Raw genomic sequence first — 115,343 nt, 5'->3', positions numbered from 1 at the left:
GGTCAGTATATTATCAGTGCTAATTTGCGAATGTTCCACACGCCCTATTCTTTTGTTTAACTGTTTTATTTAATTCTTTTGTTTCACCCTTTTTAAATTACACATTGAGTAAAGTTGAGTCAGTTATGAGAGCCAGCCAGTTTTTGTTTGCTACCCTAAAAGAAACCCCTAACGATGCCGATATCGCATCAAGTCAGTTAATGGTTAGAGCCGGTTTGATCCGTAAACTCGCCTCTGGTCTTTATGTATGGTTACCCATGGGGCTGAAGGTGTTGCAAAAAGTTGAAAAAATTGTGCGTGAAGAGATGCAAAATATCGGGGCACAAGAAGTTTATATGCCAATGACTCAGCCCGCAGAATTGTGGCAGGAGTCAGGACGCTTTGAGGACTATGGTCCAGAGCTTCTTCGCTTCAAAGACCGTCATAATCGCGACTTTGTATTGGGACCCACTCACGAAGAAGTCATTACCGATTTAGCCCGTGGCGAATTACGCAGCTATAAACAGTTACCGGTTACTTTTTTCCAGATTCAAAGTAAGTTCCGTGATGAAATTCGTCCTCGCTTTGGCATCATGCGGGCTCGTGAATTCACTATGAAAGATGCTTACTCTTTCCATGTCGATCAAGCCTCTTTAGAGACGACTTATCAACAAATGTATGAGGCGTATAGCCGTATCTTTAGTCGCTTGGGTCTTAACTTCCGTGCGGTATTGGCGGATACAGGATCAATCGGTGGCTCAGCCTCGCATGAGTTCCATGTACTGGCAGGTAGTGGTGAAGATGCCATTGCCTTCTCTGACAGCTCAGACTTTGCGGCGAACGTTGAGTTAGCAGAAGCGATTTGCCATGATGAGCGCCCTGCGCCTTCTCAAAATCGTCAAGATGTGGACACCCCAAATATGCAGACTTGTGAAGCGGTTGCCGAGCATTTAAACGTGCCACTATCGCAAACGGTTAAAACCCTCATCGTAAAAGGTCAAACTGCTGAAGGTGAAGAGCATTTAGTAGCCCTAGTACTACGTGGCGATCATACCTTAAATGATATTAAAGCGGAAAAAATCTCTGAAGTAGCTACACCACTTACCTTTGCCACTGAAGAAGAAATGAAACAAGCGGGTCTACATAAGGGCTATATCGGTGTTGATCTTGATATGCCCGTATTTGTCGATCGTGCGGCGGCAGCATTGGCAGATTTTGTCTCTGGTGCCAATAAGCCAAATATGCATACCACCGGTATGAACTGGGATCGGGATGCGACCATTACTCAAGTAGTTGATATACGTAACGTAGTGGATGGCGATGCTTCTCCTGATGGTCATGGCACGTTAAGTATCAAACGTGGTATCGAAGTGGGTCATATCTTCCAGTTGGGTGATAAATACTCAAAAGCCCTAAACTGCACAGTGATGGGTGAGACGGGCAAACCTGTCACGCTTATGATGGGCTGTTATGGTATCGGTGTCAGCCGAATCATTGCTGCCGCTATTGAGCAAAACCATGATGAGAACGGTATTATTTGGCCAAATACGCCTGATATTCAAGACTCTATCGCTCCTTTTGATATCGCTATTGTACCGATGAAGTCGAAAGAAGACACGGTGATGAATACTGCAGAAGCATTATACGAAGAGCTAAAAGCCAAAGGGCTGAATGTGATTCTTGATGATCGTAATGAGCGTCCTGGTGTGAAGTTCGCAGATCTTGAGCTAATAGGTATCCCGCATCGTATTGTAGTCTCTGATCGCAACTTAGGTGATGACAAATATGAATATGTGGATCGTCGTGATGGTGAAAAGCAGTTACTCAGTCGTGATGACGTTATCGCGAAAGTCAGTTCATGATACGATGCTTCGCTAAAAGCTCTAAGTGATAAATTATTCATCGTTTAAAGGCTTAAGTACACTACTAAGCCTGTGTTCTTAAGTTAAATAAGAGCCTCTATCTGGTATATAGTTACCCTTTTGCTATTAAAGGGACTAAATCGCCGATAGAGGTTTTTTTGGCGGATCTTTTTATAAAAAGTTGTATGCAGAAATGCTCGTTTTATATAAAGCACTTGTTTTATATAAATAGTATTATTTATTGTTTCTTTTAGTTGTGAATATAAACATAACTTTTCTAATTGAATGGGTTTAGGAGTATAATTATTACCCATTTATTTGTGGGCACTGACAATCATCTGGCATACAAAAATCCGTATTTAAGATAATATCAGTATGACCTAATACAAGTTATTTAATACCAGCTCCTAAATATAAACTGAGGTGACTATGCAATTTGCTGTTATAGGATTAGGCGTGTTCGGTAGAGCGTGCGCATTTGAGCTACAAAGTTTGGGAAATGAGGTGTTAGGTATTGACTTAGATGAAGATGAAGTCAATAAAGTTAGTGATACCTTGGCGCATTCTGTTATTGCCGATGCCACTGATATTGAGACATTGCAAGAACTTAACCTCAGTCAGTTTGATGGGGTCATCGTAAGTATTGGTGAAGATTTGGAAGCCAGCTTATTGTGTACGCTAAATCTGATTAAATTACCGGTGAAGAACTTGTGGGTAAAAGCTAAGACAGATGCTCATCATGATATTCTCAATAGTCTTGGCGTTAACAATATCATCCATCCTGAACAAGATATGGGTATTCGTATCGCCCAATCTATGGCCTATCCCATGATGAAGCAGTATCTATCACTGGGTAATAAAGAGTATCTGGTACGTATCGATCTACCAGAACATGCGTCCCCCATCAATATCGGTAAAATTAAGTACAAAAACCCTGAAACATCCTTATTACTCATTATTCGTAATGATGATGTGTTCCAAGATTTTACTGATGATATGTATGTTCAATACCCAGATCGTTTGGTCTTTAAAGGCGATGTGAATGATCTTAAAATATTAGCCAAAAAACTATTGTCTATTTAAATAGTTATCTATCTAAATTATTGTCAAAAGAAAGCGTATTGGGTTTAAAAGTAGGTAATATGCCAAAGAAAAGAATGTCTATTTTAACATCACCGCCTATGATTTTGTCAGTAGGATTTCTGGTCGTCATAACCATAGGCACCTGTTTGTTAATGCTGCCCGCCTGCTCTATTGAACCCGTTTCATGGCTTAAAGCCGCTTTTACAGCGACATCCGCTGTAACAGTAACAGGTCTCGCAGTTGTGGACACTGCCAACTATACCCGTTTAGGTCAGGTCATTATCGCCTCTCTTATTCAGATAGGTGGACTTGGGTTTATGACCTTTGCGGTCTTTGCATTTATAAGCTTACAACGACGGCTAAATATTGCTGGACAGAAAATAGCGCGTGAAGCATTTGCGGATGCAAGCTTCGGCGATATAACCTCTACTGCAAAATCTGTCATCGCTATTGCATTGACGGTTGAGCTTATAGGATTTATCTTTCTATCACTATTTTTTGCTAAAGAAATGCCCCTATCTGAGGCCCTTTATAGTGGTTTTTTCTATACGATATCAGCATTCAACAATGCAGGCTTCGGCTTAAGTAATGACAACCTGATGCCTTATGTGCATAATGTTGGGATAAATATTACCATCACATCCCTTATCATTATTGGTGGACTGGGTTTTATTGTCATAAAAGATTTAATTGAAAATAAAAGATGGTCAAAAATAAACGTTAATACCAAGTTAATGCTTGGGGCTACGGCTGCTTTGAATGTAGTTGCATTTGTTTTATTTTGGTTGTTAGAGCATAATAATCCCAATACTATGGGGAATTTTACCTTAGGTGATCAGCTTATTGCCTCTTGGTTTCAAGCTATTACACCTAGAACGGCAGGTTTTAATACTGTACCTGTGGATGGACTCACTGATGCCAGCACCATTTTGACTATATTCTTAATGTTTATTGGTGGCGGTTCAGTATCGACTGCTAGCGGCATTAAAGTAGGTACCTTTGTTATTTTACTACTGACGACTTGGGCTTTTTTACGCCAACGTGATCATGTTACTATTTTTGAGCGTCGTATACCCGATAGACTTGTCAGAAAGTCACTAGCGCTCATTAGCATAACAATGATGTTAATATTTTTAAGTGTGTTTATTCTATCCGTTATTGAGGCGGATCATCCCTTAGAAGATGTTCTTTTTGAAGTGGTATCTGCTTTGAGTACGGTTGGTTTAACGAGAGGCCTGACGACTCGCTTAAGTAATGCAGGTGAAATTGTCATTATGTTTATGATGTTTGCAGGGCGCTTGGGACCGTTGACACTGGCTTATTTAATTGCCATGCCAAGATCTACTCGGGTCAACTATCCAGAAACCAATATATTGGTGGGTTAAATTATCACGTAATAGATATATCGTTTTACATTTCTAAGAGAGTTATGAGTTAATGATATTATGATTCAGTCCACTATATAAATGGCCTTGGCTGCTTCTCTGACTATCAGGCCGTAAGGAGTGATATGAAAACCACATCATTATTGGCGACGCTATTGCTATTAAGCGCTGGCTTAGTAGGGTGTAACCCCCCTGAGCGAGATCCAAATATTTTGTACAATGAAGATCATAAGGACCCGATAAAAAAACTTGAAGTCGATATGCCTAAGGGTAATATGGCTTATCAACACCTGTTTTATGTCCCTGTTTATTCAAATATATATGGTGATGAAGAAACTCCTAAAGTTATGTTATCAGCGACTTTGAGCATTCGTAATACCAGCTTAGATAACAGCTTATATGTGACTAGAATTGATTACTATAATACTCAAGGGGATTATGTTCGTCCTTATCTGAATAAATCTATTGAGTTACCGCCTATGGGAACGCTCAACTATATTGTCGAAAAAAATGATGATACAGGCGGTGACGGTGCCAACTTTGTGGTGGCCATCGAAAGCGAAGCGCAAAATGTTTCACCATTAATTGAATCTATTATGGTTGGAACTTTTAGCAATAAAGCGTTTTCATTTAGTAGTAAAGGCGTTGTAATTGAAGACTCAGCTAAAGATGGTTATTTCAATCATACAAAAAATTAGTTACTTTAAGCAGAAATTATTTGAAGCAGAATAGCATCGTTTACTTTTAAAATTTTACGCGACACAAATTCTCTGTGAACACTAAAAAACTCAGCTAATTTGCTGAGTTTTTTATGAAAAAATTTTAGTATTTAATTTATAAGAGTTTAGTTAAGCGATAACAGAACAGCTTAAAACATCATCGACGTAGCAGTTCTCAACCGTTAAGAAACTCTGATTACCTATTGCCACAGATACATTAGACCCATTTTGAGTCGTTTGAGCACTCAATTGACTCATATCTGAAAACAATTCAGAGGAGAACTGAAGGGTATCTTGATAGCCAGCATCGTTATTAAAGTCAGCGATTACATCGTTGCCTGATAAGATATCAATGACAAATATATCATTACCAGTGCCGCCAATTAAGATATCATCGCCTGCCCCGCCATTGAGGGTATCATTGCCCTCAGCACCATATAAGCGATCATCACCAGCGAATGCTAAAATCACATCATCACCGCTACCGGCGTGCAACGTATCTGATAGCTCAGTACCGTTAATGATATCATCACCTTCGCGAGCAAAGACAAATTGACCCTCTAGCATATCATTACTGTCGCTACCTTCAATGTGGTCTGAAAACTGAACATCGTTTTTACTAAACCATTTACGAATAGGCTGAGTATTGTCAAGTCCGCTATCAGTGATGGTGTAATTATGGTTGTGGCTCATGAGCTCACGGTTAAAACTCACCGACTCAACATTGTCAGCCTCGACCAGATTGCTGCCACATTTATCGATGAAAAACAAGGTGTCATCTTCCATCTTAAAGACATCCCAGTCTTTACTACGGCCTTCGATGCGTACTTCATCCACGCCTGTATTACCATCAATATGATCGACACCGTTGCCCGCTCTAATCGTATCGTTACCTGCGCCAGCATCGATATAATCGAAATTTGAGCCACCCGCTATTAAATCATCGTATTGACTACCGACTAGAAAGGCTGACGTACCAAAATGACTAGACGTATGAGAGGCATCATCTTGTACCCACGTTATCGGACGCATCACGGCTGTCAAATCAGCAACAATGACGGTACTGTCTTTTTGGGTATAATCGTAAAATGAAGAGTTTGCAATACGAGTGATAGCATCGGTGGTAAATCCATTGATATGGGCATACCAGCCTGTAGGAATATTTAATAAAGAAAAAATACTCAAATCCCAAATTGGTGACGCATAAACATCATTAAATAACACCACATTGTCCATGGAGCTGGCGTAGCTCTTATCAGGGTTTACTAAACCAGGTTCACCATCTGCGACCGCTGAGAAGAAGTCTGGCGCATCGCCCGCTGCACGATGGACCACATCATTTTCATAACCGTAATTTAGGACGACGTCGGGATTATCATAGATAACAGGTACGGCAAATGCCATATAATCTGAGTCAGTAAAGAAGCCGTCGGATAACCCTTCACGCTCGGCGGCAATGACGTTAGTCACACCTGCACCCAGACTATAGCCACTTATCAAGACATCACTGCCTGTCAAGTCATTCGCAATGGCATAATCTTTAACGATTTGCAGTATTGGCTCTAACAGCTCTTTACCTTCATGACTGTTTAAGTTTAAATAATCGAGTATATCAGGTAAGTCATTGGTACCCGCTATATTTAGGTTAATACGTACAAGCTTACCACTCTCGTCATACTGACCAAAGATCTTAGCTTGAGGACCTTCTACTGCGGTACCGGTATATAAGCTTTCAATCTTGAAATAGCCTGACTTATCGACTAAGTCATCACTAACCCCTAAATCACTAGGCGTTAACTCACGCCACCCTTCAGGAATGCCGATATCGGTCTTATTGGGAAAGAGGTCACCAGTTATTTTACCTAATCCATTTAGTACATCGTCGCCTGGAATAAATCCCAAGAAACTTGAGGTATTGGTGTAGGTAGACAGGCGATTTGCATCGTCTGCTAACTTTTTTGATTCATCACTTGAGTAATTTTTATAATCGAACATGGCCATACTATTGTGTCCTTACGTGGTATTGTTTTGATGCGCTATTGTTGACTTTAGTCATTCCATTGAGAGCCATACAATCAAGGTGACTGACATATTGCTACTTTGCAATGTCACTTTAGGATAATGTCGCTTTACTATTTTGAAGGGTAATTGAAGTTGACTAACGTTGATTAAACCTTGGTAAAATGAGCTGCTTAATGAAAAACGTAGTAACATTATTTTAAAAGAAATTTAAAAAAGCGCAATAAATTATGCCTTTTAAACTCATTAAAATCAATAGTTTATTAAAATAATGGGTATTTTGTTAATTCCAGAATAGAATAATAGAAGCTTATGAAATAGTATTTTTGAAATATAGTAAAAGGATAATTAAAAGTAACTTAATAGATGCAATTTAAGACTATTGAGCTTGATGACTCGATACTTTTATAACTTTCATAACTTTTATAAGTTAACTAGGGTCTGTTGAAACGTACTTGCTCATTTTCAACCCGTGTAACGTACGGGATAGAGCGGGATTTAGCAATAAAATAAATGATTTAAGATCTTAGTGTCATAGTGAGGGCTTAATATAAGCATCATTTGAGCCTCACCTGTGTCGTCCAATATAGTGACAGTTGCTACATAACGTTTTTAAGTTGATATGATTGTCAATACTGGCAGGCATGAGTAAAGTAAGCCGTTTAGCCTTGATTGTAGCGGATATACTTGGTGCAGCACTTGGCAGAGGCGCTTGGGTTAGCTCGTTATCGCGGTAGCAGGAACGAGCTAACACTTAGCGACTCGCCGAGTGCCAACCAAGATAGTAGTGGAAAGCAAGATTAGCTATAGTATAAAAGCTCTAAAACTATGTACGGCAACTGTCTTTAACACTCCTTGGGTTACGCTTCGCTTCATCACACGTGACAACTATTTGCTCATTAAAATACGGTTTTAGCGATTATTACCCCACATACTAACGAACTATCCAGACATACTGGCCTTAAATTAAAACCATAAACCAAACCCATACACTAAATGTTTAAACTTTTTTAAATACGAACAATTATCATTTGTTTTTTAATTAAAAAAGCGTATCATAGTCATCTTAAAAACCAATTATTAGAGATAACCTATTCATTCAAAAGGGTTTTACAGGTTATTAAACGTCAAAGCGTGGCGTATTTAGAATATGATTACCTAGCCCTTTCAATAGATACCTAGTCCTTTTCAATCGATAATAATAGACAGATAAGCGAGATTTTATGTTTAATTCATTATCCCTACCTAACACTTTTCCAAAAACCAAACTGGCATTACTCTCCTTATTCATCAGCGGCGCTCTATTAGGCTGCTCACCTCAAGACTCTGCCAATGACTCAGGTGCTGAACAAACGACTGCGACTGAGAAAACGGCTGCGACTGAGCAAAGCGCCACTGAGTCAGCACAAACTCCTGACAACACAGCGGCAACCAACAGCGCTGAGGTCACGATTGACACTGCTCGTGGTGATGTGAAGCTGCCTGCCAATCCAAGACCTCTTGTTGTCTATGATATGACTTTGATGCAAGATTTGGCCGCCCTTGATATCGCGGTAGATGGACTCCCTGAGAATCTACACTTAGACAACTTCAAGGCTGCCAATGCCCCAGAAAGCACCAATGTAGGCACTATATTTGAGCCTAATATGGAAGTGCTCAACCAGATGCAGCCGCAAGCCATCTTAATCGGCTCACGCATGGCTGAGAAGTATGACACCTTAAGTAAAATGGCGCCTACGCTAGATCTCACTATAGATACTGAAAACATGTATGAGTCTAGCCGCCAACGTCTAGCCGACTTAGGTAGACTGTTTAACAAAAAAGACAAAGCACAGCAGTTGCAACAAGATATTGACCAAGCCATAGACCGTGCCAAAGCTGCCAGTGAAGGCAAAGGAAACGGTCTGGTAATAATGGTCAATGGCAATAAACTCTCTGCCTATGGCGAAGGGTCGCGCTTTGGCTTTATTCATAATGAATTTGGTATCCCAGCAGCCGACACCCACATTGAACAAGCACCTCACGGTCAACCGGTATCCTTTGAGTACATTCAAAAAGTAGATCCAGATTGGTTATTTGTACTCGATAGAACCGCCGCTATTGGTGAGGAAGGTGTCGGAGCAAATGTGGTATTAGACAACCCCTTAATACATCAAACCAAGGCTTGGAAAAACAACCACATCGTCTACTTGAGTCCGGATTCATACTTAGCCTTTGGCGGCTACTATCAATGGATGAATGATGCCAAAATCGTGGCCGATCAATTAAGCAAAGCCGATAAACTGGCCGAGTAAGCCTTATCATACCCACTCTTAAAATGACCTATAGTCGTAGGCAAACTAAAGAGCGACAGCGTTACCTTCACTAAGCCTACTCAAGTAGTACTTGCGCTCGGTAGCCTTGTGTCTGATGTAGTTGCCTATGACTATGTCGAGCAAGGTGTAAAGCTTACACATAGTAAGATTAATGAGCCTGAACAAGTTTCAAAGGATAGGTCGTTTTAGAGAACCTTTTATAGGAACGGTATACGTTATTAGGCCACTTTTATCCATTATTTATGGCTCAAAATATGGCTCAAAACTGATGACTAATAGCTATAGATATGGCAAATTTTAAAACGGATAAGTTTGACGCCTATGTTTAAAAGCTCAGCGTTTAAAAGCTCAGCCACATCCTCATTTTCGGAAGATTCGTCTAGGCCAGCGTGGTTATCCCCTGCAATACTCAATACCTTGAGTGTTTGTTTGTTAGCAGGCTTGGTGTTACTAAGCGTGTCTTTGGGTGTGGCTGATTTTACATGGCATGGGCTATGGCAAGTGTTAATGCAGCATAACGCGGGTAATGACTTGCAGCTGTTATTGGTCAGCCGCCTACCCCGTACCATCGCCATAATCCTTACTGGTGCATCATTAGCCGTCGCTGGGATGATTTTGCAAGTGGTGTTAAAAAATCGCTTCGTTGATCCCTCGATGGTGGGTGCCACTCAAAGTGCAGGATTGGGGTTATTGGTGGTCAGCTTACTCATGCCTGCCAGCAGTCTGTTTAGTAAGATGCTAATCGCCACAGTGTGTGCCATCTTCGGGATGGTGTTATTTATGCGGCTTATTAAATTTCTGCCAGCGACAGAACTATTAATGGTGCCATTAGTCGGTATTGTGTTTGGCGGTATTATTGAAGCGGTAACTACCTTTATCGCCTACCAGACTGAGTCGTTACAACTGTTATCGGTTTGGCGCTTTGGCGACTTCTCTACCATTTTAGCGGGTCGCTATGAGCTGCTATATCTCACTGGCATTTTGGCCTTTATTGCCTATCTATTGGCCGACAAACTGACCATTGTTGGATTGGGAGATGCTATAGCCATTAATCTAGGGGTCAATCAGCGCGTCGTCATTTGGTTTGTTATTTTAACAGTAGCTATGATTAGTGCAGTGGTCGTGGTCACAGTGGGCGCCATTCCTTTTGTAGGCTTGGTGGTTCCCAATATCATTAGTCAACTAATGGGCGATCGATTACGGCGCTGTTTGCCTGCGGTTGCCCTTTTTGGCGCTAGCATGGTACTGCTGTGTGATATTTTGGGCCGTAGTATTCGCTACCCATTTGAGATACCCGTTGCGACCATTTTTGGGGTACTGGGAGCTGTGGTCTTTCTATGGTTACTACTCCGAATTCCTAAACCTAAAAACGTTAACATCCATTCTTAAAGGTTTTAAAGCTCGTCTATTAACAACCGTTAAAACCATAACAATATTCAATCGTTACTGTTCTATTCCTTTTATTTAAGCGCTAAGTCGATTATGAACCTACATAAGCAAGCTGTCACTAAGCCAGATTCAGTATCAGATTCAGCAGGCGACTCCTGCGATACAGCGACTTCTCCCTCGTTTCAATTTTCAAAGCCTAAACGCACAAAGCCGAGTAAGACAGTTACATCAGACTCGGCGCAGATACTGCCACTGCCGTCTCAAAGTCTTTGGACGAAGCCAGTATGTTTCGGATTAGTCGCACTGATAGTAAGCTGTGTGTTATTTATGACGCTCAATGCGCACGGTAATTGGGACTTTATACTGCCCTTTCGCGGTCAAAAATTATTGGCTTTGATGATTGTCGGCTATTGTATTGGCGTCTCTACCTTGCTGTTTCAAAGCTTAACTCACAACCCCATTTTGACGCCTGCCTTGTTAGGGTTTGATGCATTATACGTTTTGATTCAAAGTCTACTGGTATTCTTTTTGGGGTCGGTCAATATATTCTCGACTCAGCCTTTGTTGAAATTCGGATTAGAAGTAGTGCTGATGGTCGGCGCGTCATTATTACTATTTAAACTATTATTTAAGCGCTCGCAGCAGTCATTGTCTCAACTGATACTGGTCGGTATCGTATTTGGCGTTCTATTTAGAAGTTTATCCAGTTTAATCGCGCGTATGATTAGCCCTGAAGACTTTGTGGTGGTACAAGCAGCGAGTTTTGCTCAGTTTAATACCATCAATACAACCTTAATGTGGTTCAGTCTGGCGGTATGTTTTATCAGTGCTGTGATTATTTGGCGGTGGCGCTATCAGGCAGATGTACTGATGCTCGGTCGCGCGAATGCCATCAACTTAGGGATAGATTATCCTGCGCTCACTTTGAAATTACTGGTCATTATTGCCGTATTGGTCGCAACTGCCACTGCTTTCGTTGGTCCTATCGTATTTCTAGGGCTATTGGTATGTGCCTTAACCAATCGCATTAGTCGCTCCATGCATCACAGTGAGCGAATTTTATTGGTCAGCATAGTCGCCATGACCTGTCTAATTTTAGGTCAAACGATCTTTGAGCAAATATTAGGGATGGCTGGCGTTTTATCTGTTGTTATCGAGCTATTGGGCGGTATTGTATTTATTGCGTTGATTCTTAAACAGTACCCTAAAAAGAACCTAAAAATGTAATGAGTTCTAAACATCTAATTTTATTTTTAAACCATCCTAATTTTAGCTTATTACTTATAACTTATAACTTAAAACTGCAGGCTGTTAATTTAACAAACTCCAGCACCCTAGCTTGTGTAACCTATTGATCCTGACAACCGAAATGAACTTATGATTACACTTAAAAATATTCGTCACCATATTGATGGTCAAGTCATCTTAGACGATATCAATCTGACTTTAGAAGACAACCAAGTGATTGCGCTTATCGGACCAAATGGTGCAGGCAAATCTACTTTGTTCAATGTCATGTCACGTATACAGACCCTTCAAAGCGGGTCAGTCCAATTTGGCGACCATAACATTCGCCATACTGACAGTAAGACCCTCGCCAAAACGGTGGCTATATTGGCACAAAGCAATCATTTACAAGGGCGCTTAAGGGTTGCAGAGCTGTTGATGTTCGGTAGATACCCATATCATCAAGGTCGACCCACTGAAGCGGATCACTTAAAAATAGCAGAAGTGATTGAACAGTTTGAACTACAGCCTTTGGCGCAGCGTTATCTATCTACCCTCTCTGGTGGGCAACAACAACGCGTGTTAATTGCAATGATTGTCTGTCAAGATACCCCTTATCTGCTGTTAGACGAACCCTTAAACAATCTCGATATGTATCATTCCGGTCAGTTAATGCGCGCATTAAGGGCGCTTGCGCATGAGCAGCAAAAAACGGTGGTCATTGTCTTACACGATATCAATCAAGCCGCCCAATTTGCTGACACTGTGGTCATGATGAAAGCTGGCAAAGTGGTCAAAACAGGACATCCTGTTAACGTATTGACCCAAGATACCATTAAGGACTTATACGGAGTTAATGCTACTGTCCTGCAGCACAATGGGTATCCCGTGGTGGTGGATAGTCGAGTTTAGGGGGGTTGCAGTTAGCGATCTTGCAGATCAATGATTTATTTATGATGTACTTATAATGTATGTATGGGCTGATTAACTATACACTACTTAGTCATTCATCTAACCGAGCCTTAACAGGATAGGTTGCTTTAAAGAAAAGGTATTATTTTATACTCCGTTCTCAACTTATTAAAACTCATTGTAGGCTGGGGCTTGTAGCCCAGCTAATCAAAACCTTTAATCAAAAATACTGGGCTAAAGCCACAGTCTACGTTAAGAGTTTAGAGTGAGGTATATTATAGAAAAGGCAACATTGTTTAGAAAAGGTCTTAAGTTTAAAAAAGCGTACTCTCAACAGAGTACGCTTTTAGTTAATAGCAGCAGAATAATAACATTCTCAATTAACGCTCAAGATGCAGATACTGCATGTGACGTTCATATTGATTCTTAAAACCTTACCTAAAAAAAGTTGATTTTAAGATTAAGGCGAGTCGAGTCTAATAGATCAATAATGAATTAAATTTGAATATGACGATGTTTCTAATTTTTTCAATAAATAAAAGATTTATTATAACAAACTTAAATTTATACGCTAACACGCTGACAATATCATGTCTCTATGTTTCTTTCTTAGCGACCCTCTTTTTAGCTCTGATTACTTATTACCCTTATTAAAAACTTAACATTTAATATATTTTTATTACAGACACCTGAGTTGCTTACTTTCATAATGGTCATAGCAAATTTAATTTTTAATTAAAAATGTTGGGCTAAAGCCATAGCCTACGTTAAGAGTTGAAAATGAGGTATCTCTTATAAATTTTACAACTTTAAGAAATAAGGAATGACAAATGTCAGATAACATTATCGATTTAGGATCAGGATTTTGGAATATTCGAGGCTCGTTCAAATTAGGCGGTGTTATAGATATTGGCACACAGTGCTCACTGGTTAAGCTTGAATCAGGTCGTTTTATATTTTTAGACAGCTACACGTTAACGGGCGACGTACGTGATAAAGTGATGTCATTGACCAATAACGGACAAGATGTTGAGGCTATTCTTAACTTACATCCCTTTCATACCGTGCACTGTGCTCAAATGGCCAAGGATTTTCCAAATGCTATTAACTATGGCAGTAGCCGTCATAAAAAAAAGGTGCCTGAAGTCACATGGGCAGATGATTTAGTAGAAAGCGAAGCCGTTACTCAGCGTTACGAAGAGCTTGAGTTCTCGTTACCTAAAGGCATCCATTACATCGCCCCTAATGAAATGATTCATGCAAGCTCTTTACTTGCCTATCATCCTGCTAGCAAAAGCTTGCACGTCGATGATACGTTTGTGACTCCTCCTGCCAAAATTCTTAAAGCGGTGATGCCTGAGCTATCATTGCACCCTACTACTAAGAAGGCGTTAAAAGATGAGCCAAATGCAGGTAAAGAATATTGCGACTGGGCTGAAGACGTAGCAGATAAATGGCAAGATACTCGTAACCTTTGTGCGGCTCATTCAGATGTGGTCAAGTTTGAGCCAGGCGAATTTAAAGTAGCTTTACTTAAGGCCATTGATAAAGCTCGACCTAAGCTTGAAAAAGCTTAATCTGACATTGTAAGGGACAGTTTTAAGTACGATTTTAGGTGCTGTTTTAAAGTACTGTCCCTAAGGGGAAGTCTCACTATTTAAAGTATGGACTATTTAAAGTATGGACTATTCTATTGGTTAACTGCGTATCGGTTAAAAAATAATAGACGTTGAATATTGACATGTTAAATAGCCAATTTAAATACAATCTTAGGATCTGTTTACTTTAATATCTGTTTAACAGTAAACGACTGACAACAATGAACACCTTTCTTTTTAAAAGAAAGGTTTTTTAGCTCTAACGGTCTTACTTGTCCCCACCAACAGTATGTCGGGCCTTTTAGCCGCTATCAATATTAGGGCGTGTGGAACATTCGCAAATTAGCACTGCTGATAGCTAAAATCGTTCCAGACTAGGCGCAAACTGACGCTAATGTCTCGACCTTGGCTAGGTTTGTAACAACGTCTGGGGCGATTTTAGTATCAGCCCTGAGAACGGATTAAGCAAAGCACTGCTTTGCCCGTTCGCAAGGTGAGAGCTATGCTCGAGTGAGGGCGGGACTCTTTTTTGCCAATATATGGCGGCTTTTAAAAATTTAGGGTTCTAACTTAGAATGACTAAGCGTCAAAAATTTCACTGCATATTGACTAAAAAATAGTCTCCGCCAGTGCGATGGTCGAATGTTCCACACGCCCTAAGCTTAAAAGACAACACTAACTCCATTAGTCTAAGGTATAGCGTGTCTAAAAACTGTATTCAACCCTGACATTTATGACCTATAGAAAAACCAGCTAGACATACTTAGCTCTTCAAATAAGTAAGTGAGCAAGGTATGATAATCAACCCCCTAAAGTATCGTAGTCGTCATAGCTTAGTCGTCATAGCTTAGTCGTCATAGCTTAGTCGACATAAAATCAGACGTATTTAACATCGTTGTTTTAAATTGAGTTATTTTCGATAATAGTGCATTAATCAGCGTCGGATATGGACTGATAGTAACTCTATATCTTTCAATATATAGTGTTGTTATTAACGCCTCCCTTTTATTGAAATCCTAACATTAGCCAGTTGCCGATATGTCATTACTTAAATCAAACCCCTTTAAGATTGTTAGTAAAGAGGCCTGTTTTGCAGACTTTTTTAGTACAGTCAGGTCTGGTACGCTTGCCGATAAGAGACTTATCACTGACCAACCTTTTCAATTAAAGACAACCTTAATAAAGAAAACATTTAAACCAAAAGTAGCTGCTGCAATCCATCTGATATGGCCATATGCTCTTGCCTGTGGATTGTCACTTTGTATCCTACCTGCCAATGCGGATACGAATACAACGGACGCCAATACCTTATTAACCCAAAAACAAACACAAACATCAACACCAACTCAAACATCAACTCAAACTGATGTTACTGATGTTACTGATGTTAATGATGTTAATGATGTTAATGATGCCTCAGATGAATATATCTTTCCTGATAATACCAGCCATCAATCTACTACAGCTCAGACATTTGATGCCATTGATGTAGATCAGATCGGCCAAAATTTAGAGAAAGGCAACTATCACACGATTGAGCTACAAAGTATTGTCGACCCCACTACAGGGGTTGCCATTGATGAGGCATACAGTATTGTGGTGCCACATAGCTTAAGCTTGGTTCAGGCTCAAAATGTTTTGGTCCAAGTGTCTCCTAAGTTGGGAGCGAATAATGCCGGTATTAGGGCAAACGAATTACAATCGGATGCCACAAAAGATCTTAATAAACCGTGGGTATTTTTGCGCGCAGGTGCCACTCGCTACCGTCTGGATACCGATCTAGACCTCACTGGTCTAAAGTCTAGTGTTAATGACTCTATTACTCAAATACCCTCTAACGATCCTGTTATTAATAATCCCGTTATTGATCCCAATATCCTACCCCCTATTATCGACAATACCATACCTAATGAGTATCAGCTTGAAACTGAAGGCTCTAACATCAGTGCAGGCGTAGCCGTGCTTTGGCCCATATATACTGCTGGACGTACACAGGCGGTGACCGACTTAGCAGAGGCACGTACACAAGAAAGCCAAGCGGATGCCCTACTTGATGCCGATGACCTGCAAACCACCCTAATAGAGCGCTATTTTACAGCGCAGCTTGCGATGCTTGGGGCGTACTTACGTGAGGATGCGCTGAATACGGTGAAAGAAACTGACTATATGTCGCAGCGTATGTTAGAGGAAGGGTTTATCTCTAGAGTTGAACGATTAGAGGCGCAAGTTGCGTTATCAGAGGCACAAAGTGAAGCCGACAAAGCACGTAATGATGCTCAGTTGGCCATGACCGCTTTACAGCGATTATTACGCTCACCTCACCCTGTGATGCCGACTTCCCCTTTATTTATCTCATCAACACCTTTGCCCTCATTACAATACTTCCAAGATCTGGCGTTAAAAAACCACCCAGGCTTAAAAAAAGTTGATGCCAAATATAATCAAGCGCAATCTTTAAGCAATTTGTCTAATACAGGCCATAAACCGACTGTTTCATTGTTCGGCTATCACGAAATTGACAATGATCCGAGCTGGATAGCCGGCGTATCAGCAAGCTGGAAGCTTTGGGGTGGCTTGAATAGTGATGCGCAACACGCCTCTGGTCAAGCACAGATGCGTCAGGCGCTTTTATCCAAAATTGAAGTGAGTGATAATATACTGCTATTGGTTGAGAAAAACTGGCAATCTGTCGAAAATGCCCGCGTACGTTACCTCTCTTTAAACAGTAATGTGTTACTTGCTAAGGAGTTATTACGATTGAAAAAATTGGGTATGCAAGAAGGGGTCAATACGGCACTAGATGTGACGACTGCCCAGACCAAATATTTACAGGCCCGCACAGAACAGGCTTCAGCCGCGAATGACTATGTGCAAGCGCTGGCTGCGTTAATGAATAGTATCGGCACTCCAGAAGCTTTTAATGAATACATGGCAGTTGCTGATATTAAATTGCCGACTGTGTATTAGGGTCTGCCTAATTTATTAGCCCTTACACCCAGTTTGAAATTGTAAACCGCCATTTAACCTGTCACTCCTTAATTCCAACCTTTTATCTTCAGGATAAAACATGAACGCCTCTAAAAAGCCCAGTCCAATCATGCTAAGAAATATTGTGATTACCCTAGTCGTCATTACTGTGATTGGGTTAATACTATACGGCTTGAACAAAAGTTCAGAAGATGCACAAAAGCCAGCTATGTTGCAAGGCCAAATGGAAATGCAGTCCACCTCTATAGCAGCCAAAGTACCTGGTCGTATCGCAAAAATACTGGTCACTGAAGGCGATACTATACAAGCGGGACAACAGCTTATCGAGATGGACTCGCCTGAAATTAATGCAAAACTGAATCAGGCGCTAGCCGGAAAGGATATGGCACAAAGCCAGCTTGATAAAGCTCAAAATGGAGCCAGACCGCAAGAAATTGGGCAAGCCAAAGCAGCTTGGCAGGGCAATCAAGCCGCGGCTGATTTGGCCAAAAGTACTTATGAGCGGGTCAACCGCTTATACCAAGAAGGCCTAATGTCCCGCCAAAAACGTGATGAAGCCTATACCCAATATGTAGCCAATCAAGACAAGGCAGACGCTGCTCGCTTAAAGTATGAGATGGCATTAGAAGGGGCTCGTGAAGAGGATATTCAAGCAGCAAAAGCGCAAGTTGCGCAAGTGGATGCAAAGATCGATGAAGCGCAAGTGGCTCAAGACGAAGCCAATCTAAAAAGCCCCATATCAGGCATCGTAGATAATGTCATAGTCAATCCTGGTGAAGTCATCGGTCAAGGGGTGCCTATAATGACCTTAGTTGACCCCAATGATCAATGGGTGGTGCTTAATGTGACAGAAAATAGTCTGAACAATTTTAGTATCGGTAGTGAATTTAAAGGCACTATCCCTGCTTTATCTAAGCCTAATGCCCCTTACCGTATGACCTTTAAAGTCTTTAATACCGCCAGTATGTCTGACTTTGCGACATGGCGCGCCACCAATACTGAAGATAATTTTGATGTGCGTACCTTTGAAGTCAAAGCTCGTCCGGTTAAGGCCGACCCAAAGATTCGCTCTGGTATGAGTGTCATTGTTGAGCTAGATGGTTCAACTACTGATGCTAACACCGTTAGTAATGCGTCAATTAACCCCCCAAATAATAATTAATACCGTCACTGTTGATAGGCTAGATTATGTCCCAAAGTCAAAGTGATAAAACCATTAAGTCGAAGATAGTATTTGGCGGTAAAGGCAATCGTGAGTCGTCACTTTTGTCTGTTTTTTTGCGTAGTGCCCGTTATGAAGGTAAGTTTTTACTGCATAACGCTTGGGATTACATGATGCTAATTTGGCTGCCCTTATTAAGCATATTTAGTATTTGGTGGATATTTTCGCAGCCTTATATCATTGATTTACCTATCGGCGTTATTGACGACAGTAAGAGCAGCTACTCGCGCACCTTAACCCGTTATCTCGATGCCAGCCCAGACTTAGCAGTGGATCATGTCTATCACAACCTTACTGAGGCTAAGGATGCCATTTTAGACAAGCAAATATATGCGGTGGTTATTATCCCGCAAGACTTTGCGGATCGAATCAATAAAGGCGCTCCCTCCCCTGTCATTTTAAAAGTCAATGCGCAATATGGCACTCACTCTGGCATTATCCAAAAGGGAGTTCAAGCAGTCGTCGGCACAGTCTCAGCAGGAGTTGAAATACAGCGAACGGTTAAGCAGGGCAGCTATACTGAGCAAGCAATGGTCTCATACTCACCAATCGGTATAGAGCGTCTGAGCTTATTTAATATTGGCGCAAACTACAAACAGTTCCTGGCCGCTACCGTTATACCCGCTCTCCTACACATTTTGGCGATGATTATTGGCGCCACGACCATAGGTCGTGAGATTAGGGATAAGACCTTCTCCATCTGGTATCACAATATGATCTATCCAGATATGCCGTATCCCGACTTTAGAACCCTCAAGTATATACCGCCTGAAAAGAAACTGGCTTATTTGCATACAAGTTTGGATGAAAGTTGGCAAGTCCCTATTAATTATGAGCATCTTCTCACGCTTAAATATACCCCTGTCAGTCGTAAAAAATTCAGCTTATATGAGCCTAGATACCATTACGACACGAACTTTAATAAGAGTGCCAAACCTCGTATGCCTAAAAAGGTCTCAATATTGGCTTTGGTCATAGGCTTGAATGGTAAGCTAATCTGGGCCCTGTTGTTCTTTATGCTTTGGGGCGCCCTCATGATTACGCTGGCTGTTTCTGTCCATCCCACCAGCTTTACCGCGATGTTTGTCGTCTTCGCCGCATTTGTGGCATTGACCATGATATCTTTATGGTTGGGCGCTATATTTAGTTTAGCTGCTTATTCATTACGTATGGGGCTATCGAGCACCGCCTTCATATCCGCACCTTCGTTTGCATTTGCTGGCGTGACCTTCCCGCTAATTGCCATGAGTGAAGGGGCTCAGCGTTGGGCGAATATATTACCCCTCACCCATTACCTAAAGATTCACCTCTCTCAACTGCAAATGTCAGCACCACTATCTTTTGCGCTGCCCACACTGGTTGGGTTAATCTTTGCGGTCGTGGTATTACTGGTGATCACCGCTTTATTAAGTATACGTGCGTTTAAAAATCCAGAACGCTGGGGGGCGCGTTAATGTCAAATAAATTTAACGACAATATTACCCATAATACGTTTTTACAGGGCTTACTTGGGGTATTCCAGCAGGTTTTTAAAGATAAAGGCGTGTTACTCATGCTAGTGATTGCGCCCATTATTTACGGATTTTTCTACCCGTGGCCCTACAGAGGCGAAGTGGTTAACCAAGTCCCTGTAGGGGTGGTTGATTATGATCGCAGTGAGCTGTCGCAAACCATCACCCGCTACAGCAATGCTAGTCCAAACTTAAAGGTACATCAGTATGCTTCAGAACAAGCAGCAAAAGAGGCCATTTTTAAAAATCAGATTGCAGGATATCTTGTTATTCCAAGGCACCTAGAGCAAGATGTTTATGCCAGCAAGCCCGCCTATGTGTCTGTCTTAGGTAATAACAGCTATTTCTTACTGAATAAACAAGTTCAAATGGGTTTTTTAAAGGCTATTGGTACGGTATCAGCGGGTATAGAAATTAAGCGAAGTGTGGCACAAGGCACTTACGCAGATACAGCAAAAGTCAGCACCCAAGCTGTCCCCCTTCGTATCGACCCGATGTTTAATCGCTCAGAGGGTTATGGCGCTTACGTTGTACCCGCTGTTGCCATATTGATATTACAACAAACCTTATTATTAGGCACCGCCTTATTGATCGGGACTTGGTATGAAAACCAAAAACAAAATGCTAGTGTGTCAGGTTGGTTAGGTCGAATATTAGCCTTGTCAATCGTTAGTTTTATCATGGGATGCTTCTATTATGGCTGGGTCTTCACCTTTCAAAATTATCCACGCGGGCATAATATACCGGGTACGTTATTGTTTATGAGTTTGTTTGCTCCTACGGTGGCAACCTTGGGATGTCTGCTCGGAATGCTATTTAGAGAGCGTGAGCGAGCGTTGCAAATTATGATATTTAGCTCACTGCCTATGTTTTTCTTAAGTGGCTATCCTTGGCCAGTGAGCCAGCTACCTCTACCTTTACAGTATATTCGCTGGCTTTTTCCAACCACTTCTGGGATGAATGCCTCGGTGCAGCTCAACCAAATGGGTGCGCCATTATCAAGTGTCAGCCATTACCTTTATCATTTAATGGCCCTATGGGCCATCGCTTTTGTGTTGCTCATTTGGGTACAAAAAAGACAAATTAACCGAAACATTCAACGCGTTTAAGGCGATATTTTTATCAAAAAAACAGCTTAGTTTAAATCTTAAAGGGGATACTTTACTTTTGGCATCTGGAAAAATAAAATTCTTAAATAATAAAGAAAACTCAATTATCAACTTATTAAAGTTCAGATTTGGCTGGTGCTTTTACCCGAGCAAATCACAACCTTTAATCAAAATACTGGGCTAAAGACACAGCCTACATTAATATAGTCAAAGAACTTTAAAGTAATCACAAGGCAACCGAGTGCAAGTACTACTTGAGTAGGCTTAACGAGGTTAACGCCGTGACTCTTTATAAGTTCGCCGACTATAGTTGTGAATACTATAGTTGTGAATAAGGTAGAAGACAGTAATATTTAGCTCTAGGAAGTGTTTTAGTTTAAACTAAAGTGACTTAAGATGATTTTGTATAAAAATAAAATGGACCTCGTCAATGCACCCTTCTTTTCAGCCTAAACCTAGCAAAAACGATTCATTTAAAAAGTCTTTTAGAAGATGGTTACCTGCCATTGTGTTTGCGATCGTTATAAACGTCCTATTTATTAGTATTTTCATCATGAGCAATCAAAATAACTCGCAAAGTCAACAAAAAAAGCCAACAAATACGCCAAATTCAGGAGTTTTACCAGCAGATATTACAACTCATTCAAACGCCATACCTACCCTTACTGATACCAATAATAAGACAGACGATCAAACAGAAGCCCAAGACTTGAACAACACCACAAGCAAGTCCGATAACACGTCTGATGCTAACGCCAAAGCAAATAGCCAGACTACAACAGCAGATAGTAAAAACCCTAAAAGCGCTAATAACGCATCGTCCTCTAAAGAGGATATTACTAGTAAATCGTCTACGTCGTCATCGGTACGCCCCATCGACCCTATCAGGTCTGATTCAAGTGACGCGGCTATCAATATACATCCGCAAGATTCTGTCAATGTTATTCAGCGACAACCACAAATGAACCCTAACGACAGACTATTAATGCCGAGAGACATACCTAAAGTAGAGGCTCAGAGTTTACCCCAAAGTACGCAGTTATCTGACAATGATGACTTTAATAGTGTAGCGAAAGAAACACAGCAGCTAAATGATAGATTAAGTGACGCGATCAACACTGTTAAAGAACAGAAAATGCAGCAAATAAAAATGGAACAGGAGAGGCTAAAGTCCTCACACTCAGACAATATCAATCCACCCTCTCAGAACAATATGAAAGACTTTGAAGGACCTAATGAGCAATGACTTGTTCTAAAAACTCATCACTTGATTTCTCAGTAGAAACAAGAAACCCCATAAGTCGATAGACTTATGGGGTTTAAAATGAAAACTTGAAAATTATCGCCTTAGTCAAACTAATACAAGTTATTATATAAACAACTTTACCTCTACCAACGCCTTAGTCAAGCTAATCTAAGGACGACCTTTATGAGTGCATCCGTGTCGAGTTTGAAGTTGTTCATTGATCTGCTCAAGTCTTTCAGCAGTCCCTACATCCACCCAATCTGCCTTCATAACGTCCGCCGTCACTTGCATCTTTAACATAGACTGTTTGAGATAGGGAGCGAGCGCAGCAGTTTGACCTGCTGCTATACCGTGTAACAGACTCGGTGAGATAACACTGATACCCGAAAAAGTATATTTACTGCTGTTAGCAACGGGTGTCTCGCTTGCCAAACCATTATAGAGTGCAAAGTCTCCATGAGGATTATGCGGCGGATTATCAATCAATAATAAGTGTGCTTTTTGATCTGAACTCATTTGATAGCTCGTCAGCTTTGAGAAATCATAATCTGTCCACACATCCCCATTAACCAAAATAAACGGCGTTTGCTTCAGTAAACCTTCTCTCAACGCTTTGGCTATACCACCAGCGGTCTCAAGTGGCTCATCTTCTTCAACTGACCAGTGGATGTTCACGCCATAGTTACTGCCATCACCAATAGCCGCCATCAGCTTGTCAGATAACCAAGACGTATTAATCGTTATATCCTTAATACCTGCCGCTTTTAGCGCCTTAATATGCCATACAATTAAAGGTTGACCACCCACCTCCACCAAAGGCTTAGGAGTGGTTAAGGTCAATGGGCGTAGGCGGGTACCCTTGCCTGCCGCCAATATCATCGCTTGAGTGATAGGCTTTTCCTGTGATTCATGTTGACTACTATCAATGGCTTCAGTACTCATGGTTAACCTTAAAATTATTAATATAGTCAGTGAACGACTAAACGGTTACGGTGTTAACCTCGCTAAGCCTACTTTGGTAATACTTGCGCTCGGTTGCCTTGTAACCCTTCTAGAGTGCTTCGACTTATTATACGTTGTAAAATTTACGAGATTATTGATAACATCTCATTCAATATTTTAATGACACATTTATGCAGACCAAACGGCTGTATTAAATTTTGGTTCAACTTTATGAGTTAACCATTGGGCAAACGGCTGTACGAGTGCTTGAATCTCTGCACTTTTTTGATCACTGCCGTCACATTGCGCGAGACTTTGGACTTCAATCATAAGGTCCCGCCAAACCTTTGGAATATCTGCAAGATAGCGTAACTTTCCATCTCGCTTCGCTAATCTTACAAAAATCCCTAAGACTTTCAGATGGCGTTGCACCCCCATTAAATTAACATCATTCGCAAACTCACTTAAGGTCTCTGGAAGCGCTAAACCAAGTTGCTTTCTTTGTTTCCAATAATATTCAATCCAGTTCTCAATCTGTGAATCGGTCCAATCCACATAAGCATCACGTACTAAGGAGACAAGGTCATAAGTATAGCTACCAATTAAAGCATCTTGAAAATCAATCACGCCTAGTTTATTACTATGATATTGATCTTGCATCAAATTACGACTGTGATAGTCTCTATGCACAACCACTGTTGGTTGCTTTAATATCAAGTCAATTAAACCTTGTGTGAAATTTTGCCAAATAACCATGTCTTCACTTAACCTACTCGTATTGACACTATCCGTACTGAAACTATCCGTACTGACTCTATCTTTCTCACTGACGATCTCACTCTCAAGCGATACCCCTATATACGGTAAAAACCACTCACTAAACAAGTCCATTTCACGTTGGAGTGTCGCAGCATCGTAATCTGGCACATCAAAGTGTCGCTGAGCCTCATTTACGTCAAGTGACTGCAAATTAAGTATAGTATCAATCGCCCAATGGTATAACTCATCGACCCTGCCGTTGTTCTGTTTAGATTTAGCATCGGCTACTAAATGGGCAAATTCAATACTACCAAAGTCTTGCAGGACTAAAAAACCCTGTTCCACATCTTTGGCTAATAACGTTGGCACATTAATCTTTGGCGCCATTAACTCATCAATTCTCACAAAGCTTTCAATAGACTCTAATTCTGGTGGCGCGTCCATGACAATATAGCTTGGATCCAAAGCAGTTGTTTGACTGGTCTCATTACCTTGTTTTTCTGACTGTAAAACTATTCTATGATAACGGCGAAAGCTGGCATCTCCAGGCAAGCTTTCAATGCGATAATTTTGATTGTCAAACACACTGTTAATAAAGTGAATCAGCTTTTCATAACGCTGCTTGGTGTGATAATCCTCCATAGAATAGGGCGTGGATTGATTAACCGTATTTTGATTAGGCTGAGACATTGTTGAGTCAATATTATTCATAGTAGAGGGGCTTATGAAGTGAGTGAGAAATTTAAATAAGGGCTTAGGGTCAATACACATAATAAAAGTTTGACCGTTAAGCACTAGCCTTGGTAGGAGAATTAGTATTAAAATACTCTCCTAAACATTGCATAAAGACACTAGAATAGTAACCAAATAAGATTTTTAAAGCGTATAGTGTAGCCGATTTGCCTTTTTTTGACTATGATAAGATATACCTTAGAAGATTTAGCAAGTTGGCTAGCTATTTTTTATGATATTTTTGTATGATGTTATTTTCGTATAACGTAACATACCAGACCAGACGTCAAAAGCCACGTTAAAACTCGAGAATAAAATTAGAGAATAACGTCTATAATAGATGACGGATAAGTATGTTCACTACATGCCTCCAAAAGCAACGCTATTTTAGACTTTAAAAGAAAGATTAATATGCTTTAGACTCTGTTCATAGTTCAACTAATAGGTTCAAAAAAGTCAATAAATGACATAAATGAAACATCAGATCGTCAAACGTTCAATTTTAGACAATAAAAACTTCAAATATCAACCCAACACTATTTAATAAGGTATTCCTTTGCTGTACTCGCAACTCTATCGCAGTATTTTGCGTGCTTGCCGTGAGTTTTCTCGCCATCCACACACGACAACTCGCTTAGCTATTAGCTTACCTTTGCTGATAAGCGTACCTAGTGCTTATGGTGCTATTGTTAGCCCTCAAGCAGACGTAAACTCGTCTTTAAACTTTGCGTCTGATGTTGTCAATGACTCAGTTGATATGAGCACTGGCGCGACTACGAAAAATACTGACGCTATCAATGATAGTCTTGATACAAATGAAGAAGATGAATTTATAACCCTTGACCTCGTTAATACGCCTAACATAGGTGAGCCAAGGGTGCAAGATACCGATACCGAAATTCAAACGGTATCAGACAGTAGTACTAATAGCTCAAGTCCCAATAGCTCTTATCCAAATTATTCTATTACAAATAGCTCTAGTGCAAATAGTCAAAATGAGACTTCGGTTGATACTGACTCTACCGTCCAAACCACTGGTACTGTCAATCAAAAAACGAATGCTTCTGTGTCTAATATCAAACAAAGAGTGAATGAGTCAAAATCGCTCTCGTCAAGTTTTGAAGAAGACAGTGTTCAAAAAAGTCTATCCCGCTTGTCACAGTTTTATCAAAAGCAGTCTAATGAACTGCGAAGCCGTTTAGAGACTACTTCAGAATCTAAGAACGTAACCAATACTATTAATGCATCTAATGCATTCAATACAACAAATGTAATTGATGCTCAAGCCACCGCACCAGTTGCGGCTGCTAATATTTTTAATTACCAATTAGATGATAGCGCCGCTTACCGCTGTGAAGGGGTGTGGGTTACGCCCAGTGATGCAGGGGCAGATGCAGACTATATCCAAGCGGTGCAACGGGCGCAGCGAGAAGATGGATTATCGCTTGCTAATGGTCTTCCCCTACATGCTCAAGCTGACTATGGCTATTATGATAACGAGGATTATGTTGAGCTTGCAGGTAATGTCAAGGTCATGCAGGATGGAAAACTCATTACTGCCGATCAAATGGCACTAGATTTAAAATCTGGTATCTCTGGTGCTAGAGGGGGCGTTTTACTCTCCGATTCAGGCTCTGTCAACACACCTTCTAAACCTAAAGATTTAGAAAGCTTGGCCATTAATAAAACGGATAACCTTGATAATCCGGGAATGATTGTGGTCGCTGATGCGCTAGCCTACAATACCAAAAATAGTCAAGCAACCGCTCATGATGTGGCGTTTGCCAGTGTACAAATGCAGGCTCATGGCTACGCCAAAACTTTAAATAAAGCAGATGACAGTCATTTTGCGCTTGATAAAGTTATGTTTTCAACTTGTCCACCTACCAATCGTAAATGGCAGATTGAAGCTCAACATATCGATATTGATACAGACAGTGGTCGCGGTGAAGCTTATGATGCTACGTTCCGTTTAGGTAATGTCCCTGTGTTATATTTGCCTTATTTTAATTTCCCAGTAGATGGACGTCGTAGTACTGGACTTTTGACGCCCAGTGCTAGTATTGATAGTGACAGTGGTATCAAAGTAAGTATCCCCTACTATCTTAACTTAGCGCCTAACTATGACGCTACGTTAACCACAGATGTTTATAGCAATCGCAATCCTATGCTCACTGGTGAGGTGCGTTATTTGACAGAGGATTATGGTAGTGGGCGACTAACGTCCTCTTATTTGCCAAATGACAAGCAGTACAATGATGAGAGCAGATCTGCTGTCTTTTATGAGCATAATTGGACCTCAAAGAACATACCCAGACTCAGCGCAGATGCCTTGTACAGCTATGTATCAGACCCCTACTATTTAAATGACTTTGATGATTTTGGTTTGGTGGATAATCGGTTAAATCTACCACGCCGTGCCCGAGTCAATTATTACGATGATTATCTTAATGCCCAGCTTAAGTTAGAAACGTTTCAAAGCCTGAAGGCTGTAGATGCCGAAGGTAATGTCATTGCCGATAAAGACAAACCCTACTCTCGTTTGCCACAACTGTCTATCGACTATCGCCTTCCTCCAATGAATAATGTGTTAGATAATTTCTTAATCTCAGGTGTACATGACTCAGCCTACTTTAAGAAATCCATTAAAGATGGCTCTGACAATGAGAGAAGCGGCATACGTATGTATAACGAGATTAATGCCAGCTATCCTTTACAAGACAGTTGGGGTTATGTCACACCTAAAGTCAGTTTACAACATCTGTATACTGCATTTGATGAAGAAAGCCGTATTGATAATAATATTTCAGAAGATGATAATGATCAATCTGTATTGGTACCGAGGTTTAGTATTGATTCAGGGTTGAACTTTTATCAAGCGGGTTCACCATTCGGTTGGTTTGATCATTCATTAGGGGGATACCAATTATTGACGCCTAGAGCTAAATATAGTTATTCCCCTTATGAGAATCAAAGCACGTTACCAAATTTTGATACTCGAATTGCGTCCTATGATTACGATCAACTTTTTGCTGACAGTTGGTTTTTAGGTTATGACCGTATTGCAGATAATAATAATCTTGCAGTAGGCTTAAATTATCGCTACATTGATGCTATGGGGATAACCCGATTTGATGGTAGTATTGGTGATCAATTTTTCTTAGATAAACCAAAAGTCACTTTAAACACCAATGAAGATACCTTTAATTCTGATGCCACTGGGGTTGCATGGCAAACTAGCCTGCAACCTTATCGTAACTTATGGTTTGACTTTAATGGGGCGCTAAATTCAGATAATGATCTTAATTATATTGCCAGCCAAGTGCGCTATCGACCTACGCCTAGCAGTTTGATAAATCTTGGAGTGGTTGAACGTAAAGAAGATAAATTAACCAATCAATCTAAATTATCTGCTTTGACAGCTTCGGCCATTGTTCCTATTACCAGTCATTGGCGCTTTTTAGGGCAAGGGCAGTTTGATAATCGCAATAGCAAATTTATCGACTCGACACTCGGCTTTGACTATGAAGATTGTTGTTATGGATTTTCAATTTATGGTCGTAGTTACTATAATGATCTTAATTTAGAAGATAAACCAACCAGAGCCATTATGGCTGAATTTAGAATTAATGGGTTTGGTGATAGGAAAAGCCGCTTAAGCAAGCATCTAGATAGTAAAATATTGGGCTTTGAGCCAGTCGATAATCTCTGGAAGCGCTAGGATATCAAAAGGATATCGAACACCTATTATTTATTCACTCAATAGTTAATATACGAATCAATTATTTATACCTCATTTAAGTTAAATTACTCACGTTAATACAGGCTAATTATGACCCTACTCAATACTATGCGAAGCGTGACTCAAGACAATCTCACCTTGACACTCAATACGGTTACCGATACTTTGGTTTCAAAAATGCGAATTCAGACTGTATTAGTCACGTCGCTTATAAGTGTTATGGCGGTAAGCGCACAGGCTGCGGATACAGCTACTCAAATGAATCAAGCACCTATCGATAAAGCACCTATCTCCGTATCACAAAGCACTAATGGTATCATTGCAGTCGTTAATGATACGCCTATTTTAAAAAGTGATTTAAGCGCCGCTATTGCCTCGACCCAAGCCCGTATTAAAGCCAGTGGTCAACCTGTTCCTAGTGCACAGCAGCTGCAAAATGATGTACTAAATAGTCTAATTATGCGCCAGCTTCAGTTAAACATCGTCCAAAGAGCAGGTATCCGTCCAGATGCGAATGCTGTTGATCAAAGTCTTGCTCGCATCGCACAATCTCAAGGACTGACCTCCCTATCTCAGTTACAACAAACTTTGGATGCCAAGCAACCTGGCAGCTATGCAAATTTAAGAGCCCAAATCGCTGAAGAAGAGTCATTAAAGGCTTTACAACAAAGTCAAATATCAAGTCGTGTCCGTATTACAGAGCAAGATGTAGATGCTTTTCTAGCATCTCCTGAAGCACAAAGACTCAAACGCGCTGAATATCGCACCATTCATATTCGCGTGCCTTTTAGTGATGATTATAGCCGCATTACTGAAAACGAAAAGAAACAAGCAATGCAAATTGCTGAACAAACCCAAAACTTACTTAAGACCAGCAATGATGCCCAGTACGTTTTAGATCAATTAAGCTCAGGTATTGCCAAAAACTACATTGCGCCTGTGCAAGGGGGCGATATGGGGTTTCATGAAGCGGCTGGACTACCCACTGATATTGCCTCGAAAATCACCCAACTAAATATAGGCGAGGTTACTCAGCCTAACATTACCCCAGCAGGTATCGATATTGTCAAGCTGGTAGACATCCGTAATGATGAAAATACCGTTATTCCTCAATGGAAGGTACGACATATCCTGGTGAAAACTGACAATCTCAATAACGACGCTCTTGCAGAACAAAAAATAAATGATCTCTATGAGCAGTTACGCCGTGATGCTAACTTTGCCTCACTTGCGGCAACTTATTCAGATGATCCAGGCTCTGCAGGACGTGGTGGAGATTTAGACTGGGTTACTGAAGGTCAAATGGTGCCAGAGTTTGAAGAGATGATGAAACGTACGCCTACTGGTGATTACTCTACTCCCTTTAAGTCACAATTTGGTTGGCATATTTTAAAGGTAGAGGATATGCGTGAAAAAGACGTTAGCGATACGATTAAGCGTAATCAAGCCCGTGACATCTTATTCCAACGTTTGGCACCTCAGGCTCAAGAAGATTGGTTACAAGAATTACGGGCTAATGCTTTTATTCAGGTCTTTAAGTAGCTTTTGTTTTAACGATTTGCTTACGTTTGATATATAAATAAGCAGAGTTTAGGATAAATACTGCCATAATTTATTATCTGATATGAGCTTGCTTTTTGAAACACTAATGAATAAAAAAACACCCTATTAAATAAATTGATAGGGTGTTTTTTACCGTCAATGATAAAGCCGGTCAATTTAGTAGCATAAATAGCTTATAGTAGCGTAAATAACTTATAGTAGCGTAAATAGCTTATAGTAGCGTAAGTTAGTAGCGTAAATAACTTAGAGACCTAAAACAGCACGGGGATCGATAGGTGTTCCGTTCTGTCTTAATTGGAACTGTAAAGCAACCTGATTGGTCTGTCCGCTACTGCCCATCGTTGCGATACGCTGACCCGCTTGCACTTGATCGCCCTCTTTGACTAAAAGCTCATTGTTATGGGCATAGACCGTAATATATGTATCATCATGTCTTATCATAATTAAGTTGCCGTACTCAGGTAATCCATTACCCGCATATAACACATATCCCCCCTTACTGGCCACGATAGGGTCTCCCATTCGACCCTCAAACCACATACTCATCTCACCTGCATTAGCATCAAAGTTTTTGATGACAGGATTGCTACTAGGATACCCATAACCTTGGGTAGAGCTAACGGTATCAGGAAAGTTAGAGGTATTATTATTAGCTGTCTGAGGTGCAGTTTGAACTGAGTTGTTAGGACGAGTATTAACGGGTCTGTTATTGGCAACAGCAGGTGACGACGCCCCACTTTCCCAAAGCTTAAGCCACTGACCTGCATAGATTGTATACTTACTGTCTAAACGGTTTAAAGCACCAATCTGACGATAACTTAAACCATATTGGGCAGCGATATGACTGACGGTATCTCCCGATTTAACCTTATAAAAATTAGGCACCCCTCGAGCATCTAATAAGACTTTAGGTCCAGTAGCTTGATAGGTAGGTTTAGTCGCACAGCCTGATACCATTAACACCCCGCCTAAGACAGCAAATGCTAGACCTTTCATCTTTGCAGATCGGTTGTTCAATAATCTGTCAGGTTTTGTTGTGGTACTGTCTATTATTACTGTGTTAGACATGAATAACTCCTAAAAAATACAATATGACAAGGGTAAATAAATTGGAATAGGAAATGGATTTAAATTTATTAAAATAAATGAGATCAAATTTTAGCACTAAACTTATTATTCTGAATCTGTATGCAGAACCAGTATTTAGAACATGTATACCGTATCAGTTTGAATCAGCTTAGTTTAGGAAACTTTTAAAATAAATGAAGACAATATGCGAAACCCTTAAATTAAACACTTGGGTTAAATGGTCATTCTCTTTAATCCTAATAATAACGAAGCAGTAATTTATTTTAGATTAAAATAGCGCATTGTAGGCTGCAAATATAGGCTCTTACTCTAACATACTAACCATTCGATGACTGAAATTCGCTGACTTAATTTTGCTGAGTTAATAATGATTGATTGAGTGAGTTTACTATATCAAGAGCCTAATATAATAGTAAATACTGTCTATCAAACGTTTTATTTCTTAATCAAATAGTATTAGCATTTTTTAGCAGATATTTTTATAGAATTCACTTAACCGCTACATTTAATCCTCTTTACTATCTTATCAATGAATATCTTGTCTGTGAGGTTCAAATTTCCATTAAAAGTATAACCGCAACACTAAAAAAAGTATAATTGCGACGCTATGAGACGCTATGAAAGGTAGAATTTTGCAAATCGTAATTAAGCTGTAGTGTCAAATTAAATAAATTGATTAAAGACGTCTTATTACAACGTTTCTTTACACTGCATATAGGTTTGGTTAGGGTAAATTTGTTTAGAGCTGTTAAAATACTACTTTGTATAACTTGTCAGAATATGAATGAAATATTTGTGACTATTTTATGATATTGATAATTATCACTATTGTAGCAATATGGGTTACGCTTTATAAAATTAGCGTCACAGTTGCTTCACAACTAAGCGGATTGTTCATGTCATAATATACCTTAATATACGAATACTATAAGTTCAGCACTCATTTAAATGTGGTTTTCCATTTTAATGTGATTTTCTAAAAAATGCTATTTTCTAGATTAATTACTAGATTGAAAAAAGACCCTAATTGAGCAAAGCTACTTTTTATAAGGTGCAAGTTATAACGTGCAAGCTATCATCAGCAAACTATATATTGAACCACTTTACGAATGATAAGCTATAAGTACCGTTCAAATGACATCTTCAAAGAGTATTGCTTTTGAAGAGTATTGTTTTTAACGACTCTCTAAGATTCGCCTTAATGATGAATGACTGTGTTAAAGAAATACAAAGAAATATTTTTGGTTTCGACAAATTCCTTATAACTTAATAAGATGACGATGAATATTATGAAAAATCTTACCTCTAACTTTTTAAATAACACTATGAAAACCGCATCACGTAAATTTTTACTGACTGCTTTAGTGAGTACCGGCGCTTTATTTACCTCTATTGCGGCGCAAGCAGCTCCTGAAGCAACTTATCCAGTAGATTTATCGGGTGCAACAGCAACCAAGCATGAAATAGCGGTACTACAAGTATTGTCTGAAGTATGTCCGCCAATGTTGAACCAACAGCAAAAATCTAATTTTTATAAAGCCTATAACTATGAATTAAAACAAATGTTGCCTTCAATTGATAACCCTAAAGCCGCTATCCAATATTTGTCGACTCAACAAGACTATAAAGAGATTTTATCAAGCATGCGCAGTTGGACAATGGGATTTTCTCGTGAAGAAAATTTAGCCCTATGCACCGACCTTGCTAACGCTAAGATCTAGTTAACCGACTCACCATTATGACTAACACATTGTTAGTATGATGATCTAAAGGTCAGTTCACACCAGAACTGACCTTTTTTATGATCTTGAGAGGTTCAAGTAAGGTCTTTATTAATTTAATACCGTTAAATAGTAGTACGCTGACGATATTTCTAGTCATTGCTACATTTAACGGTTTAACCGATTTGTACAATTTGTTAATATACACTTTTATTTAACCCTACAGGCATTTGCCTGTCGCTTATAGAGCGCGACTGGTTTATAGTAGGGGATGATATATGATACCTAAAGCATATAGTGACCTCTTCCATGGTACTCTATTGCATTAAACCTTTACTCCTAATTTAGATTCATTCAGATGTAGTCAAATATTATCAATCAGCTACGGAAGTCAGCCAACTGTGATTATGCGTCTTATTATTCTAGACCAACCACATCCGCTTTAACTGCCCAGCGCTCTTTCTACTGATCTATATACTGAATAACCTATGACCAAATACGGTGTCTTAGATATGACTGCTTTTGCAACTAAACTATTTCCCTCAACAAAAGATAAAACCAACTCAACCTCACCCCTGACCTCCCTTAAGTCTTTGTTTATAGGCTCTACTGTCCTACTGTTATCCAGTACATCCTTAGCAGCAACTATTAGTCCGCCTGAAATGGATAATAAAGCTTACATCTTAATGGACTATGATACCGGTGTAATACTGGCGGAAAAGAATGCTGATGAACCGCTACCTCCTGCATCACTGACCAAAATGATGACGAGTCATATCATTGAAGATAAGTTAATGTCAGGTGATCTCAAAGAGGACGAGCAAGTCCTTATGAGTAAAAATGCATGGTGTCGTGGTAGCAGTAGTGAGTCGTGCATGTATGTGCCGGTCAATAAAACAGCCTCTGTCATTGATATGCTTCGAGGCATTATTATTCAGTCTGGTAATGATGCTTCTAAAGCAATGGCAGAACATATTGCCGGTAGTGAAGAGGCCTTTGCGCAGCTTATGAATGCTGAGGCCAAAAAACTTGGTATGACCAATACCCACTTTGTTAATGCGACTGGTATGCCCGCTGAGGGTCATGTCGCTTCGGCTCGCGATTTAGCGATTTTGGCTCGCGCAATCATCAAGCAAGGTGGCGATTATTATAAGATTTATTCAGAAAAAGAGTTCACTTATAACAATATTACACAAGGTAATCGTAACGCCTTATTGCTAACAGATTCAACAGTAGATGGCTTAAAAACAGGTCATACTAATGCTGCCGGTTACTGCTTAGTGGCCTCTAGCAAACGTGAAGATATGCGTTTAATATCCGTTATTATGGGTAGTAATAGCATGCAATCACGGGCGGATCAATCGCGTGAGCTATTAAACTGGGGATTTGGGCATTTTGATACTGTCGTCTTGTCGCCAGCAAATCAATTTGTTCAGACCGTCCCTGTCAGCTTTGGTGAGACTGACAGTGTTAAAGTTGCTACCGGCGAAGCCTTAAAAGTATTGATTGCCAAAACTCAAAAGGATAAAGTAAGCTCAATCGTTAATATCTCTGATGACATTGAGGCCCCTATTGCTAAAGGTCAAGAGATCGGTAAAATGATGGCAGTGGTTGATGGTAAATCAGTGGCCTCTGTACCAATCGTCGCCACTCAAGATGTGGCTAAATCAGGTATTATGAAACGTGCTTGGCAACATATTGTAAAATTCTTCAGCGACTTATTCTAACTTATTGAAGATTTAAGTCGCGCCTGTGGTGCTTTGACAAACATAAAAATAGGGACTGTCCATGGACAGTCCCTTTTTTTATTATAAAGTAGAGTCGAAAAGCTCTACAATGATGAAAAGGCAACCGAGCGAAGGTACTACTAAACAAGGCTTAGAGAGGTTAACACCGTAACCGTTTAGTCGTTCCAACTATCGCAAGAGTATTGTATATCGTTTATGCAAGACTATCTTTTATGCGAGCCTTTTTTATACTTCATCTTACGTCTTTTGGCACGGGCTTCTGAAACACCCGGTCTCACTGTCTTCGTCGATGGTTTTTTCTTACCGGCATAAGGGTTGGTATTGAGTTTAAATTCAACCTTTAACGGCGTGCCCTCAAGCTTAAACACTTTACGAAACTCATTTTCCAAATAGCGTTGATAGCTTTTTGGTAATGACCCAGTCTGATTACCATGAATAACAATAACTGGTGGGTTATGACCCCCTAAATGGGCATAACGGAGTTTAATTCGGCGACCACCTGACATCGGAGGCGGATTAGCAGATACAGCATCTTCCAAAATCTGAGTCAAACGGTTAGTAGATACTTTAAACATCGAAGATTCATACGCTTTATGAATCGACGGATATAAGTTACCCACATTGGTACCGTGCAGGGCAGAAATAAAATGCACTTTGACATACGGTATAAAGTTGAAACGGCGGTCAAGCTCTATACGCACCATCTCTTTTTTATCTTCATGAAGATCATCCCATTTATTGATCGCAACGACCATAGCTCTGCCCGCATCAAGGGCATAACCCAGCATATGCAAGTCTTGATCGACAATCCCTTCTTGCGCATCAATGACGGCGATAACAACATTGGCATCTTTAATTGCTTGTAAGGCTTTAATGACGGAGAACTTCTCAACTTTCTCATCAATACGTCCGCGGCGACGTACCCCTGCGGTATCTATCAAGACATAGTTTTTGCCATTACGCTCAAATGGGATATAAATACTATCTCGTGTCGTCCCTGGCATGTCATAGACCACGACTCTATCTTCCCCTAACATTCGGTTTACTAGGGTCGATTTTCCAACATTTGGACGCCCGATTATCGCAAGCTTAAGCCCATCATGTGCTTCATCTTCAACATCTTCAGGCATATCTGCTGTTAAGTCTTCAAGCAAATTACCTATACCGCGGCCATGACTGGCAGTCATAGGATACGGCTCACCCAAACCTAAGGCATAAAACTCTGCAGGGGCAGCATCATGTACTCCGTCAATTTTGTTGGCAACTAAAAACACAGGTTTACCAAGAGTATGAAGCATTCTACCAATTTCAGCATCAGCGCCGATCATGCCAGCTCTTGCGTCAACCACGAATACTAAAATATCTGCTTCATGTATAGCGGTGTGCGACTGAGCTGACATATAGTCATCGATACTGCCATGACCATCGTCAGCCTCACCGATACCCCCTGTATCAATGACAACGAATGATTTGTTATTATACGTTGCGTCACCATACTGTCTATCACGGGTTAAGCCGGATAGATCAGCTACTAGGGCTTGACGGGATTTGGTCATTTGGTTAAATATTGTCGATTTACCCACATTCGGGCGGCCGATTAGGGCGACGACAGGTTTCATGGACATTGCTTATCTCACTTGGTTTTACAAGGTGTTAATGATTGAATTAAAATCAGAATTCTTGATGATTATATTTAGAACCTGTTTGCACAACTTCCTATTGGTTATTTCTATCTAAAACTGACCAACTTTAGCTATGCATACAGGTTGTTAACATTAGGGTCTGTTTGTTTAAGACCTATTGAGGTCTGTTGTCATAAAATAACTATTAATTTACTGAAAAAATGAATAATATTATCTTAATAATTAAAAAGTTGTCTGGTTCATTAAAAAGTTGTCTGGTTCATTAAAAAGTTTTCTGGTTCATTAAAAAGTTTTCTGGTTCATTAAAAAGTTATCTGGTTATTAAAAATGATTATCTAGTTGTTCAAAACAAAAATAGGATTATTCAAAAACAACTCGCATCACTAACTAATATTTTTTGATTACCGTTAGTCACTTCTTGAACCTCGTTATACCAAAGACTAATTTCAGTTAAATTATCTGGTTATGATACCATGGTTTTAATCCTCTTAATAATGAACCTATAGCAATTATGTCAAGACGCTCTGCACCCTTCGTCGCTCCAGAAGAAATAATCCAAGATCCTTTATCCAAGGAGGGGAAGAAACACGCTAAAGAATTATTGTCTACCCTTCAGGCGGACATTGCAGCCTTTCGTCATGACCAATTCCCACCTGATATACTCTCTCAAGTAAGAGATATGCCGATCTATATGGGCAATCATGATGAGGTGGCCGCCTATCATAAGCGTTGGCAGCCTTTTATTGAGCGTGCATTGCAATTTTATCCTGCGGCCTACCTTCCCCCAGATAATTTACCGCTACCCGCAAGCTTAGAGATACCACAATTTATTTACAATGTTCAGCGTTTGCATTTAACCAAAACCCGTGCCAAAGAATCCAAAAACTTTGGTTCGGTGGGCGCCTTAATTGATAAATGCGGTGAATTTACAGAGTCTGAATTTCTGAGGCTTGAGAAAGTATTTCAACACGATGAAACGGCACGTTTAGTCGCTCATCGAGAGTTTATTGATCTACGTGCTTATGTATTTTGTCGTGATAATAAGGGAGAGCTGCTTGACCCAGAACGTATCAGGTTTTACCGTACGGGTTTGATAGTCCAAGCACTGCCTAATTTCAAAATTGTCGATAGCCGCCAAAAACCTCGTAAACGTCGCAATGATGCTTACAGCCATCCTCTTGCCGATAATGGCACATGGAAAATTTATAAGAAGAAATAAACGGACCCTAACTAGGCAACTTTCAAAAAGACAGACTCTAAATGGGCATATTTTAAATAGACAGACCCTTACATTTTATTTATCCTTCAAGACTTATCCTTCAAGACTTAAACCTAAGAGTCTCTTTGCTCCTTGAAGATGCACCATATATAAGGACCCTACATGCTCGCAGCTTCCGTTGTCCAACCTAGCCTAATGCTACAAGTCACGATATTTTTAGGGGCGGCACTGTTATTAGTGCCTCTAGGTAAGCGACTTCATATCTCCACCGTCTTAGGTTACTTAATTACGGGGCTATTGCTAGGACCGAGTGTATTAGATGTGGCCGGTGATGCAGAAAGCTTGATGCACTTTTCCGAGTTCGGGGTGGTCATGCTCCTGTTTGTCATTGGTTTGGAGCTACAGCCTTCACGTCTTTGGGCATTACGTCATTCAATATTTGTGTTCGGTGGTCTGCAAGTCGGGGTAACGGGGCTATTACTCATGGGACTGTTATATCAGTTTAGCCCCTTAAGACTAGATACCGCATTCATCGTCGGTTTTGGTTTGGCACTGTCCTCTACCGCCTTTGTATTACAAGTTTTGACAGAAAAAGAGCAACTATCCAGCACTCACGGGCGTGAAGCTTTTACCATCTTACTGTTCCAAGATATTGCGGTTATCCCTTTATTAGCAGTCATTCCCTTTTTATCTGGGGTGCGTGAGCAAACGTATGACATCATGTATTTTGCAAAAGTGGTCGCCGTATTTGGCGGTTTATTTGTCGTCAGCCGTTACGTCGTCCGCCCCTTTTTCAAATTCGTAGCGTTAAGCGGTGCCAACGAATTATTAACCGCTGTGGCACTCTTTATCGTGATGGGTGTGTCCATTTTGATGGGTCAGATTGGTCTGTCGATGGCATTGGGCGCTTTCTTAACAGGGGTGCTATTAGCTGACTCGGAATATCGCCATGAGCTTGAAGCCAGTATTGAACCATTTAAAGGCCTATTATTAGGGCTGTTCTTTATGTCCGTCGGGATGCTAACGGATGTGAAGCTTATAATGGCTCATCCTATACTAATCATCGGCGCGGCCATCGTATTAATGGTGATCAAATTTGGTGTCATCAGTATTATTGCACGGCTATTAGGCAATCGTTTGCCGACGAGTATTCGACTTGGGGTGACGTTGGCCCAAGGCGGTGAATTTGCCTTCGTCTTGTTCAGTACCGCTGCCAATCAAAATGTGTTAAATCAAGAGTACGCTAACCTACTGACACTCATTGTCACGATATCAATGGCGCTTACACCCATTGGATTTTTACTATTAGAGAAGTTTGGTGAGCCTAGATTTGCAAAACGTCAACCAGATAGAGAATATGACAGCATTCCTGATCACGAGCACCCTGTGATTATCGCTGGATTTGGTCGTGTTGGGCAAATTATCGGACGGGTGCTGCGGATGCACAATATCGAATTCACCGCTATTGAAAGCTCAGCTAACCAAGTTGATTTCGTGCGCAAGTTTGGTAACCAAGTCTATTATGGAAATCCGCAAAACCCTCAGATATTGCGCACCGCTGGCATCGATAAAGCCAAAGTATTCATTATCGCCATTGATAATGTTGAACGCTCCATAGCCACCGCTCAATATTTGCATAATCATTATCCTAATCTTAAGATACTGGTTCGGGCCCGCAACCGTAACCACTTTTATCGCCTGCGGGAAATAGGGATTACCCATATATGGCGTGAGACTTACCTATCATCATTGGATATGTCTCGTGAATCACTTGAAATACTCGGTATGTCTCCTGACAAAGCACGTGAGACCATTAAAGCGTTCCGTGATTATGATGATAAGCTGCTAAATCAACAGCAAGCGATCTATGAAGATGAAGCCAAACTGATAGAATCGGTTCAGTCCTCGATGATGGAGCTTGAGAGTCTGTTCGACTCTGACCATGATGAGGGTAAAAAACTTGATTTAGAGGATATAGAAACGGCAGTTGGTATCAATAAATATAGCGACTTAAAATAAGACTAAAAAAAGCGAATGATAGAAACCGCATTGACTGAGTTGTCTGTTATTTAGTTTAAGGTTATTTAGTTTAAGGTTATTTAGTTTAAGGTTATTTAGTTAAAAGTTAGTTTGTATAATTTATTTAACCCGTTCTCAACTTATTATAATTCACTGTAGGCTGGTGCTTTTAGCCCAGCAAATTAAGACCTTTAATCAAAATGCTGGGTTAAAGCCACAGCCTACGTTAAGAGTTGAGAATGAGGTTTATTTAGCTTAAGTTATTCAGTTTGGCAAATGTGAGGCTTTTGCTTCTTATTCAGAGAAGTCACACAGCGCCATATGCCATTGTTAGGTTCAATCTCATTATTGCCATCTGCTGAGCGATACATAATATAAGTCTGTCCATTTAAATTACGATTTGGAAATGGCACATTTTGTATACGGGCTATAAGGGCACAACTACTGGATCTATTGCCAAGTGCAGGGGGCTGCTGCACCACCTCTAAGCTTAAATAATTATTCGCAGTTTCATTTAAATTATCATTTAATTTGGCAGGTAAATTATCAAAACGTTCTTCTACGGGACAGTCTCCCCTACCTTGATACCTCTCCTCTACATAAGTAGTTGCGATACGGGTAGCTACAAAGGTGTCATTGATAATGCCTTTCTCTTTCGGCTGAGCATATATGGGCAAAAATTGCTGATAGATCACCATCAATAAAAAACTGAACAGCCCAAAAGCAAACCCCATACCGACCACGCTGACGCCGCCCTCTCTTTGTAAATGCTCCTGTTGTCTTTTTGGCTCTCGAGGATAGTCGACCAGTACATCTGCTATTTCTCGTCGCGCCATCCGGTAATAATAAGCATCCGCCCAGCGCGCCACCATTGCCGCCCAAAATATCCAAATAAGCAAGGCAATCAATATCCGTGTCGCCATTTGATAAACATCCGGTACAAACGACATAAAGGCAAACTCGAATGCCACTAATATTATGACGACATTGAGCTGAATAAACGACCAACCAGCAATGGTGTAGACAATACAGTCCAAATAGCGCTTTCGATATAGCAGCCAGCCAAAGGTCACAAAGAAGGCAGCCCAATTCCACTTAGGTGACAAGTAGCCTTGAGTATCGAACTGTGCAAAACGCTTTAGATAATAACGCTGTGAACGGTGTCCAATAAACCATTTATCCAACTGAACACGTTGCTCTTGCGTCAGCTGATCTTGATAGAATGGTGGTGGCGAGGTCTCTTCTATAAATAACATTAGAACTAAGCCTTGTGTTAAACGGATACAATGCCTGACCAAACGAACTCTCATCGTTTGGTCATCGTATTACACGTGATTTGCGTTATAATACGCCAAAATTACTGTTTATTTTAGGGTTCAATTGATATGAGTACAAATAATTCGCCTAGTGGCGACACTGATCACAATGATACTAATAGCCACTCTGTTAGCAGTCATACTGACAATAAGCAGACTGCATTCCCGCGCTTTATTAATACCTTTATGAAGCGCCGTACTCATGTCAGTAAGTCTGCGGAAAATGCGCTAACGGATCCAGCTTATGCCGTCTATATCGTCAATTCAACAGACGATAAAGGTCAAGGACTTATCGATAACATTACTGATTTGCGCGCCCTGTTTAGCGATACCAAGCAAACCCCTAATGGTCCAGATGCGCCGCTAACTTTTGAGATCGGTTTTGGTATGGGTAGCTCACTTGTTGAAATGGCGAAGGCAGACCCTAAGCGTAACTTTGTTGGTATTGAAGTCCATGAGCCTGGTATCGGTAAATGTGCCGTTATGGCTAGTGAGCAAGGGTTAAGCAATTTAAAGATCATTAATGGTGATGCCATTCGCTTAATGCAGCAACTGCCTGAAAATCATATCGATCGTATCCAGCTCTACTTCCCAGATCCTTGGCAAAAAAAACGTCATTACAAACGACGCTTTGTTAGCCCTGAGCGTATGCAGATATTAACCCGTTGTCTAAAGGCTGGTGGTTGGTTTCATGCTGCCACAGATTGGGAACACTATGCCTTCTGGATGCTTGATGTCTTAGATAACGTTGATGGACTAACCAATACCGCTGGCGTGGGAAACTTTACTCCTCGACCCGACTTTCGTCCTATGACTAAGTTTGAAAAAAGAGGCTTAGACCGTGGGCACGGTGTTTGGGATTTAATCTATCGTAAAGATTAACGCGTCACACATGACCTTGTTAATGAGACTGATATTAAGCCTTAAGTAAACATCTACCTATCAAAAAAGATAAGTGCCGTTATTACTAACAGTAGGATTAATATGAGTTAGCTTAACATGGTCTCGAGTTAATACACTTTCAAGTTAGCAGCTTATAAAGCTGCTATTTCTTTAAATATTGGCTTTGGTATATTTTAGTTTTATACCTTTATATTGTGAAGCCGACTTAATATTTTGAAGGCTGTCATTTTGTAAAAGCTCCTCGTAAATAAACCTACTGTCATTAAACAATCATGCTAGCGTCATATTTGTGAAACACCCCTTATTTTTAGCATACAAAATGATCAAATTCTCAAAATATTTAGCAAACTTATTTAGCTTTTTAATCTATATAAAAGTCTACATTTTTTTAAATGAGTTTGTTAAATTGTTGTGAGCGCACAGCTAGCAAGGCGATTAGGAGTTTTCCCCATTAACTGTGGATAACTCTGTGGATAAGCTACCCCTTGACAAGTTATACCCTAGAGAACATAGGAGGTTGAATAAAATTGTTCATTTTTTATACAGTTATTTTTATTAATAAAATCAATTACTTAGTATCAATAACTATTAAATGACTGTTAAATTTAAATATTTTGTAGGCTTATATATTAGATCTTAATATGTTTCACAACTTGACCCTTAAGTCTTATTTAACCTGTGGATAAGTTTATAAATTTCACTCAAATGTATTGACTTTAGCAACTTTTATGGTCTTATTAAGTTGGCTCTAATTGAATATTAAGTTTTATAAGGCTTAAGCTTGATGGGTAAATTCTGAAATATTTAGATACGAATTTATTGGGCGTCAAAAATTTAGGTAAAGTTAAGCACATTACTGCAATTTAACTCCTTTTTTAAGGCGATTTAACTCCCTTTATTAGTTGGTATCTTATAGTCGTTATCTTATACAAGCAGTCTGCATTTTACTTAATCAATTAATGTTTACTGATAACGAGTTAACGGTTAACGCCAATACATTTCTTGTCACAAAAATTATCGATAGCGTTTAGATAACGCTTAAAGGCTACCTATGAAGTTACGAATTTTGAGTGTTGGCAATAAAATGCCAAACTGGATCAGCACTGGATTTGATGAGTATCACAAACGTATTCAGCCGATGCTGAGCACTGAAATAGCAGAACTGACACCTGCTAAAAGAGCTAAAAATCCTTCAGAGGCAAATTTAGCCCAGTATCGCGAACAAGAAGGCAGTGCTATTTTATCAAGCCATCAGTCGAACAGCCGTGAAAAGCTGTGGGTACTTGATGTTAAAGGGAAAATGCTATCGACCGAACAGTTGGCAAATAAGCTCAATGAAGCCATGCAACTTGGCGATGATATTGCAATAGTGATTGGCGGAGCTGATGGGGTTTCCCCTGAAGTGTTGGCGGCGGCCGACTTTAAGTGGTCCTTATCGCCGCTTACCCTACCCCATCCTTTAGTTCGGGTAGTATTGATGGAGCAGCTGTACCGAGCGATGAGTATTAATCATAACCACCCGTATCATCGGGGTAATTAGAGAGACGTACTCTACAAGCAAGCACTAATGAAATAGTTTAGCCGTTCAAAATCGTTAACTTGGCTTATTTAATTGCTCTTTTGCCACTAAACGTTGTATATACTTACCTCGGCAAATCCCTGTTCTATGCCACCCGACATTGACCGTTAGGCTTTTGTCCCGACTATCTTTGAACTGAAAAGTATTATATTCATTGTTGTTAACACTGATCTCGAACTGGTTATAACAAAATTTATGATTGCCAGAATGACCTCCATTCAACTCAACTTCCTCCCATATGCCTTGTTTTTTAACATTTTCGATTAATAGATCTTCAGTCCTGTCATTAGGGTTGTTGTAGGTCATTGATATAGATCTCAACACTAGTTTTGTAAGATATTTAGTTTTGTCGGGCTGTGGTAGATTTTCAATAAGAGGAGTTGTTAATTGAGTGAGCTCTTCTTTAGAAGGTTTATCTTCAATAGACCAATAAACATCTTTCTGTTCCGTTACATAACTATCATATAATCGCCATAACCCAAACAAAGCTGCCGACATTAGCAGCATGGCAACAAGCGTTTTAAATATATTAGCGACTGTTTCCATTAGCTAACTCCTAAACTATGCTGTACATTCGAGTCACTGGCTTGCGACTCACTTAAAATAATAACCACTTGAAGTAATAGTCTCATAAAATAATAGCTACTTGAAAAAAGTCTTGCGAAATAACAGTATCATAAAATAGTACCCTCTTAAAATAACAGTTGCTTTATTGAACAAGGAAGTTTAGCCCCGATTGTAGCGGTATCCTAGTGAGATAAGTGATAGCGGAGGTAGGCTTGGGGTGGCGACGCGAAGCAAGCGACGCCCCAAGCTGTAGCGACGCATCACTTAGATAACTAGATATAGCGTACAAGCGGGATTGGCTACATCAAATCCTAAACCATGACTGTTACCTTATATAAGCTTGAATATCATAAGTGTGACAAATGGAAATGACTACTGCAAAGCATTTAAATGCTGACATAATTTTAGCGAAGCTTGTCTTTAAAAACGTAATGATGCCCCCATAACTTAAGCCATGAACCCATCAAAAAAAGTAACACAGCCACTGACTCAAGGGGCACCCAAGTCCTTATCGACTAGCATTACACCGTTGACCAGTGGTGAGGTGATTGCGCCTGCACAGCCCACTTCCACCTTGCCAGCGTTATTTATTTCGCATGGCGCGCCAACGCTTGCCTTGGAGAAAAGCACGACCACTAATGCGTTGGCGCGAGTGGGACAAAACTTGCCCCTACCAAAAGCTATCATTATTATGTCGGCGCACTGGGTGAGTCATACTTTGGAGATCTCAAGCAATCCGCAACCGCAAACCTGGCATGACTTTTCAGGCTTTGATCGTGCTTTGCATGAGTTAAATTATCCTGCAAAAGGCGCGCCTGCACTAGCAGAATCACTGTCCGCTCAACTGAACAAGATGGGTATTATCAATAGCTTAAATCCGCTGAGACCTCTGGATCATGGTGTATGGACACCTTTGATTCATCTGTATCCTGAGGCGAATATTCCGGTTGTTCAGATATCTTTACCCAGATATTTTGATGCTTATGCGTGTTATCAATTGGGCAGCTTGTTTTCGCAATTGCGGCATGAACAACTATTGATCATCGGCTCTGGCAGTATTACTCATAATTTACGTGCGATTAAGTGGCATGCCAAAAGTGAGGATACATTAGCTAAGTCATTTAAACAGTGGCTACTTAATCAGCTTAAGACGGATATTCCGGCGGCTTTAGACTGGCAACAATTCGCTGATGCAGATCAGGTTCATCCAACTGCTGAACATCTGTTGCCTTTGTTTTTTGCGCTTGGGTCAGGTCAACGCGTCTCGGTCATACATGAAAGTATGGTGCATTATAGTTTGGGGATGGATATCTATCGCTTTGATTAGGATAGTTTATATAAACGCTATCATTATCAATTAAGTAAATGTTTAGTGAGTGAATGAGCAATTGAGTTCATTGACTCATATTGCGCGACATTATTTTTGTGCCAAACTCTCTTTGTTTACGGCTAACTTTGTTAAAATCTACTTTTATTAAATAACAGTTTAGAACTGACAGTTTCTAAATTATAACTTCTAAGAGATCACTTTCCTCTCCCAACTTCTAGCGAGGTCAATAACTTGCAAAACGATACCCCAGAAATTCAAACTCATTCCACATCCCAGACTTTAAAACAATCCCAAGACCAAACCCCAAATCAAACTCTAGAGCAAACCACAAATCAAAATGCTGTCGTATTACTGTCAGGTGGTCTTGATTCGGTTACCTGTCTTTATTGGGCAAAACAGCGCTTTGCCAAAGTCACTGCGGTCAGTTTTAATTATGGTCAGCGCCACAATAGTGAGCTGGTTGCTGCTAAGAAAATTGCCGAACAAGCTGGCGTTGATCATAAGATCATTAATATCGATATCGCTCAACTTGGCGGCTCCTCGCTTACTGACCATGATATGGTAGTGCCTGATGGCGATGCGCAAAAGTTCCCCACTCATACGGATACCATCGACAACGATGCCATTCCAAACACGTATGTGCCAGCTAGAAATACTATTTTTTTATCGTATGCGCTGGCAGTAGCTGAAGTCACAGAAGCCAATCATATTGTTATTGGAGTCAGTTCAGTCGACTATTCAGGCTATCCTGACTGCCGACCTGAATATATTGAAGCCTTTGAAGTCATGGCAAATTTAGCAACTAAAGCAGGGGTGACTGGTCATAAACTGCATATCCAAACTCCCTTACAAAAGCTGTCAAAAGCGGAGACGATCCAACTCGGAACGTCATTGGGAGTGGATTATTCTCAGACCATATCATGCTATAAAGCAGATGCCGAAGGTCGAGCGTGCGGGGTATGCGATAGCTGTACGTTACGTAAGAGAGGATTTAGTGATGCGGGTGTCAGCGACCCTACTCGTTATGCGGTTTAGAGTGTTACTCGATATGCAGACTAGATAACGACATGGTTTAACTTTCTGAATGAAAATATTGCGTCATTTATGACCCTATGAAAGTCACAGTATGCTTGAGTTTAGCCAGGTTAATGAATTTAACCTATTGATTACCTTGAAAATGTTCTGAAATTAATTTTTTGGGATATTATTGTTTAAAGTCTTAATGAAAAACCAACTGTCTAGCAACATTACTTTGCAACGGCATAGCAAAAAGCAATATGAATCGTCTCTGGCTATTGTTAAAGTAGGTAGCCAATAGCGTGACTGCCAACAGTGGCTATTAACTACCTTGTCTATAGAATTGAAATGGCTATAGACTTTAAATACGTCAACTAAGTTGTTAACACACTGATTGGCATGACGACTCTTATTATCAACGTCTTATTTTATCAATTGATATATAGTTCAACGTTTACGATCGAATTGCTTTAAGGACTTTACTTTATGATGTTTAAAACCAATAAAATCTTACCCGCTTTCGCGATATTGGCTTCAGCCACATTATTTATGTCACCCGCTCAAGCGGTAGACATTAAACAAGACCAAATTGACAAATGTGTTAAAGGCGTTGTGGATAATAAAATCGCTGACACGGCGAATGCTAAAAAGCTGTGTAGTTGTCAGGTCAATGTCCGTAGTAAAATGACCATTGGACAAACTTGGGAAATTGAAAGCTACGCACAAAGTAATAAAGACCCTTCGCAATTGCCTTATGTCCAAAAGATGCAGCAAGAGTTACAACAGTGCACAAAAGATATCAAACTCAATTTGCCTAAAAAAGCAGGTTAACTCAATTAATGAGATCATCCTACCGAGCTATCTAGGTTTATATAAGCTAAGCAACCTCTATAAGCGACTTGTATAAGCAAATACTAAAAAGGTTACTAAAATAGGCTGGCATACGTCAGCCTTTTTTTATAGCATAATTGTTTTATATATCTTTATACATCATATAGTCATCGAACAACTAAACGGTTACAGTGTTAACCTCGTTAAGTCTACTCTCGTATTACTTGCTACTTGCACTCGGTTGCCTTGTAACCATTTTAGACTTCTTTGACTATAGCTATACCGTTTGTTGAAAACAAACCTATAAACAATCCGATTAAATCAAAAAAACCCACTCAAAAAAGGATCTCATGATGGCGAAGCCAACGGATGAAAACTTAAACTTACCTGAATTTACTGTCCCTATGGTGCAAAAAGTTGACGAGGAAATAGTTGAAACTGACATTAGCTTAAAAAGCTTACTGCAGGACAGCAACAAAGGTCTCATTTTATATTTCTACCCAAAAGACAACACACCTGGGTGTACCACTCAAGCTACTGATTTTACGGCCAAGCTTAATGACTTTGAAACATTGGGCTACTCTATCGTTGGCGTATCACGAGACAGCATTGAGTCGCACAAAAGGTTTATCGACAAACAAGATTTACAGATTGCATTGATCAGTGACACCGATGAAAAGCTATGCCAACACTTTGATGTTATCAAAGAGAAGACTATGTATGGCAAAAAAACGATGGGACTGGTGCGCTCAACCTTTGTATTTAACAAAGACGGACAGTTAACACACGCTCAGCGCAACCTTCGGGCAAAGGGTTATGCTGACAGATTGCTCGATATCTTGGCTTAGGTAGTCGTCAGGTTTTGGCTATTAAATACTCAATACGTTGTTTAGCTACGAAGGTTCAGATACGAAGATTCAGATATGAAGTTCTAAGCCCTTTTATATCATTACCTCACGACAAACCAATTTTAAAGTCTTCATCTATCAACTCACCTATATTTTGAACGCACTTACCAAGGGATATACTTGTAATGACTCAAAGTGACACTGACGCCAATAAAGCCATTCGTCATGTTGATGCCGCAGTTATCGGGGCAGGCACCGCAGGGCATAATGCGTATCGTCAAATCAATAAAGTAACGGATAATCTTGTTATTATCAATGAAGGCATTTGGTCAACGACCTGTACCACCATGGGCTGTATGCCGAGTAAGCTGCTTATCGCCGCCGCAGAACGCGCTTATCATGCGGATAATTCTGATGAGTTTGGCATTGAGGGTCAAGCAAGCATCAATGGCAAGCAAGTAATGCAACGTGTGCGACGCGAGCGTGACCACTTCGCCAGCTATCCGCTTAAAAATGCGGAAAGTTGGGATGAGGATACTAAGATCTACGGTCGTGCGCTGATCACTGAATCAGGACTGATCGAAGCGCATACGGCGAGCGGTGAAACGCAGTATATTAAGGCGGATCACATAGTCATCGCAACAGGCTCCAAGCCTTATATCCCTGATGGCTGGAAAGAAAGCCTAGGGGATGCCTTACTGACTTCGGATATTGTGTTTGAGATACCAGATTTACCTCAGTCAATGGCTGTGGTCGGAGCTGGCGCTATAGGGCTAGAGTTGGCGCAAGCGTTCAGTAGATTGGGTGTAGAGGTCGTCCTATTTAATCGTGCGAAGCGTGTAGGCGGTCTACGTGATGAAAAGGTCAATGAAAAAGCCATTGAATGCTTATCCCACAGTCTCGATTTGCGTTTAAATACCACTATCGAGAGTGTGGCTCGAGAAGGCAGCATGAACGATGGGTCTCTTGCCGTTATAGAATATACGGATGAAGATGGAAAGCGACAGACATGGCGTGGTGAGAAGGTATTGGTTGCCACGGGTCGACGTAATACTATTCATACGCTTGGTCTTGAGCATTTAGGGGTTCAATTGGATGACAAAAATCGCCCACTCAATATGGATAAAACCACGGGTAAAATTCATAATACTATCGAGGGTACGGATGTCTTTATCGTTGGTGATGCCAATGCTTATAGGCCCCTACTACATGTCACCAGTAACGAGGGTTATCTGGCAGGTAAAGAGGTGGGATTATTGATCACCCACAAGGCCAATAGCGTTTCCATTAGTGAGGCCATTGCTGATGATCCTGATTGCGCGGCTGATACCTCTATTCTCAGTGATGTGACACCCGATAAGGCCAAAAAACCAGCCACTGCCATGTCCGTTATTTTCAGCTCGCCTCAAATTATCAACGTCGGAAAATCGCTGTCAGAGATTGAAAGTGAAGGAATATCCCATGTGATTGGTGAGGTTAGCTTCGACAATCAGGGGCGTAGTCGTATTATGGGTGAAAATTGTGGCTTATTGCGTATTTACGCCAGTACTGAGACCAGTCACGTACTGGGGGCTTGTATGGTTGGCCCAGATGCGGAGTATATCGCTCATATCTTGGCGACAGCGATCACCAATGACATTACGATAGATGGTTTGTTGGCCAGTCCTTTTTATCACCCTACTATATTAGAGGGCTTGCGTACGGCGCTTAGAGATACCAGAAGTAAAATAGCCAATAGCAATAGTTAATAGCCAAAAGCAATAGCCATTAGTCAATAGACAGCAGTCAATTAAACTAGTGCTATTCGAAAGATCACCTGACTATTTATATTCTAATCGCGAAATCTATTTCACACCTTGTTGTTTAACAACAAGGTGTTTTGCTTGTTATGAAATAAACTTTAACTTATAAAATAAACGTTAACGAAATTGTTGTATATTATAGAATAAAATTTATATTAACCCTCCCTTAACGATTTAGGCAGACCCATGGCAAGTGAAACTGGCTCTCGAATTAGCGAATTTTTCCAAGAGATCTTGCACGATCTATATACGAGCTTATATCTGGCTATTGGTGGTGATCTAGAGGAAGAAACGCACGATTGGGCATCTCGCGGTGCTGAGCTTGCCAGCACAACGATTAAAATTGTCATCTTATTAGCAGTTTTAGGCTGCTTTTATTGGCTACTGACATATATTATTAAGCATAATAAAGAGCGCTTCAAGCTGAGTGATAAGCGGATGAACGTTGTGCGCTCAACGATTCGTTATTTATGGTTTGTCAGCTGTATAATTGCCATAATGAGTCAAATTAATATTGACCCTTCTACGGTTAAAGCCACTGCCAAAGCCAGTATTTGGGCAGGTATTTACTTTGTACTATGGACATCATCTGAGCAGGTCATCAGCCGCGTGCTCAAGCATTATGGGCTAAACGCTTCCATTGAGCAGCTACTAAAAAACGTCTTTTCGGTACTAATAGTCGTCTTTGGTCTCGCCAGTGTCATGGCTCAATTTGGGTTTGATATTGTGTCACTGGTAGCCGGTCTTGGTATTGTTGGCTTGGCAGTTGGTTTTGCCGCGCAACAAACGATTGCTAATTTTATCTCAGGTATCACCATTTTACTTGAGCAATCTATTCAAGTGGGCGACTGGATTAGCCTAGATAATAAAGAAGGACGCGTCATTCTCATCTCCTTACGCACCACGCATATCTTAACCCGCGATAACATCACAGTGATAATTCCAAACTCCACAGTAGCCTCGTCAGAAGTGACTAATTTGACTTCAAAGAATTTTATTCGGTTTGATGTATTTGCCCGTATTGCTTTAGAGGCTGACATTGATGCCGCAAGAGAGGTGATATTAGGCGTTATAGAGGACATGGATAAAATCTTAAAGCGTCCTGAACCATCGGCTACTATCTCAGAGATTAGCGACTTTGGGGTGGTCTTTATTGTCAGATTTTGGGTTACACCAGCAGCGGTGCCGCAAATACCGCGTATCAAAGAGGCGCTAAATGAAAGTATTAAAACCAAGCTTCAGGATGCCGGCATTAGCATCCCCTACCCGCACATGCGAATTTTAATGCCGAAAGATGTCGATTACCCCATTCAAACCAAACCGTTTGAAGTTACCACGCATATGGGGAACGATACCGAATAGATGAGTCAGTAGACTAGGCTATTTGAAGCTATCGGTCTGCAAACGGACAAATTAAACCCAGTCTCTCTGAATATTATTAAACCTTGTTAATTTTAAAACCGCATCGGTTAGTGTGTTAAAATCTTTAATATTAGAAGAAGCTGCATTCACAATCTACAATTGACTATTTTTGTCTGAAATGAGCCACTACTTTGTTAAAATTAAGCTTAAATAGAATAACTATTCAACCAAATTTTGCCTCGTATTGACTCATTTCAACCTAAAAACATTTTAACTTAAGCTTATGAATACAGCTTATTAGACCCAACCCCGCAATCGCATTGAACTAATACCAACTCTATACCCTTATTAAAATTAACCTATCAAGAAATGCTAGTCTAATGCAGGCGCAATCCGCTTGATAAGGACTTAAAGCAAAGATAGGTTGTTTTATAGAACAAACAGACCCTAAGCATCACACAACGTAAAGGCCCAATATGTCCACCCCAATCTCTGAAAACAGTCCAACCTCTAAAAACAGCTCAGTTATAGACAACCAAATACAGAATACTCAGTCGCCTGACGACGACTCTTCTGCTACTGTAACCAGTCAAAAGCGTTACGACATTGTTATTACTTGTGCCGATGGCTTAGAAGCGCCATTGCACACTGAGCTTAGCAGCATGGACATTATCAGTGATATAAAAAGCACAGGTCGCTTGGCGGTGTCCGCAACGTTAGAGCAAATTTATCGTATTTGCCTATGGTCTCGTGTCGCGTCACGGGTATTACTGCCAATTAAAAAACGCAATATTAACAATGAATATGACGTCGCCGAACAATTAAATGGTTTGGCGAAAACTGTAGACTGGACGGACTGGTTCGGACTTGACAATACCTTTGCCATTCGTATGAGCGTCGATAAGCGGGTGCAAGTCAGCCAGCAGTTTGCCATGTTACGGATCAAAGATGCCATTGCGGATACCTTTAACGACAAGTACGATAGCCGTCCCGATGTCGATAGCGACAATCCTGATTTCTCCATTTATGCGACGGTCAACGACAAACAGGCCGAGATTTACCTCGACTTATCGGGTACCAGCTTGCACCGCCGTGGCTACCGTGTGGCAATGACCGATGCACCACTCAAAGAAAACTTAGCGGCAGGGCTGTTGTATAGCGTCGATTGGCACAAAACAAAAAATAGCTATAGCGCCTTAATTGACCCTATGTGTGGCTCAGGCACCTTTATCATTGAAGCTTTACTAATGCAGTGTGATTACGCCGTCGGTATTGATAAAGCCGAATCTCAGTTTGGTTTTTATCATTGGCAAGACCATGACAGTGACCTATGGCAGCAGTGCGTTACACAGGCGCAGCAGCGTTTTCAAGATGGCTTAGAAAAAGCAGCCAATGGTAAGTTGCCGACTATACTGGGCTTTGATGCCGATGCAGGCGCGATTAAAGCCACTCATAAAAACCTAATAGCAGCGGGGCTCATTGAGCTTATTCCGCATATCACTCTTGAGCAGCGACCCCTATCGCAGCTTAAAATTGCATTAGCCAAACCCTTGCTTGATCGCAAACTAAAACGTCCATTGATCATTACCAATCCGCCTTATGGGGAGCGTCTGGGTGACGTCGACTTTATCAAGCCGTTATACCAAGGGCTTGGATTAACTTTGCAAGATATCTTCTCTAAGCAAAAGTATCAGCCCATCTTAGGGCTGCTGGCAGCTCATGTTGAACAAGCAGATGTACTGCCAATTGATGAGCCGCAAACCCTACGTTGTCATAACGGCGCGATGACGGTGTATTTCCGCTATGGTCAATTAATCCGCAAAGAAGGCGAGAACTTAATTACGCGCTTTGAAAAAACGGAAATTAACGTAGATGAGGCGCAAGACTTCGTCAACCGTCTGCAAAAAAATGTTAATCATCTCAAAAAGCTTGCCGCCAAAGAAGACGTCACTAACTTACGGGTGTATGACGCTGACTTACCAGATTATAAAGTAGCCATCGATGTCTATGGCGATTATGTCCATGTTCAAGAGTGGGCGCCCCCCAAGACCATACCGCCTGAGACCGCTCGTAAACGCTTCAATTTAGCCTTGATGGGTATTCGTGAAGTATTTGGTATCAATCGTGAACAGATTTTCATCAAGACCCGTGCCCGTCAAACCGGCAATACCCAGTATGGCAACCCTGATCTAGCAAAATCAGAGGGTAGCGCAAAATCAACGAAAGAGACGGAGCATAAGCCCAATAAAGACAACCGCAACCGCTATAAAGGTAATAAGTATCAGCTAGCCCGTGAAGAGGCCAAAAAGCAAGAAGCACAGCGACTCGCTCAAAAGAAACGCAAAATGCATGTGGTGGTCGAAGATGGGGCTTACTTCTATGTTAATTTTACCGATTATTTAGACACGGGGCTGTTTATCGACCACCGCAATATGCGCAGTATGATTCGCTCAGCAAGTCGTGGTGCCGATGTGCTAAATCTATTTGCCTACACTTGTACCGCCAGCGTGCATGCCGCTTTAGCAGGTGCCAAATCCGTTACCAGTGTCGATCTATCGCAGAACTATCTCGATTGGGGCAAGCAGAACTTTGCTTTAAATGGCCTTGATGTCACCACCAGCCGTTATCAATTTATCGCCTCAGATATTTTTGATTGGATTAAAGACAATACCGATCAATTTGATGTGATTTTTATTGATCCGCCTACTTTCTCAAACTCGAAGAAGTTTCAAGGTACCTTTGATGTGCAGCGCGATCATACAGCGCTGATTAACCGTGCTATGAATCGACTGGCCAATGGCGGGGTGATTTACTTCTCTAATAACTTTAGCAAGTTTGAAATGGATGAAGCATTATTTGAGCGCTATGATGTCACTGAGATTACCTCTCAAACGATTGGTTTTGATTTTAATCCAAAAAAACCAATCCATCATAGTTTTGAGATAAGACATAAATTATAGGTTTATCGTATGTTATTAGTAGCTCATCCTGCCATCCGCTTCTATCTTGGTTTGCAAAGGGCGAACCCGCTACGCTTTAATCCGTTCCTGCTTCGCGATAACGGCTTAAAGCAAGCGTATCTGCCCTTTGCTATACCAAGTATATCCGCTGCTGTCAGGGCTAAAACGCTCACTCCTTTCACACTCTTGCAATCTAAACAGTCTTGCCATTCTTGAACAATATTAGGTGTCTCCCATATCAAGAGTCAATAATGTGGATTTATCACAACTTTATTATCACACCGTTACTCCTCATAAATCGGAAACATCAGCCTTTTGGGTGATTATAAAATTCATAGTCACTGAAGTCTAAAATGGTTACAAGGCAACCGAGTGCAAGTCCTACTGGAGTAGGCTTAACGAGGTTAACGCTGTAATCGTTTAGTAGTTCGCTGACTATATTTAGACAATTTTTCGTCATTAAGGATTATGTCATCTAATAAAACAAGAACCCCCGTTATGGTGATAACGGAGGTTCTTGTTTTTATTTAAGAATACGCCAATTTCAACTTAAAGTATGAGCTATAGCTTTTGCAAGGTTTAGCTCCCTTCCTTTTTCAAAGGAAGGGTTGGGGATGGATTTTCGAGATAAATCCCCCTTTAAAAACGGGGGACTTGCTACCCTTTTTAGTATTTTTCAATAGATGAACTAAAAGCACTGCTCATCATTCAGATATTAATATTGCCAGCTATTAAGTTGAGAATGGGGTAAAGAATATTAAAGACAAGACTTTAACTTCATTGACTAATGACTATTTTATTCTATTTTTTGCAAATGATCAGAGTCGAATTTCTCGTTTTTAGTCAACTCCTTAAGTCTATATTCTTCAACAAGTCTATTAGGTTCTGGATTTGTTATAAAAGTAGACGGACGTTCAGCATTTGGATCGGTATAGGGATCAGTATTAACAAAATTCGTGGGGGATTTTGCTCTTACCTCCTCCTCCCAAGATTGAATCGTTGAACAGCCACTTAATGTGAGCATTGATAATATGACTATAAAGAGTGGTTTTTGTTTAATATTCATATAAACCTCCAATTATTTAATAGTATTATCAATAATATACACCCATTGTGACTCTGTCATTACCCCCATAATCTTGGATCGTTTTTACGTGAGTATATCCATCTTTATTAAAAATTTCACGGACATCGCCACCTTGGTCATAGCCATGTTCGATTGCCAACAATCCACCGCTAACGAGATATGATTTAGCTTGCGCGCATATTAGTTTGATATCCGCTAGACCGCTATCATCAGCTACCAAAGCGGTTACAGGTTCCGCTTGAAGTTGATTTAAATGGGTGTCATCACTATCAATATAAGGTGGGTTTGAGACGATAACCGCAAACTTACAATCTGGCTCAATTGCTGAAAACCAGTCACTTAGTGCAAATTCAATATTAGTTACTTTGTTAAGCTCTGCATTACGTTTAGCAACTTCTAACGCTTCTTTAGAATAGTCAATCGCCATTACCTGCCATTGATTTGGATATTGATTAGTCAGCTCTAAAGCTAAACTAATCGCTATACAACCTGATCCAGTACCTAAATCGAGAAGCCGTCTTTGAATCTTATTACTATCCAAGACATTATTACCAATCCATTCCAAAACTTGTTCAACTAAAACCTCTGTATCGGGTCTTGGAATCAACGTATGTTCATTGACCTCAAATTCGAGAGACCAAAACTCTTGTTTCCCCGTTAAATAAGCCAATGGCGTGCCAGCCTGCATCTTGGCTATACCTGCGTCAAACTGTGCTAGTTCATCTGAGGTTAATATATAATCGCCATCCGTGATTAAAAATGAGGCTGGCTTATGTAGAACATGTAATAGCCAGTCAGTTACCCAATGCGTAGGCAGAGCAGCATAGGGAGTCTGCTTGATCTGCTTAATAGTGACAGCTTTTTCGGACACAGCTTCAACATCCTTCATCTATGAAGAGGCTTTATTGTCAGACTGATCAGATAATACCTTATCACTAACTAACTCCTTATCACCATATATATCGTCATTACCACCAATGACAATATATTTATCAACGAGGTAAATCAGAAGCAGTATGGGTATGCCAATTAAGAAGGTAAATGTAAAGAAGAACGGCCAGCTTGTCACCTCAACAATTGCCCCTGAGTAACCCCCTATCACCTTTGGAATGAGCGTCATTAACGATGAGAAAATGGCATATTGCACCGCCGTAAATTTAATAGAGGTTAAGGCGGACAAAAACGCAATAAACACCATACTGGCAAAGCCCGATGCCAGATTATCTAAAATAACCGCAAAATACATATACTCGACACTACCTTGATGGTAAGTGAGCAGAATGAATAATAAGTTGGTGGCTGAGGCCATAATGGCACCGATCATCATCACTTGCATCACACGAAGTCGCTGGGCAAGCATACCCCCTAAGAAGCCACCTACTATGGCCATTATCACGCCGACAAGTTTAACCGCATCAGCAATTTGCGTCTTGGTGAACCCCATTTCTTGATAGAAGACATTGGAGATTACGCCTGCAACAATATCTGAAATACGATACAAGCCAATTAATGCCAACAATAAGAGCGCTTTTTTACCATAGCGGCGAAAGAAGTCAATAATCGGATTGATCCACGTTGCCATCGCCACTTCTTTTTTAACCAAGCCGACTTTGACCAACAAAAAGCCTGTTACTAGCGCCAGCGCTAAACTTATCAATAAGCGTAGAGTAGCCATTAAGAACTTCGCTAGCGCATCCTCAAATACCGGCTGTATCTGGCCAAATAACCGATAGCCGTATATAAACACAATAATGGACAATATAAACACTAACACCAATCTAACGTAGTCATTGCGTGACTCAGTCACAGTCGGCGCTTTATTAATAATTTTTGATTGATTTGCCATAAAAAACAATAGCAAAAGTGGGGCAAAACCAATGATCACCGCAAAGTAGTTTTTTAGTATGGGATAAATGGATAGAGGAATAATGACGATACTGCTATCCGATAATCTGTTGTATAACGTTTCCACTAAATAAGGCAGACCAAATAGCGTCCCAGGTACCAACAATAAGGCTGAATATATAAAGAATAATTTTAAATTACGCTGCTGTTTATTAACTTGTAAAATCTGTGCGGTCGGCTCATACCCTGCAAACGTCGTCAGCAAGGGCAATGTCATAATCACCGCCATCACATAATAGGTATTTCTCCACGCCACATAGCTATACTGGGTCTCGGTTGAACCAAAAAATACCGCCAGATATAACGACCCTGCCCCTGCCACAATCATACCGATTCGATAACCCGTCACATAGATAGAGGATAACACCGGCTGCATCTCAGGGGGTGCAAGTTCAATACGATACGCATCAATGACAATATCTTGTGTGGCTGCTGAGAAACCTAATAATACCGCGGCTGCTGCCATGATACTCAGTACACTTTGCTCAACCGGGTTAATACTGGCCATAAGATATATTGCCAATACGATCAACAACTGTGACACCACCATCCACGCCCGTCGTCGACCAAGCCACTTCGTTAATATCGGTAAGGGTATCGCATCGATTAATGGTGACCAAATAAACTTAAACGCATAGCCCAGTCCCGCCCAGCTAAACATGGTAATAATACTTAGATCAACCCCTGCCTCATTGAGCCAAAGCCCTAAGCTTGAAAATATCAGCATGATAGGAAGACCTGCTGCAAAGCCTAAAAAGAACATGATTAATACGCGTATGTCTTTAAAAGCCTTTAAAGACGCTATCCATGACTTTTTAGGAGGCGCAGTGAGCTCAGTTTGAGAATGAGTAGTATTAGAAGGGGTCGATACAGACATAGCAGACCTATCATTTTAAAAAACAGAAAATAGTTATATTACTTGAGAATGACAGAATTGACTAGCAGTATCGCATCTGGCATATATAAAGCTACGAATAGTAATAACCGCTTAAATAACGGTATAATGATTGGAATATGTGTTTATAATTCCTTAAAATTACCCCCTACTTTAGTCTTATGCTTTTAATTGGCTTTTCATTTTGAGCTTGCAACAGGATATCTTTATGGCAATTGATGTGGTCGTCAACCAAAGACACTTACAAATTCAACTTAAGCAATTAGAAACGGTCTGGCATACCGTCATAAACGGCTATAACTTAAGTCAAGCGGCACTCGTTTTACACACTAGCCAATCAAGCTTATCCAAACATATCTCGGCACTAGAAAGCCAACTAAAGGCAGAAGTCTTCGTACGTCAGGGCAAACGCCTGACTGGACTAACTCCTGTGGGTGAGGCACTGTTGCCCCATATTGAGGCCATTTTTACGGAAATACGTACCATCGAAAATATTAGCCTTGATTATAACAATCCGCAAACAGGCACGTTAACCTTGGCGACCACTCATACCCAAGCGCGCTACGTATTGCCTGACATTATTAAACAATTTAAAAAACAATTCCCTAAAGTACAGTTGGTATTACAACAGGCCGATCCTGAGACCATTGCTAATATGGTTATACGCGGTCAGGCAGATATTGGTATTGCTACTGAATCTTTATTACAAAACGCCTACCTCAGATGCTATCGCTATTATGACTGGTCTCATCGAGTTATTGTACCAAAAGACCATGAGCTGGCTGGTCTAGATACTATCGACTTACCTACCTTAGCAAGCTATCCCCTAGTGACCTATCATGGCGGCTTTACGGGTCGTGGTGCTATCGATAAGACCTTTCATGAGGCCGGTCTAGAGCCTGATATCGTATTAGCGGCCTTAGATGCTGATGTGATCAGCACTTACGTTGGCGCAGGATTGGGCGTTGGTATTATCGCAGAGATGGCATTCGAACCCAGCCATTACCAAAGCCTAACTGCCATTCCTATTGATCACTTTGGCCGCTTTACCAGTTGGATAGCCGTAAGGGATGATGCCGAAATCCGCCATTTTGGTAAGGCATTTATCAAGCTATGCCAAGCGCAGTTTGATGATAAATCTTAATATAGCAGTTCGGATTCATTCTTTTATGATTTATTAATTTTAGCCCCTATCCTCTTGAAACTTTAGCGGTACACAGTCATATCATAGCTATAACGATGACAATATAACCTCCATATTAATGGATAATGGATAAATTATGACTAAAATACCGCTATCCTTTCTTGATCTTGCACCTGTCCCAGAAGGTCACCCTATCTCAACAGGTGTCGCTAATACCGTTGAGATGGCACAAAAGGCAGAGTCCATAGGACTAAACCGTTACTGGATGGCAGAACATCATAATATGCCAGGAATTGCCAGTGCCGCAACGTCAGTGTTACTATCCCATATTGGTGCCAAAACCAGCAAGATACGTATTGGCTCAGGTGGCGTCATGCTACCTAACCATGCGCCACTGATAATTGCTGAACAATTTGGTACGCTTCAAGCCTTATATGGAGACCGTATTGATTTAGGCTTAGGCCGTGCGCCGGGTACAGATGGCGCAACCTTTACTGCGCTTCGCCGTCAAATGCAGGATGCTGAGCGCTTCCCGCAAGATGTGCAGGAGCTGCTGTTCTTTTTAGGCAGTGACTCGGATAGCAGTCCGGTTCAAGCTTTTCCAGGAGCTCACAGTCAAGTGCCTATCTGGATATTAGGGTCATCCCTTTTTGGTGCGACACTTGCGGCTAAACTAGGACTGCCCTACGCGTTTGCCTCCCATTTTGCCCCGCGTATGATGACCCACGCTTTAAAGGCTTATCGGGATAATTTCAAACCCTCCCCGTATTTAGATAAGCCTTATGTCATGTTAGCGGCCAACCTGCTCCTTGCTGACGATGATGACACGGCACACTACCACTTTACGTCGGCTCAGCAGAGCTTTGTGCGTTTACGTCGTGGTGAGCGAGGACAAATACCAAAACCCGTTCAGTCAATGGACAACTTATGGAGTGCACCTGAAAAGGCAATGGTAGAGGACGCTTTAGCCATCTCGTTTATTGGTTCCGTACCTCATGTTCGACCCTTACTTCAACACTTTATTGAAGAACATCAGCCTGATGAGCTTATGGTTACTGCTAATATATACGACCAACAAGCCCGCTTACAGTCACTTGATCTGGTGCCTAAACTTGAGTTGTTTGATCTAAATCAATAATACCTTTTGTATAAAACAACCTATCTTTATCAGGCTCACTAAACCTTCCATTATTAGCGGTGGCACTCGCCATCATCGATAAGTTAATTTGTAGATTTGATATTACGTTCCTAATTAAAAAGAAAAAAAGCCACCGATTTTTGTATCGGTGGCTTTTTATATCTATTTCAATAAATAATGAGTAATATTAGAGCACGCAAAACTCTACTTCAGTTATATTGCGACCTACCATCTTTATGGTATGAGTACCAGAATGTTGACTCACATAGCGGTAATCTGATCCGCCTTGATCTTTAAGCACTTTGCCTTTGCTATCTACCACACTCTGCACATGGCCTTCAGTTTTTACCACTAATTTTTGATTGGCTTTTATCTCAAGTGTGAATAATCTACCAGAGGTTAAATCACCCTTATAAAGGCCACAGTCGCTACCTTTGATAAAGATAACTTCGCTAGTCGGAATAGTAGGCACTGCGTGTGCTGTAAAAGCCAATGCCATCAGTACACTGGCTATGCACACAGAGGTGCCGAAATTCTTTATCATAATTGTCGCTACTTTATCCATATACCTATTGAGTCAAACCTTTTAAGCGAAACCTGCTGAGCCAGACTTGCTGAGACTGTCACTCTGGCCAAGCTTGAGACTGTATCACCTCCAAGGTTTAAACACAAGACTACAATAATCCTAATCCACGTAATATAGCTGCGCCTATCGCCATAGCAAATAATGACACCACGGTGGTAAATGCCAAAATATTCGCCGCCAACACCTCATTTCCCCCCATTGCTTTTGCCATTACATAACTTGCTGCTGCCGCTGGAGACGCCACCATCAAAAACAACACCCCCATGTGCACACCTGTCAGACCAAAACCTAGCCCCACTCCGACAGCCAAGAGTGGCGCAATAACGATACGGCCTATACTGGCTTGCATCGATAAGCCTGATAGATTGAGCATTGAGCGGACATCGAGCGTCGCCCCAGCACAAATAAGGGCTAAAGGTAACGCCAATGCGGATAAAAATTCGCCCGTTTGAGTGATGACATTGGGTAGACCCACAAATGAGACACTTGATGCCAGTGCTTTATAACTAAATGCCACGACTAAAGCGATAATCAACGGGTTGGTGAGCATCTTCTGCACCAATAGTATCCAGCGTGAAGAACGTACTGAGGTCACAAATTGACGGGTTTTGTTGCTATTGCTATTGCTATTGCTATGTGCAGAATTAACATTAACCGTGCGTTTAGTATTGTCAGACTCACTAGACTGCTTAGCCGTTGTATTCTCAACTGCCGTTCGGCTAAGGGTGATGACCGCCAGTATATTAAATACAAGGGTCAATATCCCCATATATACCGCACCCACGCTCACCCCTTGAGAACCATAGGCATTGGCAACTGTTGCGAGACCTATAATACCCATATTACTGCGAAAGACGCCTTGTACGAAAACGCCCTTGTCTTCTGCTCTCTCGATGAACTGTTTGGCGTACCATTCTGCGCCAAAGAATAACAGCAAGGTCACCACAAACCCTGCAATAATCAGATTGATTTGCTGCATAAAGTCAACATGACTTTGTGTCACGCTAAAGAAAAGTAGACAGGGTAATGCGTAATTAAAAACTAATTTAGAAGCTTCGTCGACGAAGGTTCTACTAATATGGCCGTGTCTTTGCATAAAAAAGCCTAACCCCATTAAAAACAGGTTAGGCAATACAATATTTAAGGCAAAGACAATAGCGTCAATCATACATCGCTCACTATCTATTTATGGTCTTGTTTTTTTTACCCAGTCACCCTTGTCATTTTTCTCATAGACATTTTCGACAGCAGCCCAAGCCGTTGCAAACCAACGTGACTCGTCATCATATTGCTCAGAGGCACTATTAAAAGCGGCAAGGAATATCTCTTGTCCATGCTTGGGTAAGTTGTCCTTGACCTGATCTGGCAGATCTGAAAGCTTATCATAAGGCATTTTTGACTCCTTTTAGGGGAAGTAGCTAATTATGGAAGCAGCTAATGATTAAAGCATCAATTTATAAAAATAGCGAGCTGCGTCAGAAACTAAGAGATTAAACCCTATCAACTAATAAATACAGTCAACTAAAAATCCCAGTCATCTAAGAAGTAATGGCAGCCATCGCTTTGCGCTGTTTTTTCAAGGTCATACCCAATAGCTGGATAGCTGCTGGGGTAACTCCACTAATTCGGCCAGCTTGAGCTAAGGTGGCAGGGCGAATCTCATTGAGCTTTTGTACAATCTCATTGGACAGTCCAGAGACCACACTATAATCAAAGTCGTCAGGAAGCTCAGTATTTTCTAGGCGCTTCATTTGATCGATATCTTCTTGCTGACGATCAATATATCCGGCATATTTAACCGATATCTCGATCTGCTCACCCACATCTGACGCCACCTCGGCACCCGTTATGGTAGCGATATCATCAAATCCTACTTTAGGTCGTTTTAATAAGTCGTAAGCCGTGGCTTCTTTTGATAGAACCTCACCTGTTCGCTCAGCAAACTTTTTACCCAGCTCATTGTTCGGTGTTGCCCACATATCTTTTAAACGCGCAGATTCCGTTGCGATAGACTCCATCTTTTGTTGATAAGCCTCCCAGCGATTATCATCAACCAACCCAAGCTGACGGCCTATTTCGGTTAACCGCTGATCGGCATTATCCTCACGTAGTAGCAGTCTATATTCTGCGCGACTGGTAAACATACGATATGGCTCTTTTGTGCCATAAGTTATTAAGTCATCGACCAATACACCTAAATAAGCTTGATCACGACGCGGTGTCCAGCTGTCCATGACTGGATTATCTTGAGTCGATAACGCAGCGTTTATACCAGCGAGAAGACCCTGTACACCGGCCTCTTCATAGCCTGTCGTGCCATTAATCTGACCAGCAAAGTACAAGCTATCAATTGACTTAGTTTCAAGCGTCGGCTTTAAGTTTTGTGGGTTAAAATAATCATATTCAATGGCATATCCTGGACGCGTCACATGGGCATTTTCAAAGCCCGCCATCGTACGGATAAACTCAATTTGCACATCAAACGGCAAACTGGTTGAAATGCCATTTGGATACAGCTCATTCGTGGTTAAACCCTCTGGCTCAACAAATATTTGATGACTATCTTTATCCGCAAAGCGATGTATTTTATCTTCAATAGAAGGACAATAGCGTGGCCCTACCCCTTCGATCGTACCTGAGAATAGAGGCGAACGATCAAGATGCTGACGAATAATGTCATGCGTCTTCTCATTGGTATGGGTAATATAACAGTTAACCTGCTCAGGGTGCATATCCCCATGCCCCATAAAGCTCATGACAGGCAGGGGTGTATCACCAGGCTGAACCTTCATCACACTAAAGTCAACACTACGTGCATCAATACGGGCGGGCGTGCCTGTTTTTAAGCGTCCTACTGGCAGCTTCAATTCACGTAAACGCTCAGCAAGCTTAATAGACGGCTGATCACCGGCGCGCCCCCCTTTAGAATTATCCATACCGATATGAATGACACCACCTAAGAAGGTACCTGACGTCAAAACAACGGTTTTGGTTTTAAAAATAATACCAGTAGAGGTCACTACCGCACAGGCCTTACCATTTTCCACAAGAATGTCGTCCGCGCCTTGCTGGAATAGATCAAGATTAGGCTGGTTTTCTAACGTATGGCGAATAGCCGCTTTATATAAAATACGATCCGCTTGGGCACGAGTGGCACGAACTGCGGCCCCTTTTCGACTATTTAAGACCCGAAACTGTATACCAGCTTTATCGGTCGCCAATGCCATGGCGCCACCTAAGGCATCAATTTCACGCACCAAATGTGACTTACCAATACCGCCAATGGCAGGGTTACAGCTCATCTGCCCCAATGTTTCTATATTATGGGTCAACAATAAAGTCTGAGCACCCATCCGTGCTGCCGCCAGCGCCGCTTCTGTACCCGCATGTCCTCCCCCAATGACAACGACGTCATAGGATTTTGGATATGTGATACCAGCACTATGCGATGTGGTCATTGATGACCCACTATTTAGTGAACTAGTATTTGGTGACATAACAGATGCCTCGCTTGCGGTTGACTGTATAGAGGATGAAAAGATAAATGCTGTTTGCAAAAGATCGTCAGTTAAGGAAGTGAGTAAAAATCGTTAACAGCCTTAGCTTAGCAATAATTTAGCATTGAGAGAATTATAAAACCTTGAGTCACTTGAAACTTGAGTCACTCGAAACTTGTGTTACTGGAAAATAGAATAACAGGCAATTATAACAGAATTTGAGCAGTTACAATAGTCGAGCAATGATAATGCAATACCAAATCTAGTCATTCACTTATCAATGAAAGTGAGTGCCATTACGACATATCAAGCTAAAATAGTAGTTTCAACAAGCTTGTCAAAGGCCTGCCGATAAAGATAACTTATTTTAAAAACAAGGTATTAAATAGCCATAGTCGCACCATAGTCACTATGCAAACTTTAGCTCGTTCACAGTAACTTGTTGACATTTATTTGTTCACATTAACTTGAAAACTAATGTGAAGATAATAAAGGTAGGTTAACTCTTATGCTTTATACTTACTGTATTCAAAACGATACCTAAATATTGAGAAAATATAGAATTATTATAGGACTATTGTAGCTTAGGTTGCCTTTTTGACTTAAATGTTGAAATAATATAAGGCTATACTATTTCTATATTGAGGACTGCATGAAAAACACTGTTATATCAAATCTAGAAATTAAACGACCTGCCTTAATACCCTCCTCTAACCTATTAAATTATGTCATACCTCGTGCGATCTCTTTTAATGTTTTAAAGCGCAGCTTATGGATGGCTTTTACAGTTTCCGCACTTACGGCGTGCAATACCTTATCAAGCACCAATCATTCAACTCAGTCTTCATCGAGCAGTGTTCCAAGTTATAGCAATAATTCTACTTCCAATAGTGAGTCTCGCTCAGAACTGACAGGCGACACTAAACCTAAGTTTGCAGCAGACGCTAGTCGCCATGAGTATCAGCTACAAAATGGGTTAAAAGTCATTATCAAAGAAGATCATAGATCGCCTGTCGCCATGGCTCAGATTTGGTACGGGGTAGGCTCGACCGATGAGCCTGATAATAAAGGTGGTATTTCCCACCTTCTTGAACACATGATGTTTAAAGGAACTAAAAAAGTATCTGGCTCAGATTTTGATAGACTCATCGCTAAATATGGCGGCGATCACAATGCGTTTACCAGTTATGACTACACCGGCTACTATGAGATGTTTCCTGTCAATCGTCTGGATCTGGCTTTAGAGCTAGAAGCAGATCGTATGATTAACTTACGCTTTGACAGTGATGAATTTGTGCATGAGTTTGCTCAAGAACGTAATGTGGTTATGGAGGAGCGCCGTCAACGTACTGATGATAACCCTTTGGCCAGAGCCTTCGAAAAGTTTAGTAAGCTAGCTCTACCAGATAGCCCTAAGGGAGAGTCCATCATTGGGCCAATGGATGAAATTAGCAACACCTCTATCGAAGATCTAGAGAAGTGGTATAAAACCTGGTATGCACCAAACAATGCAACCTTAGTAATTGTCGGTGATGTCAACCCAGATGATACCTTAAAAAAGGTTAAGCAATATTTTGGTCAAATCGATCGTAAGACCCTGCCCCAGCGTCCTTCTGTTCAGCAGCGTGGATGGCGTGGCTATCAGGAAAAAACCTTACTTGAGTCTGTCAATGTACCAACCTTAATGATGGGATATAACGTTCCAACCTTGCTAAGCACAAAAGTTGCGAATGTACCTGAAAAAGAAGCCTATGAGTTATTGATGTTACAATATTTGATGGATGGCGGATTAGCAGCACGATTTGAAAAAAATCTAATTCGTGAACAAGGAACGCTTGCCTCAGTGGTCGCTTACTACAGTATTTTTGAGCGCGGAGATGGTCTGTATATGATTCAAGCGACGCCTCGCGAAGGAGTTAGTCTTGCACAAGCGCAACAAGCAATTATCAAAGAGATAGACAGATTTAAAACTGAAAAGATAAGCCAACAAGAGCTTGAACGTGCTCGAAATAATGTGGTCAAAGGATTTGTTTTTTCTCAAGACAGTGTGGCCGGTCAAGCTAACATGATAGGCAGTATGCAAGTACGTGGTCTTGACGACCGTTTAATTACCACCTTATCTGATAAGCTGGCTCAAGTCACTAGTGACGATATTAATGCCATTGCGAATAAGTACTTGGTGAAAGACAATTTAACGGTGATGCATGTAGAGCCAGCTCAAGCTAACTGAACCCTCAATCTAATTAAACTAGGTCAACTATAAGATTTAAATTAGCATAATTTGAATTAATATGGCTTGGATGTGCGACATAATAACCTTACGTTAGAACACACATTACTTTAAAACACACCACATTGATGCGTCTTTTATTATTAAAACCACTGATGGATTTGTTATGAAACTTGACCCCTTAGCTTATTTAAGAGTAAAACCTACTTTAAAAATACAATCAACAAGATCAAAACCAGTAAAAGCACAATCATTAACATTAAAAGCAACAGTCCTAAAAACAGCGATATTGACTGCTTTATTAACCACAGTTAGTATCAATAGCTTAAATGCCAATGCTGCGACTCCTAATACACCGGCCGGTGAACATACAGCTGCTGATGTGGACTTAACTCAGCCCATCCAAGCTGTAGATAACTTAACCAGCTTAAAATCCGACAAAAAGCTGGATATGAGAATACCCGAATTCAAACATTTCAAAACCAGTAACGGGGTACCGGTTATCTTTTTTCAAACCAATCAATTACCAATTGTCGATCTTGATATACGTTTTAATGCCGGTAGCGCCCGAGATGAGAGCATTCGAAAAAATGGATTTGGACTTGCCAGTATGGTCGCAGGCATGTTGACTAAAGGCACCAAACAGCTTGATGAGACACAGTTTGCAGAAGCTGAAGAGCAGTTAGGTATTGAGCTAAATAGTGGTGCTTATAAAGATCAGTTTGTGGTCAGCCTCCGCAGCTTATCGGATGATGAGCATCTCACTCCTGCGTTGACACTAATGAGTAGTATGCTAAATGAACCAAGATTCGATGAGCAGGTACTACAGCGATCTAAAGCTCAGCAGATATTAGGTCTTAAACAAATGCAGCAAAACCCTGCCTACATCGCTAGCACAACCTTTAGTCAAGCACTGTACGGCAATCATCCTTACGCACACTCGTCTTATGGACAGGTTGACAGTATTCCTAACATTGAAACTACTGATTTAAAGAAGTTTCACGATACGTATTTGGTAGCGCAAAACGCCAGTTTGAGTATCACGGGTGATTTAAGCTTAGCTCAAGCCAAACAAGTTGCTGAACTCGCTACTAAACAGCTACCCCAAGGCAAGCCTGCCCCCAAATTACCCGACCCTACACCTATCAAACACAGCAAAACGTTGCATGTCGATTTTGATAGTGACCAAACATCAGTGGTGATTGGACAATTGGGTTACCGCATAAAAGCGGATCCAGAATCAATGCAACGAGGCACTGAGTTTAGTATAGGCAATGAGGTATTGGCAGGCTCAGGATTTAACTCTCGTTTGATGGGTAAAGTACGTAAAGAGCTGGGTTATACCTATGGCATATATGGCAATATGACGCCTATGCAAGTACAAGGTCCTTATACCATCAGCTTTTCATCGCGTAATGAGAAGGCAGACGAAGCCATTCAAGCGACTTTAGAGACCGTGACGAATACTTTAGAAAATGGCATAACACCACAGGAATTTAAGCTGACCCAAGAAAACTTGATTAACAGTTATCCTATGGGTTTCTCAAGTAATGCCGCTATTAATGGCATGCTAGGTGGTATCAATTTTAATAAGCTGCCTGACAGCTTTGTCAGCGAGTACATCAACCGAATTGAGAAAACATCTATTGAGGATGTCAATCAAACGTTAAGACAGACATTGAACCCTGATAAATTTATTATTGTTACAGTTGGCAAGCCTAAACAGACGAAGTAATACCTATAAAAAAAGAAACCTAATCAGGTTTCTTTTTTTATAGTGCGTTTTATGGTGCCTTTAGATATTTATTTATTAAACAGGACGCGCCTAAATGTCATGTTACAGTCCATCATCATACTACCTTTTTTAGACGCTCAATTACCAGACACTTTAGTTGAACAATAAGGCTTAACTTTCGATTGTCACCTTAAGATTGTAATTCATCGGTGTAGAGTGATACTTGTAGCCTGTAAATTCAACACGAATGATGTGCGCATCGTTTTGCTTCACTTTAAACCAACCATTTTCAAAATCATGTATTTGCGGCGAAATTAAGTAGGCTTCCATCTGATTTGGACTAACCCCTACCATTATTGTTTGACCTTTACTGGGATACAAATAATAATCGCAATAATTATTAATCAAGACATCGTGATTGCGTTGTATAAAGTTTGAGTCAATTTTTAACTCAAGTTTTTTTGGACATTTTTTAGCTTGTTCATCAAGCAATTGCGCTTTATCCAATAATAATGTTTTATTATCACCGGTATCATTGGTGTATGACTGTGTATTGTTCAAATGAGTCGCGTTAGAACCTGCATCACTCATACCAATACCACTGGACTCAAAACTATTTAAATGGCTACTTAACTGAGTGCCCATTGTATTATTTTGAAAATGACTGTCCATTGAATCCTTGCTATGAGAATCAACGTTTTGTGAAACAGTGCTTTGTAAATCAGTATCGTGACTATTTATTGAGTGCAATTTGACAGACCCTACCGAGTCTACATTTTCAAAACTTGTGAGTTTATTTGTCGCTAAGGTAGGTAAACCTAAGTCAGAGATATCCTGCCATTCGTTATTATTGTTATGATTTCCAAAAAGTGTATCGACTTGGTCGCAGCTGGTAATAACCAATGCAATGATAGGTATAAAAATAGCCTGATAACACGATCTTAATTTCAACTCAAATTCCTTAATTATATATGCCCTCTGTGCTTCTTAAAATCAATCACAATATTTCTGATCATTAGCCTTATATTGCCTGACAATGGATAAGCAAGTGCTAGCGGGTAATAAAAGAAAATTTCATATGACGGAGCATTAAGAAAATAGCATGACCTCATGCGTGACTATGTCAATCATCGCTAAAACTAGGCTATTGTCAAAACAAGGTTTTTTACTAAAAAAACCTTGTTTTGATGAATAAAACATATTATACACCTATTTTACATAAATGTAATAGAAATTAACATAAACTTAGATTGAGTTAAGTAAATAACTTAATTTGAATTTAGATAACGACACGGTGAGTCGTACCTAGAGTTTTGAGTACCCCAATATCTATAGCCTTGAGTGTCTATATGAATAGCACCAGTTGAATACAGTCCAAGTCCGAAGTCGTAACTTTCACCACGGGCTGACCAGAACTGGCATAGTCTGTCTTGCAATATACTGTTTAGCCAAGGCTGGCCTTCATATTCGGGAACCCAAATATCGATAGCACCATTAGTCATGTGCTTACTACCACGTGCGCCGCCCGCACAAGCATTTAGATCAGGAGAGCGATACGCTGAACGTATTTCGGCACTAGCAGGTATCACCCCTTGCCTTTTTAACTCATCGTACAACTGAACCGTTCCTACCATATTTGGCCATAACTCGCGAGGCGGCAACTGAAATTGCTCATAGCCACATTTTTCCCAGCTGCGTGCTGTTGACAATAGCTGTTCAGGAGGTGGCACCTCTGATCGACCAATATAATCATTTAAATAACGCAAATATTGTGTGACTTCACCGGCTCTGTAAGCACTCCTATTTAACCACTGTTTATAAGCTAAAGTGGTGTCTAATGCTGAACTTGGATAAGAGTATGAAGAGCTGTTAGAGGTATCTATTCGTCTATTTTGCTCTATCGTTAAATGGTCAGATTCATACTCTTCTTCAGCATCTCGAATTAAGACCCCAATGCTATCTGAGTTAGCTTTTGGGCTGCTAACTTGCCTATTTTTAGCAATATTGTTGCGACTATCAGGATAAATAACACTTGAAGATCCTATGGTTCGTTGTTCATGGATACTTACACCAGGTTTATAATTTGGATTAGGCTTATGATTTGGGGCAGTACAGCCCGCTAATAGGGCAGCAGTCGCAACGGTAAAAAGGCCTAAATACGTCTTTAAGTAACAGCTCATAGCTTTCTAATTTCCAGTAATCTATAGGTCAATATGGTCAATAACGTCAAAGTTGATAAGGACAGTATCTAAGGTTGATATGACGGCTAACATAAAGTGTCAATAGTCATATGTAGTGACAGGTGCCAGTTAAGCTATTATTGTTATTGAATAAGATGCTATTCTCGTTTTAAGATATTATCAAATTCGCATTACGATACTATCAAATTTGATCAAGTCACGCTAAACTATAGTCACTAATACCTTGCTGCACTATTGCTCGAGTTTATACAAATTGCTATATCGCTATCAATTTTATTTTTTCACCTGTGGGGTGTATTAAACTATTCGCTTAAACGTTCTAAGCCTTTTACCTTTTATTAATTGTGGCTTAGTCTCTATATTCTAATCCATTGTAATCCTCCTCGCTTACTTGAAACCACTACTTATGTCAAAGCAACAACAGTACCGATTTTCTCGTCAAACCCACCATTTTGGGCGTGATGAAAATCCCAGTATTTGGGAACGTATTCATATTGATCCTTGGCTCATGTTGCTGCTTTTGACAGTCTGCTTTATCGGTTTGACTATTTTATACAGCGCCTCTACGCAAGATGTATCAATGGTTACTCGGCAGATGGTGAGCTATGGCATTGCCTTTGTCGTCATGATAGGTATGGCACAAATTCCGCCAAGCCTGTATCGAGACTTAACCCCGATTTTTTATATTATCGGCCTCGTCCTACTGATACTGGTAGATTTAATCGGCGAGGTTCGCATGGGCGCACGGCGCTGGATAGGAATACCAGGGTTTGGCAGTGTTCAACCTTCAGAATTTATGAAGCTTGGATTGCCGATGATGTGTGCGTGGTATCTGTCGCGTCGAGACTTGCCGCCTGATATTGTAACGGTATGTGTGACATTAGCTCTCATCATGGTCCCGGTATTTCTTATCGCAAGCCAGCCTGATTTAGGTACCTCTTTACTGGTTGCTGCCAGTGGTTTTTTTGTTCTGTTTTTGGCAGGGCTTCCATGGTGGATGATCGGTTCTGCGATCGGATTGATGATTCCTATGGTCTGGGCAGGCTGGATGTTCTTTATGCACGACTATCAAAAGCAACGGGTATTAACACTATTAAACCCTGAGGCGGATATGTTAGGTGCTGGGTGGAATATCACTCAGTCTAAGACAGCCATTGGATCTGGAGGTCTGACTGGCAAAGGGTATCTTGAAGGGACACAGTCTCATTTACACTTCCTTCCTGAGGGACATACTGACTTTATTATTGCCGCCTTTTCAGAAGAATTTGGGTTATTAGGGGTGAGTGCTCTACTATTTATTTATGCGTGTATCCTTGTTCGTTCTCTATTTATTTCCTCAATACATGTACATACTTATGGCCGACTTCTTGCAGGCGCCATATCCATGTCCTTTTTTGTCTATGTGTTTGTCAATATTGGTATGGTCAGTGGCATATTACCCGTTGTCGGCGTGCCTTTGCCTTTGATTAGTTATGGAGGTACTGCTGTCATTACTTTGATGGCGGGCTTCGGGCTATTAATGTCTGTCTATACTCATAATACTAAATAGCTTTTAAAGGGTCTATAAACGACATTCCTGATTATTCAATATTTAATTAATCACTATTTAAATAATGAATACTTAATTGTTCAATGCACACGACACTAACTGTCGTTTAGAATCAAACTCATACTGGTTATTACACGTATTTACTTAACAATTTGTTATCATAAATTATTAAAATTTTATAGGTAACACGGTAGTATGGGTTCAATTAATTACGAAAGGTTGCAAGGTAAACTCAATATTTTGGCTGATGCTGCCAAATACGATGTGTCCTGCTCATCCTCTGGTGGTAATCGTAAAAACCAAGGTGGCGGTCTTGGTGATGCCTCAAAAACAGGGATTTGCCACAGTTATACTGAGGACGGTCGCTGCGTCAGCTTGCTTAAAATCTTATTAACCAATCATTGTATTTACGACTGTGCTTATTGTACGTCTAGACGCAGTAATGATACGCCACGTGCTGCTTTTAGCGTGGAAGAAGTGGTTGAGTTAACCATGCAGTTTTATAGACGTAATTATATTGAAGGACTATTCTTAAGTTCTGGGATTTTTAAAAGTGGTGACCATACCATGGAACGCTTGGTTGAGGTGGCTAAGTTGCTTCGTACCCGTGAGCGATTTAATGGCTATATTCATCTAAAAACCATTCCTGGTGCCAGTAAAGAGCTACTTTATCAAGCAGGTTTATACGCTGATCGTCTCAGTGCCAATATCGAAATACCCACCAAATCAGGTCTAGCGCTACTGGCACCAGAAAAGAACCACTCCCAGTTGCAAGCGCCTTTACAAACGGTCAAAGAAGAAATTATTACCATCAAAGAGAGCCGTAAAAAGCATAAGTCTGCGCCCAAATTTGCCCCAGCGGGTCAAACCAGTCAGATGATTGTTGGTGCTAGTAATGAGACTGATCTTCAAGTCATCCAGTTATCTAGCCATTTTTATCAAAAATATGATCTAAAACGCGTGTACTACTCAGGCTATGTGCCTATGTTATCAGACAGTCGTTTGCCAGCATTAGGGACTCCTGTGCCGATGGTTCGTGAAAATCGCTTATATCAAGCAGATTGGTTAATGCGCTTCTATGGGTTTGGGGCTCATGAAATTGTAGAGCCCGAAGATCCTTTTTTAGATTTGGAATGTGATCCAAAGTTGGCGTGGGCTATCCGTCACCGTGAGCACTTCCCTGTCAATATTCAGCACGCGCCTTATGAGTCTATCGTGCGTATTCCTGGTATCGGTATTAAGACGGCGAAAAAAATCGTCAAAGCGCGCAAGTTTAATCAGATTACCTTAGAGCATCTCAAAAAAATGGGGGCAGCGGTCAACCGTGCAAAATACTTTATTGCCACGACCGGCAAGAACGAGCATCTTGCGCATCTAACCCGTGACAACTTCCGTCAATACGTGCTGGCTCAGACACAGACGAAATTTAAAGACGAGCGCAGTGGTCAGTTGGCTTTATTTTAAATTTTTCAACGCATTTTATGGTTTGTCCTGTTATCTGATCTTTTTAAAGGTGTCCTGTTATATGTATCTTGTAATAGGTGTCTTCTGATTAGTGATGAAAATAGGCCATAATTTTCACGACTTATAATGACTCTATCAATGACCACACTCACTACCCTATCTCCCAATATACCAGCTATTATCGTCTACGAACCCAGCTTCGAGGGTTGGCTTAGCGCGGTATTTTATGTTTATGAACATAAGTTTCAAAGCCATCCCTACCTAAAGCTTATGGATAGTCAAAACTATGTACCATCGCTAATCGATACCGCCACTTATGTCACTGTCGATGACATGAAAGCCCAGAGAGTGCTTAATAGGTTAACTACCTTATTAGGTAAGTCGGGGGTTAGGCAAATATTGTGGGGGTTTTTATCAGAAAAAGAGTCGATTGGTACTACTTTATTTCAAGTGGTGAAATACGCTATCGATTATCCTGAACGAGATATACTTCAAGATTTAGGAAATTTGGATGTATTGGAGCTAGCGCAAACGGTGAAGTCTGTCGGCCGAGAAAAGCATCGCATGGAAGCCTTTGTTCGATTTGAGCATACCAAAGAGGATGTTTATTTCGCTCGCGTTGAGCCTGACTTTAATGTATTGCCTCTCATTGGTGAACACTTTAGGCAACGCTATCAAGACCAGCACTGGGCTATCTATGATCTAAAACGGGGCTATGGTATTTTTTATGATATGACACAGTCGACTGCGAAGCACCCTGCCCCACTGCAAACAATTGTTGACGTGGATGAGAACGTCATTAGAAACCCCGCCAGTGTGCACAGCGAACAAGAGCAACAATATCAGAAGTTTTGGCAAGGCTACTTCGTCAATGTCAATATTAAAGAGCGTAAAAATCCGCGCTTACATAAGCAGTATTTACCACAGCGCTACTGGAAATACCTGAGTGAAAAGCAAGTTCTACCCAATGCACCCCACCTTGCAAAAAAACGCTAACTTAGTCTAACGATCAAAGTATCCGTTTTAAAGCTGGAGCGGTAAACGCCTTGTTTTTTGATTGCTTTTAAATGACAATGTTCAATTATTATACCTTCTATAAGGAAGACATTGGTTTTACCATTATGTTTATGACAACAGTTATTTTATTTGGACATGCTTTTATTTAGAAGGCTATTTAGTATATTATCTAGTTGCCGTTTACGGATTTTACTCGCCCATCTTTTACGAGTCCTTCAACCACCTCAATCAGCCCAGTAGCCAATATGAAAGTCATGCGTTTGCTCTCCTCTTTAAAGCACGATGAATCCGAACGTGGTATTTTTCATCTTGGTCGAGCGTTAGTGAAGCGCGGTCATACCTCCATTATTATTTCTTCAGCAAGTAAAGATAATGATCTGGTTAAGCGACTTGAGCGAGATGGCAATATTTACCACCAGCTCTCCCTAGAAAAAAAGTCTTGGCTATCGCTTAGACAGACCTTTGCACTACGCAGACTTATTGAAAAGCATGAGCCCGACGTCATTCACTTACACTCTCGCACCCCGGCTTGGGTATTATATTGGGCATTACGCGGTCTTAAAATGAGGACAAAGCCAAAGATTGTCTCAACCATGTATGGTTTTTATCCAATCAATAACTACTCTCGTGCTTTGTTAAATGTCGATAGTGTGATTACGGTGTCGGATAGTGTTAGTGACTACCTTGAAGATGAATTAAAAGAAGTAAAAATAGCGCCAAAGAGGATAACTCGCATTTATCGTGGGGTGGATACGCGTAACTTTCCCTATCGTTACAACCCTTCCGTATATTGGCTGAGACGTACTTTTGCTGAATATCCTGAGCTTGAACACAAAAAATGGCTGCTGTTTCCGACACTTATTGGACAGGAGTATGGACAAGAGTGGCTTATTGATATTGTTGGCAACCTCAGTAAGGATTTTCCTAATATACATATCATTATTATGGATGATGATTCTCGTCAAGACATCATCCATGAAGAGTTTATCCAACGCATTAAAGCCCTTGAATTAGCAGATCGATTTACTTTTATCGGCTCTAAGCATAATGATATGCGTGAATGGTTGGCCGCAACCAATATTGTGCTAGGCCTTGCGAATCAGCCTGAGTCCATCGGCATTAACGTGTTACAAGCCATCCATTTAGGGACGCCTGTCGTTGGCTGGGATAAAGCGGCTTTTAGTGAGATTTTACAACCCTTATATCCACAAGGATTGGTTAAAGAATACAACGCTTTTGCATTGTGCAAGGTCATACGTGTTCAATTAGAGAATGTGATGCGCCCTTCAATTACCGACAAATTTACCATGCAGCAAATGATCGATGAAACTTTAGAGGTATATGATACGGTGTCTAACGGGACTACTCTTCAATGAACTTTGAATGACTCGTTTACTACCTCATTACTATAATACCTTTTCTATAAAACAATCTATCTTAACGAGGTTAACACTGAAACCGTTTAGTCGTTCTCCGGCTATATAAAAAAAGAAAAAACCCAAGTCTAGGGCAGAGACTTGGGTTTAGGGGCATGACTTATTATTATTTCCTTGTTAAGCTCATCCTAAGCTTTTAATAAAACGTAACGCTTGCTTGAATTACTCTATAGGGCAATAAGGTAAATCAAACGAGGTACTGAAAATCCTTTCAGTTATTTACGTTTTACCAATCAACACTGCTATCCATGCTATCCTTGTGTTGATGTGCCCATTGTATGTTGAAACCTTGTCCGTGCCTAGCAGGCAAAAACCCATTTTAACGTAAGCATATGCTTACATGATGTGCTCAGCTCGATTGATTATTAATGTATTATTATTGAGTGTGCATTATTTTAGAGTGGTGCTTATGAGAATGAATATAAGTCTATACACTTGGGGTAATAGAGTCGGTATGTATAGGGTTTTGATCTTGCCGACTGTCCGCCCGTTCTATTGACATTTTAATACCTTCTTCTTTACCCTCTTCAATTTTAGCAACCGTGGCTTCTTTGTCTTGGATTGATGGTTCAGGCGCATTGCCTACTTGTTCTGCGTGCGCACAGCGCTCATACTGTAACGTGGTCATCACTGGGAAGTGATCTGAACCAATGGACGGCAATCTTTCAATATCCACTAACGTAAAGCATGGACTATGGAAAATATGGTCCAAGGCCCATCGTAGAAATGGATAATCGGCATGAAAGGTGTTAATAAAGAAGCGACCAATACGTGGATCGAGTAATCCAGATACCCGTCTAAACATTTTGGTGGTTTTTGACCACGCCACATCGTTCAAATCACCCGCTAAGATAGCCACTTGATTATTGATATTGATATGACGACCTACCATGAGTAGCTCAGCATCACGAGTGGTCGACTTATCTGCTTCGGTTGGGCTTGGCGGCATCGGATGCAAACAATAGAGCCAAATAACCTCGTCGTTTGGTAACCTCAACTGGGTATGAATGGAGGGTATATCGTCAATAAGCAAATATTTTACTTCGGGGTCTATGAGCTTAAACTTAGAATACAAATGCATACCATATAGATTGTCTAAAGGTACTTTTACAGTATAAGGGTAGTCGGCCTCAATAGCGCTTAAGGCATCTTGCCACTTTTGATCGGATTCCAAAGTTATCAAAATATCGGGCTGTTTCTGAGTGACTAAATCGACCAATGCTTGCGTATTATCATTTGGGGTGAGTACGTTTGAGACCATAAGCTTCACCTGTACCGAATTTGGTATAGGCGATGCCTGTCTCACCTCTTTTTTCCATACTCTCGTATAGGGCAGTACCATTAGCATTTGATAGCCAATAGAGACAATTAAACTAATTATTAGTATGACTTGCCATAAGTCCCAATGCGGCGTTAATAAACACAGCCCTATTAATGCTACCAGACCCAATACCACTATCTGAATTCTCGGAAAGTCTACCCCGCGTACCCACCAGTTATCCAAAGGCAACAAACCCCACGCACTGACAAAAATAACTAAGCCTGCTAATATTTGGATAATGAGATAGATAATATCTAGCATATGTATGGTCAACTTATAGGATAAATAAATAAAAGCGAATGGCGTCTTATAAAAAAAATCTTAAATTATTGGATTTAACTATTGCTTTTTATTGTATAAAAAGGCATGGTAATTAGTTATGCATAAATAAAATGAGTTACGCATAAATTATTGGTTTTTTAACCTTTTAACCCATTATTATTCTAATAAATAATCTTTTATGTCATGCTGAGTTATGATAATTAAGATCATATAAGTAATTGTATAAGTAGTCGTCTTAGTGATTGTCTAACTGATCATATCGAACAAGCTATTATATATAAAAACGATCTAAAACGATTTAAAACGCCGTAAAACTTACTGCTCATAAACGTAGGTCAAAAGGCACGACAATAACACTTAACCTTTGGCAAAGGTTATCGCGTTTTAAGTTGTTACAGCGTTGTTTAACTTATTTTTAAAACGCTTTGACTGACTTAATTAATAGATTGTTTTTAATAAAGATTTGCAAGCTAAGAGCTGCTTTTGTTTAGTCAAAGAAGTCTAAAATGGTTACGAGGCAACCGAACGCAAGTACTACTCTAGTAGGCTTAAAGAGGTTAACACTGTAACCGTTTAGTAGTTCGCTGACTATAAATACTAAAGCAAAATATTTATTAGGGTAAGTATTGTTACATAAATAATTCCAGTTGAATACACAAGGGGTATTTTCATGAGTCAATTAAAAGTAGGTCTTGTTGGATGGCGAGGTATGGTCGGCTCTGTGCTGATGCAGCGCATGGTAGAAGAAAGTGATTTTGCAAACATTACACCTATTTTCTTTTCTACCAGTAATGCGGGGGGCGATGCGCCTACATTCGAAGGTGTCAAACACACTGAGACTAGTGATAAACTTAAAGATGCTCATGATATCGAAGCTCTTAGTGCTTGCGACATTATTATCACGTGTCAAGGCGGCGACTACACTTCTGCTGTTCATGGTCCACTTCGTGACTCTGGTTGGGACGGCTATTGGATAGATGCTGCTAGTACTCTGCGTATGCAAGACAATAGCGTTATTATCTTGGACCCCGTAAACCGTCCGGTTATCGACAATGCCTTGCAAAACGGTATCAAGGATTTTATCGGTGGTAACTGTACAGTCTCTTTAATGCTAATGGCAATTGGTGAGTTATTTAACCGTGGTTGGGTTGAATGGGTGTCTGCCATGACTTATCAAGCAGCCAGTGGTTCTGGTGCTAACAATATGCGTGAGCTTATCAATGGTATGGGCATGCTGCATGATACTGTTGCTGATGAGCTTGCAGACCCTGCCAGCGCTATTTTAGACATTGATAAAAAAATTGCAGAGGCTCAGCGTAGTGATGAGTTTCCGACTAAATACTTTGGCGCCCCTCTAGCCGGCAGCTTAATTCCCTATATTGATAGCCAGCTTGAAAACAAACAATCTCGTGAGGAGTGGAAAGGCGGCGTTGAAACTAATAAAATTCTAAACAATACAGGCGCTGACATCATCCCTATCGATGGTATCTGTGTACGAGTGGGTTCTATGCGCTGTCATGCTCAGGGTTTGACCATTAAGCTGAATAAAGATATCCCTTTAGAAGACATTGAAGCGGCATTAAGAAACAGTGGTAATCAGTGGTTAGACTTCGTTGAAGACGATAAAGAAGCCGCTATGCAGCGTCTAACGCCTGTAGCAGTGACAGGTACGTTGACAGTTGCCCTAGGACGTCTACGTAAATTAAACATGGGGCCTGAGTATCTTGCTGCCTTTACCGTAGGCGATCAGCTACTGTGGGGAGCGGCAGAACCATTACGCCGTATGCTGAATATCATTCAAAGCTCTAAAGCCTAATATATAGGCGAACATATTTAAAGAACTTTTCTTTATTATCATAGTTAAATAAATAAAACCCTCAGCTTGTGAACAAGCTGAGGGTTTTTTATATCTAGCTTTTTATGTAGCTTTAGTTTATCTGGCCAGCGTATTTACCACTATATTAGTTCAACAAGCTATTGATAAATACGATGATGACACCAATAGGCGCGACAAACTTGGCGATAATCTGCCATAGGCTCCAACTACCCCCTGACAACCCAAGCTCTTGACGGACTCTGTCCTGTGTCATTACCCAGCCAACAAAGACTATGGCTGCTAGACCGGCCAATGGTAGCATAAACTTACTAGTGAGCTTATCTAAGAAGTCGAAAATATTATTACCAAATATCATTACCTCAGACCACATATTGAACGACAATAATGCGGCGATACCAAGCATCCAAATAGCAACACTGGCAACAATAACAGAAGCCGTTCTATTCATGGAAGTACGCTCTTCTAAAAATTCAATTGACGGTTCAATTAAAGATATTGAAGATGTCAAAGCGGCAAACGTAATTAATAAGAAGAACAACGTACCTAATATAGCCCCTGCCGTCATACTACCGAAAGCAATCGGCAAGCTAACAAATATCAAACCAGGTCCAGCTGCTGGATCCATACCGTTACTAAATATAATCGGAAAAATAGCAAGACCTGCTACTAATGCAATAACCGTATCTAAAATAACCACGGTACGTGCCATACTGAGTAGACTAATATTGCTACCCAAATAAGAGCCGTAAGTAACCATGATGCCCATACCCAATGATAGGGTAAAGAAAGCATGACCTAACGCAGATAAAATGATTTCAGATGACCCTTCACCCACAAGCTTTGAGACATCAGGTGAGAAAAGATAAGCCAAAGCTTCTAAGAAGCCGCCGTTCATGACATTGTAACCGACGATGACAAATAATATGATGGCCAATAAGGGTATCATTACTTTTGCAGCTCTTTCGATACCACTGGTAACACCTAACGCAACAATACCGGCTGTGACAATCATAAAAATAGTATGCCAAAGGGTCAAAGTCGTTGGAGAAGCCAACATACTATTAAATATGTTTTCAACGGCGCCGCTATCTAAACCGCTAAACTCACCTGATGCCAACTTAGTCATATAGTTTAGCGCCCAACCACCAATGACACTATAGAATGACAAAATGAAAAATGCAGCTAATATACCTACCACACCTACGATTGCCCAACTGCGGCTTTTTTCTTCACTGGCGGCAACATCAGAGAACGAATCCATTGGATTTTTCTGACCACGACGACCAATCATCCATTCGGCAACCAGAATTGGAAAACCGATTAAAGCAATACAAATTAAATAAGCCAATACGAAGGCAGAACCACCGCTCTCGCCCACCATATAAGGAAACTTCCAGATATTCCCTAACCCAACTGCAGAACCAACGGCGGCCATAATAAAGCCTACTCTTGATCCCCATTGAGCGTGATGATGTTTTTTTGACATTTTAATCCTCCAGCCATCAAAGGCTTATAAAATTATTTCCATTTAATATCAAACGACACAATAGTACGTAAAAATAAATAGTACGTAAAATAAATATGCATTAATAATCCGACTGAACAGATTCTCTATGAGCCTTACTAGAATATCTATAACAAATCATCATGCTAAACGTTTTAACTCATGTAATATATACTTACATGTATTTACAAAGTAGTCTGTTTCAAAAGCTTATAAAAGTCAAGATACCACCCTCTTAAATTTCTCTAAATACATCCTAAATCACAGTCTATAAAACTAAAATAGCCATAACTCATCGTTATGGCTGTCGAATTTTAGGGGGTTAGAATTGCTTTTAACGTATGATGCCTCTATTACTGTTCAAAAGCGAATCTATGAATAACTGTATTTTCGGCTCTTTCGGTAAATAATCTGTGGTTAACTCTTTAACCACTTGCTCAGTCGTCTTACCCGATTTAAAGATTAATTTATAAGCAGCACGTAAGGTATTGATCGTCTCTTTAGACCATTGTTTACGGCGCATACCCTCAATATTTAAACCATGTGAACTAGCAGGATTGCCTGATACCAGGGTTAAAGCAGCAACATCTTTTAGAATGACACTACCCCCACCTACTAAGCTAAAATCATCAATTCGACAAAACTGATGGACACCTGCATTTCCGCCGACAATAACGCCATTACCGATATGAACATGGCCTGCAATACCTGCATTATTCGCCAAAATATTACCGTCACCGATCACGCAATCATGGGCAATATGGGTGTTAACCATAAATAAGTTATGACTGCCAATTTTGGTAATACCCTGATCTTGTATAGTGCCTCTATGAAAACTACAAGCTTCTCGTATTAAATTATTATCACCAATTTCAAGCCAAGTTTCTTCCCCGTTGTACTTAAGATCTTGGCAATCTTCACCAATACTGGCAAACTGAAAAATCTTATTGTTTTTTCCTATCCGTGTATTTTTGGTAACCACCACATGACGAAGAAGCTTAGTACCGGCATCAATAGTGACATTGTCACCGACAATGCAGTATGGCCCTATTTCTACCGTTGGATGAATAATTGCGCTTTCAGAAATAATAGCTGTGGCGTGTATTTGTGTCATTAAATCAACCTGTAGAAATTAGTTGTAGAACGTTTTTTAAAAACATAAAAAAATTCAGTCTAGGTAATACAACTGATAGCGAGGGTTCTATTTAGGAGTTCTGTCCTGACGAATAATCATTAGCTCAGCGCTGGCAGCTAGTTTATTATCGACATAAGCCTTCGTGTTAAACTTGTAAAGTGTGCGTTTTGTTAAAACAAGATCTGACTTTAATACCAGTTTATCTCCAGGTACTACAGGGCATTTGAATCGTGCTTTATCGACACCAGCAAATAAAAATAGATAGCCATCCTCTGCGGTTACCCCTTCACTGATGAAGGCTAATACCCCAGAGATTTGAGCAAGGGCTTCAATAATCAAAACGCCCGGCATGATAGGCTCATCAGGAAAATGACCTTGAAAAAAAGGTTCATTATGCGTCACATTTTTATAACCTTCAATACCTATTTTTGGTCGACATTTAAGAACTCTATCTACTAAGAAAAAGGGGTAACGATGCGGTAGATAGTGCTTTAATTGATCATAGCCCATAGGCAGGCTTACCCCAGACTGTTGTAAAAACTGCCGGTCCTCATCAGTCATTTCTCTATTAGCGTTTTGCTCATTGATATCAGTCATGCGCTGTCCTTAGATATAAAGTCATCAGGGCCAAAGAATTTTATTAGCTCGTTGGTTCATACTCGCCTATCGAGTTATCAAAAAGACTTTGATAACGCTTTAAGTATCTTTCTTACCCAATGCTCTAAGCTTAACCATCACTCTGCGCCAATCCATAGCAGGCATTGAGGTAACTCCAGAAGAGTATACACCCGGCCTATTGATAGATCTGCTAACCATAGTCATACCCGTCAGCACCACATCATCAGTGATTTGTAAGTGTCCTGCTATACCCACACCGCCACCGATCATACAGCGCTTACCAATAATAGCACTTCCTGCGATTCCCGCATTACCCGCGATGGCAGTTCCAGCGCCAATTTTTACATTATGACCAACTTGCACCAAATTGTCGATTATTACATTATCTTCAATCACCGTATCATCAATGGCGCCACGATCTATACAGGTATTACTTCCGATACGTACACCATTTCCGATCACGACGCGGCCGAGCTGTACGATGCGCTCCCAGCCTTCACGGGCTGTATCAGACATCGGTGCAAATCCAAAACCTTCTGACCCGATACTGGCACCAGCATGGATACGTACTGCATTGCCAATTTGGCTTCGATGACCAACATAGACATGAGGATAAATGACACAATTCTTACCGATATGCGCATATTCCTCAATATGCACATGGGCATGAAGCTGGGTTCCAGCCCCGATGTCTACATAGTCGCCAATCACACAAAAAGCGCCCACTCGTACATTGTCACCAAGCACTGCCGTGTCGGCAATCTGCGCAGTTTCATGAATTAAAGAGTGTGAAGCAGTGTGTGATTTAGCTTTATCTTGGCTTTTATCTTTTGAGGCAGGTTTAATCGCGGCATTTGCGGACAGCGGATCAAATAGGTGTGAGACACTGGCATAAGCCACATAGGGCGACTTAACGACAATTGCAATACTATGAGAAGGAATATCATCGACATATTTTTCAGAGACAATAATGACCGCTGCTTTTGCCTCAGGAAGTGCATGGGCATACGCATCGTCTGTTAAAAAGCTAACTTGGCTCGATGTGGCGCCATCTAAACTTCCAATTCCGTTGATCTCAGTTTGCAACTGAGATGAGCTAATATTTGCTTGATTCAGTACTGGCTGACGCTCCGATATTGCTGCTATAACATCAGCAAGACTTATATTAATAACTGATGATGCCATTGTCTGGATATCCTTATTAAAGACTACTTAAAACAAAACTGTCGTTGATAATAGTCGTTATTTCATAAACGACAGTCATCAACGACAGCTATTAAGACATTAAACACGCACATAAAAATAAAACAAGTAAATGGCGCCGTTTTAAAACACTGATATAAAATGACTTAGAACGTACTACCGATCTGGAATTGGACCTCTTCAGTCTTATCGCCTTCTTTATCCCCAAAGGGTTTAGCATAGCTCAAAGAAATAGGACCGATAGGGGTAAACCAGGTAATACCAGCACCAGCACTATATCGGAGGTCATTATCTTGTTCTAATAAAGGTACTTCTTTATTATCTAATAGCTCATTATACTTAGCATACTCACCTTCAAATTTGAAAGTTTTGTCTTCTTTATCCGTGGTATCAAATACTTGTCCACCTTCAACGAAAAGTACTGGACGCACTTGGTCTGCCCAGTCCCCTTTGAATGGCATAGGCAATATAAGCTCAGCACCAAAGGTCGCTAGAGCATTACCACCGACTTCTTCATAATTTGGAAAACCGCCATTGGCAGCATAGCTAAATACTTTTGAGCGGGGACCTAAGCTTGACGAATCATAGCCTCGTACAGAGCCGTAACCCCCTGCATAGAAGTTTTCATAAAAAGGCAGATCATTACCATAGCCAAGCTTAGCATAACCCCGCGCCACAAAGTCTTTAGCCAATGGATAATAGATATTTCCTTTATAAACAACCTTTTGATAGGTCTGATCACCAAAGCCTAAGGTGGCATTGACATTGTGACTCATACCTTTTGTTGGAAATACGGGACGATCAAGCGTACTATAATCCCAACCTAGTAACAGGTTATAGGTATCATAGTCATTTTTAAAACTGGCGCTGGCAAGTTCATCAGTAACATTCCCTTGATCATCAGTTGCTTGATAAGCGGTCATCTTACCATCTTCTTTGAGTAGGTCTTGCACGTTTGCAAGCCCCATAAAGCGGCCCCCACTGATGTCGGTATTGTCATAGTTAAAGCCCGCACTAATTCGTTTGGTCTCATCAATAGGATAGCTATAAGTTAAGGTGGCGCCGTAGGAGTCCAAAATGTAGTTACTAACGTTACGATCATCATATTTGGTATTTCTATAGTAAGCACTCACTCCTTGAGAGACACCATTTTCAGTAAAATAAGGGTCGGTAAAACCAAGGCTATAGGAGTCGCGAGTTTCAGAACGTGAGAACGCTGCATTCACCCGATTACCTGTACCTAGAAAGTTACGTTGACTAAAGTCTAACTGGAAAGTAACCCCGCCACTTTGAGAGTAACCCGCAGCTATGGTTGAGCTTCCAGAAGGCTGTTCTTCTACTGTAAAGTTAATATCGACTTGGTCAGGGGTATTGGGAACCGGCTTAATATCAACGTTGACTGCTTTAAAGAAACCCGTTCGCATTAAGCGCACGCGTGATGCTTGGATTTTTTCATTCGAAGTTAATGCCCCTTCAAGCTGACGCATTTCGCGGCGTAGCACTTCGTCTGCGGTTTTGATATTGCCATTAAAGTTAATACGTCGGACATATACTGGCCGTGATGGGTTAATAAAATAATCTATATCTACCGTTTTAGTGTCCTCATTGATACGCGGAACGGGGCGTACTTGAGCGAAATAATAACCATCATTGCCATAATGATTTTGTAGGGCGTTGGTGGTGGCTTCAAGCTGAGCTTGTGAAAACTGCTCTCCTGCTTTAAATGCCACATCCTTCATTAGCTGCTCAGTGTCATAATTTGGATTACCTAAGAAATTTACCTGACCAAATTTATACTGCTCACCCTCAGTCACACTAATTTCGATAAATACTTTGTCTTTGTCTTCATTGATATTCAAAATAGCATTATCAACGCTAAAGTTAACAAAGCCTTCGTTTAAATACATGGATTTAAGATTTTCTAAGCTGGCAGCTAACTTCTCTTTAGCATAGCGATCAGACTTGGATAAAAAACGAGTCCACGAGGATTCTTTAACCGCGAACACATCTTTAATATCTTCATCGCTAAAGTGATTATTACCAATGACATTGATATCTACTACTTTTGAGGGCTTACCTTCGATAAAGCGAATCGTTAACTTAGCTCGGTTACCCTCAAGTAGCTCTTGATCGACTTCGATGTCACTGTTGTAATAGCCTTGACCGATGTACTGTTGTTGCAGTTCATTCGCCACATTTTGTACTGTGGACTGTTTGAGCACATCTCCGACCGCTATACCGGCGTATTTAAGACCTTCTTCAAGACCTTCCTTCGGAATCAGCTTATTACCTTCGAAGTTTACTTCGGCAACAATAGGACGTTCGACAACGAAGTATGTAATGCGTCCATTGTCTTGCTTTGCTTGAATATTAGCAAAGTCACCTGTCGAATATAGGGCTTGAATACTGTTTGCTAAATCCTGTTCAGTAACCATCTCCCCCACATTTGTCGTTAAAAGCGGGTATAGGCTTTCGGGGGTTAAACGCTGTAGACCAACAAATTCGATATCAGTTAATACGGTATCAGCAGCTTGCGCCGATACAGCGACCATTGCTGTCAAAGCAGGTACGGCCAAAAGTTGGGCTAATTTAAATAAAGACGTTTGCATACATACAATCCGTAATTCATAGAACGTGCTAAAGGTGAGGTGATAAATCTAAATGTTTAAGCGTAATTCAACTCTCTAAAATTCAACTCTCTAAAATTTATGACTTTAAAATATAGTGTTTAAAAGATAAGTTTCTAAATATAAAAGCTTAGGGCGTGTGGAACATTCGCAAATTAGCACTGCTGATAGCTAAAATCGTTCCAGACTAGGCGCAAACTGACGCTAATGTCTAGACCTTGGCTAGGTTTGTAACAACGTCTGGGGCGATTTTAGTATCAGCCCGAAGGGGCGCGACTCTTTTTTGCCAATATATGGCGAAATTTTCTAACTTAGAATGACTAAGCGTCAAAAATTTCACTGCAAATTGACTAAAAAATAGTCTCCGCCAGTGCCATGGTCGAATGTTCCACACGCCCTAAATATAACAAACTATTTTAAAATATAAAATTTAATTAAAATAAACGGCTAAAAGTAGCGGCTAAAATCATTGGTAATTGCCAATACCATAAACCCGATTAACAGTATAAACCCAATATTAAACCCAATCATTTGTAAGTGCTCAGGAACGGGCTTACCTCGAATCAGTTCAATGAGATAATAGACTAAATGTCCCCCATCTAAGACAGGAATAGGCAATAAGTTTAATACCGCCAGACTTAAGCTAATTAAAGCAGCATTAGCTAATACTTGCTCCCAACTTATCTCAAAACTTTGCTTACTGATAACGGCAATAGTCACGGGACCTGATAGGTTATCCAAGCCAACTTTACCGGTAATCATCTTGCCCATTGAGTTTAAAGTCATACTGGCTAATTGACCTGTCTTAGCAAATGCTTTACCAACGGCAGTGATAGGACTGTAGGATACCATCGTTTTGTAGTCATCAGGTACTACAATATCAACAGGGCTAACCGCTGCCCCTATTTGACCAAACTCTTGACCCAAGTTACCTTTTTTAGCTTGAGGCATAATTTTTAAGGCCACCTGTTTAAGCTGTCCAGTATCGTCTTTACGCAGTACCGTAACGTTAAGAAAGTTATCAGGATTGTTACGTATGATTCGAGTCGCCGCCAGCCAATCATCAATAGGTTGACCATCGATGGCGATAATCTTATCCCCCACCTGCATACCTTGACGAATGGCAGCACCATCCTCAGTCAACTTTCCAACGATAGGCTCAATACGAGGTTGCCATGGTAATACCCCCAAACTCGTTAAGGTATCTTGACCAGCTTGCGGGCCTTGCATAAAGTCTAAAATGGGAACATCTACCTGATTTACAGTCGTCGTCGCTGAGTCAGAAGTGGCGTCACTTTGTGCTTTAGCCAACGTAACCGAAACTGTGCCCGTCTCGCCCATTCTGTCAGCCAATCGGTAATTGACCTCTTCCCAAGTTTTGACGTCATGACCATCGACGGCAACTATTTTATCACCTATAGGTACGTGGGCGGTAGCAGCAGGAGTATCAGGTAAAACAGAGCCAATACGCGTATTTAATTGCTCACTGGGTACTAAGAACAAAACCCAAAATAAAGTAATGGCAATGACAAAGTTCATCAATGGCCCAGCAGCGACAATGGCTATTTTTTTTAATGGATGTTGGTTGTTAAACGCCAGATGTTTCTCACTGTCAGCCACCTCCCCTTCTCGCTCGTCAAGCATTTTGACATAGCCACCCAGAGGTAGTGCAGATATTCGATAATCAATACCTGATTTTTTACTGGTCCAACCCCCAAGCTTAGGTCCAAAGCCGATTGAATAGGTCAAAACTTTGACACCACATAGACGAGCGACGATATAATGACCCCATTCATGTAGGGCAACTAAAGGCCCTAGGATGGCAATAAACGCCAAAACAAAAAGCAATAATGTCATTAATTGCGACATGCCGCTACCTCATGTTCAGCGTGTTTTCGAGCTAATGTATCCATCATCAAAATATCATACAACCCGCTTATTGTATGCGTGTGAATATCAAGGTTTATAGTTTGTCCAAGCATCTTGTCCAAAACTCGCTCATTAATCAATGCTATGTCAGTTAACGAAACTTGCTCGTTTATGAATGACGCCACAGCGACTTCATTCGCCGCATTTAATACGATTGTCGCGGCTTGTCCTGACTGCATAGCCTGACGTGCCAATTTCAGACACGCAAACTTCTCTAAATCAGGCTTAAAAAACTCTAAAGCTGTCAACTCAAATAAATCTAACGATTTCACAGCAGTCGAGATACGCTTGGGGAAAGCCAGTGCATGAGCGATAGGCGTTCGCATATCAGGACTACCCATCTGGGCGAGAAAGCTGCCATCACAATATTCAACTAAAGAGTGAATGATACTTTGAGGATGAATCACCACATTGATATGAGACTCTGCAAGATCAAACAAATGACACGCTTCTATAAGCTCAAGACCTTTATTCATCATCGTTGCCGAATCGACCGATATTTTTTGTCCCATAGACCAATTTGGATGCTTAACGGCCTGCTTGACACTAGCAGTCTGCATATCTTCCAACGTTTTATGCAAAAAAGGACCGCCAGACGCTGTAAGCCACAACTTGCGCACCCCATGGTATTTATCATGAATCGCTGTATTATCTTTTTGAACCTCAGGCGGCAAACACTGAAAGATGGCATTATGTTCTGAGTCTAATGGCAATAACGTTGCGCCGCTATCCTGTACAGCCTTCATCATTAAACTACCTGCCATAACGAGCGCTTCTTTATTCGCTAATAAGATACGTTTGCCTGATTTAGCAGCTATCAATGTTGAGCTTAGACCTGCCGCTCCGACAATCGCAGCAATGACAGTATCAACCTGATCGTCTTTTGCAATATCATCTAATCCTGCCTGACCACCAACGACATCACAGTCTAGATTTGCTTGTTTTAATCGTAACGCAAACTCGTCCACCTTCGTTTCAGGCACACATACGCGGTTAGGCTTAAATTGTATACAAAGATTCAATAACTTATCTAATCGGCCATAACCTGACAAAGCATAAACGTCATAGTGCTCAGGATGATCAGCCAGTATTGAAAGTGTGCTGTCACCTATGGATCCGGTTGCCCCGAGTACAGCAATGCGTTGGGTCATATTCTACCTTTAAAACGATAAAAACAAGTTTAGATTGGTTTAAGAACCTCATGTAATAATCATATTTTGAGATTCATATACGGTCTGTTTAACATTCAAATTTCAACCAAGTATTGACTTGATTTATGCGAAAATAGCTAGGTATAGGTTGTCATTAAAATTTATAGATTTAAAAAGTCAGCCAACCTAATTGTTGTAAGGCCCAAAAACCGAAGGCAAATATAGGTGTCGCAGACAATAATGAATCAATACGGTCTAATACCCCACCATGTCCAGGTAATATTGTCCCAGAATCCTTAACCCCTGCCCTACGCTTCAGCATAGACTCGAACAAGTCTCCCAATACCGACGCCAAAATAGTAACGAGGGATAGCCCGATAAATAACAGCAACATACTGCCTGTCAAATGCAGATTAAAGAGTCCTATTCCCAGTACAACCGCCAAGCCAGTAACCAATCCGCCTATTAAACCTTCGACACTTTTATTAGGCGAGACATTGGGTGACATCTTACGTCGACCAAATTTACGACCGACAAAATAGGCGCCACTGTCAGCACACCATACGAGTAAGAAGACATACAACAGCCACCATGGAGAATGCTGCCATAAGTAGAACATAGCGCTAATCGCACTGGTTAGAATTATTATCCCCATCAGCGATAAGCGGTTACCGTACCAGTTGGTGGATGTTGGAAACTTAGTAACCCAGGTCAGCGCCATCACCCATATAACGATTGATAATCCCCACCAAACGGGCCAAGACATCGGGAATAATAGGGTCAACATGGTCAGCACAAGCACTAATGCCACAAACAACACAGGTGTCTGCCACTTTGGCATTAACTTGGTCCACTCATGTGCTGCTATGGTTACGCCAACGGCAAGTAGAGGTACTAACAAATAAGGCGTATCACTAGCAAATAGTGCGACACCGACAATAATGACCAAAATTATAGCCGTTTTTATGCGTCTCCACATACTAGGTTACCTTTTTTTGTTTAGATTATATTGATACTGCTTTTCAATTTAGATGCTGACTACTATCAAGACTACTTATATCAAGACTACTGATATTAAGACAGCTGATATTAAGACTAGGATTACTCAGGCTGTGACTCAATTTGCTCACTTGTCATGCCAAACCGCCTCTGCCGCTGTGAGAACTCAAACAACATCGCATTTAACTCAATTGGTGAGAAGTCTGGCCATAAGGTTTTTGTAAAAAACAACTCTGCATATGCCGACTGCCAGAGTAAGAAATTAGATATCCTATATTCGCCACCTGTACGAATAAGCATATCAACCTCTGGTGCATCGGCAAGCTGAACCTGATGTCCTAAAGTAGCAGAATTAATATCTTCGACCGATAACTGGCCATGTCGAACTTGATCGGCCAGTATGCGAGCCGCATTGGCAATATCCCACTGACCGCCATAACTAATAGCAATAACTAAGGTCATGGCATCATGACCCGCAGTCTTTGCTTCCGCATCCGCCATTTGCTCTTGAAGTTCGGTACTCAATTGGCTTCTATCCCCAATAAATCTCAGCCGAATATTATATTTTTGCATTCGCGGCATCTGTTCCGTAATGGTCGTCGATAGTAACCGCATTAACAGTGCCACTTCTTTTGGTGGTCGCTGCCAGTTCTCACTTGAGAAAGCAAAAACCGTGACGACCTCAATGCCCACTTCTCTACAATACTCTACTAATGGATCTAGTGCTTCTTTACCCGCTATATGACCATGCCCTTTTGGCATATTATGTGCTTTGCCATAACGATTATTGCCATCCATAATAATAGCAATATGTTTAGGGAGCACGTCGGGCACTTTAAGGTGAGCCTCGTGTGGGGGATGTTGTGGGGGATGTGGCTCAGTCATAAATATATTAATCTGATTATCTAATTGAGTTTGAGTGAGTTTTGGTAAGTATTTGCAGTTTGATGCCAATCTTTTACTGACAATTGGTATGAAGGTTAACGCTAATTACCTATCTTTGCGCACCTTCATGCCGGCTAACTATCGCTCGTTCAGTCATGCAACCATGCTATTCAGTCATGCTAAACTTATACTTCCATCAGCTCTTTTTCTTTAGCATCAAGTTTACTATCGATTGAAGCGATATATTTATCAGTCAGCTTTTGAATATCATCACCGGCACGACGCTCTTCATCTTCGCTGATTTCTTTTTCTTTGGCCAACTCTTTAATGTCATTTAGCATATCACGTCGCACATTACGGATAGAAACGCGGCTATTTTCAGCTTCAGAACGTGCCAGCTTTTGCATGTCACGGCGTGTCTCTTCAGTTAAGGCAGGCATTGGTACGCGGATTACATCTGCTGTCATTGGATTTAAGCCCAAATCCGCTTCACGAATGGCCTTATCAACTGCCTGAACCATAGAGCGTTCAAACGGCTGAACCAATAGCGTTCGTGAGTCTTCTACATTGACCGATGCCACTTGATTGAGGGGCGTATCGGCACCATAGTAGTTGACCATAACGCTTGATAACATACCGGGATGAGCACGACCAGTACGTACTTTACTAAAAGCATTTTCAAGCGCTTCTAGGGTTTTTTTCATGCGGTCTTCACCGTCTTTTTTGATCTCGTTAATCATAACTATGTCCTTTAGATCTACAATGGTTGTCACTTAGTTTAATTATCTTATGGGTCATTGATAATTAAACGACGCATAAATTGATGTCTCTGTTTATTTACGATTAAAGCTATTTAACTGGAGCTTAGTACTTAAATTTTTTATCTAAGGTTTGTATTAAAAGCTTTGTATTAAATAGCTTTAAAAGGGCTTATAAGAGTCACACATAGGGCTGATCAATGTCTAACCACTGTTTAATGAAACACTCGTGTGCCTTCATTTTCACCCATAATAACGTTTAATAATGAATTAGGCTTGTTCATATCAAATACTTGCAAAGGTACATTATGTTCACGACATAAGGCAATTGCGGTCAGATCCATCACCCCTAACTTTTGCTCAAGCACTTCATCAAAGGTTAAAGCATCATATTTTTTTGCATCGTCGTGGATACTAGGGTCTTTATCATATACGCCATCAACTTTCGTGGCTTTTAAAATCACGCCCGCTTCTATTTCAATACCGCGTAAGCACGCTGCAGTATCCGTCGTAAAGAAGGGGTTACCCGTACCGGCAACAAAGATACAAACATCACCGTTCTTAAGATAACGAATGGCATTACGGCTACTATAGCTTTCTGTCACCTCACCAATAGGCAATGCAGACATCAAGCGTGTGTTGATATTACGACGCTCCAAGGCATCTCGCATGGCCAAACCATTCATGACGGTAGCCAACATACCCATTTGATCACCCGTTACACGGCCTACTAAGCCTTCTTTTTGTAACTGACTACCGCGATATAGATTACCCCCACCGACCACGATACCTACCTGCACACCAAGACCGCATAGATGAGCGATGGCTAAGCTCATTTTATCAAGTACCGAGGTATCGATACCCATTCCTTGACCACCAGCTAAAGCTTCGCCTGATAGTTTAAGTAGAATACGTGAATACTGCGGATTTTTATCAGACATAAGACACCCTATTATTGTTTTAGTTAAATTAATTGAATGTTCATTAGACCCTAATTTAGCGTATTTCAGACCAGCCTTTTTGATTCACAGCCCTATCTTGAATGACTGATACGATAATATTTTTAGATATCATGACTATTTTTAAGTACCAATATCACCTTTATAGATTGTCTGATTAAAGTTTCTGATATGTATAGAGTTATTGCTCTATCTTTTTTAGACAGCAGACTAAACTTAGAATATACAGCACGCCATCATAAAATCCTATAAATAAGCTAAATTCGGTAAAGTTTACCAAAAAACGCTATCTGCTTATAGCTCTAATTTAATAGCTCCCTCGTATCGGTCATACTATTTAAATAGACCATTAATTATTTACGATCAATTTTACAGCTTATCAAATGCTATAAACCCATTAGCTCTGTTGAATATATAGCTGTTATTGGCTGCCTGTTATTAAAGCTTAAACGATGCAAATAAATCATAGTCACTGGCTTCATCAATGGTCACAGAGATCATATCCCCTACCTTTATGGCTAAACGACCATTATGAACGATATTATCCACATAGACATGACCATCAATTTCAGGCGCATCGGCATAACTACGGCAAATAGCGATGTGATCTTCATGATCAATCTCATCAACCAATACCATCATGGTCCTACCTACTTTTTCTTGTAGCTTTTGCTCAGATATCTGTTGCTGCACCGCCATAAATCTATCATAGCGCTGCTGCTTGATGTCCTCTGGCACATGATTAGGCAACTCGTTGGCAACCGCACCTTCTATTTCAGAATAGGTAAAGCAACCCACGCGATCTAATTTGGCCTGCTTTAACCAGTCTAAAAGATACTCAAAATCCTCTTCGGTTTCTCCTGGGAAGCCCACGACAAAAGTAGAACGTATCACGATATCTGGGTTAATCTCCCGCCACTTCTGAATACGCTCTAAGGTATTTTCGCTATGAGCAGGTCGCTTCATTGCCTTTAGAATACTAGGGCTTGCATGCTGTAAAGGTATATCCAAATAAGGCAACAACCCTCCACGGTCGCCTGGTTTCGCCATCAGCTCTACCACTTTATCCACATGAGGATACGGGTAAACATAGTGCAAACGTACCCAAATGCCTACTTTGGCCAATGCCTGACACAGATCAAAGAACTTTGACTTTAATGGCATGCCATTCCAAAAAGAGGTTTTATACTTTAAGTCTAAACCGTAAGCTGACGTATCTTGGGAGATGATAAGCAGCTCTTTAACACCGGCTTTTTTAAGAGCCATAGCTTCATTCATAACCTCATCAATAGGCCGTGATACCAAATCACCACGTAGACTTGGAATAATACAGAATGTGCAGCGATGATTGCAGCCCTCTGAAATTTTTAGATAAGCGTAGTGGCTGGGTGTCAGCTTCACGCCGGCAACATCAATCAGATCTATCTTTGGATCATAGCCTTTTTTATCGACTAAGGTTTGTGGCATTGGCGCGTGTTTTGACACCGCTGTAATAACCTCATTATAGGCGTGTGCACCTGTCACCGCCAATACAGCAGGGTGCATGTCTCTTATTTTATCCGCATCCTTGCCTAAACAGCCGGTCACAATAACTTTACCATTTTGACTAATCGCCTCACCAATGGCATCTAGAGACTCTTGCACCGCAGACTCAATAAAGCCACAGGTATTGACAACGACCAAATCAGCACCCTGATAGTCAGCCGCCACACGATAGCCATCCCGTGTCAACTCAGTAATAATGCGCTCACTATCGACCAATGCTTTTGGACACCCCAAGGACACAAACCCAACCTTTGGCGCTAAGTCTTGATTATTTAAAACCGCTGGCATGTCAGAATGATTGACGTGGCTTGCCTGTTGACCACTTTGTGCCACACTACGGTTTTGGTTGTGATTGGCTTTGTGATGATACGCTTCTGTAGCAGGTGCTTGCGAATGCCTCTGTGTATCAGTGGCACCCTCATTAACTGACGTGGATGGAGACTGAGCTGATTGTGACGGAACAAAAATATTGACTGAATCCGCAGGTTGATTACTAGGCATAGATAGATACTTTCAAATAAGAATGAATTTAAAATAGATGATAAAGGAGGACAATGATTTGATGTAAAACATTCAACTTATTGAGTTCAGAACCCTATTTATTGATTAAGGCATACCCTTAGGGTCAGGGTTGTAAAAGTGAGGGTCAGTTGAACGCTAAAATTCGAACACTTTCAATCACTGGTGCATTGTACGAATTTTATGCCCTCTATACTAGCACGAAAGCGTTATTCATATTTTTTTCATCCTGATATATTGCTCAGTTTTCGTTTGTTAGTACTATTTTGTCAGTACTATTTTGTCAGTATTAATTTGTCAGTATTAATTTTAAATAGTTAAAGTAGGATCTTCTCGTTATCGCCTTACTATTTAAATACAGTCAAAGAACTTTAAAGTAGTCACAAGGCAACCGAGTGCAAGTACTACTGGAGTAGGCTTAATGAGGCCAACACCGTGACTCTTTATAAGTTCGCTGACTATAGATAGGATTTATCCAACATCATAATTGCGACTGGTCAAAAATGAATGGTACCAAAAACTATAACACTTAATGTATTAAACATTTGCCAAACGTGATCATGTGCCCGCTAAGATTGATGCACTTAATTAGATAAATTCTTTTATTCTAGGTTAAAAAAGTTATTCATCTACCATAATAAGGCATTATTAACCTACCTATGCACCTTTTAGGTTCAAAATAATATAGTATTGCACCTATAATGAGCATATTATTTACAATGATGACAACCTATACTTCTTTTTTAGGCGTAGTGCGTCATACCTGTCTGATATTAACCTGATATAAATCTGGTATTAATCTTGCACCCTTAGTCATTAGTAACTCCTAATTTCCTAGAGTAAGCTATTACCTCATATGTTATAAGCCCTAATTCAACCTATAAACTTGATAACCTCTTTATTGACTTACTATTTATTCTCTTTAAAAGACCTACTATGAAACCGTTAAACGCTCTATCAGTCCTACAAAATCTCTATACTGGTGTGATTTGGGTAGGCAGTGACTTAAATATCCACTGGGTAAATAGTCAAACTGAGCAATTATTATCCGTTAGTAAATCTCGACTGGTATCACTCAATATTATCGATGTGTTAATGCCTAATAAAATAGAGAGTAAAACAGAAACGAAAGTAAAAAATGACCCTACGTCTTCTGCTCATGACAGTCCTCATAAAGAGCCCAGTAGTCTTACCAATCCTCAAGACCGTTGTGCCAGCAATACGGACAGTAATGCGGATAGCGATACAGACTGCAGTAAAAGCGTAGAAGACTTCCTTGAAGAAGCACGTTCAAAACTTGAAATTCAGTTTCATAATGCCAAAGAATTTCAACAGCCTTTTATCGAATATAGTCGCTTCATACATGGTGTCATTTACCCTTTATACGCTCACTATAGCGTTACTCCAGTGGAGTATGAAAACGACATTTATTTTTTAATTGAAATTTGGCAGGGTGGACGTCAAAACCGGTTGGATAAAGAACAGCGACTACAAGAACAGCATGATGTCTCGCGTGAAATGCTACGCTCTGTCGCACATGAAGTTAAAAACCCATTGGCAGGTATCCGAGGTGCAGCGCAGCTTTTAATAAAACAAACTCAAAACTCAAGCGACACGACTGACGAAACGCTTGATAGTGAGGGAACTAATCATACGGTTCGCGTTGATGCCAAAAAACTGACCACCTATGCCAATATTGTGATCAATGAGTCAGATCGCTTAACCAAACTAATAGAGCAGTTACTCGGATCAAACCAATTGCCCGACCTACATTACTTAAATATACATGAACCTCTTGAGCACGTGCTGCTATTGACCCAGACCCAATATCCTGAAGTTCGGATCACCCGCGACTATGATTTATCATTACCAGAGTTAATGGCGGATAAAAATCAATTAATTCAAGTATTTTTAAATTTAGTCAACAATGCCTGCGAAGCCATGTTAGAGCAAGACCCTAGTCTGCTCTCGCAAGACTACCACCCTCAATTAAAGCTCATCACACGAATTGAGCATCAATATACCATTGGCACCGTACATCACCGTCAAGTGATTAAAGTCAGTGTTGTGGATAATGGCGCTGGTATTTCAGATGACCTTATTGAACGCATCTTCTTTCCACTTGTGACAGGCAGAGCCAGTGGGACAGGGCTTGGATTGGCTTTAGTACAGGAAATTATACACCGTCATGAGGGGGCAATTGATGTCAGTTCTGAACCTGGCAATACCCAATTTAATGTGTATTTGCCACTTGATAACAGCCATCGTTAAATAGAGTCATAACATTTAAATATCTACCTAGCAAACTCTAGATGGTGATGTCGCCTTGCTCACTTAAACTCTCTATAGTCAGCGAACTACTAAACGGTTACGGCGTTAACCTCGTTAAGTCTACTCCCGTATTACATGCTACTTGCACTCGGTTGCCTTGTAACCATTTTAGACTTCTTTGACTATATTGTTTCAACTCACTAAAAATGGAACTCAGATAATGACAATTAAAAACAGCATATGGTTAATTGATGATGATCCAGCTCTAAGATTAATCTTAGAAGATACTTTTAGTGATGCAGGTCTTGCAGTACAAGCTTTTTCAAATGCAAAAGGGGCTTGGGCTAAGTTAAATGATATATTAAATGGACATCAAGATCGCACCACCTTACCAGAAGTCATTTTAACTGACATTCGTATGCCGATGATGGATGGACTATCCTTTAGTCAATGGATGAATAAGAACTTCCCTGAGCTTCCCGTCATTATTATGACTGCTCATTCAGATCTAAAATCTGCTGTAGACAGCTATGATACCGGCGCTTTTGAATACTTACCGAAGCCATTTGATCTCGATCATGCGGTATCCATTGTCAAAAAAGCCATTAGATCCAACCCCGTCTCTGTCACGCCGAAGGTAACTGATAAGTCCAAACCCGTATTATCCTCTTCTGAAAATGATGAACAAACCGCGGCATCTTTGACTACTGACCCCTTAAACACGCAGACATCAACTAGCGCGACAGACACTTCAAATAAGACAAAATCTACAAAATCGAGCGAAGCAACCAAATCAAGCGAAGAAACCAAGACAAACAAATCAACTTCACCGTCTCCTGCTAAAGCACCCGCGGCTAAGTCTACTGAGCGAAGCGATAGTGAATCAACATCTATCATTGGTCAATCGCCTGCGATGCAAACGGTGTTTCGAGCTATTGGTCGTCTTGCCTCCTCTCCAATAACCGTTTTGATAACTGGTGAATCAGGCACTGGCAAAGAGCTGGTAGCGGGTGCATTACATCAAAACTCTCCACGTCACAAAAAGCCATTTATAGCATTAAATATGGCTGCCATACCTCACGAGCTTATAGAGTCGGAGCTGTTTGGTCATGAAAAGGGGGCTTTTACAGGGGCAACTACCCAGCGTCAAGGCCGATTTGAGCAGGCCAATGGCGGCACCTTATTTCTAGATGAAATTGGCGATATGCCCTTTAGTACGCAAACACGCTTATTAAGAGTACTTGCCAATGGAGAATTTTTTCGAGTAGGTGGTCAGAAGCCTATCAATGTTGATGTACGCATTATTGCGGCCACCCACCAAGACCTAGAACAGCTGGTTAAAGAAGGTAAATTCCGTGAAGACTTATTTTATCGTCTAAATGTCATTCGACTTCCCCTTCCGCCCTTAAGGGCAAGACCTGATGACATACCTGAATTGGTCACCTTTTTTATGAATAAAGCCGCTATAGAAATGAATACGGAGCAGAAACGCTTGTCACCTGAGGCGCTTCATATCATGCAGGCCTTTAGTTGGCCAGGTAATGTACGCCAACTCGAAAATGCTTGTCGCTGGATTACCGTTATGGCTACTGGTGAGGTTTTAACAATAGAGGATTTACCACCAGATTTGACTGAATTTGCGGGTCAGTATTTATCTCAGTCCAAGGACCCGTCCTATCATCAAGAGCAACATTCTTTTGGTGCTCAGCATGTCAATAACCAGCATTTAAACACTCAGCATTTAAGCACTCATAATGCAAATAACCAGAATGCAAACCCTGAGCCTTTCACAGAAAGGATGTCCGATACGCGTCTGGGTAGTCATGCCGACTATCAGTCTCCTCATTCGTTACCCAATTCTGCCACGGCTGAATCTCAATCCTTTATTGGCAATACAAACCCTCGTCAGGGGCATATAGAAGCTCAAACCTTCCCCTCCTCTGTTCCATCAGGGCTAACTCAAACGCCTGGCACTCATTCTAAAACCCATCATATTGATAATTCGATGTCAGACTTTAATACTGAGGTGGCCGCCACGACATGGCAAAGTAAATTAAAGACATGGGCCAATGCTGCACTGGCACAGGGAGAAACTGAAATATTGCAATTGGCCATGCCTGAATTTGAGAAAATTCTCATAACCGTCGCTTTAGAGCACAGTAAGGGTAGAAAAGGGGAAGCTGCAGACCTATTAGGTTGGGGACGTAATACGTTAACTCGAAAAATCAAACTGCTTGAAATTGAAGACAGCTGATGTCTAATGATTTAAACAAAGGTTTTAGCCTTACCGAAACGATTGCATTTCTAATAGTTTCTTTTTAAAGGTGTCTTTGAAAGCTTAATTTGAAATCTGCAGTTAAAAAAATAAAAAAAGTTCAAAAAAAGACTTGCCAAGATATTTAAATTCTATATAATAGCCAACCACTGAGACACACTAACCCAGTGAGCATCTATAAGATGCAAAATAAATAAATGGGGCTGTGGCGGAATTGGTAGACGCACCAGATTTAGGTTCTGGCGCCGAAAGGTGTGAGAGTTCGAGTCTCTCCAGCCCCACCATTTTATCCGGTTAGTTACACTCATATCAAATTAGTTATGCTCATATCAAATATTAAAACCCGCTTATAGCGGGTTTTTTATGGCCTAGCGTTTTGTTTTTTAGTGATATGAATGATCACACTTTAAGTAATTAAGACTGGTAAACTAGACTATATATCATCACATTCTAAACCTATAAATCTTAAACAATCAGACCCTGCTCTTCTAAGTTCTTAAATATCTTGTATTCAACCTCAGTCGCATCACTTTCGTTATCGAAATGAAATTCGATAGGTTCATTTTGGCTGATAAAGTAAAACTTGATGACTGATCCCTGACGCGAGATTCTACTGACATCTTTTAAATTAATCGTATCATTTTTTATCACAACAAACATGGTTAATCCTTATTAGCAGTAGTGGCAGTAGTAGCATTGGTAGTATGGGCAATCGTATCGCCTTTAGTTTAAAATTTATTTTGTATGAAATGTAGCGCATCCATCATATCATCACTTGTTTTATATCGATACTCAAGTTTTTTTGCTAATAGTTTATCTAGCAATGACTGTGCAAACTGCCATTCATTGGGCAGTAAAGGCACGGGCGCTTGACAGTGCAGTTGTACCCATCGACTTATCTGTTGTCCCGTCTGCGTTTGGGAGGTTTTCTGAGTATGACCTTGTCTAGTTTTGAGTCTGGTTTCAAGCTCAAACGGTTTATTACCCGTTAATACCTCGTACATAACGACGCCAAGCGCATAAAGATCACTTTGTATGCTGATTGGGCACCCTTGCCAGCACTCTGGCGCGATATAAGCAGGCGTTCCTCTAATGCTATCAAGATGGGCTGAACTCATACTGTCGGAGGTGTTTGACACTAATGGCTGAGTGAGGTTCATGTTTTGGGCATAGTCCAGATCACTTATAATAATGTTGGGTGCTAAAGTGTCTGTTTTATCTTTGTCAGTGTTATTCAAATAATCAGATAACGCCTCTGAGGCTAACTCAGCTCGGCTGTCTATTAAAAAGTTACTCGGTTTAATATCCCCATGAATCCAGCCTGCTTGATGCAACGAAGCAATTGAAGATACCATGCTATAAAAAAGTTGCCATTTTTGCTGATTAGACAGCAAGTGAGTATGCAAATAGTCTTTTACACTCCCCTGCTGAAAATGAGGCATCACAAAGCCATCAAGCTGCCATAGCTCTGACTCGATAGTTAGCGGTATATCTTTCAATGTATCGAGGATAGAAACAATAGGAAGTCCATATTCAGCTTTTTTAAAATTAAAACTTTGTTTAACCTTTATACATCTCTCTAGGTCTAGACCTTGATGGGCAGCACTTGCAAAGTCTGAGTGGATTTGAGTTAAGTTAGCTATCTCACGCTTTATGGGTGTTGTCATCATATTTGAGTGAGATTCTAATTGAGAGTGCGATTGAGATTGTAATTGAGAGTGCGATTGAAAACGTGATATAAGTGACGGTTGCTGCAGTTGCCATTTAATCATCACAGGCTTATTTTGATAATTTGCGACCGTCAAACCTTGGTAAAAGGGATTTCCTTGATTGATTTCTGCACTCATTCTTTTATGACTGATATCACGATATTGTTTTCGCTCAAGCAGTTGGGTGATACTATTGAGCCGTAGTATTTCAGTTGTTGAGCTTGAGAATGGGCGTATTTTTGAAGTCAACATGGCTGCTTTCTTAACCTTATTTGTGCTTGCAATAACAATACGTTACTGGCACTATTTTTAATCAAATAAATTAGGGCCTGTATAATAAACAGCAAAGCACCAATAATAGAGTCTTGAATCACTATGACAAATTCTGTGAAAACTTTCACCCTCGATGATACCCTTACCAGCTTGCTTACTAAGTACCTAAAACAACAGATTACCCCGCCACTTACTATTGACCCCGATCAATTGGCCTATCGCTGGGTAGGTGGTGTCAATGGATCTCTCAAAGCGATTAATATCAACTCAGCGTTGGCATTGGACGACTTACTAGGCATCGATGCTCAAAAAGCCAAAATTATTCAAAATACTCGTCAGTTTTTGGCAGGATATCCTGCCAATCATGTACTCATGACAGGCACTCGTGGTGCTGGCAAGTCTTCACTAATTCGAGCGTTGTTAAATGAATTTAAAGAGGACGGGCTGCGCATGATAGAGGTATCGCGGGATGACCTACAGATGCTCGATAAAATCAGAGAGGCGATTAGTCAGCTACCTGACACTACCCCATGTCGCTATATTGTCTATTGTGACGATCTCGCATTCAATGGGCAAGATGAAAACTATCGCACCCTCAAAAGTGTGTTAGATGGGGCGCTGGATTCAGAGCAAGACAAATTGCTGGTCTATGCTACTAGTAACCGCCGTCATTTATTGCCGCAGCTTATGAAAGACAATGTCAATATTTACGATGGTCAAACCGATGAAGTGAACCCTTATGAGACAATAGATGAAACGGTATCCTTATCAGATCGATTTGGTCTATGGTTGTCGTTTTACCCTATGAATCAAGACACTTACTTACAGATCGTTGCCCATTATCTACAAGCGGATGGTATTGAATGGACAGATGATACCAGACAGCAAGCATTACTATGGTCGTCTAGCCGTGGTGGTCGTTCAGGACGTGTGGCCTATCAATTTGCCAGACACTGGGTGGGGCAACAGTTATTAAACAGCGGTAAATAGAACAGCTTTAATTCACACAACAATAGACTGCTCGAATATCTCTACTAATTTAGGAGTATCTGTCTGATTTCTATTTCGAATGCTGAATGCCATAGCTAAGCTCAATTTTTATCAATAGGTTTAACGCCGTCTGTACTCACTTCAAACTGTGCAAAGTCTCTTGCCAGCCATAATCTGCCTTGATAATATTGCTCAGCCTCTACTCGAATGTCTGCCATATTCGGCGTTTCACTATCGGGGTCATCATAACTTTGATAACGGGCACTAAAGTGAGTCAAAATAAGGCTGGGTATGTTTGCCGAGTCGGCAAAGCTGGCTATTCGTTGTGCAGTCGTGTGCATCGGGTCAAATGCGTCAGGCCGCATCATAATTTTATCTGCGACTGGCTGCGTATAGGTCGCCTCATGTACCAACACATCAGCCTCTTGTACCGCTTGCGTCAATAGCTCAGGTGTCTCATTATCCCCCGCCACTACGATTTTGAGTTGTTTAGTCAGGCGCTGCGTATAGTCTCTTGACTCCAGCTGTCTGCCATCCTCTAATACCACATCTTGCCCAGCTTGTAGCTGTCCCCATGCTGATGAGGGGGCAATACCTTCAGAATTGAGTCTATCAATATCTAGTTTCAATGTTTGCACAGTTTGAGTCAAACTAAACGCGTAAGAGGGCACACGATGGGACAGCTTAGTGACGGCGATAGTCAGTTTATGAGTCGTTGATATGTTGATGAGTACGGACTCAGAAGTCGAATTAGAATTATTATTTGTGGTATCAGGGCCTTCATTTGATTGTGATAAAACATTTGGATCTGAATTAAATTGAGAATCCTTAAAGACCTCTGACTCTACTTTCGCCTCAGCTTTTGTCTCTAGATTCGACTCTACTGTCGTCTCTAATTGGGACTTTAAGCCAAATAAATGTTCGATAGGGATAAATTCAATCTTATAAGGTAAGTATAGCTCTGTGGTTAACTGCACAGCGTCGATAAACTGCTCTATTGCTTGAGGTGCAATAATCGTTAAAGGCTGTTTGCGTCCTGACATCGCCATACTAGCCAGCAATCCTGGTAGTCCATAACAATGATCACCATGTACATGGGTAATGCAAATGGCGAGCAATTGATTACTGCTGATGTTGGTATGTAACAACTGATGTTGAGTGGCTTCCCCGCAGTCTATCAGCACCCAGGGTCTTTTCGGTGAGTTATGAGCGTTGACGTCTTTATTGCTAAAGGGATTAAGAATCTCAACCGCCAATGCCGTCACATTGCGATGTTTGGTAGGAATGCCGGCGGAAGTACCTAAAAAAGTAAGATGTAGCATAGGGGTTGAGTTCTTATAAAATTTGAATTTATAAATAGAAAAACCCTATGTTAGCAAATTAACATAGGGTTTTTAAAAGTGCTTTTCATCTTTTAAATTAAAAGAGCAACTATGTAAGATGAAATACCTAGCATTTAGCTTAATAACAGAACTTAAAAACTGATATAAAACTCTCAGCTAAATATTCAAACATAGCACTTAAGCATCATATGGATCACGAAGGACAATAGTCTCATCACGATCAGGGCCAGTTGAGATAATATCGATTGGGCAATCGATTAACTGCTCAATGCGTTTGATATACTCTTTCGCTTCTTTTGGAAGATCATCATAGTTCGTGATGCCAACAGTAGAGCCTTTCCAGCCAGGCAATGTCTCATACTTTGGCGTTACCGACTCATAAAACTCTCCATCATGAGCCCCTTCACATTCTGTTTCAGGTAGATCATAACCGACACCAATACGAATCTCGTCTAAGCCATCAAGTACGTCTAGTTTGGTTAAGCAAATACCTGATAATGAGTTTAATACCACAGCGCGGCGAAGTGCTTCAGCATCAAACCAACCACAGCGGCGAGCACGGCCGGTCGTCGCACCAAACTCATGACCTACTTTGGCTAAGTGAGCGCCCACATCATCAAACAACTCAGTTGGGAATGGACCACTACCGACTCGCGTGGTATAGGCTTTAGTAATACCCAGCACGTAGTCTAAGTACAATGGCCCAATACCTGTACCTGTTGACACTCCACCAGCGGTGACGCTTGAGCTGGTCACGAACGGATAAGTCCCATGGTCGATATCAAGAAGGGTACCTTGAGCGCCTTCAAACATTAAGTTCTTGCCCGCTAGACGCAATTGATTCAGCTCTTCCGTCACATCACAAACTAAGCCTTTAAGCTCTTGTTTCCACTCTTGGCATAGCGCGTACGTTTCATCGAAGTCAATCGCGTCAACATTATAATACTGCGTCAACTGGAAGTTGTGATACTCAATTAAGTTACGTAATTTTTCATCCAGATCGTCACGGAACAGATCGGCAAGCTTAATCGCACGACGTGCCACTTTGTCTTCATAAGCGGGACCAATACCACGCCCTGTAGTACCAATTTTACCACTGCCACGCTTAGATTCACGCGCTTGGTCTAACGCAATATGGTAAGGCAGTATTAAAGGACAGTTTGGCGATATTTTAAGGCGCTCACGTACTGGCACGTTATTACTTTCAAGCTCTTTCATTTCGATCAGTAACGCCTCTGGCGACAGCACCACACCATTACCGATAAAGCAGGTGACATCTTCACGCAAAATGCCAGATGGAATGAGATGTAGAACGGTCTTTTTGCCATCTACGACTAACGTATGACCTGCATTGTGACCCCCTTGGAAGCGCGCAACCGCAGACGCTTTCTCGGTCAACAAGTCAACAATCTTGCCTTTACCTTCATCGCCCCATTGGCTACCAAGTACTACGACATTCTTACCCATAACTAATCCTTAACCACTCGTATTAAACTATAAAATGATATTGCAAAATGAAACTACAAAATTGAATGAAAGGTACTACTATTGAGAGCTACTACTATTGAGAGCTAGTGCTATTGAAAGCTACTACTATATCGACACCAAATATATCGACACCAAACTCTTTGAACTATTTTAATGACTGAAGCGCCCATTCACCTTGATCTAATACCAGTCGATGCGTAACATTATTGGGCACATCGTCCATACTTAAAGGGCTCACAACTCTATTTCCTAAATGACGTAATTCAGCGACTTTTTTATCCAAAGCCTCTGCCAAATCGGTACTACTATCCATAGCTACCTGTTGCATATCCTCATAGCTTACCAATACCAGCATAGACTCATTAAGACTAATGTAACGTTGTAAACGCGTGACCTCTAAACTAAAACCTGTGGCACTACGTGAGGGTAATGCTTCTGCAATCGCAGTTTGAGGGCTACTGCTCGAAGCGCTTAAACCCTCGCCGTTAAAACGACCGCCCCGAACCACTGCTTGAGATTCATTTTCAAAATAAGCGTTAAACACAATACCGGTATGATAATGGTAGCCAAGCTCTGTTATATCAACACTCACATTGCTCTGATAAGTCTCTTTAATATGTGCCACCATGGTTTGCACTTCTTTGACGGCTTTGATGATAGCCTCGTCGCTTGTGGCAGTATCTGACAGTGCTTGCTTTAACGACACCATATCGTGTCCATGCACCGCCAACTGATAAAAATCACTTCCCATAGGCAAGTCTTTGCAGACATTTTCAAGTTCAGGTAAGGCTTTATTAGCATATAAGTTGATTAGCACCGAGGCATCACTGTCTGATAGCCCTGCTAATTCCTTAAGACGAGCAAATATGGCAACATGACCAATATCGATATGCAAATGCTTTTTCAAATTGAGCGTATTAATCAGACAAAACAGCACATCCATCAGCTCTATATCAGCATCTAAGCTATCACTACCAAATATTTCCGCCCCTAATTGCAAAGGCGTTCGTGAACCAAACAATCCATTTGGCAACGTACGAATAACATGACCGGCGTAACAATAGCGTGCAATCTTATTGGCCTGTCCTAACTTATTTAGGTGAGCATCAATCCGTAGAATCTGAGGGGTAATATCGGCGCGGACACCCATCAAACGACCAGACAACTGATCAATAATTTTAAATGTTTGACGTTTTAGATCTTCAGAGGCATTACCTAGTAATGACTCTGTAAACTCAATCATAGGCGGGCAGATAAGTTCATATCCGCGGCTTACTAACAATTGAGTTAGCCGATAACGAAGCCTCTCTTGTTTTTGAGCTTCCTCAGATAATAAGTCGCTTACGCCATCAGGCAACAGCCATATATTATCAATGTCTGAGACATGGGATAGTTTCTTAGAAGAGTGACTTGCTGTATTGTTTAAAGATGTAGAACTGTCAGACACAAGTAATCCTTGTTTGGCGGGCCTGCTTAATATACAAATCAAGACGCCGTTACCAAATCTTTAGTTAACGTTTAAGGTTTAGTTCAGTACAAGAACTTGTATTCACAAACTATAATTGGCTCTTTTTACCTAGAATACCATCACTGTAGCTTATGAATATAGGTTATACATATTTGATCAGTAAAATATTTAATACAGTATAGATAATTAAAATGTAAACGCTTATTAGGCTATTGCTATATGTTCACCTATTATAGGTAAGGGATTAAATTGACTCAAACTTTAACCGCTTAAGTCTAGCATAGCTCACCGCTTTCGACTAGAGAAACACCTGACTATTGCAAAAAGATCTCAATATATTTTTATATGATGCCATACTCTTATTTTGCAACATTCTATTGCATCATGAAATGCGTAATACTAATAAATACCTGATGTGTTACCATTTTAGCTTATTTAGCCAAATCAAGTTTTTATATTAAAATCTCCTTGAACACAGATCATTATATACTCCACATTGAGACGCTTAACTATGTCACTTAATTATTCAGATCCGAATCACCCAGATCCAAATTTAAATCAAAGAAATGTATTGGGCACAGCGCTTGCCAGTTGTTGTTTTGACCCCATTACCGGATACTACCGTAACGGCTTTTGCCATACTGGACAACAAGATATCGGTCAACATACTGTCTGTGCAAAGATGACCAGTGAGTTCTTAAACTTTTCTGTCAAAACAGGCAATGATCTTATTACCCCAATTCCAGAATATGGGTTTCCGGGTTTAAAACCGGGTGACTATTGGTGTGTCTGTGCCTTACGTTGGATTGATGCACTAGATCATGGGACAGCACCTAAAATTAAACTAGAGGCCTGTCATGAAAGCTTACTAGAATTAGTCGACATTGACACCTTAAAGAAGTATGCGCTTTAGCTCTGCCTACTCTCTAAACATATGAAATAGGACTTACGCCAATTAGATTGATAAGAGATAGATTATTAAGCGGCTGGAAATCCTATTATTGCGTAAGTTCTGTCATAGTGTCTTAATTTCAACAAGATAAATTCACCCTTTTAGTATAATCAGTGTCAATACTCTATTTAGATTCATGAGAATGTAGAAAATCCATGCTAAATATTAAACCCAAACCTTCTGTTCGCTTAGATGATCTTTCTGTTACTCATGTCAAAGACGTTGAAGAGCAACAAGCCCTGTTATTTATGTCGTCTACCATGCCTGTATATGACCCTGACGCAGAGCGTGTTGAAGATTTTGAACGTTCTGGTATCAATGAGATCGTAAACTGCTGTGTCTATTCGCGTAAAACAGGTGAGTTTATTGAAAAAATTGAACTGGACGAAGTCAGTCGTACTCTAAGCAATAAAAGCCATTTTATTTGGCTTGGTCTGTATGATCCGAGTATTGAAACCATTGAAACCGTTCAACGGGCTTTTGATATTCATGAGTTAGCACTTGAAGATGCGTTTAATGAACATCAACGGTCAAAAATCGAAACCTTTACTGATGCCTTATTTGTGGTTGTAAGAACGGCCTACCTTGCCAATCACCATATACATTATGGTACCACTTCAATGTTTATGGGTAGTAATTACATTATAACGATTCGTACAGGTGCATCACAGTCCTACGCCCCAGTTCGCGCTTATTGCCACCGCCGACCTGAAAAAATGTCTATGGGGCCAATATTTGTATTACACGCCATCTTGGATTATGTGGTGGATAGCTACCTACCTATTACCGATAGCTTAGGTGAATATTTAAGAGAACAGGAACGTAGCCTTTTCTCATATAAATTTAGCAAAGAGATGTTGCAAAGCCTATATACCTTAAAGTCGCAGCTGGTGCATATGCGCGCGGTTATGCTCCCTGTGCAAGATATTTGTAACTTCTTTATTAATCACAAAAAAAACGAGCTGGTTTCTATCTTTCCCAGTATCGCCAAGCCCTATTTTAGGGACGTCAATGATCACCTATTACGTGCGATTGACGCGGTCAATGGGCTAAATGAGATGTTAAGTGTGGCAATGGACACTTATATGGCTATGGTCAATATGGGACAGAACGAGGTGGTACGCAAATTAGCAGCTTGGGCAGGTATTTTAGCAGTGCCGACTGCGGTGGCGGGCATCTATGGTATGAACTTTGACTTTATGCCAGAGCTGCATTACAAGTATGCCTACTTTATTGTATTACTAGCCATCTTTACCACCTGTTTTATCTTATATCGCCAGTTCCGCAAGTCAGGTTGGTTGTAGAGTTACCCTTATCTCATTTATAGTTTAACAGGTGGATTTTAAACAGCCTCCATCCTTGATTAATTAATTAATTAATTTATTTATTTGAGGTCACGTTTATTTAACCGCTCAAGCTTACGCTTTTGAACATTGTCTTCCGGTCGTCCAAACTGATTGGCTGTCCACGTCAACAAGACAATTGAGATACTCAAAACAAAAATAGCCAGCGTAATAGTCATCAATAACCATAGATGAAAGGTATCAGAGACTGCTTGCACATCGACTACCAAATGTCGAGATAACGCAGTGATTGCGATATAAATCAAAAATTGCACTGGCAGACGATGGGTTTTGAAATATATACCAATCATCGCCAGTAACTCAAGGTAGATGAACAGCATCAAAATATCTTTTAAGTCAGCGGTGCCTTTGCCGATAATACCGACAAATTCAACACCGGCTGACCATATCACCACCCCACATATTAATAATAAAGCCACATAGTGACCAATATCGACCAAAAACTCGCCTAAGCTTTGGGCTCGATCATGCCACTTATTACGTTCTAACATTTAGAGCCCCCTTGCGTTACTGTCTTTTAAAGAAAGGTGGTTCACTATTTGATAATCTGACGTATTTTTAAGCAGACTAGTGTTTACGCTTAACATTGATCCTCTAAATAACTGATCCTCTAAATAACTGATCCTCTAAATATTCGCCGCTTTTTCTGCTGCTTCAACCGTTTGACGAATCAAAGTATTGATAGTCATTGGGCCAACGCCACCTGGAACAGGGGTGTAAGCGGATGCTACCGACTCGATACCTTTGAGCTCAATGTCTCCGACTCCACCATTATCTGTCGGATGAAAGCCTGCATCAACCACAATAGCGCCTTGCTTAATCCAATCCTTTTTAATCAATTCAGGAACACCCACCGCCCCTACGATAATATCGGCACGGCTCACATGATCTGCTAAATCTTTAGTTTTGGAATGGCAGATCGTTACTGTGCAGTTGGCGTTTAATAGCATTTGCGCCATTGGCTTGCCCAAGATCGCACTGCGACCTACCACAACTGCATTCATACCTGCAAATTCAGTGCCATAATGCTTAAGCAAATACATAATGCCTTGCGGCGTACAGGAGCCATAAGCCTCCTCGCCCATACTCATACGACCAAAACCCAATGACGTCACACCATCGACGTCCTTCGCTAAGTCAATCGCATCGAAGCAAGCACGCTCATCTATTTGGGCGGGAACTGGGTGCTGAAGCAATATACCATGGACATCCGGATTGTCATTAAGCTCTTTAATTTTGGCAAGTAGCTCATCGGTCGTGGTATTTTCTGGCATGGCCACACGAATCGATTCCATTCCCACGCGCTTGCAAGCATTCCCCTTCATACGCACATACGTGGCAGAGGCAGGGTCATCCCCTACTAAAATAGTCGCTAAAATAGGCGTACGTCCTGTTTTCTCAACAAGGGCGGCTACTCGCTGACTGAGATCTTGCTCAATGTGTTTGGCAAGGGCTTTACCATCAAGTCGAGTGGCAGTGGTATCTGACATGTTGGACTCCATTAATATTAAAGTAAAATTTTATTGTCCCAATTAGGGGCTTTAGGATTGAATGATACAATTATATTTACTAACTCTTTCTTTTTACTAACTCTTTCTCTTTACTAACTTAAAGCCTGATATTGTAACCTATACAGGTCAAATAGTCCGACCCTCTTTTCAGTTGACAATGACTGGTTTGTCATACTGAAATCAGCTCTTATAAAACATAAATGTATATGTGTCGGTAAATGCCAACCTCATAGCTCAAATTAACCCTCTTACTCATTTTAACCACTCAGATTGTTCCTTTTAATCCGTCAGTTTCCTTAACATAGTCAGCAAACCCTTGGACCATTTGAAAAAAATTTAATATTTAGTTACTCTATGTTGCTCAAATTTTGCTACTTGTTCTAGTAACACGTCTGCCAATCTTTGACAAAGTTATTGACGTTAAATAAATAAATTAAGTAAATCGCTAAGTGACTAGTAAAGTAAACGCTTAAGCAATTAGTCGAGTAAGTGGTTGACTTATATTGATATTTATAACATAGCAAGCGCCATAAAGGTATTAACATCTACCTTAGTATTAGCGCTTACTTTCATATGGTGTACTCCTAAAACAGTATGAGACCCTGCAAGTACCACCGTTTCGAGATGTATTAAGCCCATTTGAATTTAATACTCATCTAAATGCGTTACATAGTTTAGCGTTCTTATTGCTGAAGACTATAGTCATTGTTTAAAACTAAAGTCATCATGCCAAGCAAGTGCATACCTATGTAATGCCAAAAATTACGCCAAGATTTTGCGCTATTAATAATGAACTTTTAAGTGCCTATCTACGCGCTAAGTGGCACTGTTGGCATATACCCATTTAAATAATAAGGATAGTACTAGGCGTTGTATAGAGTTGATTAATGGCACGACTGACATCTTTTTATCCTATAACCAACAAAGGAGATTAAGTTTGCAAACCCAAGAATTATTCCAATTCTCGGCCGTGGCTATCATTATCATGATGCTGGCCTTCTATGGAGGGACTTATTTACTCTCATTATTAATCAAAAAAGACAAAGAAAATACCACCGGCTTTATGGTAGCAGGCCATGGGGTTGGTTTTGGTATGGGCGCGGCCAGTATGACTGCCACTTGGATATGGGCAGCCTCATTTTACGCAGCAGCCACCTCAGGTTACAAATATGGATTGTCTGGCCCTATTCATTATGGATTTTGGGGGGCATTGATGATTTTATTCATCTACCCATTTGGCATGCGCTTTCGCCAACTTGCCCCAAATGGTCATACCTTAGGCGAGCTTATTAAAGCCAGACATGGATCCTCAAGCCAATTAATCTTAGCGGTTTCAAACCTCATGGGGAGTTTAATTAGCTTGATGGTCAACTTTACCGCTGCCGGAGCATTGGTATCCGTACTCTCGCCGTTATCCTTCCAAACAGGAGTGATCATCGCCGGTATTGGGGTTTTAAGCTATACCTTAAGCTCAGGATTTAGAGCTTCAGTATTTACCGACTTTGCCCAGCTGGTCGCTTTGATGGCAATCGGTGTGGTTATTATCCCTGCGGTATTGTTTGCGATGGGTGGACCTCAAGCCATGGTAGATGGGTTGCCTAACCTCACCGCTCAACAACAAGACTTCTTCTCATCCGAAGCCTTTTTTCAACAAGGTGCTCCTTATTTTGTTGCCGTATTGGCCTATGCAATCGGTAACCAGACCATTACTCAGCGTCTCTTTGCCATCGATAAGAGCAAGATTAAAGCGACTTTCGTCACAGCAACGGTCGGCTATGCCGGTATCGTTATTGGACTAGGGATGATTGGATTGATGGCATTGACGGTTGGCGTACAACCTATGAATGGCGATATGAACAATCTTATTCCGCAAATGGTTAGCAGCTACCTACATCCCGTATTCATTGCCATGTTTTTTATCTTGGTCATCGGCTCACTTTCCTCAACTGCTGACTCTGACTTATCTGCCTTATCAACCATTATGATGGCCGATGTCTACGCCAAAAATATTGCAAAAGGCAAAGCCGATCCTAAGAAGATGATGCTCGTGGGTCGTGCTACTATGATTATTGCGACAGCAGCCGGTTTGATTTTTGCCAGTTTAAAGCTTGATATCTTGGTGATGTTAGTATTCGTTGGTGCGCTTTGGGGGGCGGTGGTATTCCCTGTTATCGCCAGTGTATTCTGGGACAGGGTCACCAATCTAGCCTTCACAACTAGCGTCATTGTGGCCCTTATCTTCTTCTGTATTGCTCGTTTTGAGCTGGTATCTATGGTCGGTAATACTGCCCTATTGTTTGAGATATTGGCAAGCGTTGGCGCCGCCGTTGTGATAGGACTTATGGTTTTTGGGTTTTTAGGACGCACCTTAGGGATGATTGCAGCGGCCATTACCTTAGTGCTAATGCTGATGTTTGCTACCAACTTCCTACGTCAGTACATGGTATTGGTAGCGTCACTCACCGCGTATGGCGTGAGCACACTTGTCTGTATTGGTCTAAGCTTATTCAATAAAGAGCGTTTTGACTTTGAGCTGATTCAGCAACGAGTCGGAGACTATGACAAAAAAGCAACCTCGGCCACTTCACGCTAGACAGCTACTTTACGTTAGATATCAATATCAGCAGTTGCCTGAGCTCAACGAGGTAATATGAAAGTCACAAGACGAGTAAACGACTTAAACAGGTATTAATCAATATACTAGGAGACTATTATGAGTGTCTTTACCTACGGCTTATATATTTTAGTATGGCCTGCCATTACTCTTGCAGTACTTGTCCTGATCTGTACAGCCACCTATCGGGATATAAAAAAGGCTAAAAAAGAGAACCGTTCTATTGTCTAACAGGCAAATAATATAAACATAGTCATGTTCAGCTTGTCCGGCTTGACCACTGTCTCATTTTACAAGCTGAACTGTCTTTGTCTGATGAATGTCATATCGGTACAGCCTTGTCATTATTTATATTTAAAAAAATAGTGATTACAGCTTGTAATTTATTTTTTATTTGCTATTATAGTTCACCTCGAATGGCTGGGTGGCAGAGTGGTTATGCAGCGGATTGCAAATCCGTGGACGCCGGTTCGATTCCGACCTCAGCCTCCAAATTAAGTGTTGACGAATATTAATTTTGTGGTAATATACGCGCACTCAATAAGTTGTTGGTAACATTGAACAACTTAATTTAAAAGTTTTGCCCGGGTGGTGAAATTGGTAGACACAAGGGATTTAAAATCCCTCGATCGCAAGATCGTGCCGGTTCAAGTCCGGCTCCGGGTACCATATTTTAGTTATAAAAAGAAAGGCTTCCAAGCAATTGGAAGCCTTTTTTCTGTTTGCGTGTTTTGTGGTTTTTAAATACCCTTATAATCCCTAAGATAAATATTTAAGCTTATAAGAAACGGACTTAAGACCACTTAAATGTCTTTAAAAGCGCCCTTTCAAAATACTTATTCAACACCATAACTCATCAAAATCATAAGTCACTGCCACAACCCCTCAGCATAAATTAACGAACCATCAATTGTCGGATAACCCCTAAATTCAAGCGAAATACCTGAGCTCTTTGGCTTTAAGGTACACATTGCGCCAAGCGGAAAGCTTTGCTTACGTGCCACATGCCCAAAAGGAAGCCCCGTAAACACAGGCAGTCCCGTGATACGCTTTAATTGTCCAATGACTTCACTCATATCATATCGCGCATCATAACTGTCTTCACCTGTGCCACTAACGGCACCGAATACAATGGCCTGCTGGTGTTTAAAGGCACCTGCCAAATGCAAACTATACAGCATCCGTTCAATTTTATAAGGCTGTTCGCCTACTTCTTCTAAAAATACAATACCTCCTTCAGGCTTGGGTAAATATGAGCTGCCTACCAAAGCTGATACAATGCTTAAATTCCCTCCCCATAGAATACCTGAGAGAGGGTTGTTCAAATCGGAATAGTGTTGTGGCGGTAGATCTATGACAAGATTTGGATTGGTGATGGCGTTAACAAACTCTTGGCAACTGACTTTGTCCGGTTGACTTTTACCAAATTCGCTATACAACATAGGGGCGGATAAACTACTCATGCCACCTTGGGCCAATAATGCACATTGCAAGGCGGTCACATCGCTAAAGCCTGCCATAATACTACCCTGCTCTTTTAAGATTCGCCCTAGTGTCGGCCAATCGACATGTTCGAGAAGCCGAATAGCCCCATATCCGCCGCGTATCGCCATCAATAGTTTTGGCGCGGCAATGGCGCCGGTGGCAATATTTTGTAAGTCGCTAATTCGTTG

Annotated in this window: 82 protein-coding genes and 3 tRNA genes (1 of these 85 cut by a window edge); 48 read left to right on the top strand and 37 right to left on the bottom strand. The window is 40.8% G+C overall.

Annotated features, from left to right (window positions below; genetic code table 11):
- The first annotated feature begins 125 nt into the window (after positions 1–125).
- The 4 genes from AC21OG_RS08525 (at position 126) to AC21OG_RS08510 (ending at position 5,007) form a co-directional block, all read left to right on the top strand.
- Positions 126–1,841, top strand: a complete 1,716-nt coding sequence (locus tag AC21OG_RS08525; RefSeq protein ID WP_487377632.1) for a proline--tRNA ligase — start codon at positions 126–128, stop codon at positions 1,839–1,841.
- A gap of 429 nt (positions 1,842–2,270) precedes the next feature.
- Entirely contained in the window at positions 2,271–2,924 is a 654-nt protein-coding gene (locus tag AC21OG_RS08520; protein ID WP_486547396.1) for a potassium channel family protein, read from the top strand.
- A gap of 74 nt (positions 2,925–2,998) precedes the next feature.
- Positions 2,999–4,309 (top strand): TrkH family potassium uptake protein, encoded by a 1,311-nt coding sequence (locus tag AC21OG_RS08515; RefSeq protein WP_487377633.1) that lies wholly within the window; start codon positions 2,999–3,001, stop codon positions 4,307–4,309.
- Positions 4,310–4,434: 125 nt separating this feature from the next.
- Positions 4,435–5,007 (top strand): DUF3124 domain-containing protein, encoded by a 573-nt coding sequence (locus AC21OG_RS08510; RefSeq protein WP_486547398.1) that lies wholly within the window; start codon positions 4,435–4,437, stop codon positions 5,005–5,007.
- Positions 5,008–5,157: 150 nt separating this feature from the next.
- Here AC21OG_RS08510 and AC21OG_RS08505 read toward each other — a convergent pair whose 3' ends face one another.
- Positions 5,158–7,029, bottom strand: coding sequence for a calcium-binding protein (locus AC21OG_RS08505; RefSeq protein WP_487377634.1), 1,872 nt, complete (start codon positions 7,027–7,029; stop codon positions 5,158–5,160).
- A 1,241-nt stretch (positions 7,030–8,270) separates the two neighbouring features.
- Between AC21OG_RS08505 and AC21OG_RS08500 the strand changes: the two genes are divergently transcribed.
- From AC21OG_RS08500 to AC21OG_RS08455, 10 genes are all read left to right on the top strand, one after another.
- Positions 8,271–9,341, top strand: coding sequence for a siderophore ABC transporter substrate-binding protein (locus tag AC21OG_RS08500; RefSeq protein ID WP_487377635.1), 1,071 nt, complete (start codon positions 8,271–8,273; stop codon positions 9,339–9,341).
- Between the two features lie 342 nt (positions 9,342–9,683).
- Positions 9,684–10,751, top strand: coding sequence for an ABC transporter permease (locus AC21OG_RS08495; RefSeq protein WP_487377636.1), 1,068 nt, complete (start codon positions 9,684–9,686; stop codon positions 10,749–10,751).
- A gap of 93 nt (positions 10,752–10,844) precedes the next feature.
- Complete coding sequence (locus AC21OG_RS08490; RefSeq protein WP_487377637.1) at positions 10,845–11,978, top strand: iron chelate uptake ABC transporter family permease subunit; 1,134 nt, start codon at positions 10,845–10,847, stop codon at positions 11,976–11,978.
- Positions 11,979–12,128: 150 nt separating this feature from the next.
- The gene (locus tag AC21OG_RS08485) at positions 12,129–12,890 is read left to right on the top strand and encodes an iron ABC transporter ATP-binding protein (protein ID WP_487377638.1); all 762 of its coding nucleotides are present in this window, start codon (positions 12,129–12,131) and stop codon (positions 12,888–12,890) included.
- Positions 12,891–13,720: 830 nt separating this feature from the next.
- Entirely contained in the window at positions 13,721–14,467 is a 747-nt protein-coding gene (locus AC21OG_RS08480) for a hypothetical protein (RefSeq protein WP_487377639.1), read from the top strand.
- A 1,059-nt stretch (positions 14,468–15,526) separates the two neighbouring features.
- Positions 15,527–17,455: a TolC family protein gene (locus AC21OG_RS08475; RefSeq protein ID WP_487377640.1), complete on the top strand. Its 1,929-nt coding sequence runs from the start codon at positions 15,527–15,529 to the stop codon at positions 17,453–17,455.
- Positions 17,456–17,555: 100 nt separating this feature from the next.
- Complete coding sequence (locus AC21OG_RS08470; RefSeq protein ID WP_487377641.1) at positions 17,556–18,638, top strand: HlyD family secretion protein; 1,083 nt, start codon at positions 17,556–17,558, stop codon at positions 18,636–18,638.
- Positions 18,639–18,664: 26 nt separating this feature from the next.
- Positions 18,665–20,152, top strand: coding sequence for an ABC transporter permease (locus AC21OG_RS08465; RefSeq protein ID WP_487377642.1), 1,488 nt, complete (start codon positions 18,665–18,667; stop codon positions 20,150–20,152).
- The gene (locus AC21OG_RS08460) at positions 20,152–21,318 is read left to right on the top strand and encodes an ABC transporter permease (RefSeq protein WP_487377643.1); all 1,167 of its coding nucleotides are present in this window, start codon (positions 20,152–20,154) and stop codon (positions 21,316–21,318) included. Before AC21OG_RS08465 ends, AC21OG_RS08460 begins: the two co-directional genes overlap by 1 nt.
- A 430-nt stretch (positions 21,319–21,748) precedes the next feature.
- Positions 21,749–22,564, top strand: coding sequence for a hypothetical protein (locus tag AC21OG_RS08455; protein WP_487377644.1), 816 nt, complete (start codon positions 21,749–21,751; stop codon positions 22,562–22,564).
- A gap of 168 nt (positions 22,565–22,732) precedes the next feature.
- Here the strand turns inward: AC21OG_RS08455 and murU are convergent, their stop codons facing one another.
- Entirely contained in the window at positions 22,733–23,506 is a 774-nt protein-coding gene (gene murU, locus AC21OG_RS08450; protein WP_487377645.1) for an N-acetylmuramate alpha-1-phosphate uridylyltransferase MurU, read from the bottom strand.
- Between the two features lie 189 nt (positions 23,507–23,695).
- Positions 23,696–24,955 carry an aminoglycoside phosphotransferase family protein gene (locus AC21OG_RS08445; protein WP_487377646.1) on the bottom strand — a complete coding sequence of 420 codons (1,260 nt, stop codon included), beginning with the start codon at positions 24,953–24,955 and terminating at the stop codon, positions 23,696–23,698.
- Between the two features lie 598 nt (positions 24,956–25,553).
- Here AC21OG_RS08445 and AC21OG_RS08440 point away from each other — a divergent pair.
- Positions 25,554–28,718: an LPS-assembly protein LptD gene (locus AC21OG_RS08440; protein ID WP_487377647.1), complete on the top strand. Its 3,165-nt coding sequence runs from the start codon at positions 25,554–25,556 to the stop codon at positions 28,716–28,718.
- A 111-nt stretch (positions 28,719–28,829) separates the two neighbouring features.
- The gene (locus AC21OG_RS08435) at positions 28,830–30,281 is read left to right on the top strand and encodes a peptidylprolyl isomerase (RefSeq protein ID WP_486547416.1); all 1,452 of its coding nucleotides are present in this window, start codon (positions 28,830–28,832) and stop codon (positions 30,279–30,281) included.
- A 264-nt stretch (positions 30,282–30,545) separates the two neighbouring features.
- Here the strand turns inward: AC21OG_RS08435 and AC21OG_RS08430 are convergent, their stop codons facing one another.
- Positions 30,546–31,370, bottom strand: a complete 825-nt coding sequence (locus tag AC21OG_RS08430) for a LysM peptidoglycan-binding domain-containing M23 family metallopeptidase (protein ID WP_486547417.1) — start codon at positions 31,368–31,370, stop codon at positions 30,546–30,548.
- 1,310 nt (positions 31,371–32,680) lie between these two features.
- Between AC21OG_RS08430 and AC21OG_RS08425 the strand changes: the two genes are divergently transcribed.
- Both AC21OG_RS08425 and AC21OG_RS08420 read left to right on the top strand, forming a co-directional pair.
- Positions 32,681–33,112 carry an MCR_0457 family protein gene (locus AC21OG_RS08425; RefSeq protein ID WP_486547418.1) on the top strand — a complete coding sequence of 144 codons (432 nt, stop codon included), beginning with the start codon at positions 32,681–32,683 and terminating at the stop codon, positions 33,110–33,112.
- Between the two features lie 512 nt (positions 33,113–33,624).
- The gene (locus AC21OG_RS08420) at positions 33,625–34,839 is read left to right on the top strand and encodes a D-alanyl-D-alanine carboxypeptidase family protein (RefSeq protein ID WP_487377648.1); all 1,215 of its coding nucleotides are present in this window, start codon (positions 33,625–33,627) and stop codon (positions 34,837–34,839) included.
- A gap of 224 nt (positions 34,840–35,063) precedes the next feature.
- Here the strand turns inward: AC21OG_RS08420 and der are convergent, their stop codons facing one another.
- Positions 35,064–36,485 carry a ribosome biogenesis GTPase Der gene (gene der / locus AC21OG_RS08415; RefSeq protein ID WP_486547419.1) on the bottom strand — a complete coding sequence of 474 codons (1,422 nt, stop codon included), beginning with the start codon at positions 36,483–36,485 and terminating at the stop codon, positions 35,064–35,066.
- 529 nt (positions 36,486–37,014) lie between these two features.
- Here der and AC21OG_RS08410 point away from each other — a divergent pair.
- Positions 37,015–37,722, top strand: coding sequence for a hypothetical protein (locus AC21OG_RS08410; RefSeq protein WP_487377649.1), 708 nt, complete (start codon positions 37,015–37,017; stop codon positions 37,720–37,722).
- A gap of 162 nt (positions 37,723–37,884) precedes the next feature.
- The gene (locus tag AC21OG_RS08405; protein WP_486547421.1) at positions 37,885–39,741 is read left to right on the top strand and encodes a monovalent cation:proton antiporter-2 (CPA2) family protein; all 1,857 of its coding nucleotides are present in this window, start codon (positions 37,885–37,887) and stop codon (positions 39,739–39,741) included.
- 260 nt (positions 39,742–40,001) lie between these two features.
- Here the strand turns inward: AC21OG_RS08405 and AC21OG_RS08400 are convergent, their stop codons facing one another.
- Positions 40,002–40,997, bottom strand: a complete 996-nt coding sequence (locus AC21OG_RS08400; RefSeq protein WP_487377650.1) for a DUF2628 domain-containing protein — start codon at positions 40,995–40,997, stop codon at positions 40,002–40,004.
- A gap of 129 nt (positions 40,998–41,126) precedes the next feature.
- Between AC21OG_RS08400 and trmB the strand changes: the two genes are divergently transcribed.
- Together trmB and rlmH are read left to right on the top strand one after the other, a co-directional pair.
- Positions 41,127–41,939: a tRNA (guanosine(46)-N7)-methyltransferase TrmB gene (trmB, locus tag AC21OG_RS08395; protein WP_487377651.1), complete on the top strand. Its 813-nt coding sequence runs from the start codon at positions 41,127–41,129 to the stop codon at positions 41,937–41,939.
- A gap of 1,072 nt (positions 41,940–43,011) precedes the next feature.
- Positions 43,012–43,500 (top strand): 23S rRNA (pseudouridine(1915)-N(3))-methyltransferase RlmH, encoded by a 489-nt coding sequence (gene rlmH / locus AC21OG_RS08390; protein WP_487377652.1) that lies wholly within the window; start codon positions 43,012–43,014, stop codon positions 43,498–43,500.
- Between the two features lie 54 nt (positions 43,501–43,554).
- On the opposite strand, the gene AC21OG_RS08385 is transcribed toward rlmH, so the two are convergent.
- The gene (locus tag AC21OG_RS08385) at positions 43,555–44,085 is read right to left on the bottom strand and encodes a hypothetical protein (RefSeq protein ID WP_487377653.1); all 531 of its coding nucleotides are present in this window, start codon (positions 44,083–44,085) and stop codon (positions 43,555–43,557) included.
- 475 nt (positions 44,086–44,560) lie between these two features.
- Here AC21OG_RS08385 and AC21OG_RS08380 point away from each other — a divergent pair, with 475 nt between their 5' ends.
- From AC21OG_RS08380 to rlmKL, 7 genes are all read left to right on the top strand, one after another.
- Positions 44,561–45,433: a DODA-type extradiol aromatic ring-opening family dioxygenase gene (locus AC21OG_RS08380; RefSeq protein ID WP_487377654.1), complete on the top strand. Its 873-nt coding sequence runs from the start codon at positions 44,561–44,563 to the stop codon at positions 45,431–45,433.
- Positions 45,434–45,787: 354 nt separating this feature from the next.
- Positions 45,788–46,471 carry a 7-cyano-7-deazaguanine synthase QueC gene (gene queC, locus AC21OG_RS08375; RefSeq protein WP_487377720.1) on the top strand — a complete coding sequence of 228 codons (684 nt, stop codon included), beginning with the start codon at positions 45,788–45,790 and terminating at the stop codon, positions 46,469–46,471.
- A gap of 468 nt (positions 46,472–46,939) precedes the next feature.
- On the top strand, positions 46,940–47,284 hold the full coding sequence (locus AC21OG_RS08370; protein ID WP_487377655.1) for a hypothetical protein: 345 nt from the start codon (positions 46,940–46,942) through the stop codon (positions 47,282–47,284).
- 353 nt (positions 47,285–47,637) lie between these two features.
- Complete coding sequence (locus tag AC21OG_RS08365) at positions 47,638–48,132, top strand: peroxiredoxin (protein WP_486547516.1); 495 nt, start codon at positions 47,638–47,640, stop codon at positions 48,130–48,132.
- A 185-nt stretch (positions 48,133–48,317) separates the two neighbouring features.
- Positions 48,318–49,880, top strand: a complete 1,563-nt coding sequence (locus AC21OG_RS08360) for a dihydrolipoyl dehydrogenase (RefSeq protein ID WP_487377656.1) — start codon at positions 48,318–48,320, stop codon at positions 49,878–49,880.
- 240 nt (positions 49,881–50,120) lie between these two features.
- Complete coding sequence (locus tag AC21OG_RS08355) at positions 50,121–51,296, top strand: mechanosensitive ion channel family protein (RefSeq protein ID WP_487377657.1); 1,176 nt, start codon at positions 50,121–50,123, stop codon at positions 51,294–51,296.
- 476 nt (positions 51,297–51,772) lie between these two features.
- Complete coding sequence (gene rlmKL / locus AC21OG_RS08350) at positions 51,773–54,256, top strand: bifunctional 23S rRNA (guanine(2069)-N(7))-methyltransferase RlmK/23S rRNA (guanine(2445)-N(2))-methyltransferase RlmL (protein WP_487377658.1); 2,484 nt, start codon at positions 51,773–51,775, stop codon at positions 54,254–54,256.
- 796 nt (positions 54,257–55,052) lie between these two features.
- Here rlmKL and AC21OG_RS08345 read toward each other — a convergent pair.
- From AC21OG_RS08345 to AC21OG_RS08335, 3 genes are read right to left on the bottom strand one after another with little or no spacing between them, the layout of a single operon-like run.
- Positions 55,053–55,322 carry a hypothetical protein gene (locus AC21OG_RS08345; protein ID WP_487377659.1) on the bottom strand — a complete coding sequence of 90 codons (270 nt, stop codon included), beginning with the start codon at positions 55,320–55,322 and terminating at the stop codon, positions 55,053–55,055.
- A 28-nt stretch (positions 55,323–55,350) separates the two neighbouring features.
- Positions 55,351–56,232: a peptide chain release factor N(5)-glutamine methyltransferase gene (gene prmC / locus AC21OG_RS08340; RefSeq protein WP_487377660.1), complete on the bottom strand. Its 882-nt coding sequence runs from the start codon at positions 56,230–56,232 to the stop codon at positions 55,351–55,353.
- A complete protein-coding gene (locus tag AC21OG_RS08335; protein WP_487377661.1) occupies positions 56,233–58,125 on the bottom strand; it encodes an AmpG family muropeptide MFS transporter in 1,893 nt (630 codons plus the stop codon). It lies immediately after the preceding gene.
- A 226-nt stretch (positions 58,126–58,351) separates the two neighbouring features.
- Between AC21OG_RS08335 and AC21OG_RS08330 the strand changes: the two genes are divergently transcribed.
- Entirely contained in the window at positions 58,352–59,287 is a 936-nt protein-coding gene (locus AC21OG_RS08330; RefSeq protein WP_487377721.1) for a LysR substrate-binding domain-containing protein, read from the top strand.
- 136 nt (positions 59,288–59,423) lie between these two features.
- Positions 59,424–60,425, top strand: coding sequence for an LLM class flavin-dependent oxidoreductase (locus tag AC21OG_RS08325; RefSeq protein WP_487377662.1), 1,002 nt, complete (start codon positions 59,424–59,426; stop codon positions 60,423–60,425).
- A 187-nt stretch (positions 60,426–60,612) separates the two neighbouring features.
- Here the strand turns inward: AC21OG_RS08325 and AC21OG_RS08320 are convergent, their stop codons facing one another.
- The 4 genes from AC21OG_RS08320 to mnmG form a co-directional block, all read right to left on the bottom strand.
- Positions 60,613–60,969: a hypothetical protein gene (locus tag AC21OG_RS08320; protein WP_487377663.1), complete on the bottom strand. Its 357-nt coding sequence runs from the start codon at positions 60,967–60,969 to the stop codon at positions 60,613–60,615.
- Positions 60,970–61,099: 130 nt separating this feature from the next.
- Positions 61,100–62,179, bottom strand: a complete 1,080-nt coding sequence (locus AC21OG_RS08315; RefSeq protein WP_487377664.1) for an AEC family transporter — start codon at positions 62,177–62,179, stop codon at positions 61,100–61,102.
- An 18-nt stretch (positions 62,180–62,197) separates the two neighbouring features.
- A complete protein-coding gene (locus AC21OG_RS08310) occupies positions 62,198–62,404 on the bottom strand; it encodes a ChaB family protein (protein ID WP_487377665.1) in 207 nt (68 codons plus the stop codon).
- Between the two features lie 145 nt (positions 62,405–62,549).
- Entirely contained in the window at positions 62,550–64,445 is a 1,896-nt protein-coding gene (mnmG, locus tag AC21OG_RS08305; protein WP_491185081.1) for a tRNA uridine-5-carboxymethylaminomethyl(34) synthesis enzyme MnmG, read from the bottom strand.
- A 715-nt stretch (positions 64,446–65,160) separates the two neighbouring features.
- Between mnmG and AC21OG_RS08300 the strand changes: the two genes are divergently transcribed.
- The gene (locus AC21OG_RS08300) at positions 65,161–66,738 is read left to right on the top strand and encodes a M16 family metallopeptidase (protein WP_487377666.1); all 1,578 of its coding nucleotides are present in this window, start codon (positions 65,161–65,163) and stop codon (positions 66,736–66,738) included.
- 166 nt (positions 66,739–66,904) lie between these two features.
- Positions 66,905–68,473 (top strand): M16 family metallopeptidase, encoded by a 1,569-nt coding sequence (locus AC21OG_RS08295; protein WP_487377667.1) that lies wholly within the window; start codon positions 66,905–66,907, stop codon positions 68,471–68,473.
- 171 nt (positions 68,474–68,644) lie between these two features.
- Here the strand turns inward: AC21OG_RS08295 and AC21OG_RS08290 are convergent, their stop codons facing one another.
- Positions 68,645–69,424 (bottom strand): hypothetical protein, encoded by a 780-nt coding sequence (locus AC21OG_RS08290; RefSeq protein ID WP_487377668.1) that lies wholly within the window; start codon positions 69,422–69,424, stop codon positions 68,645–68,647.
- Positions 69,425–69,741: 317 nt separating this feature from the next.
- Complete coding sequence (locus tag AC21OG_RS08285) at positions 69,742–70,653, bottom strand: D-Ala-D-Ala carboxypeptidase family metallohydrolase (RefSeq protein ID WP_487377669.1); 912 nt, start codon at positions 70,651–70,653, stop codon at positions 69,742–69,744.
- Positions 70,654–71,080: 427 nt separating this feature from the next.
- Here AC21OG_RS08285 and rodA point away from each other — a divergent pair, with 427 nt between their 5' ends.
- From rodA to AC21OG_RS08265, 4 genes are all read left to right on the top strand, one after another.
- Entirely contained in the window at positions 71,081–72,223 is a 1,143-nt protein-coding gene (rodA, locus tag AC21OG_RS08280) for a rod shape-determining protein RodA (protein WP_487377670.1), read from the top strand.
- 195 nt (positions 72,224–72,418) lie between these two features.
- On the top strand, positions 72,419–73,687 hold the full coding sequence (locus tag AC21OG_RS08275; RefSeq protein WP_486547442.1) for a putative DNA modification/repair radical SAM protein: 1,269 nt from the start codon (positions 72,419–72,421) through the stop codon (positions 73,685–73,687).
- 138 nt (positions 73,688–73,825) lie between these two features.
- Positions 73,826–74,683 carry a TIGR03915 family putative DNA repair protein gene (locus tag AC21OG_RS08270; protein WP_487377671.1) on the top strand — a complete coding sequence of 286 codons (858 nt, stop codon included), beginning with the start codon at positions 73,826–73,828 and terminating at the stop codon, positions 74,681–74,683.
- Positions 74,684–74,949: 266 nt separating this feature from the next.
- On the top strand, positions 74,950–76,080 hold the full coding sequence (locus AC21OG_RS08265) for a glycosyltransferase (RefSeq protein ID WP_487377723.1): 1,131 nt from the start codon (positions 74,950–74,952) through the stop codon (positions 76,078–76,080).
- 487 nt (positions 76,081–76,567) lie between these two features.
- On the opposite strand, the gene AC21OG_RS08260 is transcribed toward AC21OG_RS08265, so the two are convergent.
- A complete protein-coding gene (locus AC21OG_RS08260; RefSeq protein WP_487377672.1) occupies positions 76,568–77,722 on the bottom strand; it encodes an endonuclease/exonuclease/phosphatase family protein in 1,155 nt (384 codons plus the stop codon).
- A gap of 691 nt (positions 77,723–78,413) precedes the next feature.
- Between AC21OG_RS08260 and asd the strand changes: the two genes are divergently transcribed.
- Complete coding sequence (gene asd / locus AC21OG_RS08255) at positions 78,414–79,559, top strand: aspartate-semialdehyde dehydrogenase (RefSeq protein WP_487377673.1); 1,146 nt, start codon at positions 78,414–78,416, stop codon at positions 79,557–79,559.
- A gap of 145 nt (positions 79,560–79,704) precedes the next feature.
- Here asd and AC21OG_RS08250 read toward each other — a convergent pair whose 3' ends face one another.
- The 12 genes from AC21OG_RS08250 to rimO all read right to left on the bottom strand — a co-directional run bounded on the left by AC21OG_RS08250 (position 79,705) and on the right by rimO (position 95,394).
- Positions 79,705–81,066: a sodium-dependent transporter gene (locus AC21OG_RS08250; RefSeq protein WP_487377674.1), complete on the bottom strand. Its 1,362-nt coding sequence runs from the start codon at positions 81,064–81,066 to the stop codon at positions 79,705–79,707.
- A 352-nt stretch (positions 81,067–81,418) separates the two neighbouring features.
- Positions 81,419–82,198, bottom strand: coding sequence for an acyl-ACP--UDP-N-acetylglucosamine O-acyltransferase (lpxA, locus tag AC21OG_RS08245; RefSeq protein ID WP_486547447.1), 780 nt, complete (start codon positions 82,196–82,198; stop codon positions 81,419–81,421).
- A gap of 87 nt (positions 82,199–82,285) precedes the next feature.
- Positions 82,286–82,816: a 3-hydroxyacyl-ACP dehydratase FabZ gene (fabZ, locus tag AC21OG_RS08240; protein WP_487377675.1), complete on the bottom strand. Its 531-nt coding sequence runs from the start codon at positions 82,814–82,816 to the stop codon at positions 82,286–82,288.
- Between the two features lie 99 nt (positions 82,817–82,915).
- On the bottom strand, positions 82,916–84,022 hold the full coding sequence (gene lpxD / locus AC21OG_RS08235) for a UDP-3-O-(3-hydroxymyristoyl)glucosamine N-acyltransferase (protein WP_487377676.1): 1,107 nt from the start codon (positions 84,020–84,022) through the stop codon (positions 82,916–82,918).
- A gap of 164 nt (positions 84,023–84,186) precedes the next feature.
- The gene (bamA, locus tag AC21OG_RS08230) at positions 84,187–86,649 is read right to left on the bottom strand and encodes an outer membrane protein assembly factor BamA (protein WP_487377677.1); all 2,463 of its coding nucleotides are present in this window, start codon (positions 86,647–86,649) and stop codon (positions 84,187–84,189) included.
- 465 nt (positions 86,650–87,114) lie between these two features.
- Positions 87,115–88,524: an RIP metalloprotease RseP gene (gene rseP / locus AC21OG_RS08225; RefSeq protein WP_487377724.1), complete on the bottom strand. Its 1,410-nt coding sequence runs from the start codon at positions 88,522–88,524 to the stop codon at positions 87,115–87,117.
- Positions 88,524–89,747 (bottom strand): 1-deoxy-D-xylulose-5-phosphate reductoisomerase, encoded by a 1,224-nt coding sequence (gene dxr, locus AC21OG_RS08220; protein WP_487377678.1) that lies wholly within the window; start codon positions 89,745–89,747, stop codon positions 88,524–88,526. The genes rseP and dxr overlap by 1 nt, the downstream gene beginning before the upstream one ends.
- A 169-nt stretch (positions 89,748–89,916) precedes the next feature.
- Positions 89,917–90,726 carry a phosphatidate cytidylyltransferase gene (locus AC21OG_RS08215; RefSeq protein ID WP_487377679.1) on the bottom strand — a complete coding sequence of 270 codons (810 nt, stop codon included), beginning with the start codon at positions 90,724–90,726 and terminating at the stop codon, positions 89,917–89,919.
- Between the two features lie 122 nt (positions 90,727–90,848).
- A complete protein-coding gene (uppS, locus tag AC21OG_RS08210) occupies positions 90,849–91,544 on the bottom strand; it encodes a polyprenyl diphosphate synthase (RefSeq protein ID WP_491185080.1) in 696 nt (231 codons plus the stop codon).
- Positions 91,545–91,816: 272 nt separating this feature from the next.
- Entirely contained in the window at positions 91,817–92,371 is a 555-nt protein-coding gene (gene frr / locus AC21OG_RS08205; protein ID WP_486547453.1) for a ribosome recycling factor, read from the bottom strand.
- Positions 92,372–92,604: 233 nt separating this feature from the next.
- Positions 92,605–93,330: a UMP kinase gene (gene pyrH / locus AC21OG_RS08200; RefSeq protein ID WP_486547454.1), complete on the bottom strand. Its 726-nt coding sequence runs from the start codon at positions 93,328–93,330 to the stop codon at positions 92,605–92,607.
- Between the two features lie 456 nt (positions 93,331–93,786).
- A complete protein-coding gene (gene rimO, locus AC21OG_RS08195; protein WP_487377681.1) occupies positions 93,787–95,394 on the bottom strand; it encodes a 30S ribosomal protein S12 methylthiotransferase RimO in 1,608 nt (535 codons plus the stop codon).
- Between the two features lie 954 nt (positions 95,395–96,348).
- On the opposite strand from rimO, the gene AC21OG_RS08190 reads away from it, so the two are divergent.
- From AC21OG_RS08190 to AC21OG_RS08180, 3 genes are all read left to right on the top strand, one after another.
- Complete coding sequence (locus AC21OG_RS08190) at positions 96,349–97,683, top strand: two-component system sensor histidine kinase NtrB (protein ID WP_487377682.1); 1,335 nt, start codon at positions 96,349–96,351, stop codon at positions 97,681–97,683.
- 220 nt (positions 97,684–97,903) lie between these two features.
- Positions 97,904–99,937: a sigma 54-interacting transcriptional regulator gene (locus tag AC21OG_RS08185; RefSeq protein ID WP_487377683.1), complete on the top strand. Its 2,034-nt coding sequence runs from the start codon at positions 97,904–97,906 to the stop codon at positions 99,935–99,937.
- A gap of 220 nt (positions 99,938–100,157) precedes the next feature.
- Positions 100,158–100,242, top strand: a tRNA-Leu gene (locus AC21OG_RS08180).
- A gap of 181 nt (positions 100,243–100,423) precedes the next feature.
- Here AC21OG_RS08180 and AC21OG_RS08175 read toward each other — a convergent pair.
- Positions 100,424–100,618, bottom strand: coding sequence for a hypothetical protein (locus AC21OG_RS08175; protein WP_487377684.1), 195 nt, complete (start codon positions 100,616–100,618; stop codon positions 100,424–100,426).
- Positions 100,619–100,686: 68 nt separating this feature from the next.
- Positions 100,687–101,919, bottom strand: coding sequence for a protein kinase domain-containing protein (locus AC21OG_RS08170; RefSeq protein WP_487377685.1), 1,233 nt, complete (start codon positions 101,917–101,919; stop codon positions 100,687–100,689).
- A gap of 123 nt (positions 101,920–102,042) precedes the next feature.
- Here AC21OG_RS08170 and AC21OG_RS08165 point away from each other — a divergent pair, with 123 nt between their 5' ends.
- Complete coding sequence (locus tag AC21OG_RS08165; RefSeq protein ID WP_487377686.1) at positions 102,043–102,930, top strand: ATP-binding protein; 888 nt, start codon at positions 102,043–102,045, stop codon at positions 102,928–102,930.
- Positions 102,931–103,031: 101 nt separating this feature from the next.
- Here AC21OG_RS08165 and AC21OG_RS08160 read toward each other — a convergent pair whose 3' ends face one another.
- The 3 genes from AC21OG_RS08160 to AC21OG_RS08150 form a co-directional block, all read right to left on the bottom strand.
- Entirely contained in the window at positions 103,032–104,252 is a 1,221-nt protein-coding gene (locus AC21OG_RS08160) for a ribonuclease Z (protein WP_487377687.1), read from the bottom strand.
- A 198-nt stretch (positions 104,253–104,450) separates the two neighbouring features.
- Positions 104,451–105,740 carry an adenylosuccinate synthase gene (locus AC21OG_RS08155; RefSeq protein ID WP_487377688.1) on the bottom strand — a complete coding sequence of 430 codons (1,290 nt, stop codon included), beginning with the start codon at positions 105,738–105,740 and terminating at the stop codon, positions 104,451–104,453.
- A gap of 166 nt (positions 105,741–105,906) precedes the next feature.
- A complete protein-coding gene (locus AC21OG_RS08150) occupies positions 105,907–107,208 on the bottom strand; it encodes an ATP phosphoribosyltransferase regulatory subunit (protein WP_487377689.1) in 1,302 nt (433 codons plus the stop codon).
- A 532-nt stretch (positions 107,209–107,740) separates the two neighbouring features.
- Between AC21OG_RS08150 and AC21OG_RS08145 the strand changes: the two genes are divergently transcribed.
- The gene (locus tag AC21OG_RS08145) at positions 107,741–108,142 is read left to right on the top strand and encodes a DUF2237 family protein (RefSeq protein WP_487377690.1); all 402 of its coding nucleotides are present in this window, start codon (positions 107,741–107,743) and stop codon (positions 108,140–108,142) included.
- 287 nt (positions 108,143–108,429) lie between these two features.
- Complete coding sequence (gene corA, locus AC21OG_RS08140; RefSeq protein ID WP_486546950.1) at positions 108,430–109,485, top strand: magnesium/cobalt transporter CorA; 1,056 nt, start codon at positions 108,430–108,432, stop codon at positions 109,483–109,485.
- 80 nt (positions 109,486–109,565) lie between these two features.
- Here the strand turns inward: corA and AC21OG_RS08135 are convergent, their stop codons facing one another.
- Both AC21OG_RS08135 and folD read right to left on the bottom strand, forming a co-directional pair.
- Positions 109,566–110,036, bottom strand: a complete 471-nt coding sequence (locus AC21OG_RS08135; protein ID WP_486546846.1) for a phosphate-starvation-inducible protein PsiE — start codon at positions 110,034–110,036, stop codon at positions 109,566–109,568.
- Positions 110,037–110,171: 135 nt separating this feature from the next.
- Positions 110,172–111,035 (bottom strand): bifunctional methylenetetrahydrofolate dehydrogenase/methenyltetrahydrofolate cyclohydrolase FolD, encoded by an 864-nt coding sequence (gene folD / locus AC21OG_RS08130; RefSeq protein ID WP_487377691.1) that lies wholly within the window; start codon positions 111,033–111,035, stop codon positions 110,172–110,174.
- A gap of 1,006 nt (positions 111,036–112,041) precedes the next feature.
- Here folD and AC21OG_RS08125 point away from each other — a divergent pair.
- The 4 genes from AC21OG_RS08125 (at position 112,042) to AC21OG_RS08110 (ending at position 114,339) form a co-directional block, all read left to right on the top strand.
- Entirely contained in the window at positions 112,042–113,649 is a 1,608-nt protein-coding gene (locus AC21OG_RS08125) for a sodium:solute symporter family protein (RefSeq protein ID WP_487377725.1), read from the top strand.
- Between the two features lie 120 nt (positions 113,650–113,769).
- A complete protein-coding gene (locus AC21OG_RS08120; protein WP_486546848.1) occupies positions 113,770–113,901 on the top strand; it encodes a putative transporter small subunit in 132 nt (43 codons plus the stop codon).
- Positions 113,902–114,088: 187 nt separating this feature from the next.
- Positions 114,089–114,162 (top strand) — tRNA-Cys (locus AC21OG_RS08115).
- Between the two features lie 90 nt (positions 114,163–114,252).
- Positions 114,253–114,339 (top strand) — tRNA-Leu (locus AC21OG_RS08110).
- 200 nt (positions 114,340–114,539) lie between these two features.
- Here the strand turns inward: AC21OG_RS08110 and AC21OG_RS08105 are convergent.
- Positions 114,540–115,343, bottom strand: partial view of an LD-carboxypeptidase gene (locus AC21OG_RS08105; RefSeq protein ID WP_487377692.1) — the 3' portion only. 429 nt of this gene lie beyond the right edge of the window; 804 of the gene's 1,233 nt are visible here — the last part of the coding sequence; the start codon falls outside the window, past its right edge — the gene reads right to left on this strand; the stop codon is at positions 114,540–114,542.

It is taken from the genome of Psychrobacter sp. CX5 (genome assembly GCF_057621535.2).
Note: the sequence above shows the minus strand (reverse complement) of the source record. Positions and strands in the feature narration are given on the sequence as shown.

Coding starts and splice junctions, on each gene's coding strand:
- AC21OG_RS08465 (WP_487377642.1), top strand. CDS start 18,665: ATGTCCCAAAGTCAAAGTGATAAAACCATTAAGTCGAAGATAGTATTT.
- AC21OG_RS08485 (WP_487377638.1), top strand. CDS start 12,129: ATGATTACACTTAAAAATATTCGTCACCATATTGATGGTCAAGTCATC.
- AC21OG_RS08435 (WP_486547416.1), top strand. CDS start 28,830: ATGACCCTACTCAATACTATGCGAAGCGTGACTCAAGACAATCTCACC.
- AC21OG_RS08265 (WP_487377723.1), top strand. CDS start 74,950: ATGAAAGTCATGCGTTTGCTCTCCTCTTTAAAGCACGATGAATCCGAA.
- uppS (WP_491185080.1), bottom strand. CDS start 91,544: ATGGATGGCAATAATCGTTATGGCAAAGCACATAATATGCCAAAAGGG.
- AC21OG_RS08320 (WP_487377663.1), bottom strand. CDS start 60,969: ATGATAAAGAATTTCGGCACCTCTGTGTGCATAGCCAGTGTACTGATG.
- AC21OG_RS08250 (WP_487377674.1), bottom strand. CDS start 81,066: ATGTCAAAAAAACATCATCACGCTCAATGGGGATCAAGAGTAGGCTTT.
- AC21OG_RS08520 (WP_486547396.1), top strand. CDS start 2,271: ATGCAATTTGCTGTTATAGGATTAGGCGTGTTCGGTAGAGCGTGCGCA.
- AC21OG_RS08445 (WP_487377646.1), bottom strand. CDS start 24,955: ATGTCTCAGCCTAATCAAAATACGGTTAATCAATCCACGCCCTATTCT.
- rodA (WP_487377670.1), top strand. CDS start 71,081: ATGTCAAAGCAACAACAGTACCGATTTTCTCGTCAAACCCACCATTTT.
- lpxD (WP_487377676.1), bottom strand. CDS start 84,022: ATGGCATCATCAGTTATTAATATAAGTCTTGCTGATGTTATAGCAGCA.
- prmC (WP_487377660.1), bottom strand. CDS start 56,232: ATGAAGGATGTTGAAGCTGTGTCCGAAAAAGCTGTCACTATTAAGCAG.
- AC21OG_RS08480 (WP_487377639.1), top strand. CDS start 13,721: ATGTCAGATAACATTATCGATTTAGGATCAGGATTTTGGAATATTCGA.
- folD (WP_487377691.1), bottom strand. CDS start 111,035: ATGTCAGATACCACTGCCACTCGACTTGATGGTAAAGCCCTTGCCAAA.
- AC21OG_RS08370 (WP_487377655.1), top strand. CDS start 46,940: ATGATGTTTAAAACCAATAAAATCTTACCCGCTTTCGCGATATTGGCT.
- AC21OG_RS08365 (WP_486547516.1), top strand. CDS start 47,638: ATGGCGAAGCCAACGGATGAAAACTTAAACTTACCTGAATTTACTGTC.
- AC21OG_RS08425 (WP_486547418.1), top strand. CDS start 32,681: ATGAAAAATCTTACCTCTAACTTTTTAAATAACACTATGAAAACCGCA.
- fabZ (WP_487377675.1), bottom strand. CDS start 82,816: ATGACTGATATCAATGAGCAAAACGCTAATAGAGAAATGACTGATGAG.
- AC21OG_RS08215 (WP_487377679.1), bottom strand. CDS start 90,726: ATGTGGAGACGCATAAAAACGGCTATAATTTTGGTCATTATTGTCGGT.
- rlmH (WP_487377652.1), top strand. CDS start 43,012: ATGAAGTTACGAATTTTGAGTGTTGGCAATAAAATGCCAAACTGGATC.
- AC21OG_RS08275 (WP_486547442.1), top strand. CDS start 72,419: ATGGGTTCAATTAATTACGAAAGGTTGCAAGGTAAACTCAATATTTTG.
- AC21OG_RS08410 (WP_487377649.1), top strand. CDS start 37,015: ATGTCAAGACGCTCTGCACCCTTCGTCGCTCCAGAAGAAATAATCCAA.
- AC21OG_RS08120 (WP_486546848.1), top strand. CDS start 113,770: ATGAGTGTCTTTACCTACGGCTTATATATTTTAGTATGGCCTGCCATT.
- rimO (WP_487377681.1), bottom strand. CDS start 95,394: ATGCCTAGTAATCAACCTGCGGATTCAGTCAATATTTTTGTTCCGTCA.
- AC21OG_RS08515 (WP_487377633.1), top strand. CDS start 2,999: ATGTCTATTTTAACATCACCGCCTATGATTTTGTCAGTAGGATTTCTG.
- AC21OG_RS08170 (WP_487377685.1), bottom strand. CDS start 101,919: ATGTTGACTTCAAAAATACGCCCATTCTCAAGCTCAACAACTGAAATA.
- AC21OG_RS08360 (WP_487377656.1), top strand. CDS start 48,318: ATGACTCAAAGTGACACTGACGCCAATAAAGCCATTCGTCATGTTGAT.
- AC21OG_RS08355 (WP_487377657.1), top strand. CDS start 50,121: ATGGCAAGTGAAACTGGCTCTCGAATTAGCGAATTTTTCCAAGAGATC.
- AC21OG_RS08270 (WP_487377671.1), top strand. CDS start 73,826: ATGACCACACTCACTACCCTATCTCCCAATATACCAGCTATTATCGTC.
- AC21OG_RS08145 (WP_487377690.1), top strand. CDS start 107,741: ATGTCACTTAATTATTCAGATCCGAATCACCCAGATCCAAATTTAAAT.
- der (WP_486547419.1), bottom strand. CDS start 36,485: ATGTCCATGAAACCTGTCGTCGCCCTAATCGGCCGCCCGAATGTGGGT.
- trmB (WP_487377651.1), top strand. CDS start 41,127: ATGAGTACAAATAATTCGCCTAGTGGCGACACTGATCACAATGATACT.
- AC21OG_RS08455 (WP_487377644.1), top strand. CDS start 21,749: ATGCACCCTTCTTTTCAGCCTAAACCTAGCAAAAACGATTCATTTAAA.
- AC21OG_RS08460 (WP_487377643.1), top strand. CDS start 20,152: ATGTCAAATAAATTTAACGACAATATTACCCATAATACGTTTTTACAG.
- AC21OG_RS08385 (WP_487377653.1), bottom strand. CDS start 44,085: ATGGAAACAGTCGCTAATATATTTAAAACGCTTGTTGCCATGCTGCTA.
- AC21OG_RS08285 (WP_487377669.1), bottom strand. CDS start 70,653: ATGAGCTGTTACTTAAAGACGTATTTAGGCCTTTTTACCGTTGCGACT.
- AC21OG_RS08295 (WP_487377667.1), top strand. CDS start 66,905: ATGAAACTTGACCCCTTAGCTTATTTAAGAGTAAAACCTACTTTAAAA.
- AC21OG_RS08175 (WP_487377684.1), bottom strand. CDS start 100,618: ATGTTTGTTGTGATAAAAAATGATACGATTAATTTAAAAGATGTCAGT.
- AC21OG_RS08475 (WP_487377640.1), top strand. CDS start 15,527: ATGTCATTACTTAAATCAAACCCCTTTAAGATTGTTAGTAAAGAGGCC.
- AC21OG_RS08185 (WP_487377683.1), top strand. CDS start 97,904: ATGACAATTAAAAACAGCATATGGTTAATTGATGATGATCCAGCTCTA.
- AC21OG_RS08345 (WP_487377659.1), bottom strand. CDS start 55,322: ATGAATATTAAACAAAAACCACTCTTTATAGTCATATTATCAATGCTC.
- dxr (WP_487377678.1), bottom strand. CDS start 89,747: ATGACCCAACGCATTGCTGTACTCGGGGCAACCGGATCCATAGGTGAC.
- AC21OG_RS08470 (WP_487377641.1), top strand. CDS start 17,556: ATGAACGCCTCTAAAAAGCCCAGTCCAATCATGCTAAGAAATATTGTG.
- AC21OG_RS08430 (WP_486547417.1), bottom strand. CDS start 31,370: ATGTCTAACACAGTAATAATAGACAGTACCACAACAAAACCTGACAGA.
- AC21OG_RS08310 (WP_487377665.1), bottom strand. CDS start 62,404: ATGCCTTATGATAAGCTTTCAGATCTGCCAGATCAGGTCAAGGACAAC.
- AC21OG_RS08510 (WP_486547398.1), top strand. CDS start 4,435: ATGAAAACCACATCATTATTGGCGACGCTATTGCTATTAAGCGCTGGC.
- AC21OG_RS08495 (WP_487377636.1), top strand. CDS start 9,684: ATGTTTAAAAGCTCAGCGTTTAAAAGCTCAGCCACATCCTCATTTTCG.
- asd (WP_487377673.1), top strand. CDS start 78,414: ATGAGTCAATTAAAAGTAGGTCTTGTTGGATGGCGAGGTATGGTCGGC.
- AC21OG_RS08190 (WP_487377682.1), top strand. CDS start 96,349: ATGAAACCGTTAAACGCTCTATCAGTCCTACAAAATCTCTATACTGGT.
- lpxA (WP_486547447.1), bottom strand. CDS start 82,198: ATGACACAAATACACGCCACAGCTATTATTTCTGAAAGCGCAATTATT.
- AC21OG_RS08505 (WP_487377634.1), bottom strand. CDS start 7,029: ATGGCCATGTTCGATTATAAAAATTACTCAAGTGATGAATCAAAAAAG.
- AC21OG_RS08380 (WP_487377654.1), top strand. CDS start 44,561: ATGAACCCATCAAAAAAAGTAACACAGCCACTGACTCAAGGGGCACCC.
- AC21OG_RS08155 (WP_487377688.1), bottom strand. CDS start 105,740: ATGGGTAAGAATGTCGTAGTACTTGGTAGCCAATGGGGCGATGAAGGT.
- AC21OG_RS08330 (WP_487377721.1), top strand. CDS start 58,352: ATGGCAATTGATGTGGTCGTCAACCAAAGACACTTACAAATTCAACTT.
- AC21OG_RS08315 (WP_487377664.1), bottom strand. CDS start 62,179: ATGATTGACGCTATTGTCTTTGCCTTAAATATTGTATTGCCTAACCTG.
- AC21OG_RS08125 (WP_487377725.1), top strand. CDS start 112,042: ATGATGCTGGCCTTCTATGGAGGGACTTATTTACTCTCATTATTAATC.
- murU (WP_487377645.1), bottom strand. CDS start 23,506: ATGAGTACTGAAGCCATTGATAGTAGTCAACATGAATCACAGGAAAAG.
- AC21OG_RS08490 (WP_487377637.1), top strand. CDS start 10,845: ATGAACCTACATAAGCAAGCTGTCACTAAGCCAGATTCAGTATCAGAT.
- AC21OG_RS08420 (WP_487377648.1), top strand. CDS start 33,625: ATGACTGCTTTTGCAACTAAACTATTTCCCTCAACAAAAGATAAAACC.
- corA (WP_486546950.1), top strand. CDS start 108,430: ATGTCGTCTACCATGCCTGTATATGACCCTGACGCAGAGCGTGTTGAA.
- AC21OG_RS08525 (WP_487377632.1), top strand. CDS start 126: ATGAGAGCCAGCCAGTTTTTGTTTGCTACCCTAAAAGAAACCCCTAAC.
- AC21OG_RS08135 (WP_486546846.1), bottom strand. CDS start 110,036: ATGTTAGAACGTAATAAGTGGCATGATCGAGCCCAAAGCTTAGGCGAG.
- AC21OG_RS08160 (WP_487377687.1), bottom strand. CDS start 104,252: ATGCTACATCTTACTTTTTTAGGTACTTCCGCCGGCATTCCTACCAAA.
- AC21OG_RS08325 (WP_487377662.1), top strand. CDS start 59,424: ATGACTAAAATACCGCTATCCTTTCTTGATCTTGCACCTGTCCCAGAA.
- frr (WP_486547453.1), bottom strand. CDS start 92,371: ATGATTAACGAGATCAAAAAAGACGGTGAAGACCGCATGAAAAAAACC.
- bamA (WP_487377677.1), bottom strand. CDS start 86,649: ATGCAAACGTCTTTATTTAAATTAGCCCAACTTTTGGCCGTACCTGCT.
- AC21OG_RS08500 (WP_487377635.1), top strand. CDS start 8,271: ATGTTTAATTCATTATCCCTACCTAACACTTTTCCAAAAACCAAACTG.
- AC21OG_RS08300 (WP_487377666.1), top strand. CDS start 65,161: ATGAAAAACACTGTTATATCAAATCTAGAAATTAAACGACCTGCCTTA.
- AC21OG_RS08165 (WP_487377686.1), top strand. CDS start 102,043: ATGACAAATTCTGTGAAAACTTTCACCCTCGATGATACCCTTACCAGC.
- AC21OG_RS08400 (WP_487377650.1), bottom strand. CDS start 40,997: ATGTTATTTATAGAAGAGACCTCGCCACCACCATTCTATCAAGATCAG.
- rlmKL (WP_487377658.1), top strand. CDS start 51,773: ATGTCCACCCCAATCTCTGAAAACAGTCCAACCTCTAAAAACAGCTCA.
- pyrH (WP_486547454.1), bottom strand. CDS start 93,330: ATGTCTGATAAAAATCCGCAGTATTCACGTATTCTACTTAAACTATCA.
- AC21OG_RS08405 (WP_486547421.1), top strand. CDS start 37,885: ATGCTCGCAGCTTCCGTTGTCCAACCTAGCCTAATGCTACAAGTCACG.
- rseP (WP_487377724.1), bottom strand. CDS start 88,524: ATGACATTATTGCTTTTTGTTTTGGCGTTTATTGCCATCCTAGGGCCT.
- AC21OG_RS08335 (WP_487377661.1), bottom strand. CDS start 58,125: ATGTCTGTATCGACCCCTTCTAATACTACTCATTCTCAAACTGAGCTC.
- AC21OG_RS08260 (WP_487377672.1), bottom strand. CDS start 77,722: ATGCTAGATATTATCTATCTCATTATCCAAATATTAGCAGGCTTAGTT.